Origin of the sequence: Roseicyclus sediminis, from assembly GCF_025515305.1 — a bacterium.
GTDB classification, from domain to species: Bacteria; Pseudomonadota; Alphaproteobacteria; order Rhodobacterales; family Rhodobacteraceae; genus Roseibacterium; species Roseibacterium sediminis.
Genome location: NZ_JAOPHT010000009.1, coordinates 1 through 111,051 on the forward strand (window position 1 = coordinate 1; position 111,051 = coordinate 111,051).

General features: G+C 68.3%; 105 protein-coding genes (1 of these 105 only partly in view). 51 read left to right on the forward strand and 54 right to left on the reverse strand.

What is annotated here, in order from left to right:
• The coding region (locus tag N8I71_RS12335) for a tetratricopeptide repeat-containing sulfotransferase family protein (protein ID WP_262878292.1) at positions 1 to 1,606 on the forward strand (1,606 nt) is incomplete at its 5' end.
• An 86-nt stretch (positions 1,607 to 1,692) separates the two neighbouring features.
• Here the strand turns inward: N8I71_RS12335 and N8I71_RS12340 are convergent.
• The 4 genes from N8I71_RS12340 to lgt all read right to left on the reverse strand — a co-directional run bounded on the left by N8I71_RS12340 (position 1,693) and on the right by lgt (position 4,866).
• Positions 1,693 to 1,998 (reverse strand): hypothetical protein, encoded by a 306-nt coding sequence (locus tag N8I71_RS12340; protein ID WP_262878293.1) that lies wholly within the window; start codon positions 1,996 to 1,998, stop codon positions 1,693 to 1,695.
• An 89-nt stretch (positions 1,999 to 2,087) separates the two neighbouring features.
• Entirely contained in the window at positions 2,088 to 2,858 is a 771-nt protein-coding gene (gene pgeF / locus N8I71_RS12345) for a peptidoglycan editing factor PgeF (protein ID WP_262878294.1), read from the reverse strand.
• A 32-nt stretch (positions 2,859 to 2,890) separates the two neighbouring features.
• A complete protein-coding gene (locus N8I71_RS12350; protein WP_262878295.1) occupies positions 2,891 to 3,958 on the reverse strand; it encodes a class I SAM-dependent methyltransferase in 1,068 nt (355 codons plus the stop codon).
• Positions 3,955 to 4,866, reverse strand: a complete 912-nt coding sequence (lgt, locus tag N8I71_RS12355; protein ID WP_262878296.1) for a prolipoprotein diacylglyceryl transferase — start codon at positions 4,864 to 4,866, stop codon at positions 3,955 to 3,957. The genes N8I71_RS12350 and lgt overlap by 4 nt, the downstream gene beginning before the upstream one ends.
• 145 nt (positions 4,867 to 5,011) lie before the next feature.
• On the opposite strand from lgt, the gene N8I71_RS12360 reads away from it, so the two are divergent.
• The 6 genes from N8I71_RS12360 to N8I71_RS12385 all read left to right on the forward strand — a co-directional run bounded on the left by N8I71_RS12360 (position 5,012) and on the right by N8I71_RS12385 (position 8,883).
• Positions 5,012 to 5,260: an accessory factor UbiK family protein gene (locus N8I71_RS12360; RefSeq protein WP_262878297.1), complete on the forward strand. Its 249-nt coding sequence runs from the start codon at positions 5,012 to 5,014 to the stop codon at positions 5,258 to 5,260.
• A gap of 155 nt (positions 5,261 to 5,415) precedes the next feature.
• Entirely contained in the window at positions 5,416 to 6,033 is a 618-nt protein-coding gene (locus tag N8I71_RS12365; protein ID WP_262878298.1) for a DUF2726 domain-containing protein, read from the forward strand.
• Positions 6,034 to 6,252: 219 nt separating this feature from the next.
• On the forward strand, positions 6,253 to 6,756 hold the full coding sequence (locus N8I71_RS12370) for a type III secretion system chaperone family protein (protein ID WP_262878431.1): 504 nt from the start codon (positions 6,253 to 6,255) through the stop codon (positions 6,754 to 6,756).
• 32 nt (positions 6,757 to 6,788) lie between these two features.
• Positions 6,789 to 7,601: a pyrroline-5-carboxylate reductase gene (proC, locus tag N8I71_RS12375; RefSeq protein ID WP_262878299.1), complete on the forward strand. Its 813-nt coding sequence runs from the start codon at positions 6,789 to 6,791 to the stop codon at positions 7,599 to 7,601.
• Entirely contained in the window at positions 7,598 to 7,936 is a 339-nt protein-coding gene (locus N8I71_RS12380) for a tRNA-binding protein (protein WP_262878300.1), read from the forward strand. Before proC ends, N8I71_RS12380 begins: the two co-directional genes overlap by 4 nt.
• On the forward strand, positions 7,936 to 8,883 hold the full coding sequence (locus tag N8I71_RS12385) for a 2-hydroxyacid dehydrogenase (protein WP_262878301.1): 948 nt from the start codon (positions 7,936 to 7,938) through the stop codon (positions 8,881 to 8,883). Before N8I71_RS12380 ends, N8I71_RS12385 begins: the two co-directional genes overlap by 1 nt.
• 88 nt (positions 8,884 to 8,971) lie before the next feature.
• Here N8I71_RS12385 and N8I71_RS12390 read toward each other — a convergent pair whose 3' ends face one another.
• Positions 8,972 to 9,559, reverse strand: a complete 588-nt coding sequence (locus N8I71_RS12390; RefSeq protein WP_262878302.1) for a thymidine kinase — start codon at positions 9,557 to 9,559, stop codon at positions 8,972 to 8,974.
• Between the two features lie 88 nt (positions 9,560 to 9,647).
• Between N8I71_RS12390 and N8I71_RS12395 the strand changes: the two genes are divergently transcribed.
• Entirely contained in the window at positions 9,648 to 10,115 is a 468-nt protein-coding gene (locus N8I71_RS12395) for a hypothetical protein (RefSeq protein WP_262878303.1), read from the forward strand.
• Between the two features lie 51 nt (positions 10,116 to 10,166).
• Positions 10,167 to 10,868, forward strand: coding sequence for a glutathione S-transferase family protein (locus N8I71_RS12400; RefSeq protein ID WP_262878304.1), 702 nt, complete (start codon positions 10,167 to 10,169; stop codon positions 10,866 to 10,868).
• A 43-nt stretch (positions 10,869 to 10,911) separates the two neighbouring features.
• Here the strand turns inward: N8I71_RS12400 and N8I71_RS12405 are convergent, their stop codons facing one another.
• A complete protein-coding gene (locus N8I71_RS12405) occupies positions 10,912 to 12,036 on the reverse strand; it encodes a beta-ketoacyl-ACP synthase III (protein WP_262878305.1) in 1,125 nt (374 codons plus the stop codon).
• Between the two features lie 220 nt (positions 12,037 to 12,256).
• On the opposite strand from N8I71_RS12405, the gene N8I71_RS12410 reads away from it, so the two are divergent.
• Positions 12,257 to 13,543, forward strand: coding sequence for a lipoprotein-releasing ABC transporter permease subunit (locus N8I71_RS12410; RefSeq protein ID WP_262878306.1), 1,287 nt, complete (start codon positions 12,257 to 12,259; stop codon positions 13,541 to 13,543).
• Entirely contained in the window at positions 13,536 to 14,216 is a 681-nt protein-coding gene (locus tag N8I71_RS12415) for an ABC transporter ATP-binding protein (RefSeq protein WP_262878307.1), read from the forward strand. The genes N8I71_RS12410 and N8I71_RS12415 overlap by 8 nt, the downstream gene beginning before the upstream one ends.
• 133 nt (positions 14,217 to 14,349) lie before the next feature.
• Here N8I71_RS12415 and N8I71_RS12420 read toward each other — a convergent pair whose 3' ends face one another.
• Together N8I71_RS12420 and N8I71_RS12425 are read right to left on the reverse strand one after the other, a co-directional pair.
• Positions 14,350 to 15,300 carry an alpha/beta fold hydrolase gene (locus N8I71_RS12420; RefSeq protein ID WP_262878308.1) on the reverse strand — a complete coding sequence of 317 codons (951 nt, stop codon included), beginning with the start codon at positions 15,298 to 15,300 and terminating at the stop codon, positions 14,350 to 14,352.
• Positions 15,300 to 15,593 carry an SCP2 sterol-binding domain-containing protein gene (locus N8I71_RS12425; RefSeq protein WP_262878309.1) on the reverse strand — a complete coding sequence of 98 codons (294 nt, stop codon included), beginning with the start codon at positions 15,591 to 15,593 and terminating at the stop codon, positions 15,300 to 15,302. The genes N8I71_RS12420 and N8I71_RS12425 overlap by 1 nt, the downstream gene beginning before the upstream one ends.
• Positions 15,594 to 15,698: 105 nt before the next feature.
• On the opposite strand from N8I71_RS12425, the gene N8I71_RS12430 reads away from it, so the two are divergent.
• From N8I71_RS12430 to N8I71_RS12455, 6 genes are all read left to right on the forward strand, one after another.
• Positions 15,699 to 16,250, forward strand: coding sequence for a tetratricopeptide repeat protein (locus N8I71_RS12430; RefSeq protein ID WP_262878310.1), 552 nt, complete (start codon positions 15,699 to 15,701; stop codon positions 16,248 to 16,250).
• A gap of 31 nt (positions 16,251 to 16,281) precedes the next feature.
• Positions 16,282 to 19,242 carry a helicase-related protein gene (locus N8I71_RS12435; RefSeq protein ID WP_262878311.1) on the forward strand — a complete coding sequence of 987 codons (2,961 nt, stop codon included), beginning with the start codon at positions 16,282 to 16,284 and terminating at the stop codon, positions 19,240 to 19,242.
• 7 nt (positions 19,243 to 19,249) lie between these two features.
• On the forward strand, positions 19,250 to 19,636 hold the full coding sequence (locus N8I71_RS12440; protein WP_262878432.1) for an RNA-binding S4 domain-containing protein: 387 nt from the start codon (positions 19,250 to 19,252) through the stop codon (positions 19,634 to 19,636).
• Between the two features lie 168 nt (positions 19,637 to 19,804).
• Positions 19,805 to 20,140 carry a ferredoxin FdxA gene (gene fdxA / locus N8I71_RS12445; RefSeq protein ID WP_262878313.1) on the forward strand — a complete coding sequence of 112 codons (336 nt, stop codon included), beginning with the start codon at positions 19,805 to 19,807 and terminating at the stop codon, positions 20,138 to 20,140.
• Positions 20,141 to 20,452: 312 nt separating this feature from the next.
• Positions 20,453 to 20,965 carry a CarD family transcriptional regulator gene (locus tag N8I71_RS12450; RefSeq protein WP_262878314.1) on the forward strand — a complete coding sequence of 171 codons (513 nt, stop codon included), beginning with the start codon at positions 20,453 to 20,455 and terminating at the stop codon, positions 20,963 to 20,965.
• A 143-nt stretch (positions 20,966 to 21,108) separates the two neighbouring features.
• On the forward strand, positions 21,109 to 21,399 hold the full coding sequence (locus tag N8I71_RS12455) for a glycine zipper 2TM domain-containing protein (RefSeq protein WP_262878315.1): 291 nt from the start codon (positions 21,109 to 21,111) through the stop codon (positions 21,397 to 21,399).
• On the opposite strand, the gene cobS is transcribed toward N8I71_RS12455, so the two are convergent.
• Entirely contained in the window at positions 21,396 to 22,169 is a 774-nt protein-coding gene (gene cobS / locus N8I71_RS12460) for an adenosylcobinamide-GDP ribazoletransferase (protein ID WP_262878316.1), read from the reverse strand. The genes N8I71_RS12455 and cobS overlap by 4 nt on opposite strands.
• A gap of 91 nt (positions 22,170 to 22,260) precedes the next feature.
• Between cobS and cobT the strand changes: the two genes are divergently transcribed.
• Complete coding sequence (cobT, locus tag N8I71_RS12465; RefSeq protein ID WP_262878317.1) at positions 22,261 to 23,292, forward strand: nicotinate-nucleotide--dimethylbenzimidazole phosphoribosyltransferase; 1,032 nt, start codon at positions 22,261 to 22,263, stop codon at positions 23,290 to 23,292.
• Here the strand turns inward: cobT and N8I71_RS12470 are convergent.
• Both N8I71_RS12470 and N8I71_RS12475 read right to left on the reverse strand, forming a co-directional pair.
• Positions 23,289 to 25,256, reverse strand: a complete 1,968-nt coding sequence (locus N8I71_RS12470; RefSeq protein WP_262878318.1) for a monovalent cation:proton antiporter-2 (CPA2) family protein — start codon at positions 25,254 to 25,256, stop codon at positions 23,289 to 23,291. The genes cobT and N8I71_RS12470 overlap by 4 nt on opposite strands.
• 84 nt (positions 25,257 to 25,340) lie before the next feature.
• Positions 25,341 to 25,826 (reverse strand): Lrp/AsnC family transcriptional regulator, encoded by a 486-nt coding sequence (locus N8I71_RS12475; RefSeq protein WP_262878319.1) that lies wholly within the window; start codon positions 25,824 to 25,826, stop codon positions 25,341 to 25,343.
• Positions 25,827 to 25,940: 114 nt separating this feature from the next.
• Here N8I71_RS12475 and hppD point away from each other — a divergent pair, with 114 nt between their 5' ends.
• On the forward strand, positions 25,941 to 27,044 hold the full coding sequence (gene hppD, locus N8I71_RS12480) for a 4-hydroxyphenylpyruvate dioxygenase (RefSeq protein WP_262878320.1): 1,104 nt from the start codon (positions 25,941 to 25,943) through the stop codon (positions 27,042 to 27,044).
• Between the two features lie 8 nt (positions 27,045 to 27,052).
• On the opposite strand, the gene N8I71_RS12485 is transcribed toward hppD, so the two are convergent.
• Together N8I71_RS12485 and N8I71_RS12490 are read right to left on the reverse strand one after the other, a co-directional pair.
• The gene (locus N8I71_RS12485; RefSeq protein ID WP_262878321.1) at positions 27,053 to 27,730 is read right to left on the reverse strand and encodes a DUF6639 family protein; all 678 of its coding nucleotides are present in this window, start codon (positions 27,728 to 27,730) and stop codon (positions 27,053 to 27,055) included.
• A complete protein-coding gene (locus N8I71_RS12490) occupies positions 27,731 to 28,078 on the reverse strand; it encodes a YdhR family protein (protein WP_262878322.1) in 348 nt (115 codons plus the stop codon).
• Between the two features lie 115 nt (positions 28,079 to 28,193).
• Here N8I71_RS12490 and N8I71_RS12495 point away from each other — a divergent pair, with 115 nt between their 5' ends.
• The gene (locus N8I71_RS12495) at positions 28,194 to 28,880 is read left to right on the forward strand and encodes a D-lyxose/D-mannose family sugar isomerase (RefSeq protein ID WP_262878323.1); all 687 of its coding nucleotides are present in this window, start codon (positions 28,194 to 28,196) and stop codon (positions 28,878 to 28,880) included.
• A gap of 18 nt (positions 28,881 to 28,898) precedes the next feature.
• Here the strand turns inward: N8I71_RS12495 and purD are convergent, their stop codons facing one another.
• Entirely contained in the window at positions 28,899 to 30,164 is a 1,266-nt protein-coding gene (gene purD / locus N8I71_RS12500; RefSeq protein WP_262878324.1) for a phosphoribosylamine--glycine ligase, read from the reverse strand.
• 60 nt (positions 30,165 to 30,224) lie between these two features.
• Between purD and N8I71_RS12505 the strand changes: the two genes are divergently transcribed.
• Together N8I71_RS12505 and xseA are read left to right on the forward strand one after the other, a co-directional pair.
• Positions 30,225 to 30,461 carry a hypothetical protein gene (locus tag N8I71_RS12505; RefSeq protein ID WP_262878325.1) on the forward strand — a complete coding sequence of 79 codons (237 nt, stop codon included), beginning with the start codon at positions 30,225 to 30,227 and terminating at the stop codon, positions 30,459 to 30,461.
• A gap of 3 nt (positions 30,462 to 30,464) precedes the next feature.
• Positions 30,465 to 31,958 carry an exodeoxyribonuclease VII large subunit gene (xseA, locus tag N8I71_RS12510; protein WP_406676096.1) on the forward strand — a complete coding sequence of 498 codons (1,494 nt, stop codon included), beginning with the start codon at positions 30,465 to 30,467 and terminating at the stop codon, positions 31,956 to 31,958.
• A gap of 7 nt (positions 31,959 to 31,965) precedes the next feature.
• On the opposite strand, the gene N8I71_RS12515 is transcribed toward xseA, so the two are convergent.
• Positions 31,966 to 34,215 carry a xanthine dehydrogenase family protein molybdopterin-binding subunit gene (locus N8I71_RS12515; protein ID WP_262878326.1) on the reverse strand — a complete coding sequence of 750 codons (2,250 nt, stop codon included), beginning with the start codon at positions 34,213 to 34,215 and terminating at the stop codon, positions 31,966 to 31,968.
• Positions 34,216 to 34,218: 3 nt separating this feature from the next.
• The gene (locus tag N8I71_RS12520) at positions 34,219 to 34,683 is read right to left on the reverse strand and encodes a (2Fe-2S)-binding protein (RefSeq protein ID WP_262878327.1); all 465 of its coding nucleotides are present in this window, start codon (positions 34,681 to 34,683) and stop codon (positions 34,219 to 34,221) included.
• A 99-nt stretch (positions 34,684 to 34,782) separates the two neighbouring features.
• Between N8I71_RS12520 and N8I71_RS12525 the strand changes: the two genes are divergently transcribed.
• Positions 34,783 to 35,409, forward strand: coding sequence for a TetR/AcrR family transcriptional regulator (locus N8I71_RS12525; protein WP_262878328.1), 627 nt, complete (start codon positions 34,783 to 34,785; stop codon positions 35,407 to 35,409).
• 32 nt (positions 35,410 to 35,441) lie between these two features.
• Here N8I71_RS12525 and N8I71_RS12530 read toward each other — a convergent pair whose 3' ends face one another.
• The 3 genes from N8I71_RS12530 to N8I71_RS12540 form a co-directional block, all read right to left on the reverse strand.
• Entirely contained in the window at positions 35,442 to 36,395 is a 954-nt protein-coding gene (locus N8I71_RS12530) for an ABC transporter permease (RefSeq protein WP_262878329.1), read from the reverse strand.
• Positions 36,388 to 37,455 carry an ABC transporter permease gene (locus tag N8I71_RS12535; protein ID WP_262878330.1) on the reverse strand — a complete coding sequence of 356 codons (1,068 nt, stop codon included), beginning with the start codon at positions 37,453 to 37,455 and terminating at the stop codon, positions 36,388 to 36,390. Before N8I71_RS12535 ends, N8I71_RS12530 begins: the two co-directional genes overlap by 8 nt.
• A 128-nt stretch (positions 37,456 to 37,583) precedes the next feature.
• Positions 37,584 to 39,302 (reverse strand): peptide ABC transporter substrate-binding protein, encoded by a 1,719-nt coding sequence (locus N8I71_RS12540; RefSeq protein ID WP_262878331.1) that lies wholly within the window; start codon positions 39,300 to 39,302, stop codon positions 37,584 to 37,586.
• A 312-nt stretch (positions 39,303 to 39,614) separates the two neighbouring features.
• On the opposite strand from N8I71_RS12540, the gene N8I71_RS12545 reads away from it, so the two are divergent.
• From N8I71_RS12545 to N8I71_RS12580, 8 genes are all read left to right on the forward strand, one after another.
• The gene (locus tag N8I71_RS12545; RefSeq protein WP_262878332.1) at positions 39,615 to 41,441 is read left to right on the forward strand and encodes an ABC transporter ATP-binding protein; all 1,827 of its coding nucleotides are present in this window, start codon (positions 39,615 to 39,617) and stop codon (positions 41,439 to 41,441) included.
• 8 nt (positions 41,442 to 41,449) lie between these two features.
• Positions 41,450 to 42,610, forward strand: a complete 1,161-nt coding sequence (gene argE, locus N8I71_RS12550) for an acetylornithine deacetylase (protein ID WP_262878333.1) — start codon at positions 41,450 to 41,452, stop codon at positions 42,608 to 42,610.
• Positions 42,610 to 43,782 (forward strand): M20 aminoacylase family protein, encoded by a 1,173-nt coding sequence (locus tag N8I71_RS12555; protein ID WP_262878334.1) that lies wholly within the window; start codon positions 42,610 to 42,612, stop codon positions 43,780 to 43,782. Before argE ends, N8I71_RS12555 begins: the two co-directional genes overlap by 1 nt.
• A 25-nt stretch (positions 43,783 to 43,807) precedes the next feature.
• Complete coding sequence (locus tag N8I71_RS12560) at positions 43,808 to 44,971, forward strand: M20 aminoacylase family protein (protein WP_262878335.1); 1,164 nt, start codon at positions 43,808 to 43,810, stop codon at positions 44,969 to 44,971.
• A gap of 31 nt (positions 44,972 to 45,002) precedes the next feature.
• Positions 45,003 to 46,166, forward strand: a complete 1,164-nt coding sequence (locus N8I71_RS12565; RefSeq protein WP_262878336.1) for a M20 aminoacylase family protein — start codon at positions 45,003 to 45,005, stop codon at positions 46,164 to 46,166.
• 85 nt (positions 46,167 to 46,251) lie between these two features.
• Positions 46,252 to 46,935, forward strand: a complete 684-nt coding sequence (locus tag N8I71_RS12570) for a phosphatase domain-containing protein (protein ID WP_262878337.1) — start codon at positions 46,252 to 46,254, stop codon at positions 46,933 to 46,935.
• A gap of 62 nt (positions 46,936 to 46,997) precedes the next feature.
• The gene (locus tag N8I71_RS12575; RefSeq protein ID WP_262878338.1) at positions 46,998 to 48,248 is read left to right on the forward strand and encodes an META domain-containing protein; all 1,251 of its coding nucleotides are present in this window, start codon (positions 46,998 to 47,000) and stop codon (positions 48,246 to 48,248) included.
• Positions 48,249 to 48,365: 117 nt separating this feature from the next.
• Entirely contained in the window at positions 48,366 to 48,791 is a 426-nt protein-coding gene (locus tag N8I71_RS12580) for a thermonuclease family protein (protein ID WP_262878339.1), read from the forward strand.
• 3 nt (positions 48,792 to 48,794) lie between these two features.
• On the opposite strand, the gene moaA is transcribed toward N8I71_RS12580, so the two are convergent.
• Positions 48,795 to 49,805 (reverse strand): GTP 3',8-cyclase MoaA, encoded by a 1,011-nt coding sequence (gene moaA, locus N8I71_RS12585; protein WP_262878340.1) that lies wholly within the window; start codon positions 49,803 to 49,805, stop codon positions 48,795 to 48,797.
• 84 nt (positions 49,806 to 49,889) lie between these two features.
• Between moaA and N8I71_RS12590 the strand changes: the two genes are divergently transcribed.
• Positions 49,890 to 50,363 carry a D-galactarate dehydratase gene (locus tag N8I71_RS12590; RefSeq protein WP_262878341.1) on the forward strand — a complete coding sequence of 158 codons (474 nt, stop codon included), beginning with the start codon at positions 49,890 to 49,892 and terminating at the stop codon, positions 50,361 to 50,363.
• Positions 50,356 to 51,996, forward strand: coding sequence for an AMP-binding protein (locus N8I71_RS12595; protein WP_262878342.1), 1,641 nt, complete (start codon positions 50,356 to 50,358; stop codon positions 51,994 to 51,996). Before N8I71_RS12590 ends, N8I71_RS12595 begins: the two co-directional genes overlap by 8 nt.
• Before the next feature lie 91 nt (positions 51,997 to 52,087).
• On the opposite strand, the gene N8I71_RS12600 is transcribed toward N8I71_RS12595, so the two are convergent.
• The 3 genes from N8I71_RS12600 to N8I71_RS12610 all read right to left on the reverse strand — a co-directional run bounded on the left by N8I71_RS12600 (position 52,088) and on the right by N8I71_RS12610 (position 55,657).
• Positions 52,088 to 53,371 carry a DUF3422 family protein gene (locus N8I71_RS12600; protein ID WP_262878343.1) on the reverse strand — a complete coding sequence of 428 codons (1,284 nt, stop codon included), beginning with the start codon at positions 53,369 to 53,371 and terminating at the stop codon, positions 52,088 to 52,090.
• A 222-nt stretch (positions 53,372 to 53,593) separates the two neighbouring features.
• Positions 53,594 to 54,808: a kynureninase gene (gene kynU, locus N8I71_RS12605; protein ID WP_262878344.1), complete on the reverse strand. Its 1,215-nt coding sequence runs from the start codon at positions 54,806 to 54,808 to the stop codon at positions 53,594 to 53,596.
• Between the two features lie 87 nt (positions 54,809 to 54,895).
• Positions 54,896 to 55,657, reverse strand: coding sequence for an SDR family NAD(P)-dependent oxidoreductase (locus N8I71_RS12610; protein WP_262878345.1), 762 nt, complete (start codon positions 55,655 to 55,657; stop codon positions 54,896 to 54,898).
• Positions 55,658 to 55,920: 263 nt separating this feature from the next.
• Between N8I71_RS12610 and N8I71_RS12615 the strand changes: the two genes are divergently transcribed.
• From N8I71_RS12615 to N8I71_RS12625, 3 genes are all read left to right on the forward strand, one after another.
• Positions 55,921 to 57,495, forward strand: coding sequence for a Re/Si-specific NAD(P)(+) transhydrogenase subunit alpha (locus N8I71_RS12615; RefSeq protein ID WP_262878346.1), 1,575 nt, complete (start codon positions 55,921 to 55,923; stop codon positions 57,493 to 57,495).
• 19 nt (positions 57,496 to 57,514) lie between these two features.
• Positions 57,515 to 59,023, forward strand: a complete 1,509-nt coding sequence (locus tag N8I71_RS12620; RefSeq protein ID WP_262878347.1) for an NAD(P)(+) transhydrogenase (Re/Si-specific) subunit beta — start codon at positions 57,515 to 57,517, stop codon at positions 59,021 to 59,023.
• 117 nt (positions 59,024 to 59,140) lie between these two features.
• Entirely contained in the window at positions 59,141 to 60,925 is a 1,785-nt protein-coding gene (locus tag N8I71_RS12625) for a hypothetical protein (protein ID WP_262878348.1), read from the forward strand.
• Between the two features lie 48 nt (positions 60,926 to 60,973).
• Here N8I71_RS12625 and N8I71_RS12630 read toward each other — a convergent pair whose 3' ends face one another.
• The 4 genes from N8I71_RS12630 to N8I71_RS12645 form a co-directional block, all read right to left on the reverse strand.
• Complete coding sequence (locus N8I71_RS12630) at positions 60,974 to 61,384, reverse strand: SET domain-containing protein (RefSeq protein WP_262878349.1); 411 nt, start codon at positions 61,382 to 61,384, stop codon at positions 60,974 to 60,976.
• Between the two features lie 133 nt (positions 61,385 to 61,517).
• Positions 61,518 to 61,976 (reverse strand): DUF2267 domain-containing protein, encoded by a 459-nt coding sequence (locus N8I71_RS12635; protein WP_262878350.1) that lies wholly within the window; start codon positions 61,974 to 61,976, stop codon positions 61,518 to 61,520.
• A 43-nt stretch (positions 61,977 to 62,019) separates the two neighbouring features.
• Entirely contained in the window at positions 62,020 to 62,196 is a 177-nt protein-coding gene (gene hemP / locus N8I71_RS12640) for a hemin uptake protein HemP (RefSeq protein ID WP_262878351.1), read from the reverse strand.
• 70 nt (positions 62,197 to 62,266) lie between these two features.
• Positions 62,267 to 63,406: an acetoin utilization protein AcuC gene (locus N8I71_RS12645; protein ID WP_262878352.1), complete on the reverse strand. Its 1,140-nt coding sequence runs from the start codon at positions 63,404 to 63,406 to the stop codon at positions 62,267 to 62,269.
• A 94-nt stretch (positions 63,407 to 63,500) separates the two neighbouring features.
• On the opposite strand from N8I71_RS12645, the gene N8I71_RS12650 reads away from it, so the two are divergent.
• The 3 genes from N8I71_RS12650 to N8I71_RS12660 all read left to right on the forward strand — a co-directional run bounded on the left by N8I71_RS12650 (position 63,501) and on the right by N8I71_RS12660 (position 65,449).
• Positions 63,501 to 63,986: an NUDIX hydrolase gene (locus N8I71_RS12650; protein ID WP_262878353.1), complete on the forward strand. Its 486-nt coding sequence runs from the start codon at positions 63,501 to 63,503 to the stop codon at positions 63,984 to 63,986.
• Positions 63,987 to 64,069: 83 nt separating this feature from the next.
• A complete protein-coding gene (locus N8I71_RS12655; RefSeq protein ID WP_262878354.1) occupies positions 64,070 to 64,528 on the forward strand; it encodes a DUF1178 family protein in 459 nt (152 codons plus the stop codon).
• Positions 64,529 to 64,897: 369 nt separating this feature from the next.
• A complete protein-coding gene (locus N8I71_RS12660) occupies positions 64,898 to 65,449 on the forward strand; it encodes a VPLPA-CTERM sorting domain-containing protein (RefSeq protein ID WP_262878355.1) in 552 nt (183 codons plus the stop codon).
• A gap of 64 nt (positions 65,450 to 65,513) precedes the next feature.
• Here the strand turns inward: N8I71_RS12660 and N8I71_RS12665 are convergent, their stop codons facing one another.
• From N8I71_RS12665 to uraH, 12 genes are all read right to left on the reverse strand, one after another.
• Positions 65,514 to 66,710 (reverse strand): glycosyltransferase family 2 protein, encoded by a 1,197-nt coding sequence (locus N8I71_RS12665; RefSeq protein WP_262878356.1) that lies wholly within the window; start codon positions 66,708 to 66,710, stop codon positions 65,514 to 65,516.
• Positions 66,711 to 66,714: 4 nt separating this feature from the next.
• Complete coding sequence (locus N8I71_RS12670) at positions 66,715 to 67,596, reverse strand: glycosyltransferase family 2 protein (RefSeq protein WP_262878357.1); 882 nt, start codon at positions 67,594 to 67,596, stop codon at positions 66,715 to 66,717.
• A gap of 15 nt (positions 67,597 to 67,611) precedes the next feature.
• The gene (locus N8I71_RS12675) at positions 67,612 to 68,475 is read right to left on the reverse strand and encodes a glycosyltransferase family 2 protein (protein WP_262878358.1); all 864 of its coding nucleotides are present in this window, start codon (positions 68,473 to 68,475) and stop codon (positions 67,612 to 67,614) included.
• A gap of 7 nt (positions 68,476 to 68,482) precedes the next feature.
• Complete coding sequence (locus tag N8I71_RS12680; protein ID WP_262878359.1) at positions 68,483 to 69,646, reverse strand: glycosyltransferase family 61 protein; 1,164 nt, start codon at positions 69,644 to 69,646, stop codon at positions 68,483 to 68,485.
• Entirely contained in the window at positions 69,643 to 70,455 is an 813-nt protein-coding gene (locus N8I71_RS12685; RefSeq protein WP_262878360.1) for a hypothetical protein, read from the reverse strand. Before N8I71_RS12685 ends, N8I71_RS12680 begins: the two co-directional genes overlap by 4 nt.
• A gap of 255 nt (positions 70,456 to 70,710) precedes the next feature.
• On the reverse strand, positions 70,711 to 73,008 hold the full coding sequence (locus N8I71_RS12690; protein WP_262878361.1) for a sulfatase-like hydrolase/transferase: 2,298 nt from the start codon (positions 73,006 to 73,008) through the stop codon (positions 70,711 to 70,713).
• 4 nt (positions 73,009 to 73,012) lie between these two features.
• Complete coding sequence (locus tag N8I71_RS12695) at positions 73,013 to 73,798, reverse strand: hypothetical protein (protein ID WP_262878362.1); 786 nt, start codon at positions 73,796 to 73,798, stop codon at positions 73,013 to 73,015.
• Positions 73,788 to 75,263, reverse strand: coding sequence for a hypothetical protein (locus N8I71_RS12700; protein ID WP_262878363.1), 1,476 nt, complete (start codon positions 75,261 to 75,263; stop codon positions 73,788 to 73,790). Before N8I71_RS12700 ends, N8I71_RS12695 begins: the two co-directional genes overlap by 11 nt.
• 64 nt (positions 75,264 to 75,327) lie before the next feature.
• Complete coding sequence (locus N8I71_RS12705) at positions 75,328 to 77,139, reverse strand: glycosyltransferase family 2 protein (RefSeq protein ID WP_262878364.1); 1,812 nt, start codon at positions 77,137 to 77,139, stop codon at positions 75,328 to 75,330.
• A 189-nt stretch (positions 77,140 to 77,328) separates the two neighbouring features.
• A complete protein-coding gene (locus N8I71_RS12710; protein ID WP_262878365.1) occupies positions 77,329 to 78,210 on the reverse strand; it encodes a bile acid:sodium symporter family protein in 882 nt (293 codons plus the stop codon).
• A gap of 6 nt (positions 78,211 to 78,216) precedes the next feature.
• A complete protein-coding gene (locus tag N8I71_RS12715; protein ID WP_262878366.1) occupies positions 78,217 to 79,950 on the reverse strand; it encodes an AMP-binding protein in 1,734 nt (577 codons plus the stop codon).
• A 117-nt stretch (positions 79,951 to 80,067) separates the two neighbouring features.
• Entirely contained in the window at positions 80,068 to 80,421 is a 354-nt protein-coding gene (gene uraH / locus N8I71_RS12720) for a hydroxyisourate hydrolase (protein ID WP_262878367.1), read from the reverse strand.
• A 106-nt stretch (positions 80,422 to 80,527) separates the two neighbouring features.
• Here uraH and puuE point away from each other — a divergent pair, with 106 nt between their 5' ends.
• Positions 80,528 to 81,937, forward strand: coding sequence for an allantoinase PuuE (puuE, locus tag N8I71_RS12725; protein WP_262878368.1), 1,410 nt, complete (start codon positions 80,528 to 80,530; stop codon positions 81,935 to 81,937).
• Positions 81,934 to 82,422, forward strand: a complete 489-nt coding sequence (locus tag N8I71_RS12730) for an ureidoglycolate lyase (RefSeq protein WP_262878369.1) — start codon at positions 81,934 to 81,936, stop codon at positions 82,420 to 82,422. Before puuE ends, N8I71_RS12730 begins: the two co-directional genes overlap by 4 nt.
• A 122-nt stretch (positions 82,423 to 82,544) precedes the next feature.
• Here the strand turns inward: N8I71_RS12730 and bhcD are convergent, their stop codons facing one another.
• The 4 genes from bhcD to bhcA form a co-directional block, all read right to left on the reverse strand.
• Entirely contained in the window at positions 82,545 to 83,510 is a 966-nt protein-coding gene (gene bhcD / locus N8I71_RS12735) for an iminosuccinate reductase BhcD (RefSeq protein ID WP_262878434.1), read from the reverse strand.
• Between the two features lie 32 nt (positions 83,511 to 83,542).
• The gene (gene bhcC / locus N8I71_RS12740; protein ID WP_262878370.1) at positions 83,543 to 84,706 is read right to left on the reverse strand and encodes a 3-hydroxy-D-aspartate aldolase BhcC; all 1,164 of its coding nucleotides are present in this window, start codon (positions 84,704 to 84,706) and stop codon (positions 83,543 to 83,545) included.
• 102 nt (positions 84,707 to 84,808) lie between these two features.
• The gene (bhcB, locus tag N8I71_RS12745; protein WP_406676097.1) at positions 84,809 to 85,789 is read right to left on the reverse strand and encodes a beta-hydroxyaspartate dehydratase BhcB; all 981 of its coding nucleotides are present in this window, start codon (positions 85,787 to 85,789) and stop codon (positions 84,809 to 84,811) included.
• The gene (gene bhcA, locus N8I71_RS12750; RefSeq protein ID WP_262878371.1) at positions 85,786 to 86,976 is read right to left on the reverse strand and encodes an L-aspartate--glyoxylate aminotransferase BhcA; all 1,191 of its coding nucleotides are present in this window, start codon (positions 86,974 to 86,976) and stop codon (positions 85,786 to 85,788) included. Before bhcA ends, bhcB begins: the two co-directional genes overlap by 4 nt.
• 183 nt (positions 86,977 to 87,159) lie before the next feature.
• Between bhcA and bhcR the strand changes: the two genes are divergently transcribed.
• Positions 87,160 to 88,008 (forward strand): HTH-type transcriptional regulator BhcR, encoded by an 849-nt coding sequence (gene bhcR / locus N8I71_RS12755; protein WP_262878372.1) that lies wholly within the window; start codon positions 87,160 to 87,162, stop codon positions 88,006 to 88,008.
• A 5-nt stretch (positions 88,009 to 88,013) separates the two neighbouring features.
• Here the strand turns inward: bhcR and N8I71_RS12760 are convergent, their stop codons facing one another.
• Together N8I71_RS12760 and N8I71_RS12765 are read right to left on the reverse strand one after the other, a co-directional pair.
• Positions 88,014 to 88,532, reverse strand: coding sequence for an outer membrane protein (locus N8I71_RS12760; RefSeq protein WP_262878373.1), 519 nt, complete (start codon positions 88,530 to 88,532; stop codon positions 88,014 to 88,016).
• 221 nt (positions 88,533 to 88,753) lie between these two features.
• Complete coding sequence (locus N8I71_RS12765) at positions 88,754 to 89,224, reverse strand: Lrp/AsnC family transcriptional regulator (RefSeq protein ID WP_406676098.1); 471 nt, start codon at positions 89,222 to 89,224, stop codon at positions 88,754 to 88,756.
• A 100-nt stretch (positions 89,225 to 89,324) separates the two neighbouring features.
• On the opposite strand from N8I71_RS12765, the gene putA reads away from it, so the two are divergent.
• Positions 89,325 to 92,825 (forward strand): bifunctional proline dehydrogenase/L-glutamate gamma-semialdehyde dehydrogenase PutA, encoded by a 3,501-nt coding sequence (putA, locus tag N8I71_RS12770; protein ID WP_262878375.1) that lies wholly within the window; start codon positions 89,325 to 89,327, stop codon positions 92,823 to 92,825.
• 89 nt (positions 92,826 to 92,914) lie between these two features.
• On the opposite strand, the gene N8I71_RS12775 is transcribed toward putA, so the two are convergent.
• Together N8I71_RS12775 and N8I71_RS12780 are read right to left on the reverse strand one after the other, a co-directional pair.
• The gene (locus N8I71_RS12775) at positions 92,915 to 93,664 is read right to left on the reverse strand and encodes an SDR family NAD(P)-dependent oxidoreductase (RefSeq protein ID WP_262878376.1); all 750 of its coding nucleotides are present in this window, start codon (positions 93,662 to 93,664) and stop codon (positions 92,915 to 92,917) included.
• Between the two features lie 167 nt (positions 93,665 to 93,831).
• A complete protein-coding gene (locus N8I71_RS12780; protein ID WP_262878377.1) occupies positions 93,832 to 95,106 on the reverse strand; it encodes an NAD(P)/FAD-dependent oxidoreductase in 1,275 nt (424 codons plus the stop codon).
• 189 nt (positions 95,107 to 95,295) lie between these two features.
• Here N8I71_RS12780 and N8I71_RS12785 point away from each other — a divergent pair, with 189 nt between their 5' ends.
• Complete coding sequence (locus tag N8I71_RS12785; RefSeq protein ID WP_262878378.1) at positions 95,296 to 96,114, forward strand: SDR family oxidoreductase; 819 nt, start codon at positions 95,296 to 95,298, stop codon at positions 96,112 to 96,114.
• Between the two features lie 8 nt (positions 96,115 to 96,122).
• On the opposite strand, the gene N8I71_RS12790 is transcribed toward N8I71_RS12785, so the two are convergent.
• Positions 96,123 to 97,307, reverse strand: coding sequence for a LysR family transcriptional regulator (locus N8I71_RS12790; RefSeq protein WP_262878379.1), 1,185 nt, complete (start codon positions 97,305 to 97,307; stop codon positions 96,123 to 96,125).
• Positions 97,304 to 98,182: an NAD(P)-dependent oxidoreductase gene (locus tag N8I71_RS12795; RefSeq protein WP_262878380.1), complete on the reverse strand. Its 879-nt coding sequence runs from the start codon at positions 98,180 to 98,182 to the stop codon at positions 97,304 to 97,306. Before N8I71_RS12795 ends, N8I71_RS12790 begins: the two co-directional genes overlap by 4 nt.
• A 168-nt stretch (positions 98,183 to 98,350) precedes the next feature.
• On the opposite strand from N8I71_RS12795, the gene N8I71_RS12800 reads away from it, so the two are divergent.
• Genes N8I71_RS12800 through N8I71_RS12810 form a run of 3 tightly spaced genes read left to right on the forward strand, consistent with a single transcriptional unit; the run spans position 98,351 to position 100,825 of the window.
• Entirely contained in the window at positions 98,351 to 99,082 is a 732-nt protein-coding gene (locus N8I71_RS12800) for a PIG-L deacetylase family protein (protein WP_262878381.1), read from the forward strand.
• Positions 99,082 to 99,753: a 4-carboxy-4-hydroxy-2-oxoadipate aldolase/oxaloacetate decarboxylase gene (locus tag N8I71_RS12805; protein WP_262878382.1), complete on the forward strand. Its 672-nt coding sequence runs from the start codon at positions 99,082 to 99,084 to the stop codon at positions 99,751 to 99,753. Before N8I71_RS12800 ends, N8I71_RS12805 begins: the two co-directional genes overlap by 1 nt.
• Positions 99,746 to 100,825 (forward strand): 4-oxalomesaconate tautomerase, encoded by a 1,080-nt coding sequence (locus N8I71_RS12810; protein ID WP_262878383.1) that lies wholly within the window; start codon positions 99,746 to 99,748, stop codon positions 100,823 to 100,825. The genes N8I71_RS12805 and N8I71_RS12810 overlap by 8 nt, the downstream gene beginning before the upstream one ends.
• Here N8I71_RS12810 and N8I71_RS12815 read toward each other — a convergent pair.
• Positions 100,794 to 101,543 (reverse strand): sulfite exporter TauE/SafE family protein, encoded by a 750-nt coding sequence (locus N8I71_RS12815; RefSeq protein ID WP_262878384.1) that lies wholly within the window; start codon positions 101,541 to 101,543, stop codon positions 100,794 to 100,796. The genes N8I71_RS12810 and N8I71_RS12815 overlap by 32 nt on opposite strands.
• 52 nt (positions 101,544 to 101,595) lie before the next feature.
• Here N8I71_RS12815 and rraA point away from each other — a divergent pair, with 52 nt between their 5' ends.
• Entirely contained in the window at positions 101,596 to 102,078 is a 483-nt protein-coding gene (gene rraA / locus N8I71_RS12820; RefSeq protein WP_262878385.1) for a ribonuclease E activity regulator RraA, read from the forward strand.
• 2 nt (positions 102,079 to 102,080) lie between these two features.
• Here the strand turns inward: rraA and N8I71_RS12825 are convergent, their stop codons facing one another.
• From N8I71_RS12825 to N8I71_RS12835, 3 genes are all read right to left on the reverse strand, one after another.
• Complete coding sequence (locus tag N8I71_RS12825; protein ID WP_262878386.1) at positions 102,081 to 103,058, reverse strand: D-2-hydroxyacid dehydrogenase family protein; 978 nt, start codon at positions 103,056 to 103,058, stop codon at positions 102,081 to 102,083.
• A gap of 320 nt (positions 103,059 to 103,378) precedes the next feature.
• On the reverse strand, positions 103,379 to 105,169 hold the full coding sequence (locus tag N8I71_RS12830) for a gamma-glutamyltransferase family protein (RefSeq protein WP_262878387.1): 1,791 nt from the start codon (positions 105,167 to 105,169) through the stop codon (positions 103,379 to 103,381).
• Positions 105,166 to 106,260, reverse strand: coding sequence for an AbrB family transcriptional regulator (locus N8I71_RS12835; RefSeq protein ID WP_262878388.1), 1,095 nt, complete (start codon positions 106,258 to 106,260; stop codon positions 105,166 to 105,168). Before N8I71_RS12835 ends, N8I71_RS12830 begins: the two co-directional genes overlap by 4 nt.
• A 45-nt stretch (positions 106,261 to 106,305) precedes the next feature.
• Here N8I71_RS12835 and N8I71_RS12840 point away from each other — a divergent pair, with 45 nt between their 5' ends.
• Positions 106,306 to 106,998 carry a GntR family transcriptional regulator gene (locus N8I71_RS12840; protein ID WP_262878389.1) on the forward strand — a complete coding sequence of 231 codons (693 nt, stop codon included), beginning with the start codon at positions 106,306 to 106,308 and terminating at the stop codon, positions 106,996 to 106,998.
• Positions 106,999 to 107,285: 287 nt separating this feature from the next.
• Here N8I71_RS12840 and N8I71_RS12845 read toward each other — a convergent pair whose 3' ends face one another.
• Positions 107,286 to 108,251 carry a LysR family transcriptional regulator gene (locus N8I71_RS12845; RefSeq protein ID WP_262878390.1) on the reverse strand — a complete coding sequence of 322 codons (966 nt, stop codon included), beginning with the start codon at positions 108,249 to 108,251 and terminating at the stop codon, positions 107,286 to 107,288.
• A gap of 103 nt (positions 108,252 to 108,354) precedes the next feature.
• Here N8I71_RS12845 and N8I71_RS12850 point away from each other — a divergent pair, with 103 nt between their 5' ends.
• Both N8I71_RS12850 and N8I71_RS12855 read left to right on the forward strand, forming a co-directional pair.
• Entirely contained in the window at positions 108,355 to 109,287 is a 933-nt protein-coding gene (locus tag N8I71_RS12850) for an amidohydrolase family protein (RefSeq protein WP_262878391.1), read from the forward strand.
• Positions 109,284 to 111,051, forward strand: the 5' portion of a protein-coding gene (locus N8I71_RS12855) for a TRAP transporter permease (RefSeq protein WP_262878392.1). Its footprint extends 149 nt past the window's final position; the window shows 1,768 of its 1,917 coding nt (coding positions 1-1,768); the start codon lies at positions 109,284 to 109,286; the stop codon falls past the right edge of the window. The genes N8I71_RS12850 and N8I71_RS12855 overlap by 4 nt, the downstream gene beginning before the upstream one ends.

Genomic DNA, 111,051 nt, shown 5'->3' on the forward strand with positions numbered 1-111,051 from the left:
TGCGGCGGTCGCGGCGCTCGAGACGGCGGCGGCGCGGGCCCCGGGCGACGCCGATATCCTCGCCGATCTCGGGCGGGCGCTCGGGCGCGACGGGCGGCCGCTTGCCGCGCTCTCGCGTCTCGACGCGGCGACGCTGGCGGTCCCGGGGGGCGCGTCTGCCGAGATCGCCCGGCGCAAGGCCACGGTCCTGCGCGACATATGCCGCGAGGCAGAGGCGGAGGCCGTCCTCACCGCCGCGTCGGGCGCGGGGCAGGCAAAGGCTCCGCTCCTGCGCGATCTCGCGTTGACGCGTGCCGCGCTGCGCGATGTGCCGGGCGCCGAGGCAGCCGCCCGCGACGCCATGCGCGCGCAACCGGCGCTGGCCCGGAGCCTGCCCGCAGACCTCGCCGCAGCCCTGTCCGAGGAAGGCGAGATCGATGCCGCGATCGCGCTTCTCGATGCCGAGATCGCGCGCCGACCCGACGATGCCGACCTCCTGACCCGGCGCGGCCAGCACCGGCAGACCGCGGGCGACCTCGAAGGCGCCGAGGCCGATCTCGTCCGTGCCACCGAGATCGCGCCGCAGGCCGCCGAGGCCTATCGCGCCTATGCGAACGGCCGAACCTCGTCAGCCGACGACCCCGTGGCCCGCCGTCTCTCCGAGCAACTCTCCCGCGTCGACCTGTCTGCGCAGGCCCGCCGTGTCATGGCCTTCGCGGCGGCGAAGTTCGCGGCCGACCGGAAGGACACCGAGGCCGAGACCGCGCATCTGGAACGGGCCAACCGCCTGATGGCGCAGGCCTTCCCCTATTCCTTCGATGCCGACCTCGCCACCGCGCGCAAGCTCGTCGCGGACTGGCCCTCGCTGCGGGAGATCCGGGCCGAGGGGCCCTCCGATCCGGTGATCTTCGTCACCGGGCTGCCACGGTCGGGAACCACGCTGGCCGAAAGCATTCTCGCGGCCCATCCGCTGGTCACGGCGGGGGGCGAGATGCCGTTCCTGTCGCGCGCGCTTGCGCCCGCGCTCGAGGGCCTGCGGGACGGTGCGCCGGATGCCGCCCGCTTCGCCGAGGCGGGCGAGCGCTACCTGCAGGCCGCGCGGCGGCGCACGGGGGCGCCTCCGGTCATCGCGGACAAGGCGATTTCCACCTTCTCGCGCATCGGCCACGCCGCGACGGCGCTTCCTGGCGCGCGCTTCGTCGTGCTGCGTCGCGACCCCCGTGACACGGGTCTGTCGCTCTGGCGGAACATGTTCCCCGAGGGATTGCACCGCTATGCCTACGATCAGGTCCAGATGGCGCGCTACATCCGGTTGCACGAGGCGCTTGTCGCCTTCTGGGCCGAACACCTGCCCGACCGGGTCCATGTCCTAGACTACGAGGCTCTGACAGCCGAACCCGAGGCCGAGACGCGGCGGCTCGTGGCATTTTGCGGCCTCGACTGGGACCCGGCCTGCCTAGCGCCCGAGGCCGCGGAGCGAAATGTCGCGACGCTGAGCTTCGCGCAGGTGCGCAAGCCCATCGGCCGCGGCTCGGTCGCGGGGTGGCGGCGGTTCGAGGCCGGGCTGGCCGACCTTCTGGCGGAGCTCGATCGGACCGGCCCGCCTGATCTGCTTGCGACCGACTGAGGACGCCGCGTCCGGACATGCGAAGGGCGGCCGTTCTGGCCGCCCCCTTGCAAGCGTTCGCATTGTTTTCCGTGCAGGCTGCGGATCTATTCCGCCGCCGCGACGCTGTCCGGCTTCACCGAGGCCCGTTTCGGGCGATGCTGACGATTCCATGCCAGCTTGATCTCGCCTTCGTTCTTCTTCGCTTCTTCGAGAACGGTGCTCATCCAACGAGGGGTCTTCATTTGCCTGTATTCCTTTGCCGTGACATGCGCCCGAGTTTCTTCCGGACTTGAGCGCAGGATGCCGCGGCAATCCGGCAGTCTTGCGGCATGAACCGCTAACCTGGGGTAAAAACTCGGGGCAAAAATGCGGCAGATTTTGCCGATCGCCGGCCTTGCTGCATTGGTCATGACCGATCGGCGTCGGGTGTTCGTGGCAGCCCCGTGGCGAATGCCGCCCGATCCTTGCCGCAATCTCCCGTCGCGGCCCCGAAACGGGCCTAGAGGCGAATCGCCGAGAGAAGCCGCCCGTAATCCGCTTCGCCCCGGTGCGTCGCCCGCCGGTAGGAATAGAACCGGTTCGCGTCGCGGTAGGTGCAGTGCCGCGTCCACTCCGCCCCGGCGATCTCGGCGTCCCTCAGCCGCTTGAGGCCGTATCCGGGCAGATCGAACAAGTACTTGCCGCTGGCGCCGTTGATGAAGAACCGCGCGTTCTCGGGGTCGTCGTCGCAGAAGCGTTCGAGGAATTCCTGCCCGACTTCATAGGCGGCCTGGCTGATCGAGGGGCCGATCGCGGCGCGGATGTTCTCACGCCGCGCGCCCTGCGCCTCCATTTCCTCGATCGTCGCCTCGAGGATGCCGTCGAGCGCGCCGCGCCATCCGGCATGGGCCGCGGCGATCACGCCGGCCTCGGCATCGGCGAACAGGACGGGCTGGCAGTCGGCGGTCAGAACCGCGATGGCCAGGCCCGGCGTCGTGCTGACGATGGCATCGGCGCGCGGCCGGTCGGCGGGGGGCGCGTCGAGCGTGACGGCGGTCGCGGAATGGACCTGGTTCACGGTCACCAGATGCGTCGGGGGCACGTCGAGGGCGCGCGCGGCCCGGTCGCGGTTCATGGCCACGATCTCGGCCTGGTCGGAGGAACCGCCGCCGCAGTTCAGGCCCTCGAATATCCCGGACGAGGCCCCCCCGCGCCGCGAGAAGAAGCCATGCCTCACGCCGTCGAGAACGGGCGAAGTCAAGATTTCAAGGCTGACGGTCACGGCGGTCATGGGTGCGCTGGGCGGTCTCCCTTCGGTCCGGCTCACTCCGCGAATCCCGGCGGGGCCGCGGCGGTGTCAGGCACAATTGCGAGCACCCGGAAGAGGTTTCCCATTTCCTCGGGGTGCGTCAACCGCCTGTGTGCGGCGATGTGAGACTCCAGCGCCGGGCCCGAAAGGCCGTGCGCCAGCGCCTGCGCCCGCGCGGTGATGCCAAGGCGTTCGAGGAACACCCCTTGCGGAACAAGCGAGGTCGCCCGCGCGGGGCGCGCTGCGCGGGCCAGCGGCCCGAAGGCCACATGCGCGGTCAGGTCGGCGCCGCCCGGGTCTGCCAGCGGATCGGTGGGCGCATGGCCCGCCATGGCCTGGAACGTGTCGCCGATGCTCTCGGCGTCGCCGTAGTCCACGATCAGCGCCGCGCCGCCGTGGTTTGCGATCCGCCGTCCGACCCCGCCCGCGATGGCCTCTGCCGGGGTGCAGGTCTCGACGATCTGGCCTTCGGCCGTGTCGGCAAGCCGCCCCTCAAGCGCGGCGAACGGGGTCGCGGGCGCAAGGCCCATGACCAACGCGCCGTCGCGGGCGCCGACGACGCGCTCGTGCCAGGTATCGCCCTTCGCGCGCTGGAACTGCCGGATCGGCAGGGCGTCGAAGAACTCGTTGGCGACAAGCAAAAGGGGGAGGTCCGGAACGGAATCCACCGTGTCGTGGAACCGGGGCGCGTGGGGGGCAAGTGCCGTCTGCTGCACCTTGCGCAGATGCGGCGAGGCTTCCACGAGGTGCAGGCGCAGGGCGTCGTGGAACCCCGGCACGCGCGCGGTGGCCCGGAGCGCGTCGGCCATCAGCGTGCCGCGCCCCGGCCCCAGTTCCACCAAGGCCACCTCTTCCGGCGCGCCCTGGTCGAGCCAGACCTGCGCGAGCCAGAGGCCGATCAGTTCGCCGAACATCTGCGAGACCTCGGGGGCGGTGATGAAGTCTCCCGCGCGGCCCAGCGGATCGCGGCGCGTGTAGTAGCCGTGCTCGGGGTGGAGCAGGCATTCCGTCATGTACTCGGCCAGCGTCAGCGGGCCTGTCCGCGCGATCCGTGCAAGCAGCCTGTCCTTGAGGTGGCTCATGCCGCGCGCCGCGCCCGCGAGATCAGCCAGAGCCCCAACAGGATCATGGGAAGCGTCAGAAGCTGGCCCATCGTCAGCCCGACCGACGGCGCGAATTGCAGGGCGAAGCCGGTCGGATTGCCGGGGCTTGCGAATTGCGCGTCGGGCTGGCGAACGAATTCCACGGCGAAGCGCGACAATCCGTAGATCACGAAGAACATCCCCGTCAGCGCGCCCGGTCGCTTCAGCCAGCCGCGACGCCACGCGAGCCACAGCAGGACCGATCCCATCAGGAGGCCTTCGAGCAGCGCCTCGTAAAGCTGCGAGGGATGGCGGGCGCAGACGGCATCGAGACCCTGCAGCAACATGCCCTCAGGGCCCGGGCAGGCCTGCGCCGCGTCGCCGGGGAAGATCACGCCCCAGGGCATGTCGGTCGGCCGACCCCAGAGCTCTGCGTTGATGAAGTTCGCGACGCGGCCGAGGCCGATCCCGATGGCCACGACCATGGACATGGCGTCGGCCACCTGCAGGGGCGGAACGCCGTTCCGGCGGCAAAAGAACGAGACGGCGACCGCCACGCCGATCAGCCCGCCATGAAACGACATGCCGCCCTCCCAGATGCGAAGGATCGACAGGGGGTCCGACAGGTATCCGCCGGGGCTGTAGAACAGCGCATAGCCGATCCGCCCGCCGAGGATGACGCCGAGAACGACAGCGGTCAGCAGGCCCTCGACCTGCTCGGGCCGCATCGGCGGCGTGTCCGCTGGCCAGAGCGCGGGCCGCTTCACCGCGCGCACGATCAGCCACCATCCAGCCACGAGACCCGCGATATAGGCAAGCGCGTACCAGCGCAGGGCGAAACGAAAGTCTCCGATCTCTATGGCGAAGAGCTCCGGCGAGATGTCGGGGAAGGGGATGGCCAGGATCATGGTCGGTCGGCCCTCCGGCCTGCGGTGTCGTTCCGGCGCCGCCCTGCGCCACAGCTTCGGGGATGCGTGGCGGCCGCGGCGAAGTCAACCTTGATCCCGGCGTGCCGCGCGGCCATATCAAGGCGGCCAGACCAGGGAGACTCCGATGCAGACGCGCAACCGCCTCATGGAAGATGTCAGCCAGTTGATGACGAACGCGATGGGCGTGGCCCAGGGCGCGCGCGCCGAAGCTGAGACGGCCGTCAACTCCATGATCGACCGCTGGCTTGCCGACCGCGACTTCGTGACCCGCGAGGAATTCGAGGCCGTGCGCGCCATGGCTCAGAAGGCGCGCGAGGAGAACGAGGCGTTGAAGGCCCGCATCGCCGCGCTCGAGGCGAAATCCGAGGGCTGACACCCGCCACACTCGTGGTCCGCCGAAACCGGCGCTCCGAGCCTGAAAACGACACGGATTTTGCCCCGTGCGTGCCTCATGGCCGCCCACCCTTTGGCCACATTCGCCTGTAAACCGAAAAGAAGTGTTTTGGTTTCCTTCGAAGGTGTTCGACCATGGGCGACAGTCTTCTGTCCATTTTGCTGGCCCCCGCCGCCATCCTGCTCGCCGTTGCGACGGTCGCGGCCATTGCGGTTGGCATGCTTGTGATGCGTGCCCGCCGGCGCCGCATGCAGCGTCGTGCCGACCGGCGTCGCCGGAAGGCCGAAACCGAGCGCGTGGAAATGGCGGCGGTCGAGGCGGTCTCGATCGAGATTCCGCGGGCCTATCCGATGCCCGTCATCGAAGTGATCGAGGAGCGCGTGTTCGACCAGCTCGACGACCTGGCGGCCCAGAGCGTGATGGGCCACCGCGTCCTGCCCCGGCTTTCGCTGAACGCCTTCCTCTACATCGGCTCCAAGGGCGTGTCCCGCGCCGAGGAGCAGGAGGCCAAGCGCATCCTGTCGTCGCGCCAGGTCGATTTCCTGGTCGTCGATGGCGACTGGCAGCCGGTCGTGGCCGTCAACCTCGAGCGTGACGCGCTGGCCTCGCAGGATGACGACGGTCTGGAAGCCGAGATCTGCGTCGATGCCGGCGTCGCCTATTTCACCGTTGCCCCGAAGGGCCTTACGGATGCGCAACTTGCGGAAATCCGGGCCTGCCTCGGTCGTGCACAGGCGGTTGCGGCACAGTAATCCCCACTCCGCAATATATTGTGGGTAACGCCAGAATTCGGCGTTGCCCTCCTTTCCGTCACAAAAATACTTCTTTACAGGTTGCCCAAGTCGCCGCACGATATCTTGTAGGGGCCGGGCGCTGTCCGGCGACCCCTAGCAAAGACACCCAGCCATTGGTGGGAGTCTTGGATGCATAACCAAGGCCCCGCACGGCTGCCGAACAACGAGGCCTGGGCAATGTCGCATTCCGAGCAGTATCTGGACGTCGAGGACATCCATCCCATCGATATCGTGGAGTCGCTCGCCACCCATCACGAGTGGGATTTCGACCGCGTCGCCGACGACCAGATCGCGATGGCGATCGAGGGGCAGTGGCGGACCTACTCGGTCACGCTGGCGTGGTCGTCCTATGACGAAACGCTGCGGATGATCTGCACCTTCGACATGGATCCGCCCGAGGCGATGCGCCCGAAGCTCTACGAGACGATGAACCTGGTGAACGACCGCTGCTGGGCAGGCGCCTTCACGTGGTGGGCGTCGCAGAAGCTGATGGTCTACCGCTACGGCCTTGTCCTGGCCGGCGAACAGCTTGCATGCCCCGACCAGATCGCCTGCATCGTCGAGACGGCGGTTCTGTCCTCCGAACGCTACTACCCGGCCTTCCAGCTCGCGCTCTGGTCGGACCGCACCCCGGAAGAGGCGATGCAGGTCGCCATTGCGGAGGGCTACGGCCGCGCCTAGTCTCCGCCCCCGGAGAAATCAGGGGGACAGAGATGGCGTTTTCGGAAATCGCGCGCCGTGGCCTCGTCATGCTGGGCTGCGGCAAGATGGGATCGGCGATGCTGGAAGGCTGGCTGGACCGCGATCTGCCGCCCACCTCGGTATGCGTGATCGACCCGCATCCTTCAGACTGGCTGAAGGGGCAGGGCGTGTCCCTGAATACCGCGTTGCCGCAAAGCCCTGCCGTCGTCCTGCTGGCCGTGAAGCCGCAGATGATGGCCGAAGCGCTGCCGACCGTGGCACGTTTCGGGGGCGGTGCCACCCTGTTCCTGTCGGTGGCCGCGGGCACACCCATTGCCACGTACGAGACCACGCTGGGTGCGGGCACGCGCATCGTCCGGGCCATGCCCAACACGCCGGCGGCTATCGGCCAGGGGATCACGGCCATCGTCGGCAACGATGCCGCCGGCCCCGAGGACCTGGCCTTGGCCGAGGCGCTCCTGTCGGCGGTGGGTCAGGTTGTGCGCCTCGATACCGAAGACCAGATCGACGCGGTCACGGGCGTTTCGGGGTCCGGTCCGGCCTATGTCTTCTACCTGATCGACGCCCTGGCTGCCGCGGCCGAGGCCGAGGGCCTGCCGCCCGCGCTTGCCATGAAACTTGCGAAGGCGACCGTTGCCGGCGCGGGTGCGCTGGCCGAAGCGGCAGCGGAGACACCCGAACAGCTGCGCATCAACGTGACAAGCCCGAACGGCACCACGCAGGCCGCCCTCGAGGTCCTGATGGATGCCGAAGACGGGCTTGCGCCGCTGATCCGGCGCACCGTCGCCGCCGGCGTGGCCCGCAGCCGGGAACTGCGCGGATGAGCGAGATTTCGTTCGACGATTTCCTGAAGGTCGATATCCGCGTGGGCACCGTTCTGCGCGCGGAACCCTTCCCCGAGGCCCGAAAGCCCGCGATCCGGCTCTGGATCGATTTCGGCCCGCAGATCGGGGAGAAGAAGAGCTCGGCCCAGATCACGGCCCATTACACGCCCGAAGCGTTGATCGGACGGCAGGTCATGGCGGTGGTGAACTTCCCGCCCCGCCAGATCGGGCCGATGCGCTCGGAGGTTCTGGTGCTCGGGGTATCGGATCCAGAGGGCGGCATCGTGCTGCTCGCGCCGGATCTGCCAGTCCCGAACGGCGAGAGGATGCATTGATGAAGCTGCTGATTTCCCGTCGCCTGCCAGAAAGCGTCATGGCCGAGGCCGCGGCGCGGTTCGACGTGACATGCCGGGCCGTGACGACGCCGATGGATCACGCGGAATGCGTGGCCGCGCTCGGGGCCTACGACGTGGTTCTGCCGACGCTGGGCGATGCCTTCCGCGCGCCCGCCTTCGCCGAGGCACCGGGGCCGCGCTGCCGGCTCCTGGCGAACTTCGGGGTCGGTTACAACCATATCGATGTGGATGCGGCGCGCGCGGCGGGCGTGGCCGTAACCAACACGCCGGGCGCGGTGACGGACGCGACGGCGGACATCGCGATGACGCTCATCCTGATGACCGCGCGCCGCGCGGGCGAGGGCGAGCGGTTGCTGCGTGCGGGTCAATGGACCGGATGGCACCCGACGCAGATGCTGGGCCTGCACCTGACGGGCAAGACCGTGTGCATCGTGGGCATGGGCCGTATCGGTCAGGCCATCGCGCGGCGCTGCCATTTCGGCTTCGGCTGCCGGATCGTCTACGTGAACCGCTCGGCGAAGGACGTGGAATTCCCGGCCGAGCAGATGGAGATGGAGGCGGCCCTGGGCCTGGCCGACGTCGTCGTGCTGGCCACGCCGGGCGGTGCGCAGACGCATCACCTGATCGGGGCCGGGGCCTTCGCCGCCATGCAGCCCCATGCGATCTTCGTGAACATCAGCCGCGGCGACGTTGTGGACGAGGCGGCGCTGGTCGCGGCGCTGGAGGCCGGCGAAATCGGCGGCGCGGGCCTCGACGTCTACGAGTTCGAGCCGCAGGTTCCGGCCGCCCTGATCGCCATGGAGAACGTGACGCTCCTGCCGCATCTCGGGACCGCGGCGCTGGAGGTGCGCGAAGACATGGGACGCATGGCGCTTGCCAACGTGATCGCATTTGCCGAAGGGCTGGAGCTGCCGAACCCGGTGTGAGGTGGGCGCGGTCGAAGGGGGGCGTCTGCCCCCCGCCGCCTGCGGCGTCTCCCCCCGAGAGTTTTCATGCCAGGATGAAGGACCGGGGCTAGGCCGGTCGGTCGCCCGTCGCCTCGCGGAAGTGGAGGCGGCACAGCGAGACGTAGCGGTCGTTGCCGCCGACCTCGATCTGCGCGCCCTCGGTCAGCGCCTTGCCGTGCTGGTCCACCCGGATCACCATCGTCGCCTTCTTCCCGCAATGGCAGATCGTGCGCACCTCGCGCATCTCGTCGGCCAGCGCGAGGAGGGCGGCGGAGCCCGGAAACAGCTCGCCCCGGAAATCCACGCGCAGCCCGTATGCCATGACCGGCACGCCGAGGTCATCGACCGCGCGGGCCAGCTGCCAGACCTGCTCGCGCGTCATCCACTGCGCCTCGTCGATCAGGACGCAGGCGCAGGGGCCCTGCGCAAGCCGCGCCTCGATCTTCGCGAATAGGTCGTCGGATTGCGTGTAGGTATCGGCCTCCGCCGCGATGCCGATGCGGCTGGCGATGCGGCCCATACCGGCGCGGTCGTCGAAGTTCGCGGTCAGCAGGTAGGTCTGCATCCCACGTTCGATGTAGTTGTAGGAGGCTTGCAGAAGCAGGGTCGATTTGCCTGCGTTCATCGTCGAGTAGTGGAAGTAGAGCTTGGCCATGGCGTGCTTCTGCCGCACGGCCGCGGCGGGGGCAAGATTGACCGGGTCGGCCAAAGCGGCTTTGGTGCCGGGAAAACGGGGAAACGGCATGACGGACGCGGCGCGGCTCTATCTCAAGCGGCATACCGAGCGGCTTATCAAGGACGTGGGCTACGCGGCCGCCTGCGAGGTGACGGGGCGGTCCAAGGCGACCTTGGGCCGCTACTTTTCCGAGGACGAGAGCCATTCGGAGCGCTTCATGCCGGTGGATGCGGTGGCCGCCCTCGAAGCCGCGGCCTCCTTTCCCCACGTGACCGCGGCGCTCGCGGAACTGAACGGCGGTGTCCTGTCCTATGGGTCGGACCGCCGCAACGCCGCGCGCGGCGGCGAGGGGGTCAATCCGCACGTGATCGCGCTCAGCCAGCGCTTCGCGATCCTGATGGCCGAGTATCATCAGTCGATCGAGGACGGTGTGATCTCCGTCAACGAGGCGCGGCGGCTACTTGCGGAAGTCCTCGAGTTGCAGAGGGTTCTCGTGGAAATGAAGCTGAAACTCGAGGCGGACAGTCGTGGGTGAGGCCGGGGTGAACGACCTGCGGACTTTCGCCCCCGACATGATGTCCGGGGCATGAGCGCGCCGCCAATGCTCACGCTCTACCATGCGCCGGACAATGCGTCGCTTGTCCTTCGCCTCGCGCTCGAGGAGGCGGGACTGGCTTACGAGACCGTGCTGGTGGACCGCGCCGTCGAAGCACAGAAGGCACCCGCCTACCTCGCGCTCAACCCGATGGGACTGATCCCGACGCTCCTAACGCCCGAAGGACCGATCTCGGAAACCGCCGCGTGTCTCCTTTGGCTTTCGGAAACCTGTCGCGAGGCCGGGCTCGGGCCCGCCCCGGGCGCACCCGGGCGCGGCGCTTTCCTGCGCTGGCTGTTCTTCCTGTCGAACACCGTTCACGCCGACCTGGTCCGCCTATTTCATCCCGAGCGCTACGTGCCCGCCGAGGCCATCGGGGCGCATCACGAGATGACGACACGCAGCCTTTCCGCACATCTGGCGATCCTCGACGACGTCGCGCAGGCCGAGCCGTCGCTGTTCGCCCCGCCATCGGCGCTCGCGCTCTATCTCGGGACGCTGATGCGCTGGTCGGCGCTCTATCCCGTGTCCGGGCCGCGCTGGATCAGAAAGGAGGATTACCCGGCGCTTCGGGCGATGCTCGAGGCGCTCGAGGCGCGGCCCGCCGTGCAGGCCGCCGCGCGGGCCGAGGGACTGGGCGAAAGACCGTTCACCGCGCCCCGGCTTCCGCAGCCCCTGGAGGGCCCAACTTGATCCGGCGGGGCCCCGATCCGGTCCGGCCGGGACGCTGCCGCGGTCAGGCGCGCCTTTCGAGGATCACGGATCCGACCGAGTAGCCCGCGCCGAACGAACAGATCAGTCCCAGGTCGCCCGGTGCCATGTCCTCGGAATGTTTCGAGAAGGCGATGATCGACCCGGCCGAAGACGTGTTGGCATAATCCTGCAGGATGTTCGGCTGTTCGCCCGGCTCGGGCTCGCGGCCAAGCACCTTCCTGCCGATATAGTCGTTCATGGTCTTGTTGGCCTGGTGCAGCCACAGCCGTCTCAGGTCGTCCGCGGCCACGCCGTCCGCCGCCATGTGATCGGCGATGTGGGCCGAGACCATCGGCAGGACCTCCTTGAAGACCTTCCGCCCGTTCTGCATGAACTGCATGTCGCGGCGGTCTTCCATCTGGCCCTCGCGGGTGCGCCGGAGAAAGCCGTTGTTGTTCCGGATGTTGTTGGAAAACACCGTTTCGCATCGGGTGGAGCGGATGCGGAAATGCGGACCTTTTGCCAGGTCCTCGCGCTCAAGAACAACGCAGGTGGCGACATCGCCGAAGATGAAGTGGCAGTCCCGGTCGCGCCATTCCAGGTGCGCCGAGCAGATCTCGGGGTTCACGACAAGGGCGCGGGCGATGCTGCCCGAGCGGATCATGTCGGCGGCGGCCTGGATGCCGAAGGTGGCCGAGGAACAGGCCACGTTCATGTCGAAGGCGAAGCCGCGCGCGCCCAGAAGGTCCTGGATCTCGATGGCGACGGCGGGGTAGGCGCGCTCGTGGTTGGAGGCGGCGCAGATGACGGCGTCGACATCGCTTGCGTCAACGCCGGCCATGGAAAGCGCCTGGTGGCAGGCATCGAGCGCCATTTCGGCCATCTGGCCCGGCTCCTCGTCGGCGCGGGCGCGCAGCCAGGGGTGCATCACCTCGGGGTCGAGGACGCCGGTCTTGTCGAGGACATGGCGCTGCTCGATGCCCGAGGCGGCGAGAATGAACTCGCTGGACGAGTGGGCCTTGGGCTCGACCTCGCCCGCCGCGATTGCCTCGGCGTGGCGTTCGTTCCACCGGTCGGCATAGGCGTTGAAGGCGGCCACGAGTTCGTCGTTGGTGATGACCTCGGACGGGGTGAAGACCCCGTGTCCGGTGATGGCTGGCTGGTGCATGTCTCTCTCCGGCGTGCGGTGCCAGATGCGCGCGAACGGGCCGATGCGTCAAGGGAGGGCGGCAGAGCCGTGGAGGACGCGCGTTTTCCGGGCCGGTTTCCCTCGTGAAACCGATGCCTTCGCGCGCGGGGTGCGATGCGCCGCACCGCGGGGTCCCCGTCCTTGACACTTGCGCGAAACTGGCCACCTTGCGCCCATCGAGCAAGAAGGAGCCAGTCCCATGGCCGCCTCTCCGCCGCCCTTCTCCGGCTACGAGTTCCTCATCGCCTGGCGCTACCTGCGCGCGCGCCGCGCCGAGGGGGGCGTGAGCGTGATGACCTGGATCAGCTTTCTCGGCATCGCGCTGGCGGTGGCCGCGCTCATCGCGACGCTCGCGGTGCGGACGGGCTTCCGTTACGAGTTCGTCGGCACGATCCTGGGCGCGAACCCCCATGTCAGCGTCTACGACGTGGCCGAGGTCGAGGCGGACGGCCGCGTCGACCGGACGCTCGAGGATTACGCCGAGGTGGCCGCGGGCGTCGCGGCCCTGCCGGGCGTCGCCCATGCCGCGGCGGTGATCCGCGGGCAGGTCATGGCCACCCACCAGGGCCGGAACGCCGGCGTCGAGGTCGTGGGCATCTCGCCCGGAGACCTTTCCGCGATACCGCTTGTGGCCGAGCCTGAAGTCGCCATCGGAGATATCGGGCGGTTCTCGGAAGGCATCGCGATCGGGTCGGGCGTGGCGCGGGAGCTCGGGGTCAATGTCGGCGACAGCCTTCGCCTGATCTCGCCCGACGGGGCGCGCACGCCCTTCGGCACGAGCCCGCGCGTCTCGGCCTACGAGGTGGTCTACATCTTCCAGGTCGGACGCTGGGACATCGACCGCATCCGGGTCTACATGCCCTTTGCCGAGGCGCAGACCTATTTCAACCGCGACGGCGTGGCCGACGAGATCGAGGTCATGCTGGACGATCCCGAGAGCGCGCGCAGCATGGTCCTGCCGATCCTAGAGGCGGCGGGGGGCGATGTCTCGATCTGGACCTGGGAGGACAGTTCCGGCGCGTTCCTCCAGGCCCTGCAGATGGAGGACAACATCATGTTCATCATCCTCTCGATCCTCGTCCTGATCGCCACGATGAACATCGTCTCGGGCCTCATCATGCTGGTGAAGAACAAGTCCCGCGACATCGGCATCCTGAGGACCATGGGCCTGTCGGAGGGATCGGTCCTGCGGGTCTTCTTCCTATGCGGCTCGGCCATCGGGGTGGCGGGGACGATCGCGGGCGTGGCGCTGGGCTGCGCCTTCGCGATCTGGATCGACCCGATCTTCGATTTCGTGAACTGGATCGCGGGCGGCGGGGTCTGGGACCCCTCGGTGCGCTTCCTGTCGAGCCTGCCGGCGCGGCTCGAATGGGGCGATGTCCTTTCGGCCGTCACGCTGTCGCTGGGCCTGTCGTTTCTCGTGACGATCTTTCCGGCGCGGCGGGCGGCGCGGATGAACCCGGTGGAGGCCCTTCGCTATGAGTGAGGCGCCGGCCCTGCGCCTCGGCGGCGTGGAAAAGGTCTACAATGCCGGCCGGCCGAACGAGGTGCGCGTGCTGCGAGGCGCTTCGGCGGAGATCGCGGCGGGCGAGGTCGTGGGCCTCGTCGCGCCTTCGGGGGCCGGGAAGTCCACGCTTCTGCACATCGCGGGGCTGCTCGACACGCCCGATGCCGGGACGGTGGAGATCGTGGGGCAGGACGTGGGCGGCGCGTCGGACAAGGTGCGCACCGCGGCGCGCCGGGGGCTGGTGGGGTTCGTCTACCAGTTCCATCACCTCCTGCCCGAGTTCACCGCGGCAGAGAACGTGATCCTGCCGCAACTGGCCCATGGCATCGCCCGGAAGGACGCCGATGCGCGGGCGGCGATGCTTCTGGACCGCGTGGGGCTGACGGGGCGCGCGGAACACCGGCCCGCGGCGCTTTCTGGAGGCGAGCAGCAGCGCGTGGCCTTCTGCCGGGCGCTCGCCAATGCGCCCCGGCTTCTCCTGGCCGACGAGCCCACGGGGAACCTCGATCCGGAGACCTCGGACCGTGTCTTCGACGTCCTGATGGAGCTTGTGCGCGATACGGGAATGGCGGCACTGATCGCCACGCACAATCCCGTGCTCGCGGCACGGATGGACCGGGTCCTGCATCTCGACCAGGGGGTGCTGGCCTGAGGGCGGGCCGGCGCGGCCTCGAGCGTCCCGCCGGGACGCCGCTCGGCCGCGCCGCGGGGGCTCTGCCCCCGGCGCCATGCGGCGCTCCCCCGGAGTTTCCGGCCAGGATGAAGGGATGGGGCCGCGCCTGACGTCAGGCGTTGGTGTCGAAATGCGCGATGATCGCGTCGAGCGACCGGCGGCGGAGTTCGGGCGCCTCCATCAGGACCTCGTGGCGTGCGCCCGACAATTCGAGCAGGCGGCCATTCGGCCAGGTCCGCATCCGCGTGCGGATCGCGGGCACCTCGACGATGCTCTCGCTGCTGCCGAAGATGGTGAGCGCGGGAACATCCGGGGCCGGCATCGCCATCAGCGCGCGCGTCTCTTCCAGCGCCGCCTTGACCCAGAGAACCGAGGGGCCGCCGAGCACAAGTTCGGGGTGCTCTTCCATCTGCCGGGACATGTAGTCGAACTGCGCCCGGTCCGTCGTCAGCGGATTTTCGGCGAATTCCATCGGCTGCCAGGGCCCGGTGGTCGGCGCGAAGGTGGTTCCGAAGCCGAGCGGCCCGGCAAGCCCCAGCACGATTCCGGCGATGGATTTCAGGAACGGGGTCATCTGGATGCCCCACATGGGCCCGGTGAAGGCCGCCCCGCGCACGGGCAGCCCGTCATGGAGCGCGCGCAGCCCGATCGCGCCGCCCATGGAATGGGCCACGATGTGGAACGGCCCGGCGACCCCGAGCGTGTCGAGCGCCGTCCGGAACGCCTCCACGTCCTGGCGGTATTCGTCGAAGCTGACGACGTGGCCCATGTCGCGGCGATGTTGCGGCCGGTCGGCGAGGCCCTGGCCGCGCCAGTCGAAGGCGACCATGCCGAAGCCCGCCGCCGCGAGGTCGGCCGCGACACGGCCGTATTTCTCGAGATACTCGGTACGGCCGGGGAAAAGCAGGACCGTGCCTTTTTCGCCGGCCGGCCAGATGCCGAGGCGCAGCCGCGTGCCGTCCGCACTCGTCACCCACCAGGCTTCCGCGCCTTCGGGCCCCTCGGCCACGTCGGAGAGGAAGGGCGCGGGTGCGGGCGCGGTCATGGCCACGGCGCTCTGCATCAGGCCAGCGCCGAGCCGAGTTTCATCGCCGTGCCCATGTCGCCGTCGAGCTTCAGCTTGCCGGACATGAAGGCGGAGGTCGGGTTGAGGTCGCCCGCGAGGATGTCCTGGAACGTGTCGGCATCGGCCGTCATCGTCACGTCCGCCTCGTCGGCATCGGTTGCCGCCCGGACGCCCGCGCCGTCAACAATCACGGCGCCCTCGCCTTCGATCACGAACTTGGCGGAGCCGTCGAAGGCACCGCCGAGCTTTGCGGAAATGGCGCCCACGGCGGCGTCGATCACACTGCTCATATTCCTGTCTCTCCCGTTTCGCTTCTGCCGTTCCGGATGGGCAAGCGGCGATGATCACTTCGCTTTGATATGGAATGCCGCACCGGGAATGCTACACTCCCCAACATGGCTTTTCGCGCATCCATTCTCAATCTTGTCGTCGCGGCAGCGATGTGCGGGATTCCCGCCATTGCGGCCGCCCAGGCAAGTTCCGACGAACTGCTCGACCGGCTCGCCCTGCCGGACTTGCGCAACTGGGACGTGGTGGAGCAGCAGCTCTACCAGACCTGGTCGCGGTCCGGGTCGGCGTCCGCCGACTATCTCCTGCGGCGCGGGCGCGAGGCGCTGGAGGCCGACGACCTCGAAGCGGCCTACGATCACCTGACGGCCCTAACAGATCACGCGCCGGAATTCGCCGAGGGCTGGAACGCGCGCGCGACGCTTCTTTACCACATGGGGGCCTACGGGCCGTCCATCGCCGATATCCAGCGCGTGCTCGCGCTCGAGCCACGGCATTTCGGGGCGCTGACGGGCCTCGGCATCATGCTCGAGGAGATGGGGGAACTCGACGCCGCGCTGGCGGCTTTCCGCGCGGCGCATGCTATACATCCCCACCGCCCCGACATAGAAGACGCCATCGGCAGGATCGAGCAGGAACTGGAGGGCCGCACGCTCTGACAGGGCGCCGCGGCCGCCGGAAGGGGGAGCGATGAGGGACTTCAGTCCCGCCACGCGCGGTCGTGTCGCCGCCGTCCTCGGGCCGACCAACACCGGCAAGACCCACTACGCGATCGAGCGGATGCTGGCGCACAGGACCGGCGTCATCGGCCTTCCGCTGCGCCTGCTGGCGCGCGAGGTCTATGACAGGATCGTCAGCCTGCGGGGGCCCTCCGTCGTCGCGCTCGTGACGGGCGAGGAGCGGATCGTGCCGGCGCGGGCGCAATACTGGGTCTGCACGGTCGAGGCGATGCCCATCGGCAATGGCGCCGACTTCCTCGCCGTCGACGAGATCCAGCTATGCGCCGACCTCGAGCGAGGGCATGTCTTCACGGACCGACTGCTCCATGCGCGCGGGTTGCACGAGACGCTGTTCCTCGGCTCGGACACGATGCGGAACGCCATCGCCGCACTGGTGCCGGGCGTGCAGTTCATGCGGCGCGAGCGGATGTCGGAACTCACGCATACCGGCTCGAAGAAGGTGAGCCGGATGCCGCCGCGGAGCGCCATCGTCGGGTTCTCGGTCGAGAACCTCTATGCGATGGCGGAGCTTCTGCGGCGCCAGAAGGGCGGGGCGGCGGTTGTCATGGGGGCGCTGTCCCCGCGCACGCGGAACGCGCAGGTGGAGCTCTACCAGAACGGCGACGTGGACGTGCTGGTGGCGACCGACGCGATCGGCATGGGTCTGAACCTCGATATCCGGCATGTGGCCTTCTCGGGACTGAGGAAGTTCGACGGGCGGCGGATGCGGGACCTCGCCCCGCACGAGTTGGCGCAGATCGCGGGGCGGGCCGGGCGGCATACGAATCCCGGCAGTTTCGGCGTGACCGGCGAGGCGCCTCCCCTCGCCGACGACGTGGCCGAGGCGATCACGAGCCACCGATTCCCCCCCGTCCGCAGGCTGCAGTGGCGGAATTCCGAACTGGAATTCGGAACCGTGGGGCGGCTGATCGGCTCGCTGGAGGAGCGGACCAACAACGAATGGCTGAGCCGCGCCCGCGAGGCCGACGATCTCATGGCGCTCAGGGCGCTGTCCGATCGCGAGGAGATCGCGGGGCGCATCCTGTCGGCCACGGATGTCCGGCTTCTCTGGGACGTCTGCCGCATCCCCGATTTCCGCGGGATCAGCCATGCCGAACATGCCGATCTTCTCGGCCGGATCTTCGGCTTCCTGAATGACGGGACGCGGGTCCCCGACGACTGGCTCGCCCGGCAGGTCAAGCGGATCGATCGGACAGAAGGCGACATCGACACATTGTCGAAACGGTTGGCATATATCCGCACATGGACCTACGTCGCCCAGCGCACGGGCTGGGTCGAGGACGAAATCCATTGGCGTGAGGCGACCCGTGCCGTAGAAGACCGCCTGTCGGATGCGCTTCACGGAGCGCTGACCCAGAGATTTGTCGACCGCCGCACCAGTGTGCTTCTGCGGCGGTTGAAGCAGAAGGAGAGCCTGGTGGCCGAGGTGACAGAGAACGGCGACGTGACGGTGGAAGGTCAGGTCCTTGGCCGCATCGAGGGGTTCCGGTTCCAGCAGGACGATACTGCGGGCCCGGACGAGGCGCGCACTCTGCGCCAGGCCGCGATGGCCGCGCTCCGGCCCGAGTTCCATCTGCGGGCCGACCGGATGTACAACGCGCCCGACACGGCTTTCGAGATGAACGAGGCGGGCGGGTTGAGCTGGAACGGCATCGCCGTCGGCAAGCTCGTCTCCGGCCCCGAGCCCATGAAGCCGACCGCCGAGGCTTTCGTCGAGGACGATGCGGGCGCCGAGGTCATCCAGAAGGTGCAGCGCCGGCTGCAGCATTTCGTTGACCGCAAGATCGCGGCGCTGTTCGAACCGCTCCTCGCGATGTCGCGCGACGAGGCGATCGGCGGGCTCGCCCGCGGCGTCGCCTTCCGTCTTCTGGAGGGCTACGGGATCGTGCAGCGCGCCGAGATCGCCGACGACATCAAGTCGCTCGACCAGGAGGCGCGCGGACAGCTTCGCAAGCATGGGGTGCGCTTCGGGCAGTTCACGATCTTCCTTCCGGCTCTGCTGAAACCCGCGCCGACGCGGCTGAGGTTGGTGCTCTGGTCGCTTGAGAAAGGGCTGGGCGAGGTTCCCGAAAGCCCGCCGCCGGGCCTCGTGACGATCCCGCACGAGACCGACCGCGCACCGGGCTATTACACGATGTCGGGCTACCGGCCCGCCGCATCGCGCGCGATCCGCATCGACATGCTGGAACGGCTCGCCGACATGCTCCGTGGGCAGGATACCCGCGGCGGCTTTGAGGCGACGGCGGACATGCTGTCGATCACCGGCCTGACGCTGGAGCAGTTCGCGGACCTCATGGGCGGCCTCGGCTACCGCGCGGAGCGTGGCGAGAGGCCAAAGGTCAAGGCCGACCCCGCCCCGGCGCCGGAACCGGCGGCCACGGACGCGCCCGAAACCGTCGACGAGACGGCACTGGGCGAGGCGCCGCCGACCGGCCTCGAAGGGTCCGACACGCCGGACCCGACACCCCAGGAAATGCCGGTTGAGCCGCCGTCCGAGACGCCGCCGACACCGCCGGCGGAAACACCCGCCGACATGCCCGACGAGGCCCCGGTGGAGACCCCGTTCGAAGTTCCGGGCGGCATGCCGGGCGAGGAGGCCGTCGCGTCCGATCCGGTCGAGACCGAGGTCTTCTACACCTTCACCTGGGCGCCGCGGCGCCGCGGGGGCGGCGGGCGTGACGCGGCACGCGAGGGCGCGCGCGACACCAACCGCCAGCCGCGCCGCGCCGAGGGCGGAAAGCCCGGTGGACGCAGGCCGCGCGACGGCAAGCCCGGCGGGAAGCCCAAGGGCAAGGGTGGCAAGCCGGAAGGCGACAAGCCGCGCACCTACAGCGCCCGTCCCGAAAAGCCGGCGAAGATCGATCCCGACAACCCCTTCGCCGTGCTCGCGGCTCTGAAGGACCGGACCTGAGGGCGCCCTGACCGATCCCGGCAGGCCAACCGACCGCATCGACCGCTGGTTGTGGCAGGCGCGGTTCTTCAAGACCCGAAGCCTCGCGGCGCGTGTGGTGGCCGGCGGCCTGCGTGTGAACGGCGCACGCATCACGAAACCTGCCGCTCCGGTTGGTCCGGGCGATGTCCTCACCTTCACGCAGGGGCGGGCCGTGCGTGTCGTCCGGGTCCTCGCGCTTGGCCAGCGGCGCGGCCCGGCCTCCGAGGCGCAGGCGCTCTACGATGACCTTGCGCCGCCCGCGGCCGGGGACGGTGACGACCCGGCCCCCTCGACCTCCCGGACGGGCCCTCGCCCGACCAAGAAGGACCGCCGCCGCATCGACGATATCCGGGGGGGCGAATCCGAGGGATGAACCTGCGGCGAAAAGGTCCTTCCGATGGCGCCATCGAGGGCTTGCAAACTGTCAACGTGGATTTACACTTGGCTTACAGACCGCCCGAAAGCTGCGGCAGGACCTCGCCTTGCATCGCGCGAGGCCCTCGCGTAGCAGACGGGCAGAACGACCAGCCGAGGAGCGCTCATGACGTATGTCGTGACCGAGAACTGCATCGCCTGCAAATACACCGATTGCGTCGAGGTGTGCCCCGTGGACTGCTTCTACGAGGGTGAGAACATGCTGGTGATCCACCCCGACGAGTGCATCGATTGCGGGGTCTGCGAACCCGAGTGCCCGGCCGACGCGATTCGCCCCGACACCGAGCCGGACATGGAGAAGTGGGTCGAGTTCAATCGGAAGTATTCCGAGATGTGGCCGGTCATCGTGACGAAGAAAGATCCGCTTCCCGAAGCGGACGCGCTTGACGGCAAGCCCGGCAAGATGGACATGTTCTCGGAGGCGGCGGGCGAAGGCGGCTGATCGGGCATCGCGCCGATTCGCCGGCGACACGGATCGCATGGCCGCCAGTGCACTGCCGGGCGCAGGGATTGCGCGGAAACCCCCCAGGATTTGCGGGGCCCTTCGCCTGTGGCGCGCGAATCTTTGAAACTTGGCGATTTCGTGCTATATGTCTGTCACATAGTTGACTGTCCGAAGCACCGTGCGGGTCTGCCAACCCGCCCTCCGTTCAGCGCGAATCGAAATGCACGTGGAAAACGATGGTTTTCCGCTCGCATTTTTTTCGCCTGACAGATGCGGCGCGCCCATCGGACCGGGGAAAAGGAAGTGCATATGTCGAAGTCGCGGAAATCGCAGGAGTTCAGCCCTAACGATTATGTCGTTTACCCGGCGCATGGCGTGGGCCAGATCGTCTCGATCGAAGAGCAGGAGATTGCCGGCCTCAAGCTGGAGCTGTTCGTGATCTCGTTCGAGAAGGACAAGATGACCCTGCGTGTTCCCACCGCCAAGGCGGCAGAAGTCGGCATGCGCTCGCTTTCGTCGCCCGACATCGTGTCCAAGGCGATGGAAACCCTCAAGGGCAAGGCCCGCGTGAAGCGTGCCATGTGGTCGCGTCGTGCGCAGGAGTATGAACAGAAGATCAACTCCGGCGACCTGATCTCGATCGCCGAGGTCGTGCGGGACCTGCACCGTGCCGACGACCAGCGTGAGCAGTCCTATTCCGAGCGCCAGCTTTACGAAGCCGCGCTTGAGCGGCTGACGCGTGAACTGGCGGCCGTCAAGGGCATGGACGAGGCCGGCGCGCAGCAGCAGGTCGATGCCGTCCTGACGGCCCGCGCCGCCTGAGCACGTAAATTCGCATCGGCAATTGTTGGCCGATGAGAGAATTGGCCCCGCACACGATTTTCGTGGCGGGGTCTTTTCATGTTACCATAGGCGTTCGCCGGTCCGACTCTGCGAGCCGACGCAATGCCCATGGGAGATTTTCAATGCACCGTGTGACCGTTTCCGCCCTTTTCGCCGCCGTACTCGCGCTTGCCGGGTGCCAGAACATGACCCAGCAGGACCAGTCCGAATTGTTCGGCGCCGCGCTGGGCGCGGGTGCCGGTCTGCTTCTGGCCGATGCCTTCGACGCGAACCCGCAGTGGACGGTCGTCACGGCGCTTGCCGGGGCCGCCGTCGGGCAGCAGGTGGCCCGCAACAATTCCACCGGGGAGTGTGCCTATTACGTCGGGCGGGATTCGCTTGGCCGGCCCGTCTACCGCACCGGCCCCTGCTAGGCGACGAGCGACACGACAGCCAGCAGCGCCGCGATCTCCGCGGCCTGCTGCGATGCCCCGAGGACGTCGCCGGTCTGCCCGCCAAGCTTTGCCCGGGCGACCGCCGCGACGGCACTTGCGGATGCGCCCGCCGCAAGCGCCGGGACGAGTCCCGCGCCACCGAGCGCGACGATGCTCCCCCCCAGGGCCACCGCAACGCCAAGGGCGACCGCCGCGATGGGCGGGTGGCCGACATGGACGGCCAGCCCATCCTGCCGCGCGAAGGGCAGCGAGCCCATCACCGCCGCCATCGTGGCCCGTGACAGCATGGCCGCGGCAAGCATCGCCGGAAGCGCGAAATACGCCTCGTACAGGAGCGTCATCGCGGCCCATCGCATGCCGAGACCGAGCACCAGCGCGATCACCCCGTAGCTTCCGATGCGGCTGTCCTTGAGGATTTCCATCCGCCGGGCGCGCGTGTGGCCGCCCCAGAACCCGTCGGCGCAGTCCGCGAGGCCGTCCTCGTGCAGCCCGCCCGTCAGCACCACGAGGGTCGCCAGAGCCGCGCCCGCGGCGACCACGGGAGGCAGGCCGAGCGCCTCCAGTGCCGCCCCCGCCGCCCAGGCCAGCGCCGCGACCAGCGCGCCTGCAAGCGGCCATGCCCAGGCTGCCCGCGCACCCCGGTCGGAGGCGAACGCCCCCGGCACCGGCAGTCTTGTCAGGAGCATCAGCGCGGCCCCGGCATCGCCGGGGTGGATCAGGGCGGTGGAGGGGGGCGAACTCGGTGCCATCGCGGGTGGGCCTTTCTGCCGCACGGGCAATCCCGGTTTGACTGGCTAGACACCATGAAACGTCGACCCAGGCAATGGAGCACGACCCGCCATGACCGATGCCGCCTCCGGTCCTCTCCCCCGTACCTCCGCCGACCTGCGAGATCTCCTGCGGGCCGCGCCGGCGCCGGACGCCACCGCGCTGGAGGCCGCGCTGGCCCGCAATACTCAGCTCACCAAACCACCGGGCGCCCTCGGGCGGCTCGAGGATCTGGCGACCTGGTATTGCAGCTGGCGGCGGGATCCGCGCGCACGGGTCGAAGCGCCCCAGGTCGTCGTCTTCGCCGGAAACCACGGTGTCACGGCGCAGGGCGTCAGCGCGTTTCCACCGGAAGTCACGGCCCAGATGGTGGCGAATTTCGCCGCCGGCGGCGCCGCGATCAACCAGCTGGCCGGGCTGGCCGGGGCGCGGCTGGACGTCCACGCGCTCGACCTCGACCGGCCGACGGAGGATTTCACCACTGGGCCCGCGATGGATGAGGCCGCCTTCGCCACGGCGCTCGCCGCGGGCTGGGAGGCGGTCGACCCCCGAGCCGACCTGCTCGTGACGGGCGAGATGGGGATCGGAAACACCACCGCCGCCGCGGCGATCGCCCATGGGCTGTTCGGCGGAACCGTGGGCGAATGGACCGGGCGGGGCACCGGCGTGGACGATGCGGGCCTTGCGGCCAAGACGCGGGCCGTCGCGGCGGGCATCGCGGCAAATGGCGCGGCGCTGTCCGATCCGCTGGAGGTCCTGCGCTGCCTCGGCGGCCGCGAGATCGTCGCCATGGCCGCTGCGATCGCCCGCGCGAGGTGCCTCGGCATCCCCGTCATTCTCGACGGGTTCATCTGCACGGCCGCGGCCGCCTGTCTGCATCAGGCCGTGCCCGGTGCGCTCGACCATGCCGTGGCGGGCCATGTCTCGGCCGAGCACGGGCATAGCAATCTTCTGGAACGCCTGGGCAAGGCGCCGCTTCTGACGCTCGGCATGCGGCTTGGCGAGGGGTCCGGCGCGGCGCTGGCGATCCAGGTGCTCAAGGGCGCCCTCGCCTGCCATTCCGGCATGGCGACTTTCGCCGAGGCGGGTGTCGCGGAGGGTTAGCCGCCGCCCGGTCGCGGTCGCCGCGCCGCGGTCGAGCGCTGAACGCCCGAAAGCGCGCTTGCGTCGCCGCGTGGGCGCCACCCGGTTTCCGGCGCTTCCTCCGACGTGGAGTCGAGCTGCGCCATGAGCGCGGTCTCGAGGTTGTTGTTCAGCTCGCGCGCCCGTTCGACATAGGCCTCGTTCTCCGAGACCGGCACGCCCGGTTTCCATAGCTCGGCCAGTTCCCGGAGGTTCTGCCGGTCGTGCCGGTAGAAGGCCGTCTCCATCTCGTGGGCTTCATAGTCCGTAAGTCCCACATCTTCGAGCACGTAGCGCGCCGCGCGAAGGCTCGAGTCGAACATCTCGCGCACGATGTGGTCGGCGCCCGCGTCATAGAGTTCGTAGACATGCAGCCGGTCATGGGCCCGGGCCGTAATGGCGATGTCGGGCCGGAGGCGACGGGCGTAGCGCACGAGGTCCACCGCCGATTTCTGGTCATCGACCGCGACGACGAGCACCTTCGCGGTTTCCAGCCCCGCCGCCTTCAGAAGCTCGGGGCGCGTCGGATCGCCGAAATACCCCTTGAAGCCGAAGCGCCGCATCAGCTGGATCGTGGCAAGATCGTTGTCGAGGACCACGGTCTTGTAGCCCGAGGCCTGCACCATCCGGTTCACGACCTGCCCGAAGCGTCCGATCCCGGCAATGATGATCGAGGCGTGTTCCTCGATCTCGTCGGGGCTTTCGTCGTCCTTGTGATTGTCATGCGAAAGCCGTTTGCCGATCCAGTCCGAGGCGATGAAGGCAAGCGGCGTCAGCAGCATCGAGAGCGCGATGACCAGCAGCAGGATCTCCCCGATCCGCACCGGGAACACCGCCTGCTGCAACCCGAACGATACCAGCACGAAGCCGAATTCGCCCGCCTGTGCCAGCGACAGCGTGAACAGCCACTTGTCCCGCCCCTTCAGCCGGAACACGAGCGCGATACCGAACAGGATCAAGCCCTTCAGAAGCATCAGCCCCAGCGTCAGTCCGAGGATCGTGAAGGGGCTGCCGAACAGCGTGCCGAAGTTTATGCCCGCACCGACGGTGATGAAGAACAGGCCAAGGAGCAGGCCCTTGAAGGGCTCGATGTCGGCCTCGAGTTCGTGGCGGAATTCCGAGTTCGCCAGAACCACGCCCGCGACGAAGGCGCCGAGCGCGGGCGAGAGGCCCACGAGGATCATCAGGAAGGCGATGCCGACCACGATCACCAGTGCCACGGCCGTGAACATCTCGCGCAGGCGGCTCTGGTGGATGTAGCGGAACAGGATCGGCGACAGATAGCGCCCCGCAAGGATCACCACGACGACGGCGCCCAGCGTGACGAGCGTCACGCCCCAGGCGGGCAACCCCTCCACGAGCGACATGGTGTGATGCCCGTCATCCACCGCTCCGCGCTGGATCGAGCCGTCTTCCGAGAAGGCGACGGCGGTCGCGGTGGCCAGAAGCGGCAGGATCGCGAGCGCCGGGATCACGGCGATGTCCTGGGTCAGAAGGACCGAGAAGGACGACCGCCCTCCTTCCGTCCGCATCAGCCCCTTTTCCGTCAATGTCGTCAACACGATGGCGGTCGAGGACAGGGCCAGCGTCAGACCGATGGCGAGCGATGTCTGCCACGGCACCCCGAACGCGTTCGCCGCCATGGCGATCGCTGCCGCCGAGAGGACGATCTGCGCCCCGCCGATGCCCAGGAGTTTCTTGCGCATTTCCCAAAGCGCCTTGGGGTCGAGTTCCAGGCCGATCAGGAACAGCATCAGAACGACGCCGAATTCCGCATAATGCTGAAGGTCCTGCGTCTCTGACCCGACCAGCCCGAGGATCGGCCCGATCGCGATGCCCGCGATCAGGTATCCGAGCACGGACCCGAGGCCGAGCCTCACCGAGAGCGGCACGGCGATGACCATCGCCGTCAGATAAATGGTGGCCTGTAGAAGGACGCCTTCCATGATGCTCCCGTAAGTTTTGCGCGCCCCCCGAGCCTAGTCCCCCGGCCCCCGCGAAGTCTACGCGCCTTCGCCGCGCAGGCGGCGTCAGAGGGGCAGGGGCGCGTCGGGCTTGATCCGGTCCATGACGATCTGGCTCTGGACCCGGCTGACGGCAGGATGCGGCAGGAGAACGGCCTGCACGAGGCGGTTCAACGCCTCGAGATCGGCGCAGTAGACCCGCAGGAGGTAGTCGGCCTCGCCGGTCAGGGTCCAGGCGCCCACGATCTCGGGCTGCGTGCGGGTGAGGGCGGCGAAGTCGCGGGCATTGGCCTCGGTGTGGGTCGCCATGACGACCTGGATGAAGGCCTGCACGTTCAGGCCGACGCGCTGAGGGTCGATGACGGCGCGGGTCGCTCGGACATAGCCCTGCGCCTCCAGCCGTTGCCGCCGCCGCGCGGCCTGGCTCGCCGAGAGGTTCAGCCGGTCGCCCAATGCCTGCGCCGTCAGCGTCGCGTCTTGCTGGATCAGCGCGAGCAGCCGCCTGTCGGTGCGGTCGAGAACGTGCGTTGAGTCTTCGGCCTTGGGCGTCATGATGCGGAATTATCGCGTAGATGGATCGAGATGACCAGAACAACGCGCGGAAAACGCGCTTGCAATGCGGTATCCATGTCGCAGAACGCACGCAGGACTCAAGGAGACGCAGGCATGGGCCCCTTCCCGCACGACGCGCCACGCGCCACGATCACGCCCGAGAACCCCGCCGGGACCGACGGGTTCGAGTTCGTCGAGTTCGCTCATCCCGAGCCGCAGGTGCTGCGCGACCTCTTCGCGCGCATGGGCTACACCCACACCGCGACGCACAAGACGAAGGCCGTCGAGCTCTGGCAGCAGGGTGATATCACCTACGTCCTCAACGCCGAGCCCGGAAGCTTCGCCGCCCGCTTCGTGGAGGAGCACGGGCCTTGCGCGCCCTCGATGGCCTGGCGCGTGGTCGATGCGGAACACGCCTACCGGCACGCCATCTCGAAAGGCGCCGAGCCCTACGAGGGGGCCGACAAGACGCTCGACTGGCCGGCGATCAAGGGGATCGGCGGGTCGCTCATCTACTTCACGGACCAGTACTGGGATGCTTCGCCCTACAACGCGGAATTCGATTGGGTCTCGAACGCCCATCCCGAGGGGGTCGGCTTCTACTACCTCGACCACCTCACCCACAACGTCTTCAAGGGCAACATGGACACGTGGTTCCGCTTTTACGGGGACCTCTTCAATTTCCGCGAGATCCGTTTCTTCGACATCGAGGGCAAGTTCACGGGCCTGTTCAGCCGGGCGCTGACCTCGCCCTGCGGGCGCATCCGGATCCCGATCAACGAGGACCGGGGCGAGACCGGACAGATCGTGAATTACCTCAAGAAATACAACGGCGAGGGCATCCAGCACATCGCGGTCGGGGCGCGCAACATCTATGACGCTGTCGATGCCATCGCCGAGCGCGGCATCCGCTTCATGCCCGGTCCGCCCGACACCTACTACGACCTGAGCCATAGCCGCGTGACCGGCCACGAGGAGCCGGTGGAGCGCATGAAGAAGCACGGTATCCTGATCGACGGCGAGGGGGTCGTGGATGGCGGCGAGACGAAGATCCTGCTTCAGATCTTCTCCAAGACGGTGATCGGGCCGATCTTCTTCGAGTTCATCGAGCGCAAGGGCGACGACGGTTTCGGGGAGGGCAACTTCAAGGCCCTTTTCGAGTCGATCGAGGCCGAGGAGATCGCGCGGGGCGATTACGACGACGTGGCCGCCCAGTAGCCGCGCGGCTAGCGCGGTTCGTCTTCGAACGTGACGGTCCCCGCCAGCAGCTCGCCGATGAGGTCGCATCCATGCCCGGGCGCGGCGAAATGCAGCCAGGCATTGGCCGCGAAACGACGGGGTGCGATGCGGTAGATCCAGATGTTGATCCGTCCCGTCGCGGGGGCGTCCAGTCCGGCATAATCGAGGATCGCGCCGCGCCACTCGGGCGGCAGGTGATCCAGCTCCATGGCGGCCGCGATGTATTCGTGATCGATGAGCGGCACCTCGCGCCCGGGCGTATTCTGTTCGACGAGGGCGTGAGTGATCTCGTGGGTCAGCAAAGTGCCGTGCAGCACGTCGCGCGGCATGGCCGCGTACGGATCGTCGGGATCGACGAGGTCGGAATAATCCTCGCGCAAGACCAGGCGAATGCGGCTGTACGCGCAGTCGTAGGCCGCAAGGCAGGTCCCGAACGGATGCGCGATCTCGTCCACCACCTCGATGGTGAGCGGGCTTCGTTGCGGCAGGTTGCAGGCCTCCAGTGCTGCCGCCGCCTCCTCCGCCGCATGGCAGAGCGAAACGGCAAGGGCAGGGTGGGCGCCGGTGATGTCGAAGCCGCCGGCGGGACACGCCACAGGTTGCGCGGCGAGGGGCGCCACCAAGGCGCAGGCCGCCAGGATCGACAGGATGGCGGTGGGCCGCACCTAGTGGGACCCGTCCGCCCAGGGTGGCGGAACTGGCGTGCCGTCGACCCGCACCTCGCCGACCTCGTTGTCCAGCACGACCGGATTGTCGAAGATCGTGAGTGTAGGCCGGACGCCGAAACGTCCTTCCATCCAGTCGGCCCAGCCCTCGTTGAACCAGGCCTCGGCGTCCTCGCGGGTCGCGAACTCGTAGATGCCGCCGCCGCCCGCCTCGCTGTTGAGGTAGTATTTCCGCCGCAACCCCTTGACGCTGTGAAATATTTTCGTGGAAGCCACGGATTGCTCGACCACGAAGTCATGGGCTCGCTTCGGCCCGTCGAGCGGAATCTGGACAAGTGCGACGATCATGAGTGCCTCCCCGTGTGCGCGTGAAGGGTAGGGCAAGCGGACGCCCGGGCAAAGCCCGCCCTTGCCAGCGGCCCCGCCATGGCCGATGACAGGGCGCGGAAAGGGAGGTCCTGCGATGAAACGTTCCGAGATCAACGAGATCATGGCGGAGGCGGATGCCTTCATCCGGTCTTTCGGGTTCGTCCTGCCGCCCTTCGCCTACTGGACGCCGGCCGAAATGCAGGCGCGGCGCACCGAGATCGACGGCATCGTTTCGGGTCGCCTCGGCTGGGACATCACCGATTACGGGCAGGGGAAATACGACGAACTGGGCTTGTTCCTGTTCACGCTCCGCAACGGGCGGCTTTCCGACCTGCAGCGTGGCGGCGGCATGTGCTATGCCGAGAAGCTTCTGATTTCCAAGAAAAATCAGCTAAGCCCGATGCACCGCCACTACCTCAAGGCGGAGGACATCATCAATCGCGGCGGCGCGACGCTGGCGATCGAGCTGTTCGGATCCGCCCCGGACGGAAGCTTCGACGAGACCGTGGGGGGCACGGTGTTTTGCGACGGGATCGCGCGGGACTTCGCGCCCGGCGAGGTGCTGACCTTCGCGCCCGGCGAAAGCGTCACGCTGATGCCCGGCGACTGGCATGCCTTCTGGGGCGAGGGGGGCGACGTCCTGATCGGCGAAGTGTCCACGGTCAACGACGACGAGACCGACAACTGGTTCCGGGAACCCATCGGCCGCTTCGCCGAGATCGACGAGGACGTGGAGCCCACGCATCTCCTTGTGTCCGACTACGCAAGGCGGCTGGGCTGAAGCCCCTGTTATCGCGGATCAATCCAGCGCGCGCCAACCGATATCGGAGCGATATATGCCGTCGGGCCAGTCCACGGCCTTGACCATCTCGTAGGCCCGGTCACGCGCCTCCCTCAGCGTCGCGCCGCGTGCGGTGGCGTTCAGGACGCGGCCCCCGTTGGCGACGAGGCGGCCGTCGGACATCGCGGTGCCGGCATGGAACATCATGTGGAACGCGTCCTCGGGCAGCGCGTCGAGGCCGCGGATCTCCGTTCCCTTGACGTAGCTGCCCGGATAGCCCTCGGCCGCCAGAACCACCGTCATGGCGTGGTCGTCCGCCCAGTTGACCGACATTTCTGCCAGCCGTCCCTCGGCGCAGGCGAGCATCAGGTCGAGCGCCTGGCCGCCGAGCCGCATCATGAGGACTTGCGCCTCCGGGTCGCCGAAGCGGACGTTGTATTCGACCAGCCGCGGTTCGCCATCGGCGATCATGAGCCCCGCATAGAGGACACCGGTGTAAGGCGTGCCTCGACGGGCCATTTCGGCGACCGTGGGTTTCACGATGCGCTCCATCGCGGCCTCGAGGACCGCGTCGGTCATCACGGGCGCGGGGGAATAGGCCCCCATGCCGCCCGTGTTCGGGCCCGTGTCGCCGTCGCCGACGCGCTTGTGGTCCTGCGCGGTACCGATGGGCAGGACGTCCGTGCCGTCGCACAGAACGAACAGGCTCGCCTCCTCGCCTTCCATGAACTCCTCGATCACGACCGAGGCGCCGGCGGCTCCGAAGGCACCGCCCAGCATGTCGTCGATGGCGGCTTCTGCCTCGGCGCGGGTCATGGCGACGACGACGCCTTTTCCCGCGGCCAGTCCGTCGGCCTTGACCACGATCGGCGCACCGGTTCGGTCGAGGTATGCCCTGGCTTCGGCCGCGTCCTCGAACCGGGCCCAGCCTGCGGTGGGCGCGCCGCAGGCGTCACAGATTTCCTTGGTGAAGGTCTTGGAGGATTCGAGCTTCGCGGCCTGCGATCCCGGACCGAATATCAAAAAGCCTGCATCTTTCAAGATATCCACAACGCCAGCGGCGAGCGGGGCCTCTGGCCCCACAATGATGAAATCAATGCTGTTTTCTTCACATATCCCAAGTATTTCCACAGGGTTAAGGATATCGATATCCGAACATTCCGCGATCTGGGCGGTTCCCGCGTTCCCGGGTGCGACGATCAGCCGGTCGCATTTCGGATTCTGCATGACCGCCCAGGCGAGGGCATGTTCGCGACCACCGCCGCCGAGGATCAGGATGTTCACCTTTGTCGTCCCCCTTGCTACCGTGCACCCGCATTACAAACCGGCACGGGCGGGCACAACATGGCAGAGAAGAATTTCCGGATGCGGGGCCAGGGCTTCATCCGGTCGGAAGCCGGCTCGGGGGGGATCTCCTCCGCGCTCTTCGTGATTGCACTGGTCTGCGCGGGCATCGTCGCGATCCTCGGAGCCATCGGCGTTGTCAAGGCGCCTCTGCTCGTCTACCTCGTCTTCGGCGTCATCGTCCTTGCCGCCGGTTGGGATGCCCCGCGCGAGCGGCGCAAGGGTGGGGGGCGCTAGGCCTTGGACGACCTGATCGACGAAGACGCCGGCCCGGGCAACATGCCCGAATTCACCGTCTCGGAAATCTCGGGCGCGGTGAAGCGCACGATCGAAAGCGGCTTTTCCCATGTCCGCGTCCGGGGCGAGATCGGGCGGCTGTCGCTGCCGCGCTCGGGGCATGTCTACCTCGACCTCAAGGATGATCGCAGCGTCCTCGCCTCGGTCATCTGGAAGGGCGTGGCCTCGCGGCTCGCGCATCCGCCGGAAGAGGGGATGGAGGTCGTCGCGACCGGCCGTCTGACGACCTTCCCCGGGCAGTCGAAATACCAGCTGGTGATCGAGGATCTCGTGCCTGCGGGCGCGGGTGCGCTGATGGCGATGCTGGAGAAGCGCCGCATGGCACTGGCGGCCGAGGGGCTGTTCGACGAGGCGCGGAAGAAGCCGTTGCCGTTTTTGCCGGGCGTCATCGGTGTCGTCACCTCGCCCTCGGGCGCGGTGATCCGCGACATTCTCCACCGGCTGCGCGACCGCTTTCCGCGGCGCGTCCTGATCTGGCCCGTGGCCGTGCAGGGGGCCGCCTGCGCGCCCGAGGTCTCGCGCGCGATCCGAGGCTTCAACGCGCTGCCCGAGGGCGGGCCGATCCCGCGCCCCGACCTCCTCATCGTGGCGCGTGGCGGGGGAAGCCTCGAGGATCTCTGGGGCTTCAACGAGGAAATCGTCGTCCGCGCCGCCGCCGAAAGCGCGATCCCGCTGATTTCCGCCGTAGGCCACGAGACGGACACCACGCTGATCGATCATGCCGCCGACCGGCGCGCGCCGACACCGACCGCGGCGGCGGAGATGGCGGTGCCCGTGCGTCTCGACCTTCTGAACTGGCTGCGGCAGCAGGACGGTTACATGACGCGCGCCATGGGGCAGGCGGTTTCATCGCGGAAACAAAGGCTTGGCGATCTCGCGAGGGGGTTGCCCCGGCCCGAGGCCCTGCTTGACGCGCCGCGCCAGAGGCTTGACCGCGCCACGCTGCAACTCGGGCCCGCTTTGCGCCACGCGACGCAGATCCGGCGCCAGGCACTCGACCGGCTCTCGGCGCGCCTCCAGCCCGCGCTGGAGCGCGCCGTGGCCGCGCGGCGGCTGGAACTCGGGCGGATCTCTGCGGGTCTCCGGCCCGCGGCACTGCGCAACCGGCAAGCGGCGGACCGCGAACGGCTGGCCGACCTCGCCAGGCGTTTCCAGCGCGCCACGGCCGACGACACGCGGCGGCGGCAGGACCGGCTGGAAGGGCTAGCAAGGCTCCATGCCACGCTTGGCTACGAGGCGACGCTGCGGCGGGGCTATGCCGTCGTGCACGGCGACTCCGGCGTCCTGACGCGGAAGGTCGATGCGGCGGGGCAGTCGCGGCTCGATATCGAATTCGCGGACGGGCGGCTTGCCGCGATACCGGCCGATGGTCCGGCCCGGCCCACCCAGAAAGCGCGGGCCAAGGGCGACCCGCCGGATCAGGGTTCGCTGTTCTAGGCCCGCCTCAGAACACGAACCGCACCCGACGCGACAGAGGCAGGTCGCGGATGCGCTCTCCCGTCAGGTCGTAGACCGCGTTGGCGAGCGCGGGCATCGCAGGCGGCGTGGCGGGTTCGCCCACCCCTCCGAGGTGGTCCTGCGTTTCCAGGATCCGCACCTCGATCTCGGGGCAGGTGTGGATGCGCAATGCGTCGTAGTCGGGGAAGTTCCACTGCTGCACCTCGCCATCGGCGAAGGTGATCTCCTCCATTGCCGCTGCGGAGAGACCATAGACGAGTCCTCCCTCCATCTGCTGGCGGATGATGTCGGGGTCGAGCGCGGTCCCCACGTCGCAGGCGACCCAGGCCTTGTCGATGGACACGTCGCCGTCCCGGTCGCTGACCTCCACCACCACGGCGACGGGTGTATGGAAGGAATAGGTCATGGCGACGCCGCGCCCGACGCCGCGGCGGGGGGAACCGGTCCAGTTCGACATCTGCGCAACGGCCTCCAGCACGCCCGCCGAGGGGGCGTGTTCCCGCTCGGCGAGGTCGAGGCGGAAGGCGAGCGGGTCACGCCCCGCCGCGCGCGCCATCTCGTCGATGAAGCTCTCCATGAAAAAACCGTTGAAGGAGTTGCCCACCGACCGCCAGAACCCGACCGGCACGGCCAGGTCCGTCAGGTGCCCCGTCACGCGGTAGTTCGGGATGGCGTAGGGCTGGTTGAACATGCCCTCCACATGGCCCTTGTCAGGGCCGGGAGGGGCTGTGCCGGAAAGGCGCTTCGTCGACTGCCGCGTGACGGACGGGGCCGCGACCTTGCCGTCGAGCGCCTGGGCGAAACCGCCGCGGATGATGCCGCGCATCCGTGCCACGGCGGCGGGGCGGTAGAAGTCATGGCGCATGTCCTCCTCGCGGGACCAGGTGACCTGCACGGGCGCGCCCGGCATCTCGGCCGCGACGCGCGCGGCGAGGACGGCATAGTCCACCTCGCCCCGGCGCCCGAAGCCGCCGCCGAGATAGGTGACGTGGCAGGTCACGGCGTCGGCGTCGAGGCCCACGGCTTCGGCCGCCGCCTTCTCGGCGAAGCCGGGCGACTGGCTCCCGGCCCAGATCTCCAGCGCGTCGCCGGTGAAAAGCGCGGTGGCGTTCATCGGTTCCATCGTGGCATGCGCCAGCCACGGCACGGTGTATTCCGCCTCGACCACCCGGTCGTCGCCCGAGATCTCCATTCCGTCCACGTCGCCGTCGTCGCGCAGCGTGGAATTCGGCGCCTCGTCGAGGCTCGCTCGGATCGCGTCCAGCAGCGCCTCGCCCGTTTCCGGATAGGGCGCCGGGCCCCACGCGATCTCGACCGCGTCGGCCGCGCGGAAGGCGAGCCACGTGTTCGTCGCCACGACCGCGATCCCGGTGCCGAGGTCGATCACCCGCTCCACCCCCGGCATGGCCAGCGCCGCGGTGGCGTCGAAGCTCTCCATCGTGCCGCCGAGGCGGGGGGACATGCGGACGGTCGCGAACTTCATGCCCGGCAAACGGACGTCGATGCCGAATTCCGCGGTCCCGGTGACCTTGGCGACCATGTCGGTCCGCGGCATCGCCCGCCCGAGATAACGCCATTCCGAGGCGGGTCGGAGCGGCACATGGCGCGGCGGGTCCATCGTCGCGGCGGTCTCGCCGAGGTCGGCATAGGGTACCTCGATCCCCCCCGGCGCGATCACGCGGCCGTCGCGGGTGGCGAGGTTGGCAACCGGGATGCCCAGCCGTTCGGAGGCCGCCTGCTTCAGTGTTTCGCGCGCAGTGGCCCCGGCCATGCGCAGCTTCTCGTAGGCGTCGATTGTGGAGGTGGACCCCCCCGTGACTTGCAGCCCGAGGGTCTTGGGCAGGATCGTCAGCGCCTCGATCATCGCATCCTGGAAGCCGGTCCGCTCGTAGTCGTTGACCGGCAGCGCATGGGTCATCAGCGCGCCGTTGTAGTAGGCCTGTGCGGCGGGGCCGTGCATCACGCGGATATCCTCCCACGCGACGTCGAGCTCTTCGGCGATCAGCGCGGGCAGGGTCGTGTAGACGCCCTGTCCCATCTCCGCGCGCGCGGCGATCAGGGTCACGCCCTCCTGGTCGATCAGGATCCACGGGTTGAGCGTGGCTTGCCCCTCGCCGGGCTCCAGCGGGTTCGGCAGTTCCCTCCGGTACTGCCAGACGCCGAATGCCACGCCGCCGGCAATGGCGGCCGAGCCGATCAGGAATGTCCGCCGCGCGATCCTGCCCCAGTTCGCCATGGCTCAGGTCTCCCTCAAGGTGCGGGCCGCGGTGTGGATCGCGGCGCGGATGCGCGGGTAGGTGCCGCAGCGGCAGAGGTTTCCGGACATGGCGGCGTCGATGTCCTCGTCGGTCGGATCCGGCGTCTGCGAAAGGAAGGCCGCGGCCTGCATGATCTGCCCCGACTGGCAGAACCCGCATTGCGCGACCTGGTGCTCCACCCATGCGGCCTGCACGGCGTGGAGCGCGTCCGGCGTGCCGAGCGCCTCGATCGTGGTGACCGTGCCCCAGACGTCGGCCAGCGCAACCTGGCAGGAGCGCACGGCCTCCCCGTCGATCTGGACGGTGCAGGCGCCGCAGGCGGCAACGCCGCAGCCGTATTTCGTGCCGGTCAGCCCCAGTGCGTCGCGCAGCACCCACAGAAGGGGGACATCGTCGGGAAGATCCACCTCGTGATCGACTCCGTTCACTGTCAGACGCGTGGTCATGCTTCTGCTCCTCGTCCGTGACGCCGCACTTTGACAAAATATTCTCAGATCGTCAGGGCGTAAATTGACAGAACGGACGGGCGGTGTCATCCCGTTTCAATGGACGCCGTCGCCTCTTCGCCGAGCCTGACCGCGCGCATCCGCGCGCGCGTGGTCGACCCGCGCGCCTGGGCGGTACTGGAAGCGGCCTATTCCTCGTTCCTTCAGTTCGGGCTCAGGCGGACCTCGATGCAGGATATCGCGGATCGCGCGGGGATGAGCCGTGCGGCGCTCTACCTGCACTACCGCAACAAGGAAGACATCTTCCATGCGCTGATGGAGGCCTACTTCGCCGCCGCGGCAGAGGCCGTGGCCGAGGCGCTGGCGTCCCATGACGACCCGGTCGAGGCGATTGCCGCGGGGTTCGCGGCGCAGATGGGTGACGCGGCCGAGATGATGATGCAGTCGCCCCATGCCGACGAACTTCTGTCGGCCAAGCACGGGGCCGGGCGAGACATCGTTTCACGCGGTCAAGCACGGCTCGTGCAGGTCTACGGCGACTGGTTGGCGGGTGAACTGATGGCGGGGCGGGTCGCAGTCGACGCCGTTGGCGCGCATCCGCACGAGACGGCCGCAGCGATGCTCGCAGCCTTTGACGGATTGAAGCAGGCGGGGCTGGACTGGCCCGGTCTTCTCGCCGCGCGGGACAGGCTCGCGCAGCTTTTCGGCCGCGCGCTCCGGCCCTGAGCGGCCGGAGGCGCGCAATCTTTGCCGGGCGTCTAGCGGCCCCGGATGCGCGGATCGAGCGCGTCGCGCATGCCGTCACCCATGTAGTTGACCGACAGCACGGTGAGCGAGATCAGCACCCCGGGGAAGATCACCATCCAGGGCGCACGCTCGGTATACTGCACCGCGTCGATCAGGATCTTGCCCCATGTCGGGAAGTCCGAGGGGAAGCCGAGGCCGAGATAGCTCAGCGCGCTTTCCGTGATGATCGCGTTGGCGACGGCGAGCGTGCCCGACACCATGATCGGCGACAGCACGTTCGGCAGGATGTGCAGCAGGATGAGCCGCCGGGGCGGCGTCCCGATGGACCGCGCGGCGAGGATGAACTCGCGTTCCTTGATGGCGAGGATGTCGCCCCGCACGATCCGCGCAACGGGCATCCATGACGTGATCCCGATGACCGAGACCATCAGGATGAAAATCCCCGCCTCCGTCCCGAAACGCTGACTGAGCGGTTCGCGGAACAGCATGATGATGACCAGCAGAAGCGGCAGCACGGGAAGCGCCAGGAACAGGTCCGTCAGGCGCATCAGGATGCCGTCAAGCGAACGGAAAAAGCCCGCGAGCACCCCGATCAGCGTTCCGAGGAGCAGCGTGATCGCCATGGCCACGAGGCCGACGGCAAGCGATATGCGCCCCCCGAACATGACCTGGGCCATCACGTCCTGGCCAAGCTGCATCGTGCCCATCGGATGGGCGAGGCTCGGCGCGGCGAAGCGGTTGCGGGTGTCGAGCGCGCCGGGATCCACGCCCCAGAGCCACGGTCCGACCGTCACGAAAAGGATGATCGAGACGAAGCAGAACAGCCCGGCCATGGCGCCGCGATGGTGTCGGAATTGGTCCCATGCGTCGGCCCATTGGCTACGGGGCGCTTCGGACAGGATCTCGGGGGCCGCGCCCGCGGGCGTCGCGCCGGAGACGGCGGCCAGTTGAGGACGGTCAGTCATAGCGGATCCTCGGGTCCAGGATGCCGTAGAGCACATCGGCGATCAGGTTGAACATCACGACGAGCACCGCGAAGATGAAGGAGATCGTCTGCACCATCGGCACGTCGGCGCCTCGGATCGCCTGGATCAGCTGATAGCCGATGCCGTTCACGCGGAACACCTGCTCGGTGATGAGCGCGCCGCCGAAGACCGCCGGCACGTTCAGCGCGATGACGGTGACGACGGGAATGAGCGAGTTCCGGAGAACGTGCTTCAGCACCACGGTGCCTTCGCCCATCCCCTTGGCGCGGGCCGTGCGCACGTAATCCTGCTGCAGGTTGTCGAGCATCGAGGCGCGCATGTAGCGGCTGATCTGCGCGGCGTTGTAGAGGCCGAGCACCATCATCGGCATGACCATCTGCTGAAGCTGGAACACGAAGCTGTCCCAGTCCTCGACGACGTGGGTCGTGTCGTAACTCGATGGCAGCCACCACCACGCGTCGGTCGGGGTCCAGACCGAGAAGATGATGATCGCCATCGTGCCTGTGAAGAATGTCGGGATGGAGAAGCCGACCATCGAGAAGAAGGTCGCCCCCTGGTCAACGAGGGAATACTGCTTGTAGGCCGAGACGATGCCGAGCGGCATGCCGATCAGGATGCCGATGATGTAGGAGGTTCCCACCACCCACAGCGTCTGCGGCAGCGAGATCGCGATAAGGTCGAAGACGGGGCTGCGCGTCTGGTAGCTGATGATGCGGCTCGTGTCGGGCGGCACCATCTGCCAGCAGCCGTCCGGCATGGAGCGGTCGGGCAGGCGCGGTGCGCTGCAAAGCGCATCCTCAAGCATGATGAGCGGCTCGGTGATGAACATCATCCGCGCCCAGCGGAGATACTGTCCCACCAGCGGTTCGTTCACGCCGAGGCTTTCGCGGATCTGCTCGCGCACCTCGGGCGGGATCGTGAGGGGCAGGTTCGCGGTCGGGTCGGCCGGCGACAGCTTCACGATCATGAAGATGATGAAACTGATGAAGATCAGTGCCGGCACGGCAAGGATCAGGCGCCGGATGATGTATGTGACCATGGCTGCGCCTCGCTGTGAGTGTCTGGTCGGCTGCGGGTCGGGGAGAAAGGGGGGGCCTCTGTCCGGGACCGGGATGCGGCCCCCGCCCGGCGGGGCGGGAGCCGCGATTTCAGGTCAGGCGACCGCGATCACTGGCGTTCCATGCCAGGCGTGCGCGTCCACTCGGCGATGTTCCACAGCTCCGAGTCCCAGTCCGACATCTGGATGCCCTCGATGCTCACCGCGTGCGCCGAGACGCCGCCCCGGTGGATCAGCGGGATGATCGAGTAGCTCTGCACGAGCATGTCGTTCATGGCCCGGGCCAGACGGCCACGCTCGGCGAGGTCCGCGGTGCCGGCCATTTCGGCCACCAGAGCGTCGTACTCTTCCGAGCAGAAGCGCTGGATGTTGGCGCCCTGCCACTGCGTTTCGGGACGCGGCCAGTCATCGCACAGCCAGTTCGCCATGTAGGCCTGGGGGTCCACACCGGCGAAGTTGTTGGTGTACATCTCGATGTCGGCATAGAACTTCTGGAAGGTGTCCGGGGACGCCGGGTCACCGCCGAAGAAGACCGACGCGTCGATGTTGCGAAGCTCGGTGTCGATGCCAAGCTCGGCCCACCATGCCTGCACCAGCGCCTGCGTGTCCTGGCGGACGGCGTTGGTCGAGGTCTGGTAGAGCACACGCAGCGGCGTGCCGTTGTACTCGCGGATGCCGTCGCCGTCGGTGTCGACGATGCCGGCCTCATCCAGAAGCGCGATCGCGCCCGGGATGTCCTGCGTGAGGCAGGCGTCGTTGGCGGTCGAGGCATAGAGCTCGGGCGCCGGGAGCACGTTGCAGGTCGGCTGGCCGCCTGCGCCGTAGCCCACTTCGACGAGCAGCGCGCGGTCGATGGCCATGGACAGGGCCTGACCGATCACCGGGTTCGTGAGGAAGGGGTGTTCGCCGGCCTGTGCGGTCGAGCGGACATCGCCGAGCGAGGGATCGGGGTTCGTCTGGTTGAGGTGCAGACGCTCGACCGAGGTGCCGAACGCGGTCACGACGTTGCAGTTACCCTCGGCTTCCATGTCGGCCAGGATCTGCGGGTCGATCTGCAGGTTCCAGGCGTAATCGAACTCGCCCGTCTGGCAGACCGAGCGCGCCGCCGACACGGCATCGCCGCCGCCCCGGAACGTGACCGTGGCAAAGCCGGGCTGGTCGGGGTTGCGGTAGTTCGTGTTCGCGGAGAACTCGATCACGTCGTTGGGACGGAACTCGTCAACGACGAAGGGACCGGTGCCGATCGGGCCGAAGTTGGCGTCGGTGCACTCGGGCGCGCGGGCGCCGAGGCAGTCGGCGAACTGTGCGGCCTGGATCACCGGGCTCTCGGAGCCGACGAAGGCGGTGTAGGGGAAGGGCGTCGGTGCGCCGAAGGTGATCCGCACCTGGTTGTCGCCCACGGCCTCCACGCTGGTCACGCCGTCATAGGAGCTCGCTTGCGCGCAGCCGCCCTCGGGGTGGGTGCAGTATTCCCAGGTGAAAATGAAGTCGGCGGGCGTCAGCGCGGAGCCGTCGGACCAGACGATACCGTCGGCGATGGTCCAGGTGATCGAGGTCAGGTCCTCGGACACGCCGCCGTTCTCGACCGTCGGAATGTCCGCGGCGAGCCACGGAACCATTTCGCCGTTCTGGTCGAAGCGGGCCATGGATTCCAGAACCAGCGAAGCGGATTCGATCTCTTTCGTGCCGCCCGAGAGATACGGATTCAGCGTCGAGGGCGCCTGCCAGTAGATGATGTTCAGGTGCCCGGACGAGCCGCGTTCGGCCAGCGCGGCCGCAGGGGCCAGCGCCAGCGCCGCAGCGCCAAGCAGAAGCGATGAGCGTTTCATGAGGTCTTCTCTCTCCTTGTTGAACTCACTTTTGACAGTGATGTGTTGCCGGTCGCTCAGACCGGTCCGTCTTGGTCGAACGGGACAGATCGATGTCAGGCTGATGCGCTGCCAGAAGTCTACCCCGCCCCGCATCGAACGCGGATCATGGCCAAAAAGCAAGCCTGATGCCGCAACGGAATGCCCGGAAAATGGGCGGCCGCAGCATTTGACAGCAGATGTGCTTCGGTCTTAGCGTCGGTGGGTCTTTCCTTCGCCGCACATGTTCGCGCAGGTGGGACACGGGATGTCTTGACAGGGGTAGGTGGTCACATGCTCGACCGGCCGATTGCGCAGGTCCGCAACCTTCGCGTGGAATTCGAGACCAAGGGCGGCACCGTCGTCGGCGTCGAGGACGTGTCCTTCGAGGTTGGCGCCGGCGAGACCGTCTGCATCGTGGGCGAGTCGGGCTCGGGCAAGTCGGTGTCCTCGCTGTCGCTCATGCGGCTGGTGGAATTCGGCGGCGGCGAGATCACGGGCGGACAGCTGATGTTCGACCGCAAGGACGAGGAGCCGATCGACCTCGCCAAGGCCGACAGCGGCCTCATGCGCGACATCCGCGGCAACGAGATCGGCATGATCTTCCAGGAGCCGATGACGGCCCTGAACCCCGTGTTCACCGTCGAGCGGCAGCTGACCGAGGGGCTGATCAAGCACAAGGGCATGTCGAAGAAACAGGCCCGCGCCCGCGCTCTCGAACTGATGCGCCAGGTGCGCATCCCCGAGCCCGAGCGCCGGCTGCAGCAGTATCCGCACGAATTGTCGGGCGGCATGCGCCAGCGTGTCGTCATCGCCATCGCGCTGGCCTGCGAGCCGCGCATCCTGATCGCGGACGAACCCACGACCGCGCTCGACGTGACGATCCAGGCCGAGATCCTCGCGCTGATCGACCGGCTCAAGCGCGAGACCGGCACGAGCGTCATGTTCATCACCCACGACATGGCCGTCGTGGCCCAGATCGCGGATCGCGTCGTGGTCATGTACCGCGGCAACAAGGTCGAGGAAGGCCCGGTCGAGCAGATCTTCGCCAACCCGCAGCACCCCTATACCAAGGCGCTTCTGTCGGCGGTTCCGAAGCTTGGCGAGATGCATGGCAAGGCGTTGCCCGAACCCATGAAACTCATGAACGCGGCCGCGGACGCACCGCTTCCGCAGCCGATCGCCGGCACGGACAAGGTGCTTCTCAGGGTCGAGAACCTTGTGACGCGGTTCCCGGTCAAGGGCGGGCTCCTTCGGCGCACAGTGGCCAACGTCCACGCCGTCGAGGACGTGTCGCTGACGATCAATTCCGGGCAGACCCTCAGCCTCGTGGGCGAATCGGGTTGCGGCAAGTCGACGGCGGGCCGGTCGATCCTCCGGCTGGTCGAACCACTCTCGGGCAAGATCGACCTCGACGGGGTCGATATCATGGCCCTGAACCAGGCCGACCTGCGCAAGGCCCGCCGGCACATGCAGATGGTCTTCCAGGACCCCTTCGCCTCGCTCAACCCGCAGATGAAGCTCTCCCACCAGGTGGCGGAGCCGATGATGAACTTCGAGCACATCCCGGCGGATGAGCGGCAGGACCGCGTCGCGAAGCTTTTCGACCGGGTGCAGCTGCCGCGGGATTTCATGTCCCGCTACCCCCACGAGCTTTCGGGCGGCCAGCGGCAGCGCATCGCCATCGCCCGCGCGCTCGCGCTGAACCCCAAGCTCATCATCGCCGACGAGGCGGTGTCGGCGCTCGACGTGTCGGTGCAGGCGGAGGTGCTGAACCTGATGATGGAACTGCAGGCCGAGCTTGGCCTCAGCTACCTGTTCATCAGCCACGACATGGCGGTGGTCGAGCGTGTAAGCCACAACGTCGGCGTCATGTACCTCGGCCGGATCGTCGAGATCGGGCCGCGCGCGCGGATATTCGAAAACCCCCAGCACCCCTATACGCAGGCATTGCTGAAGGCGGTTCCGATCGCCGATCCGACGCGGCGGAAATCGGAGAAGGACCTGAACTTCAAGCCGATCCCGTCACCTGTCCACCCCATCGGCTACGAGCCCGAACCCTCGCGCTACGAGGAGGTCGAGCCGGGCCACATGATCCTCACCACTGACAGCGGGTACTGAAAAAACAAATGCCTGACCCCCTCAGTCCGCGAGAGCTTCTCGACAAGCTCGTTTCTTTCCCGACCGTAAGCCGCGACACCAACCTGCCCCTTGTCGACTGGGTCGAGGACTACCTCGGCAGCCATGGCATCGCGTGCTTCCGCGACTACGACGAGACCGGCACCAAGGCGAGCCTCTTCGCCCATGTCGGCCCCCGGATACCGGGCGGCGTGGTCCTGTCGGGGCATACCGACGTCGTGCCCGTGGACGGGCAGGCATGGGACACCGATCCTTTCACCGTCGTGGAAAAGGACGGCAAGCTTCATGGGCGCGGAACCTGCGACATGAAGGGCTTCGACGCGCTCGCCATCTGGGCCACGGTCGAGGCGCACCGGCGCGGGGTCGCGCGACCCCTCCAGCTCTGCCTGTCCCGCGACGAGGAGATCGGCTGCACCGGCGCGCCGCCGATGATCGAGAAGATGCAGGACCATGTGCCGAAGGCTTCGCTCGCGATCATCGGCGAGCCGACCGAATGGGGCATCGTCAACGGCCACAAGGGCGGCGTCGGTTTCGACCTGCATTTTCATGGCTTCGAGGTGCATTCCTCCATCGCCTACAAGGGCGTCTCGGCCATCATGGAGGGCGCGAAACTCATCGACTGGGCCAACCGCCAGAACGAGGAGAACGCCGCCAAGGCCGACCCGGCGAACGCCTATGACCCGCCCTACACGACGCTCCATGTCGGCATGATCCAGGGCGGCACCGCGCATAACATCACGGCGAAGGACTGCACTTTCGTCCTTTCCGCGCGCTGCGTGCCGGAGGAGCCGAACGCGGAATGGGCCGCCCGGATTCGGGCCGAAATCGACCGGCTCGAAGCGGGGATGAAGGCCGTGCGGCCCGAGGCGCATATCGACGCCAACCCGAAATGGGACGTGCCCGGCCTTGTCGCGGAACCCGATGGCGAGGCCGAGGCGCTCGTCCGCCGCCTGACCGGAGAGAACGGGAGCGCGGTGGTCAGCTACGGCACCGAGGCCGGGCAGTTCCAGGCCGCCGGATACTCCGCCGTGGTCTGCGGGCCCGGCAATATCGCCCAGGCGCACCAGCCGAACGAATGGCTCGCCGTCGAGGAACTGAAGAAAGGCGAGGCCTTCATGGCCCGCCTTCTGAGCATGCTGCAGGAACGCTGATGCCGATCAAGAACCGCCTTGCGGAACTGATGCCCGAGATCGCCGAGTGGCGCCGGGAAATCCACATGAATCCCGAAATCATGTTCGACCTGCCGAAGACCACGGCGCTCGTCGAGGCGAAGCTGAAGGAATTCGGCGTGGACGAGATCCACACCGGGATCGGACGCTCGGGTATCGTGGCGCTGATCCGGGGGAAGTCTGACACGCGGGGGCGCTGCGTCGGCCTCAGGGCGGACATGGACGCGCTGCCCATGACCGAGATGACGGGACTGCCCTATGCCAGCCAGACACCCGGCAAGATGCACGGCTGCGGCCATGACGGTCATACCGCGATGCTTCTGGGGGCGGCCAAGTATCTTGCGGAGACGCGCAACTTCGACGGGACCGTCGCGCTGATCTTCCAGCCCGCGGAAGAGGGCGGCGGCGGCGGCGAGTTGATGGTCAAGGACGGCATGATGGAGCGCTTCGGCATCGACGAGGTCTACGGCATGCACAACGAGCCCGGACTGCCCGTGGGCGAGTTCGGCGTGTCGCCCGGCCCGATCATGGCGGCGGCGGACGAGTTCGAGGTGCGCATCGTCGGCAAGGGCGGGCATGCCGCCCGTCCGCACATGTGCATCGACCCGACACCCGCGGCCTGCAACGTCGTCATGGCGCTGCAGACCGTGGCGAGCCGCAACACCGATCCGATCGACCGGATCGTCGTTTCCGTCTGCACCATCAAGACCGCGTCTGAGGCCTTCAACGTCATTCCGCCCGAGGTGCTGATCCGTGGCACGGTGCGCACGCTCTCGGACGAGGTGCGCGACATGGCCGAACGGCGCGTGACGACCCTGATCCATTCCACCGCCGAGGCCTATGGCTGCGAGGCGCGCCTCGAGTATCACCGCGGCTACCCAGTCGTCGTGAACCACGACGAGAATGCCGAGATGGCCGCCGAGATCGCGCGGGCCGTCGCGGGCTCCGACAAGGTCCGCTGGGGCCGTCCGCCACGCATGGGCGGCGAGGATTTCGCCTACATGCTGAACGCGCGCCCCGGCGCCTTCATCAACGTCGGCAACGGCAACACCGCCGGCGTTCACCACCCCGAGTACGATTTCAACGACGAGGCCATTCCCTACGGCTGTTCCTTCTTCGCGGAACTCGTCGAGCGCCGGATGCCCGCAAGCTGAGGCTTGAAAGACCAGGAGACGCCCCATGCCGATCCGAAACCGTTTCGCCGAGATGCTGCCCGAGATCATGGAATGGCGGCAGCACCTGCACCGCAATCCCGAGATCCTCTACGAGGTCCACCAGACGGCGGCCTTCGTGGCGGAGAAGCTGCGGGAATTCGGCGTTGACGAGGTCGTAGAGGGTATCGGCAGAACCGGCGTCGTTGGGGTGATCCGGGGCAAGGGCGAGGGGACGCGCGCCATCGGCCTCAGGGCCGACATGGACGCGCTCCCGATCCACGAGGAAACGGGGCTCGACTATGCCTCGGAGGTGCCCGGCAAGATGCATGCCTGCGGCCATGACGGGCATACCTCCATGCTGCTCGGGGCCGCGAAGTACCTGGCCGAGACGCGGAATTTCGACGGCAGCGTCGTCCTCATCTTCCAGCCGGCCGAAGAGGGCGGGGCGGGGGCGGACGCGATGCTCCGCGACGGGCTGATGGAACGTTTCGGCATCGACGAGGTCTACGGCATGCACAATGCGCCGGGCGTTCCGATCGGCAGCATCGTCACCCGGCCCGGGCCTCTGCAGGCCTCCGCCGACGAGTTCGAGATCGTGGTGACGGGTCTCGGCGGGCACGCGGCCGAGCCGCACAAGGCCATCGACACCACGCTCGTCGCCGCACAGATCGTCGTCACGCTCCACACCGTGGTGTCGCGCAGCGTCGATCCGCTGCATTCCGTGGTGCTGACCGTGGGCACGTTCCAGACCGACTCGGGCGCGTCCAACATCATCCCGCAGACGGCGCGGATGCGCGGCACGGTCCGCTGCCTAGATCCCGCCGACCGCGAGATGATGGAGGCCCGCGTGCGCCGCGTGGTCGAGGACACCGCGAGCGCCTTCGGTGCGAAGGCCGAGCTGGCCTGGGAGTACGGCTACCCGGTGACGGTCAACGACGCCGAGGCGACGGAATGGGCCGTGGAGGCCGCGCGCGCGGTGGCCAACGAGGTCGCCGACGATGTCGACCCCATCATGCCGTCGGAGGATTTCTCCTACATGTTGAACGCCCGCCCGGGCGCCTATCTATTCATCGGTAACGGGGATAGCGCGATGTGCCATCACCCCAAGTACAACTTCAACGACGAGGCCATTCCCTACGGATGCAGCTTCTTCGCCGAAATCGTCGAGCGCCGCCTGCCCGCGCGCTGATACCCGAAGGTCCGAACAGGAGACGACAAGAATGCCAGTCAAGAACCGTTTCGCCGAGCTGATGCCGGAGATCGCGGAGTGGCGCCGCGACTTTCACGAACACCCCGAGATCCTTTTCGAGACGCACCGCACCGCCGGGATCGTCGCCGAGAAGCTGCGCGAGTTCGGCTGCGACGAGGTGGTCGAGGGGCTGGGCCGTACCGGGGTCGTGGGCATCATCAAGGGCAAGTCCGACACGAAGGGCCGCACCATCGGCCTGCGCGCCGACATGGACGCCCTGCCGATCCACGAGGAGACGGGGCTGCCCTATGCCTCGAAGACCGACGGCGCGATGCATGCCTGCGGCCATGACGGGCATACCGCGATGCTGCTCGGGGCGGCCAAGTACCTCGCCGAGACGCGCAACTTCGACGGAACCGTGGCCGTGATCTTCCAGCCCGCCGAGGAAGGCGGCGGCGGCGGGCGCGAGATGGTCGAGGACGGGATCATGGAGCGCTGGGGCATCGACGAGGTCTACGGGATGCACAACTGGCCGGGCGTGCCGACGGGGACGTTCGCGATCCGGCCCGGCCCCTTCTTCGCGGCGGCCGATCTCTTCACGATCCACGTCAAGGGCAAGGGCGGCCATGCCGCCAAGCCGCAGGAAACGATCGACACGACCGTGATGGCCGCTCACATGGTCCTCGCGCTTCAGACCATCGCCAGCCGCAACGCCGATCCGGTCAAGCAGGTCGTCGTCTCGGTCACCAGCTTCGAGACCGGGTCCAAGGCGCACAACGTGATCCCCGAGACCGTGACGCTGAAGGGGACTGTGCGCACCCTCGACCCGGATATCCGCGATCTTGCCGAGCGGCGCATGAAGGAGATCGTCGAGGGCACGGCCGCCACCTTCGGCGGCACCGCGCGCCTCGAGTACAAGCGCAACTACCCCGTCATGGTGAACTCCGATGAACAGACCGAGTTCGCCGCCGACGTGGCGCGTGCGGTTTCGGGGCAGTGCGAAGAGGCCCCGCAGGTGATGGGCGGCGAGGATTTCGCCTTCATGCTGAACGCCCGGCCCGGTGCCTACATCCTCGTCGGCAACGGCGATACGGCGATGGTTCATCACCCGCTGTACAACTTCAACGACGAGGCGATCCCGGCGGGCTGTTCCTGGTGGGCGGAGATCGTGGAGCGGCGCATGCCCGCGGCCTGACACGCGGGAGGCAGGCGGCGCGGCCCTTGCCCGCGCCGCCGTTTTCTGAGACATCGGCGGGCCTCATGCCCCGACACCGATGCCGATGCCGCTGTTTCGCCGCCTCTACGACCTCGAACGCCGCTGGCGCGCCCACTACAACGTGGTGCCTGTCGACGACGAGACGTGGCGGCGCGCGCGCATCTACAACGCCTGGTTCGATCACGCGATCCTGCGCACCTTCTGGACCAACGAGGCCGAGGTCGCTCCGGGCGTCCTGCGCTCGAACCACCCCACCAAGCGGCGCCTGAAACGGCTGAAGGCCGCGGGTCTGCGTTCGGTTCTCAGCCTGCGCGCCAGCCCCGGCGCGGCGCACAGCGCGACCGAGCGGCTGTGGTGCGAGGAACTGGGGCTGACGCTGCGGACCGTGGCGATGACGGACAAGGCGGCCCCGACGCCCGCCTCCCTGCTTGCACTCATCGAGACCTTCCGCGAGATCGAGCGGCCCTTCCTGATCCATTGCAAGGCCGGTGCCGACCGCGCGGGGCTGGCCTCGGCGATCTATCTCATGGTGTTCGAGGGGCGGCCGGTGGCCGAGGCGCGCAAGATGCTGTCGGTCCGTTTCCTCCATCTCCGGTCCTCGCGGGCCGGCGTCCTCGGCGCGGTGCTCGATGCCTACGAGGCCGATGGCGCCGGAGCGGCGATGCCCTTCGAGGCGTGGGTGGCGACCCGCTATGACCCTGCCGCCGTCGCAGCGGCCTTCGCGGCCGGGCGTGGCGGCAAGGGGTGATCGCCCCGACATTCTGGGTTATCCTGCCCCGGTCCGATCCAGAAAAGCCGAGGCGCCTGACCGTGACCCGATCCCCAGTCTTCCGCACCGCCGTCGCGCTGGCGATTGCCGCGCTTGTCGCCCCCGCATCCGCGCAGGACACGCGCGAACTCGGCGGCACGGCGAGTTATCTCGCGCGCATCGCGCTGGGCCCCGATGCTGTCCTGATGGTGGAAGCGCGGGGCGTCGGCGGGAGCGACCTCGGCCACCTCGCGCAGCCCACCGGCGGGGAGCAGGTGCCGCTTTCCTTCGCGCTGTCGGTTCCCGAAGGCCTCGATGTGACCCTGATGGTCGGGATCGCCGAACGCGGCGAGATCGCCTGGCTGGGCGACCCGTTACCGGTTCCGGCGGGCAATGAGGACGTCGCGCTCGGCGAGATCCTTCTTTCCCCATACACGGCCATCGGCTTCACCTCCGTGTTCCGCTGCGGCGACTGGGTGGTCGAGACCGGCTTCGCGGGCGAGGACGTGATCATGGATACGGGGCAAGGGCGCGTGCGCCTCGTCCCCGTTGCCGCGGCCTCCGGCGCGAAATTCGAGGCGCCCGGCGATCCCGGAACCTCGTTCTGGAATCACGGCGACAACGCCCTCGTCACCCTTGCCGGCGTCCAACTGCCGGAATGCCGCCTGACGCTTCCGGCGGATCGCGACGCCTACACGGCCCGCGGCAACGAGCCGTTCTGGAGCGCCAGTGTCGAGGACGGCCGGATGCGCCTCGTCCGGCTCGGCTTCGACGATCTCGACATGGCTGTCAGTGCCTCGAACCTCACCCCGGAGGGCGACATCGTCGTCGAGGCGACCGACCCCGCGCAGGCGCTGCGCGCGGTGCTGGTTCGCCGCCAAGGGCTCTGCCACGACGACATGAGCGGGATGGCCTATCCCGAAGCGACGGAGCTTGCCATGGGCGACAACGTGATGCGCGGCTGCGGTGGCGATCCGCGCGATCTTTTCGCGGGGCGTGAATGGGTCGTCGAGGACATCGAGGGCATGGGCGTGATCGACGCCAGCCGCGTGACGCTCCTGTTCGACCGGGAGGGCCGCGTGGCGGGATCGGGCGGCTGCAACCGCTGGTTCTCGAGCTACGAGCTCACCGGCGAGGGATTGAGCTTCGGGCAGGCCGGGTCGACGATGATGGCCTGCCCCGATGCGCTCATGACCCAGGAACGCCGTTTCTTCGACGCGCTGGGCCGGGTCATCCGGCACGACTTCGACGAGACCGGCGCGCTGGTGCTTCATGCGCCGGAGGGCGCGGTGATCCGGGCACGGGCGGAGTAGGTGATTTTCCGGAACCGGATGCCGGGGGAGAAGGCGTCGCCGCAAACATCCCGCTCCGGGAGAGGGCGAAGATTTGCGCGCGCCGTGCTGGCCGCGGCATGGTCCGGACCTTTCGCCATGTCGCCGCATGCGGCTGGCGCAGACGCGTCCTTTCACGGGCCGTATTCGGGTGAGGTGCTGCGCGTCATCGACGGCGACACGTTCGAGACCCGGGTCGAGATCTGGCCGAATATCGAAGCCGTCGTAAGCGTGCGTCTGCGTGGCTTCGACGCGCCGGAACTGTTCCGCCCCGATTGCGAGGAAGAGCGCCTTCAGGCGACCCTTGCCAAGGCGGTGCTGGAAGAGTTGCTTCCGGTCGGGCAGGAGGTGCGCCTCGAGGACGTGGAGGCCGGCGCCTTTTCCGGGCGGGTTGTCGCGACCGTCGATCGGGTGGCCGAGGCGAACGCGGTCAACCTCGGGATCCTTCTGGAGCGCAGGGGCTTTGTCCGGTGGGAGCCGGGAGATCCCGACATAGACTGGTGCGCAGGGCGCGGGGGCGACTGACCGTCAGCCCCCCGTATGGCTCATGTGGCGGCTGACCTGGCCGCCCACTTTCTGCCGGGAATAGTCGAAGTCGTGCCCCTTGGGCTTGCGTTCGATGGCGGCGCGGATCGCGTCCTCCAGCGGGGCGTCATCGCGCGACGCGCGGAGCGGCGCGCGGAGGTCGGCCATGTCCTCCTGCCCGAGGCACATGTAGAGTTCCCCGGTGCAGGTCAGCCGGACGCGATTGCAGCTTTCGCAGAAATTGTGCGTGAGCGGCGTGATGAAGCCGATCTTCTGCCCCGTCTCCTGCAATTGCACGTAGCGCGCGGGACCGCCCGTCCGCTCGGCGAGGTCGATCAGCGTGAAACGCTCGGCCAGTCGCGCGCGGAGGTCCTTCAGCGACCAGTACTGGTCCAGCCGATCCTCGTTGCCGAGATCGCCCATCGGCATGACCTCGATGAAGGTCAGGTCCATGTCGCGTGTCCGGCACCACTCCTGCAGCGTGAAAAGCTCGTCCTCGTTGAAGTCCTTCAGCGCGACGGCGTTGATCTTGACCCGAAGCCCGGCCGCCTGCGCCGCGTCGATCCCCTTCAGCACCTGCGGCAGGCGGCCCCAGCGGGTGATGTCGGCGAACTTTTTTTCGTCGAGCGTGTCGAGCGAGACGTTCACGCGCCGCACGCCGGCATCGAACAGCTCGCCCGCGAACCGCGCGAGCTGGCTGCCGTTCGTCGTCAGCGTCAGTTCCTTCAGCGCGCCGGAGTCGAGATGCCGCGTCATGGCGCGGAAGAAGGTCATGATGCCCCGCCGCACCAGCGGCTCGCCGCCGGTGATCCGCAGTTTCTCGACCCCGAGCCGCACGAAGGTCGAGCACATGCGGTCAAGCTCCTCCAGCGTCAGAAGCTCCTTCTTCGGCAGGAAGGTCATGTTCTCGGACATGCAGTAGACACAGCGGAAATCGCAGCGGTCGGTGACCGAAACGCGCAGGTAGGTTATCGCACGCGCGAAGGGGTCGATGAGAGGGGCGTCTCTTTCCATGGTGCGGAAGGTATGTAGAGGGCTCGCTGGCCGCAAGCATTCTGTTGATCGCGACAAGCAAATGCGCCTAGGCTCCCGACCATGATGAAACATGCGATTTCCATGTCACTGGTGCTGGCGCTGGCGGGTTGCGGCGGGGGCATCGGCTTCGGGTCGGGGGGAGGCGGGCTCTTCGGCGGGGATGGCGGTGGGGGCCTTTTCGGCCGCGACCGCACCGCGCCTTCGGCTGCCATGACGCCCGGCGAGGACACGCTGCGTCCGGAGGAGCGCCCAGGCGGCGAGGGCGCGGCGGAGCCGAGTGAAGGCGGGCTGATCCTCGGCTTTGCGGTGGCGAGCCTCGGAGATGCCTCGGTCCCGGGCCTGTGGCTGGAGACGCCGCTTGTCTCCGCCGAAGGCCCCGGTCGCGTGATCGGTCCCGACGGCCGCACGATCGTGGTGACGCTCAGGCCCTCGGGCGGCGGCCCCGGCACGGGGTCGCGCCTGTCGCTTCAGGCGATGCAGGCGCTGGGCCTCGACCTTGCCTCGCTTCCGACGGTGACCGTCATCTCGGATGCCTGACCTGCGATCCGCGCGGAGGCTCCTGCCGCGCCCCGCCTCCGGGCGGGGCAACTGGGAGAGACTTCGCGCGGGCTTTGCATGGGACATCCCCGACGCGGTGAACATCGCGCATCTGTGCTGCGACCGCTGGGCGGAGGCAGATCCATCGCGCGTCGCGGTGATCCATCTCGGCGCGGACGGGGCACGGTCGGAATGGACCTACGGCGACCTCAAGCGCGCTTCGGACCGGCTCGCGGCCGCGCTGGCGGCACAGGGGATCATGCGCGGCGACAGGGTCGCGGTGCTCATGGCGCAGAATCCCGCCGTCCTCGTGGCGCATCTCGCCGCGATGAAGCTGGGCGCGGTGTCGCTCCCGCTCTTCACGCTCTTCGGAGAGGATGCGCTGCGCTACCGGCTGCGCGACTCCGGGGCCCGTGCGATCGTGGTGGAGGCCGGTTCGCTCGACCGGGTCATGGCGCTCCGGCCGGACCTGCCGGAGCTCGAGGTCGTGGTGACGACCGGTCTTGCCGCGCCGCCGGTTCTCGCCTTCGACGAGATCCTCGCCACGCCCGCGCCGGGCTTCGTCTCCGTGCCGACCGACGCCGAGGACGCGGCGGTGATGATCTACACCTCCGGCACGACGGGTGATCCCAAGGGCGTGCTGCACGCGCACCGGTTTCTCTACGGGCACCTGCCCTGTCTCGAGCTTTCGCTGGGCTGGTTCCCGGGCGAGGGTGACATCGGCTGGACCCCGGCCGACTGGGCCTGGATCGGCGGGCTGATGGACATGGCGCTGCCCTGCCTATACTACGGTGTGCCGCTCGTCTCGCACCGCTTCGCCAAGTTCGACCCCGAGGCGGCGCTGGCGCTGATGGCCGCCGAGGGGGTCACGTCCGCCTTCATTCCGCCCACCGCTTTGCGCCTGATGCGTCAGGCGCCGGTCCCGAAGGGCCTGCGCCTGCGCGCCGTCGGGTCTGGCGGCGAGGCGCTGGGTGGCGATCTCCTCGACTGGGGGCGCGGGGCGCTCGGATGCCCGATCAACGAGTTTTACGGCCAGACAGAGTGCAACCTCGTGGTGGCCTCCGTCGACCGCGTGATGGAGCGGGTTCCGGGCGCCATGGGCCTGGCCGTACCCGGCCACGACGTCGCGGTTCTCGGCCCCGGCGACCGGCCCGTGGGCGCGGGCGAGGTAGGCGAGGTCTGCGTGCGCGCGCCCGATCCGGTCATGTTCCTCGAATACTGGGGCAAACCACAGGCGACGGCGGACAAGGTCGTGGACGGTTGGCTCCGCACCGGCGATCTCGCGACGATGCGCGACGATGGCCAGATGGTGTTCCACGCCCGCGACGACGACGTCATCACGAGCGCGGGCTACCGAATCGGCCCGGTCGAGATCGAGCAGGCGCTGGCGACCCATCCGGACGTTGTCATGGCGGCGGTGGTGGGGGAGCCCGACCCGATCCGGACCGAGGTGGTCGTGGCTCACGTCGTGTTGCGCGAGGGCGCGGACTGGACCGGCCTGCCCGAGGCGTTGCAGGCCCTCGTGCGCGACAGGGTCTCGGCCCATTGCGTGCCGCGCCGGGTGGTTCGTGCCGAAAGCCTGCCGATGACGGCCACGGGCAAGGTTCTGCGTCGGGCGTTGCGAGGGCAGTGAGCGCGGATTGCGGGGGCGGGCACCCCGCCTTTTTCAAAAGGCGGGCGAGGGTCTTGCAAGACCCTCGCCAAACTCTTGCAAGAGTTTGGCGTCACTTCTCCATCGAGCGCCGGATCGAGTGCACCGTCAGCCAGACGGCGAGGATGGTCGGCAGGACGGCCCCGGCGGTCAGGATGGTCTTGGAGACCCCGAGCGGTTCGGCCAGCGGTCCGAGGAGATAGACCACGAGGTTGACCGCGTAGTAGCTGATGGCCACCACCGACAGCCCCTCGACCGTCTTCTGCAGGCGAAGCTGCAGGTCCGAGCGGCGGTCCATCGAAGCCAGAAGCTCCTGGTTCTGCGCCGAGCGGTCGACATCCACCCGCGTCCGCAGCAGGTCGCCCGCCCGGATCGCCCGCGTCGTCATGGTCTCCAGCCGCGCCTCGGTCGACTTGACCGTCCGCATCGCGGGGTCGAAGCGGCGCATCATGAATTCCGCGAAGGTCTGCCGCCCGCGAAACCGCTCCTCGCGCAGAACGGCGACACGCTGGTTCACGATGGCGTCGTAGGCCGCCGTCGCGCCGAACCGGAACGAGCATTCGGTCTGAAGCTGCTCCAGTTCCGAGGCGATGGCGAGAAGCTGGCTCAGGGTCTCGTCCGGCTTCGCAAGATCGCCTGTCATGTCGCTGACGAGATGCGACAGACGCTCGTCGATCACCCCCAGCTTGGACGAGATGTGCCGGGCGCGGGGCAGGCCCAGCATCGACATGGTCTTGTAGGTCTCGATCTCGCAGACCCGCTGCACGATCCGTCCAAGGCGGCGATGGCCGGTGTCGGGCTGCGCGAAGACGGCGAACCGCAGATGGCCCGCCACGTCGATCCGGAAATCGCCGCCGATCACCGCGGTGTCGTCGAGCACGCGGGACACCGCGAGGCTCTCCGGCACGAACCAGTCGTGCATCAATTTCTCGACCTCGCCCTCATCCTCGGGGATCAGGGTATAGACGATGTGAGCCGAGGTGATCCGGGCGCCCGGTGCCTCGGCCAGCCATTCCTCGGGAAAGACCTCCCATGCCGAGGGATCGAAAGGCCGCGCGAGGCCGTTGTCGATGAAGGCCGTGTAGGTGACGAACTCCGTATGCTGTTCCCATTTCAGGCGGAACTTGCCGAGATCGCCGAAATAATGCGTTGCGTCGGGCTTGGGGTGCTGGACGCCGAACCGGTCGAGGAGCGCGATCAGGTGCGCCCGGTCGCGAGCGCGGTCGCGTTTCGCGGCCTGCTTGGGTTCCTTGATCGCAAGGTAGATCGCCTGTCCCGGCGCGGTGAGCGAGGGAAAGGGTCGGGCGTGCAGCTCGTTGGTGAGAGCGTAACGCAGCGGGTGGTCTTCGAGCGGCATCGCGGGCGGGCTCCTGAGGTGCCTGGCAGGATAGACCTATGCGGCCGAAGGTAAACGGGAAAATGCATTGAATTCCGGGGGCTTGCCGGGGTGCCATCGTATACGTACCGGCCAAGTCACTGGCCGGACGCGCAAAAAGCCCGCGCCCCATGCTGCACTGCGGCAAAAATTCGCCGTCTCGGCAGGGGCGCGTCCGGATCTCAGGTCGCCCTCAACTCGCCCTCAGGTCACCCGAGCGCGCGCCCGGAACTCGGGCCGCAGGTACTCACGGTCCGAAAGAACCTGCTCCAGGTGGGCCACGGCGCCGTCGATGTCGGCCTCGGTGACGTAGAGTGGTGCGATCCCGAAACGCATGATGTCGGGCGCGCGGAAATCGCCGACGACGCCCCGCGCGATCAAAGCCTGCATCGCCCCGTAGCCCTCGGCGAAACGGAAGGAGACCTGGCTGCCGCGCATCTCCGGATCGCGCGGCGAGGCCAGTTCGAGGCCCGGGCATCGTGCTTCCACGGCCCCGATGAACTGCTGCGACAGCGCGACCGAGCGCGCGCGGAGATCGGCCAGCGACACCCCCTCCCAGCAATCGAGCGCGGCCTCGAGCACGCGCATCTGCAGGATCGCGGGCGTGCCCACACGCATGCGTGCGATGCCCGGTGCGGGGCGGTATTCCGGCTCGAAGGCGAAAGGGTCGGCATGGCCGAGCCAGCCGTTCAGCACAGTGTGGGCCGTGTCGGCATGGCGCGGGGCGACGTAGATGAAGGCCGGCGCGCCGGGGCCCCCGTTCAGGTACTTGTAGGTGCATCCCACGGCGAAATCGGCGGCGGCGCCCGCGAGGTCCACCTCGAAGGCGCCCGCAGAATGGGCGAGGTCCCAGATGGTGACGATCCCGAGTTGATGGGCCCGTGCCGTCAATGCCGCCATGTCGTGGCGCCGGCCCGTCCGGTAGTCCACCTGCGTCAGCATCAGGACGCCCACGTCCTCGGTCAGGGCCTCGTCGACGGCATCGGGTTCGACCACGCGCAGGGTCATGTCGGACCGGAAGTTCCGGAGAAACCCCTGCGCCATGTAGAGGTCGGAGGGAAAGTTGCCGCTGTCGCTCAGCACGACCTTGCGATCCGTCATCGCCACCGCCGCGGCAAGGGCCTGGAAGACCCGGATCGAAAGTGTGTCACCGACCGTGACATGGCCGGGTTCGGCCCCGATCAGCGCGCCGATGCGGTCACCCAGCCTGTCCGGCAGACCCATCCAGTCGGCCCGGTTCCATCCCCCGATGACCATCTCCCCCCATTCGGTGAAGAGAGTGCGGCGCATCATCGCCTCGGCGCCCTTCGGCAGGGGGCCGAGCGAGTTGCCATCGAGGTAGATCTGCCCCGGCGGCAGGTGGAAACGCTCCCGCGTCGCTTCGAAGTCCGTCCTGCCCGGTGCCGTTGCGTCTTTCATCTCACCGTTCCCAACCCGTCCGCTTGTCGAAATGCGCCGGCACCGGCCCGCGCTGGGCCCCTGCATCGGCGTGGGCAGGCCGCGCCGTCATGCGACCTGTCCCCCCGCGACCTGGATCGCCTGGCCGTTCACGCTGCGGGCCGCGTCCGAGCAGAGCCAGAGCGCCACGGCGGTGACCTCGTCGGTCTCCAGCAACCGTTTGTGCCGGTTCCCGCGCGCAAGATAGGCGCGCGCCTCCTCGTCCGGAATTCCCTTCATTTCCGAGATCTCGGCGGCGTTCCGGTCGACGATGGGCGTGTCCACGTAGCCGGGGCAGATCGCGTTGAAGGTGACCGGGCCGCCCATGTACTCCTCGCTGAGACCCCGGATCAGGCCGATCACCCCGTGTTTGGACGCGGTGTAGGCGATGGCGTTGCGCAGGCCTCTGAGCCCCGCGATGGACGAGATGGCGATCATCCGCGCGGATTGTCCCGGCTCCAGCGTGGCCATGGCCGCCTGCAGCGTGAGAAAGGCGCCGTCGAGGTTGACCGCCATGATCCTGCGCCAGTGCTCGGCCGTCTCGCGGCGGAACGGCGCGGCTTCGGCGATGCCCGCGTTTGCCACGCAGATCGTCACCGGCCCGCGCGCGCGCGCGGCCGCGGCGATGCCGTCCCGCACGGAGGTCTCGTCGGCTACGTCCATCTGCAGCGGATGAAGTCGCGGGTTCCCCGCCGCCACCCTGTCCAGCCGTGCCAGGTCCCGCCCGGTGATCGTGACCTCGGCGCCCGCGGCGGCAAGCGCCTCGGCGATGCCCAGTCCGATGCCGGTGCCGCCGCCCGTCACCAGCGCGTGTTTGCCCTCATGTTCCATTGCCTGTCCTCCCGGCGTGACCCTTGGTCTTCTGCGGCCAAGGGCCGGATCCGTCGATGGATCCGCTTCCCCGAGGCAACCCTAGCGTGCGGCTCGGCGGGCGCAATCCGGCACGCGTTCGGGGCCCCCCGGACGTCGCGTTGCGGTTATTGCGTGGCATACCAATGCATACGAAATATTATGTCGAGCTGTGGGGCGTTGTGGTGCGGGGACGCTCTTGCTATTGGGGCTGTCGGACCTGCTCGGACATGAGGGGAAGTGCTTTGAAAATTGGGGCTCCGAAGGAGATCGAACCAGGCGAATCGCGGGTTGCGATGACGCCCGACAGCGCCCTGGCGCTGCAGAAGCTTGGCTACGACTGTTTCATCGAGGCCGGCGCGGGCGCTGCGGCGGGCTTTTCCGATGCCGCTTACGAGGCCGCGGGCGTCGAGGTCGTCAAGACCGCGGCCGCGCTCTGGAAGGCGGCCGATATCGTCGCCAAGGTGCGCCCGCCGACCGAGGCCGAGGCCAAGCGCCTGACCGAGGGGCAGCTCCTGATCTCCTTCTTCTGGCCGGGCCAGAACGAGAAACTCATGGAACTCGCCAAGTCCAAGAAGGCGAACGTCATCGCCATGGACATGGTCCCGCGGATCTCGCGCGCGCAGAAGATGGACGCCCTGTCCTCCATGGCGAACATCGCGGGGTACCGCGCGGTGATCGAGGCCGGCAACAACTTCGGCCGCTTCTTCACCGGGCAGGTGACGGCGGCGGGCAAGGTGCCGCCCGCGAAGGTCCTCGTGGTCGGTGCCGGCGTCGCCGGTCTCGCCGCGATCGGCACGGCGACCTCGCTCGGCGCGATCGTCTACGCCTTCGACGTGCGGCCCGAAGTGGCCGAGCAGATCGAGTCGATGGGTGCCGAGTTCGTCTTCCTCGAATTCGAGGAGACCGGACAGGACAGCGCCGCGACCGGCGGCTACGCCGCGCCCTCCAGCCCCGAATTCCAGGCCAAGCAGCTTGAGAAATTCCGGGAGATGGCGCCGGACATGGACATCGTGATCACCACCGCGTTGATCCCGGGCCGGCCCGCGCCGAAGCTCTGGACCAAGGACATGGTCGAGATGATGAAGCCGGGTTCGGTCATCATCGACCTTGCCGCCGAGCGGGGCGGCAACTGCGACCTGACGGTGATGGACGAGCGCGTAGTCTCCGACAATGGCGTCGTCATCATCGGCTACACCGACTTCCCCAGCCGGATGGCCGCGCAGTCCTCGACGCTCTACGCCACGAACATCCGCCACATGATGACCGACCTCACCCCCGAGAAGGACGGGCAGGTCGTGCACAACATGGAGGACGACGTGATCCGCGGCGCGACCGTCACCTATGACGGCGAGATCACCTGGCCGCCGCCGCCGCCCAAGGTCGCGGCCATCGCCGCCGCACCGAAGAAGGAGAAGCCGAAGGAACTGACGCCCGAAGAAAAGCGGGCGCAGGAAATCGCGGCCTTCAAGGCGCAGACGAAGAACCAGGTCACGCTGCTCGCCATCGGCGCGGCGCTTCTGCTCGGCGTCGGCCTCATCGCGCCGGCGACCTTCATGCAGCACTTCATCGTCTTCATCCTGTCGGTCTTCATCGGCTTCCAGGTGATCTGGAACGTGGCGCATTCGCTTCACACGCCGCTGATGGCCGTCACCAACGCGATCTCGTCGATCATCATCCTCGGCGCGCTGATGCAGATCGGCTCCTCCTCGGTGCTGATCACGGTTCTGGCCGCCCTCGGGGTATTCATGGCCGCGGTCAACATCTTCGGCGGCTTCCTCGTGACACGGCGCATGCTCGCCATGTTCCAGAAATCTTGAGCGGGCAGGGGTAGGACAGATGGATTTCGGATTCACCATTGCGGCCTACGCGGTCGCGGGCGTGCTCTTCATCCTCTCGCTGGGCGGCCTTTCGGGGCAGGAAAGCGCGAAACGCGCGGTCTGGTACGGCATCGTCGGCATGGCCATCGCGGTCATCGCGACGCTGATCGGGCCGGGCTCGGGCCTTGCTGCCATGTCGCTGATCCTGATCGCGGCGGGTGCGGCGGTGGGCTACCAGCTCGCCACGCGGGTGCAGATGACCCAGATGCCCGAGCTGGTCGCGATCATGCACAGCCTCGTCGGCCTCGCCGCCGTCTTCGTGGGCGTCAACGCGCATATCGAGATCGGCCGTGTGGCGGAAATCTTCGCCGCGGGCGGTCTGCCGTTCCCGCAGCCCGAGGGACCGCTCTCGGCGGAGGCCTACACGCTTCTCGGAACGCTGTCGAACTTCGCCGAACTGATCGGCAAGAAGACCGCGGTCGAGATCGGCATCCTGCGCGTCGAGCTGGTGCTCGGCATCTGGATCGGCGCCGTGACCTTCACCGGTTCGGTCGTGGCCTACGGAAAGCTTTCGGGCAGCTCCAGCCTCCTGCCGTTCAAGATCGACACGGCGGCGAAACAGCTTCCCGGTGGCCACATGCTGAACGCCGCGGCGGCCGCGGGCTCGGCCGTCCTGCTGATCATGTATCTCGGGGGCGCGGGCACCTGGTCGCTCGTCCTGCTGGCGATGCTCGGCTTCTTCATCGGCTACCACCTCATCATGGGGATCGGCGGCGCGGACATGCCCGTGGTCGTCTCGATGCTGAACAGCTACTCGGGCTGGGCGGCGGCGGCGATCGGCTTCTCGCTCGGCAACGACCTCCTGATCGTGGTGGGCGCGCTCGTGGGCTCGTCGGGTGCGATCCTCAGCTACATCATGTGCAAGGCCATGAACCGGTCCTTCGTCAGCGTGATCCTCGGCGGCTTCGGCGGCGCGACCGGCGAGCAGATGGCGGTCGAGGGCGAGCAGGTGGCGATCGATGCCGACGGTGTCGCGACGGCGCTGAACGAGGCCGACAGCGTCATCATCGTGCCGGGCTACGGCATGGCGGTGGCCCAGGCGCAGCAGTCTGTCAGTGAGCTGACGCGCAAGCTGCGGGCCGCGGGCAAGGAAGTGCGCTTCGCCATCCACCCGGTCGCGGGCCGTCTGCCGGGGCACATGAACGTGCTTCTGGCCGAGGCCAAGGTGCCCTACGACATCGTGCTCGAGATGGACGAGATCAACGAGGACTTCCCAGATACGGACGTCGTCATCGTCATCGGCTCGAACGACATCGTGAACCCCGCCGCTCAGGACGACCCCAACAGCCCCATCGCCGGTATGCCGGTTCTGGAAGTCTGGAAGGCCAAGCAGGTCTTCGTCTCCAAGCGCGGCCAGGGCACCGGCTATTCCGGCATCGAGAACCCGCTGTTCTACAAGGAGAACACGCGCATGTTCTACGGTGACGCGAAGGCCTCGATGGACAGCCTCCTGCCGAAGCTCGGCTGAGGCGAAAACGCCGAAGTACAAGAGGGCCCCGGCGATGACGCCGGGGCCTTTTTCGTTGCCTCGGGCGCAATGAGCGGCAAGTCTGGTGAAAAATGTGCCCCACAGGTGCGAGTGACCATGGCGAGACTATTGTTCGCGTGGCTGGTGGCCGCGTTCCTTCTGCCGACCCCCGCCGCGGCGCAATGGCAATACGAGGAAGGCGGCGGCGAGGCGCGGGCCTATGTGATGGGCCAGAACGGGACGTCCTTCGGTTTCCGGTGCACCTCGGAAGCCGTGGACCGGCAGAATATCCTGCTCGACCTGATGGTCATTCCCTCGGCCGGCATCGAGGACGTGGAGGATGTCGTCCAGTTCGAGATCGGAACCTGGACCTTCAACGTCGAAACCGTCCGCGCCGCGATGAACGGACGCCTCGCCCGGTACCAGTCGAGGTTTCCCTTCTTCGATTCCGTCACCGAGAACATGCGCCGGCAGGTTAAGGGCGGGAGTGCCGTGCGCTTCACGCGGAGTTTCGACTTCGCGCTGATGAGCTTTTCGCTGCGCGGTTCCAGGAACGCCATGGAGCGACTGGAGGCGGCCTGCCCGAGGCTCTGGGCCGGCGGGGGCACGGGCGGCGGGACGGGCGTGCCCCTGCCGCAGGCGTCCGCGCCGCCGGTCGGTGCCGGGTCCGGCTTCGTGGCGACCGACCTCGGCGCAACGCCGATCGCGCCCGGCGGCGGGGGCGGGAGCGGAGCCGACCTGACGGCGCCGGCATGGCAGTTCTCCCGGACGGCTGGCCGGTCGGTCTCGGCGCTCATGCCCGGTGGAAACGATGTCAGCCTGATGCTCAGTTGTGACCCGGACCGGGTCGGAAACGAGCTGGTCTGGGTGATTTCGGCGCGGACGCGCGGCACACCGCAGGCGTTCGGCGAACTGCCTGTCCGAATGCTTCTCGATGGGGATCCCTTTCCGCTGCAGAGCGTCCAGCGCGACCGGCTGACGGCGCAGCACACGGCCTTCATCGTGCCGATGGACCTTGAGCGTCATGGCGGCCTGATCGCCGCCTTCGCCCATGGCTGGAGCGTCGAGTTGCCCGACCAGGACCTGATCTCCGGCGGCCGCTTTTTCTCGGGCGGCTCGACCGAAGCGCTCGACCAGGTGCTCGGAGCCTGCGGCGCTCCGGATGTCGTGCACTTCACGGGGCTTCATCCGCGTGACGGATCTCCGAACTCCTCGGTCAACACCTGGCGCGCCTCGCGGTCGAACGGGCTGCAGTCCCGCATCTGGCTCGTGTCCGCGGATGGTCATTGGGTGACGCTCAGCTGCGCCGGGCAGGGCAACCTGCAGTTCGAGATTTCGCTGTTCCGGCGGGAAGGCGTGACCTGGCCGGACAGGATCGATGTGGCGGTCACAATCGGCGGCAGGAATTTCCCGTTGCCGGACGGGGCGAGCGGCAGGCCGGACACGGGGGCACGGCAGTACTACTCGTTCGTTCTGCCGCCCGACGCGGCCGCCCCGCTGCTGTCTGCTCTGGCCGTGCCCGGCGCCCGCGCCGAGATCCCGGCCACCGAGCTGATCGAGTCCGCAAGCTTCGCCTCGCTCGCCGGCGCCGAGCGCGTTGCGGAGCTTTCAACGACCTGCAGCGGCGGTGCGCCGCCCGCGTCGATCCCGCCGCAGGCGCTCGAGGTGCTGGGGGACTACATCGCCTCTCTCGTCGCCCCCCAATGCGCGCCCGGCAGCACGCCCGAGGTCTCGGGAGGGTCGATGATGATGCAGGGGGCGCGCGTGAGTGCGTTCCCCGGTCGGACCGGATGCGCATGGGCATCCGGCGTCAATCCCTATTGCCGGGGGCAGGTCTGCCAGATGTGGGTCTACGAATTCGACGGTGCCGCCTTCACCCTTGTCGAGACCGGCGAGCGATAGCGGCTTGCGGCCGGCGGTTGCCCCGCCGGCCATCCGCGATGCGTGGCTTCAGGCCGCGGCGACCGCGTTCACCCTGTGGCGCGGCGGCTGCATCGTGATCTCGCCCAGCGTGAAGCTCGAGTAGTGGCAGGTGAATTCCGTGCCGGCGGGGATGTCCCGGCGTGCCACGCCCACCGCGGGATCGGAGAAGTCGAGGTTCGGTTCGTCCGCGTGGTTCATGAAGCGACCCTCGTCGCTTTCCAGGACGACCTGGGAAAGGTCGTTCCAGTCGGGATAGGTGTAGCGTTCGAGGAATTCCCGAACATGCGGTTCGGCGGCTTCCACGAAGCTTACCGGGATGCGTACGTCCAGGACGGGCTCGGCGCGCCAGACCACCTGGCCCTGCTTGATGTCGTCATGGCAGAAGACGCCCAGTCCCTCGATGTCGGACGGGGCGAGGTAGCAGCGCACTGTCATCATGCGCCTGTTCCTTCTGAAAGGCCGGTCCGCCCTCCGGGGATGTTGGGACGAGCCGATGGGCTCGACGCGGGCGGTCGCGTGAAACGGGAAGATGCGCGCTTCGTGGCGTTTTGCAAGATGGCTTCGCAGCAGACTACACGATGCGCGGAGCGAGGTCTCCCGGGTCCGCGTCGGGAAGGCTCCAGATCGCGGCTGCGCCGTCTGGAAGGGTGGCGAGGACGCGCTCCAGATCGGCATGGCGAACCGAACGCCAGAGCGCCCGCGCGGTGGCCTCGATCGCGTTGTCCGGCGTCAGGTTGTGGTGCGGGCGCAGCGCCTGCGCCTCGCGCACCAGATCCTCTTTTGGAAGGAAGGGCGGGGGCGGGTCGGAGGGTGTCCATCCTGCCACGAAGATCGCGCGCGGCACCGCCGGCAGGACGGAGGCGAAGCGCAGGCCCTCCTCCGCCGTCAGGCGCGCGCGGAACACGTGGAACACGCCATCGATCGCCGTATAGGCCATGTTGTCCGACGTGAGGCCCGTCGCCTCCTTCACGTCGTCGAGGAAGGCGCGCCATTCGCGGCTGGCATGGCGGTAGGTCCAGGGCATCGGCATGGGGCCAGCCTCGCGCGCGCGCCGCGGACCCGTCAAGCGCCGCTCACTTCGTCAGGATCAGCTTGCCCGCCCGCGTGATCCGAAGCGTGTAGGTCTTGCCATCCAGCATGATGAAAGCCGTGCCTTCGTCCCCCGTTAGGCGGCGGGCGTCGTGGATCGGCAGGGTCGGGCCCGGGACGGGCTGCGCTTCGGACGGGGCATGCGAGGACAGGTAGCTCATGGCGGATCTCCCGGTTGGTCTGTCGCTGCCTGCAATCCTGAGCAAAACACTCAGCCTTGTCAATTCCGAGTTAATTGATCGGAATGGTCCCGCGCATCACTGCCCTTGCCGCGAGGGTCCTGATCCGGTCACGGATTTCCGGACGCACTGGACCGGGACGCGGCGCGTCGCGGAGCGTGGTGAACCAGTGCCCCGGCGGGTTGCGCCCCGCGCGCGCGTTCTCCCAGTGCAGGGCGCGCAGGACGGCCTCGGCCTCTGCCGGCAACCGGTCCGGTATCTCGCGCCGGTTGAGCGTCGCCCAGACGCCGGTCCAGAGCCGTCCGACCGACCAGGGATTGTAGCCGCCGCCCCCCAGCACGAGGAGCCGTGGCGCCCCGAGCTCCATCAGCCCCGAGAGAACCTCCCAATGCGCGTTGTTCGAGAGCGAAAGGCGCGACAGCGGGTCTTCCTCGACGGCGTCGGCACCGCATTGAAGCACGATGGCCTCGGCCCCGAAGGCCGCGACGGCGGGAAGGATCAGGCGGTCGCGGATCTCGGCCATCTCGCGGTCGTTCAGGCCGCGCGGGACCGGAAGGTTCAGGCAGTTGCCGCCTCCGTCCTCTTCCAGCGCGCCCGTGAAGGGCCAGCGCCGTTCCTCGTGGACCGAGATCAGCAGGGTTTGCGGGTCGCCGGCGAGGCCATGCTCCACCCCGTCGGAATGGTGGGCGTCGATGTCGACATAGGCGATCCGACCCACACCCGCCCGCCGGAGGGACAGGATCGCGAGGACCGGGTCGTTGAGGTAACAGAAACCGCCCGCCCGGTCGGGAAAGCCGTGATGCGTGCCGCCGCCGGGATGGTAGACCACGCCGCCCTCCCGCAGCAGTTCCCCTGCCAGCAGGGAGGCGCCCGCCGCGGTGGCGGGGCGCCGGAACATCTCGGGGTAGATCGGATTTGAGACCGTGCCGAGACCGTGGCGGGCGCGAACCTCGTCGCTGACGGCCTGTGCCCGCTCGGCCGCCTCGAGCGCGGCGACATACTCCGGCGTATGCCAGATCGTCAGTGCGGCCGGCTTGGCGCGCGGGCTTGGCCGGTACTGGTCGGAGCCGAGCCATCCCAGCGCCCGCGACAGGTCCATCACCGTCGAGACGCGCGGCACACGCAGGGGATGCCGCGCCCCGTAGGACGAGGCGCGGTAGATCTCGGAACCGAGGAACAGGGGCGCATCCATCCCGGTGCCAGCTATCTTCTCCTGCCGGGCGGTCAAGGCGCCCCGATCGCCTGACCGTTGATCGGTGGCGCACGTCGTGCGATACGGGGCGGCCATGACGAAGAAACCCGCCATCCAGACGCCGCTGCGCATAGGCGCGGCCGCCAAGCGCGAGACCCGGACCCAGTTCGGCGCGCTCTGCTACCGGCGTGCCAAGTCGAAGAAGTCCGGCTTCGAGGTGCTGCTCGTTTCGTCGCGCGATACGGGGCGCTGGATCATTCCCAAGGGATGGCCCGTCGACGGCGAGACGCCGGCTGCCGCCGCCGCGATGGAGGCCTGGGAAGAGGCCGGCGTCCGCGGGCGGGCGCATGAAACCTGCATCGGGCATTTTTCCTACCACAAATGGATCGACGAGGAACTGTCGCTGCCCTGCATTGTCGGCGTCTTCCCGGTCGAGGTCCTGCGGCTCGACGACGATTACCCCGAGGCCCAGGAGCGCAAGCGCAAGTGGTTCTCGCCGAAGAAGGCCGCGCAGCGCCTGAGCGAGCCCGAATTGCGCCAGATCGTCCAGAGCTTCGATCCCGCGCGTCTGCCGGGCTAGGGAGACGCCGCGAAACCGGGGCATGCGGCGCTTGAAGCGGCCGGTGGCTCGCATATCTAGTTTGTCGGCAACCGAATGAACGCATGATCCGCTACGCTCTCAGATGCGCCGCCGACCACCGCTTCGAAAGCTGGTTCCAGTCGGCATCGGCATATGACGGCCTCGCTGAACGGGGCCTCGTGTCGTGCCCTGTCTGTGGCGGCAACGACGTGACCAAGGCCATGATGGCGCCGCGCGTCGCCTCGGTGGACGCTCCGGAGGGCAAACGGGTCGCGGTCGATCAGGCCGCGGCGCAGAACCGGCCGCTGAGCGGCCCGGCGCATCCGGCCGAACAGATGCTGAAGGCGCTGCGCGACCATGTCGAGAAGACGTCCACCTACGTGGGACGCCGGTTCGCCGCCGAAGCGCGTGCGATGCATCTCGGCGAACGGGACGAGGGTGCGATCCATGGCGAAGCCACCCCCGAAGAGGCCCGCGCCCTGATCGAGGAAGGCGTGCCGATTGCGCCCCTTCCCATGCCGATCCGGGGCAAGAGCAACTGAAGACCCCCATTTTCGCCACAATTGGCGGCGCGTCGAAACACCGTTTTGCTTCCTTGGCAACAAACGGTGAGGCCGTTCATATATCTCTGATAAGTAATCAGAAAATTTCCCGCATGGTCCCGTGACGGGACGCTTCGCGTTCTCGGGCCGTGGTGCCGCCAATGTCCGTCATGGACACGGCGGCGCCGATTTGGCATTCGTGTGACATAAATATGGCGCTTCCCGTCCAGGCATTTTCGCATCTCACGCCGGGAAGCTTTTTCGCCAAAAGCATTTGATATCGGGAATACGATAATGTTCAGGAAATTGGCAGGAATCGCGCTTGCGGCGGCGTTGGGGCTGGGGGCCCCTGCATCCGCTTCGACCGTGATGGATTTCTCACTCGATGGGTCCGGCTCCAGCGCAAATGTCCTCAGTGTATCGGGCAGCTTCTGCTCGATACTGGCAACGTGCTTTGACGTCGGCATCGCGCCGGGCTTCGGCGGGTCTTCGAATTTCTCGCTCGCGGAAGGCGCGTCGCGCACGTTCGACTTCATCAGGTTCGCGTTCAACGGCGACCTGAACGGCAGCTACCGCCTCAGTGCGACGCTGGCGTTCACGCAGCCCGTTGCGACCTCCGTCACCGATACCGGTGGCGGGCAGTTCATGGCGGTCTCCGGCGTGTTCACCGGCGGCAGCCTGACCTGGGACCAGACGTCGCCGACCGTGGTGACAATGGGGGACGGGTCGTCCTTCTCGGTCGCATTCAACAACTTCGCCTACGGGCAGGGCGCGATTCTGAACGGTCCGGTCATGGGAACGGCCACCGTGACCGCGCTGAGCGTGGCGCCGGTTCCGCTCCCGGCGACGGGGCTCTTGCTGGTGGGCGGGCTCGGTGCCATCGCGCTGGTGCGCCGGAAGGCATCGCGCAAGACCGCCTGACAGCACCTGGCATCTCTGCAGCGAAACGGCGGTCCGCAAGGGCCGTCGTTTTCCATTTCGGGTCTCAGGTTCGGGAACCCGTGTCCCGTGCTTCGAGTTCCGCCCGGTCGCGCGCGTCGCGCTCCGCCTCCAGCTTGGCGACCGAGGCCGCGACATGCTTCGCGATGGCATCGGGGGGCATCCCGTCGCGGAGCATCTTGTCGACGATCGCGCGCCCTCTCGGCCCGAGCGGCTGCGTGAACAGGAGATTGTCGAGCCCCTCGTAGGGCACGCCCGCCATGTGATCGAGGCGGTTCATGCGCCGGGGATGTTCGCGCTCGGCCCGCAGCCGTTCGATCTGAACCGCGTGCCATGCCAGCCCCTCGGACAGGAGCCCCGACAGCACGGGGTCGCGCAGGTATTCCTCCATCTTCTCGCGGACCGCCGGAACATGGGACAGGAGCGCGGCGCGCTCGGTCTCGTTGCGGTCGAAGACGCCGAAATAGGTGGCGTCGTACTTGTCGGGCTTGGCGTTCACGTTGCCGCGCAGCTGCCGCAGCAGGAACGCCTCCCGGCTCTTGACCGCGAAGTGGGCGAGCTCGACGAGATCATAACCCAGCGTCGCCGCCGACGAGCGCCACATGCCTTCCATGAACTGGCGCGTCATCGGCCGCCCCGAGCCGTTGACCCAGGCCATCTCGGCGAGCCGTTCCATGCGTTCCGGCTCGCGGCCAGCGCCCTTCACGGTGGGGCGATGGATCCCGAGTTTCATGTCCGCGAAGGGCCGGAACAGCGTCTTGACGCCCCATCCCTTGCGGAAGTCGTCCGGCGCGCCGCGCGTGTAGCTCTCGATCACGAGGCCCGGGTTCCAGTCGGTCAGCCCGTTCGACCCCATGATCCGCCATGTGATCACGATCCCCTCCGTCCCCGCCGGCACCGCGGCGACGAGGTCCGGCAGGCGCCCGTCTCCCACCTTGATCGACAGGAACTCGTCGGCGTCGAGCACGATCAGCCAGTCGGTATCGAGGATCGAAAGGTCCTTCTGAGCGGCCCGGAGTGCGAGCGGCTGCGGCTTGCCGTCGGGCGGCACGGGGTTGTCGCGTCGGGTCACCGGCGCCCCGATCTGCGTCAGCCGGTCGAGCATCGCATCGGTGCCGTCCCGGCAATCATTGGTGTAGACGAAGATCCGGTCGAAGCCGATCACCTGCTGGAAAGCGACCCATTCGAGCAGCGACGGCGCCTCGTCGCGCATCATCGTCAGAGCTGTGAAGCGCTCGGTCATGGCCTCAATTCAACCCGATCCGGGGCATCTCCCGCAAGAGACCGCCCGCAGTCTCGAGCGCCGTCTCGTCCTCTTCCGTCAGCCAGTGCAGCCGCGCGTAGAGCGCTCGGTACCCTTCCTCGGGGTCAGCCGAGGCCGCGATGTCCGCGATCCGCGCCTTCAGGGGGCCGGCGAACCCATGGGCACCGGCGCGCCAGTCGAGCTTCGCGCGCCACCGGTCATAGCCCGGGGCCACGTCATGCACGAGGTGGGCGCGGTCGGCGGGCCCGAGCACCGGGCCGGGCAGGGGATCGCCCGCCCTGTCCTCGGCCCAGTGGAGCCTCAGCCGGATCTCCGAAAGGCCCGCGCGGTGAAAGGATTTCCCCTCGGGATGGCCGACCAGTCCGAAACGCATGCGGAAGAGGTCGGCGTCGGGTCCGTACACACGGTCGACCTCGCCGCGATCGATGGGAAGGCGCAGGGCCTCGCCGCCTTTCGGCAGCGCCACCGTCTCGGCCGACCTGACCCGCAGGCTGAGCGCATCGTCGGGCAGCTCGCCCAGCAGGTCCGGTATGGAGCGATCGCGGATCCACATCCGCTCGTCGGCGTCGAGCACGAGGACCCAGTCCGTCGCGGCATCGGAATAGGCCAGCGACATCGCCGCGCGTTGTCGGCGCGTGAAGCGGGCCGTCGGGCTCATGCGCAGGCCGATCCAGAAGGAGGCGGTGCAGGGCCGGATATCCAGCCGGGGCTCGCCCGAGAACACCCGGACCGCCGGGTCGTCGGGATTGTCGAAGAAGAGCACGATCCGCGCCGCACCGCAGGCGAGATGCCATTCCACGAACCGCCGCATGACGGGCATCGGCTCGCGCGCGATCGTGGCAACGGTGAAGGTCGGTGCGCCCATTGCTCCGCGCCCGCCTCAGACCAGTCCGAAAAAGCGATCGGGGATCTCGACCGGCAGGCCCTGGTCGCGTGCCGCGGGATGGCCCGAGGGGCGTGGCCGCTTGGCCGGGCTGCCATCCGGCTCGACGGGGAAATCGCGGTGGGCGACGGCGCTGGCCTGGGCGAAGTCGAGCGTCTGCTCAAGGCCTTCGTCGGCGATGGTATCCAGCCGCTCGGTCTGGTGCTCCACGAAGCTCGAATGCTGGGCGGTGCCGCCGCGCGCGGCCAGCCGTTCCTCGGCGATGCCCTTGTCTGCCAGCGCCATGTGAAAAAGCGTGAAATGCCGCGACATGACCACCGGGCGGTTGAGGAGACGGTGCGCGCCCCCGGCCCAGTTGTTCCAGCGCGAGATCACGAAGGGCTTGGTGTAGCGGTCGGCGATGAACCCGTGGCGTCGCTGGCCGAGAATCGGCGCGGCCCGGTCGATCGGCCCGGTCTCTCCCGCGTGCTGCACCACGTCCACGCCGAGGGCGAAGATGTAGCCCTCCTCGGTCAGTTCCTGAAGCGCTCCCGGCCAGTCGAGCCCGCTGTCGGGATCGATCGTCACGTATTCGTCCACGTCGCCGCGGATGACATGATCGTAGCGCTTGCGCAGCTTGTTGGCGCGGGCCGACATCTCCTTTGCCATGAAACGGTCGTTCTTGATGCGGCGGCGCGGCGCGTCGTGGATGACCTCCGTGGCGATTCCAGTGAGATCGGTGGACGGCTCCCAGTCGTCGCCGTCGATCACCACGAAGAGGTTCTCGCGCCCGACGATGGCGCCGTAATGGGCGATCCACTTCTCGAGGAAGAAGTCCTCGTGGCGGACATGGGTCAGGGCGCAGGCGAAGTCCTTGGCCATGGGGTCCTCAGATCTCGTAGCGGGCCAGCGGCTGGCCGATCCGGTCCTCGACCTCCGCCGCCGCCAGCGCGAGGTCCGCGTCGGACGGAGCGGTCCAACCGGTCATGTCGGGAAGGAAACCCGCCTCGGCCAGTGCCGCGCCGATCAGGGGGAAGTCCAGCATCGCATGCGTTTCCCGCTTCACCACGCGCCGGCCGGCGCGGTGGAAGAAGCCGCTGACGGCATCGATCCGGAGGGCGTCGATTCCGGCGAAATGGCGGAACTGGAGGAGGTAGTCCTCGATATTGTGGGAGGGACCGCGGTTGAGGATGGCGACATGCGCCCCGTCGGGCACCAGCATGGCCGCCAGGTGCAGCGCCGAGCCGTCGAGCGAGACGATGCGGCGCGCGGCCTTCCAGCGCGCGATCTGGGTCGCGAGGTCATGCTCCTGCGGGTGAAAGACGGTGTAGCCCGCGGCTTCCATCAGTTCCTCGATCCTGCTTTCCAGAAGGACCGACCCGCGTTTCGACGGCAGCCGCGTGCGCGAGACGTAGAGATCGGCGGGGCCGTCCGGGGCGATCTCGGCGCCGAGGCGGCCGCGCATGAAGTCGCGGTATTCGGGGCGGCCTGCGATCATCTCGCCGATGCCGAAGGCGGGCGGGGGGAGGGCGAGGCGTTCGACCGTGACGGGATGCTGCGGCGCGCGGATCTCGAGGTGCGACAGTCCGAGTTTCTCGAAGAAGCCCAACTGGTGGCGGTATTGGCGCCGCTCGTGCGTCAGCCTTTGCTTGGGGAAGAACAAGATGCCGTCGAGATCTCCGAGCTTCTCGGTCGCCCAGAGCCGGCTTGTCGTCTCGCACAGGAAGTGGCCGAAATGGCCGTAGAAGAGCCCGCCGAAAAGCCAGTTCCCCTCGAGCCGTTCCACGGGGTCCGGCCAGGGCTCGTCGGGCGCGACGGTGATCGGCCCGCCGAGGTAGCGATGGCAATGCCCTTCGGGAAGAAAGGCGCCCGATCCGTCGAAGAGACCCGCCGCCCGCCGCGCCCCGCCGGGATCCTGCGCGCCCCAGGGCACGAGCGTGATGTCCTCGACAAAGCCCGGGGCCCAGCCGGTCGCGCCCTCGGGGTCGAAGGCGAGGGGCCCGCCTTCGCGGGGGTCGGGGGTTATCGTGGACGGGGGCATCTGCAGGCTCACGTCTCGAGCGCGTCCTCGGGACGGATGCCGACCTCGCGTGCCATGCGCCAGGCGTATGAATTCTCGAGCGGCGCGTTGTTGCGCCACCAGGGCTTCGTGCCGTTGGTGTAGAGGTGGACCGACACGGTGGCCTCGGTGAACCAGCCTTCGACGCGCCCATGGGGGTCGTAGAAGATGTCGTTGAGCTGGAACGGCACCGGATAGAGCACCTCGTGCGGTTTTCTCAGGTCGAAAACGCCGGTCTCCTTGGCGTAATGGGTCAGCGCCTGTGGCCCGAAGGCGGTGCGCTCGGTCTTGTAGATGCGTGCGGCGAGTGGCTCGTCCGCTTTCTGGCGGTCCATCTTCTTCTTCTGGCGCGGGTTCCACCAGGCGGGGTAGTCCGGCAGGTTGTCGTAGTAGTCGAGCAGCGCGTCGAGCAGCGCGCTGTCGGACGGCATGCCCAGAACCCCGTTGTTCAGCGCCCCGCGAAAGCCATGCTCGCCGAAGATGTAGTCCCAATCGTCGGGAAAGGGCGCGTGGCAGAAGGCATCGCAATCGACCCAGATCGCGCCGGTCTGTTTTATCATGCGGCAGCGCCAGACATTGGCCACGAAGGCGGGCGAGGTGCCCTCGACCAGCGTCATGTCGATGTCCCAGATCTCGGAGGCGGGACGAACCTCGACACCCTCGGGTGCGTTGCGCACGTCATGGGTGCAGTAGAGCGTCACCGGATGGCCGTGGCGCAGGTGCGAGGCCAGGCAGATCTGGTTGAGGTAATGCAGCCGCTCTCCGATCCACAGGGAGGCGACAGGACGGCGGGAGAGCTCCATGACGGGTCCGCTTTGCTCGGGTTTCCTGCTCGGCCGGCGGTTCTTGTCTGGTTGCCGGTTCCGGGGCGGAGTCTCGTGTATTTGCCCCGGCTTGGCAAAGGCTTTCGGGGAAGGGGATGGCCTCTGTTGCAGATTTGCGGGTGGGGATTGCGCCGGCTTCGCCGTCGCCCGGGCAAGCGCCGCCTCGGGACCTGAAGGCCCCTCCGCGGCGCTGCTGCCTCCGGCGGGAGTTTTCCGGCCAGGATGAAGGAGGGGTCAGGTGCCCTTCGTTCGCAGTTGCGGGCCGATGTCGTGGTCCTCGGGAACATCCGAGATATCGACGATGGCGAGGCCCGCGCGGAGGCGGACCGTTCCGGGCGCAGGCCGCGAGATCCGGGGCGGGGCGGGCCATGCTGAGAGGTCGTAGACCTGTTCGGGCGTCCAGCCGGTCAGCACCGTGACGCCGCCCCAGCCAATGCGGAAGGTCTTGGCGCCTTCCTCGGCCGTGATCCGCGTGATGCCCGCGCCGGTCGTCACCTCGTGATCGCCGGGTCCGAGCGTCACCGTGTTCCGCCCGGGGCCCGGATCGATGGTCGAGGCGCCTTCGCCGTCATGGATCACGTCGTTGCCGTGCCCGCCGCGGATGTCGTTGCGCCCGGCATTGCCGTAGATCACGTCATCGCCGGTGCCGCCGTCGAGCGTGTCGCGCCCGGGCCCGCCGTGCAGCGTGTCGTTGCCGGCCTCGCCGTAGAAGGCGTGGCGGCGGTTGCCCTGCTTGGCCCTCGCGATCATCAGGTCGTTGCCGGCACCGCCGTAGAAGGTCGCGCTTCCGTGCTTGGGTCCGATCATCACGTCGTCGCCATCCGATCCCGTCAGGTCGATCTCCACGCGCTCCGACGTTTCGAACTCGATCGGGCTGTCTGGGTGGGCGACGATGCGGATGCGCTTGCCGGTCTGGCCGTCGGCCTCGGAGCGGGAGACGACGGTGGCGATGCGGATCTTCTCGACGTTGGCGGGGCAGTGCAGCACGTAGTCGTCGGGTCCCGCCATGTACCAGAGCGTGTCCGTGCCGCCGTCCTTCTCCTCGCGGATTTTCTCGGCGTCGCGCCCGTATGCCCAGTAGTGGTTGTCGGCGCGCCCGCCCTCAAGCATCACGGTTCCGTCCACGGCCATCATCGCGTTGACGCCGTCGGCCGGGTTCTCGTGGCCGCGCAGGTCGAGGCCGAGCGCGAGAGCGCCGCGCACGAGTTCGTCGCGCAGCGTCTCCATCGGCGCCGTGTCGACGAGGTTCTCGGTCTCGCCGGGGTCGTTCTCGATGTCGTAGACGTGCTCTTCGCCGTTGGGGTAGCGGAAGTAGCGCAGGTGGCTGAGCCCGGCCGTCGATGGCCGGACGGAGAGCGTGCCGAAGACGCTGGTCACGGGCGACTGCGTCTCGTCATAGTCTCCGAACTCCGGATCGATCAGCGGCAGGAGCGACTGGCCCGAGGTCCAGTCGGGGCGCGGCGGCAGGCCGGCCAGCTGCATCACCGTCTTGGGCAGGTTGTGGAGCGAGACGGGAAGGTCGATCTCGCGCCCCTTCGTCTGGCCGGCGAGGCGGATGGCGAGCGGTACGTGGGCGGCGCTGTCCCACTGGCTCATCTTGTGGAAACTGTCGTGGTTGCCGAGGTTGAAGCCGTTGTCCGAGAGGAAGACGACGCTCGTTTTCGCGCCGAAGGGCGAGGCGTCGAGCGCGTCGAGGAAGCGCCCGATCTCGTGATCCACATGGGAGCAGGCGGCGAAATAGGCCCGGACGACCTGTCGCCAGGCCTCGTCCCCGGCCTTCTCGGGCGTCCACTGGCCGTTGGCGATGTAGGCGGCCTCGTAGACGGCGAAACCGGGTTGCGGGCCGTGGTAATCGTCGGCGTGGGCGATGTCGGGCCAGCGGATCCGGGCGGGATCGTACTGCGCGTAGAACCGGTCGGGGCAGATCAGGTTGTAGTGCGGATGCTTGAAGCCGAGCTGGATCAGCGTCCTGCGCGAGGGGTCCGCCCGGCCGAGGAAGTCGATGGCGTTCTGCGCTACCCACCAGTCGTAGAACCGGTCGTCCTGGGATCCGTCGTCATCGGGGTGGTTCACGCCCTTGATGCCGGGGCCGCGGTCGAGATAGGCGTGCACGCCCCGGCGGCGGCCGCGGTCGTCGGCCTCGGGCTCCTCGTGGAAGAGGATGCGGCGGTACTCCTCCGGCATCGGCTGGTAGTTCGAATCCACCTTGCCGGTGGTGAAGGTGTAGAACCCCGCCCGGCGCAGGTCGTATTGCCAGGCCTTCTCGGGCCGGTGCACGTCGCGCCAGAAACGGTTGAGGTCGACGAGACCCGAGCGGAAGGGCGAGATCCCCGTGGCCAGTTCCGCCCGGCAGGGGGCGCATAAGGGGACCGTGGCATAGGCATTGGTGAAGCGCGTCGCCCGCGCCATGAAGCGGTCGAGGTTCGGGGTCTCGATGCGCAGACCGAAGGCATCGCGCCAGGTGTAGACGTCGATGAGGTCGTCGACCCAGATGAGACAGATATGGCTGTCGTCCAACTTGCCGGGGGCCATCCGCTCAGGCCTCCGCCCAGAGATGGTAGCGGCGCAGCGCGTTGAGGATGCCGGGATCATCCTCAAGAAGGAGTGCGCGGCCCGGCCAGAGCCAGACATCGAGAATGAGGGCCGAGCCCAGGGTCTTGAACAGTTTCGGACGCTGGTTGCGCGCCGCGATGAAGAGGCTCGCCGTCCCTTGCAGGACCGGCGCGCCGGCGCTGGCGCGTGTCTCCTCGCCGTCGAGAAAGAGCGCGAGGGTATCCGCTGCGAGGCTCGCCACCGCGAGGTGTGGCCCCTCGCCGGTACAGGGCAGTTCGGCGGCCACGAGGCCCGCGTCGTCCTTGGCGCTCAGGATCCCCTCCGTCTCCGACAGGAAGAGATAGTTCTCGCCCTCCGCCTTCCGCGCCGCGCCGCCGGTGTTCAGCGTCAGGAGCGTGCGCGCCTCCTCGCCGTGCGGCGTGGCCCAGCGGACGGCGAGCGTGGCCGTGCTGGCCTCGGGTGCCGCGTCGGGCGCGACGAAGCCGCAATGGGTTCCGGCCCGGCATTGCAGGCCCGCGCCTGCCTCCGTGCGCAGGCGGGCGCCGTTTCCGGCATTCGGGTCGGTCGGGATCGCCGGAAGGGACCCATCGTGCGTGGGCCAGGAGAGGGGCGTGGACTGTCCGAGGTCTGCGCCATGCCACCAGAGCGCCCCGGACCCGGCCAGATCGGCGCCGAGCGTCGCGGCTGGCGCCGTGCAGAGCGCGGCGGCCGGAACCGGCTCGGACAGCTCGATGGGAGCTTCCGGCACCGGTGTCGCGTCACCGGCCAAGACGCCCTCCGGTCACCGGCAGGTGCGCGGGCAGGGCCCAGCGGCGGAGCATGACGCCCGTGGCGCTTTGCAGCGCCCAGTCGTCCCGGAGCGCGCCGGTGGCGCGGTCGCCGTCGTCCTCCCGCGTGACGGCGTAGGCGAGGTGGAGGGCCTTGCCCCCGGGTGGCCGGTCGCACTGCACGAGGATCGCCCTGGGGTCGTCGGGGGCGATCATGACCCCGGTGATCGCGGCGCCGGTTTCATCGCCGCTGAGACGGAAGCCGAAGGCGGGACCGGCCCCAAGCGGATCGGCGGGGTCGAGGACGAGATCGCCTTCGGCCTGCGCGATCACGCGGATCGTGTCGCCCTTGCCCGGTTCCCGCTCGGCGAGATGAAGGACGGGGCAGCGCCAAGTGCCGTCCTTCGCCGCGCTTGCGGCGATGGCGGCGGCGGTCATCTCGGCCATCTGGCGACGCGCCCCGTCGGTCGGCCGGTCGTAGCCATCCAGCGCGAACATGTAGCCCGGCGCGGAATGCACAAGGCGGTGCTCGCCATGGTTCCACGACAGCTCCCACTGGCCGTCCAGCGCGGCCTTCGGGGCATTGCCCGGCAGGCCGTTCTCGAAGCGGCGGACGAACAGCGGATTGTCGAAACCCTCAGCAGCCAGAGCGCGTTCGACGGCCTTCATGCAGGCCAGCATCCCGTCACGGTAGGCGGTCGCGCTGTCCGACAGGTCTTCGAGCGCGTAGTCGAGACAGACGGCCGCGATCTTGGCGCGGCGGCCCATCAGCGTCGCGGCGGCCCTGAGATTTCTTGCCGCGATGCGCAGGTTTTCGATCGCGCGACCTGCGGACAGGTCGGCCGCGGTTGGGGCGGCCTCGGTCTCGGCGCGGGTCACGAAGAGGGGCAGGGGGGCGAAGGCCTCCATCCGCCAGTCGAGAAGCGTTTCGGCCACGAGCGCCTCGTGGGTGCACTCGCGCAGGGCCTCCAGCCGGTCGGTCTCGGGCGCGGCCTCGATCCCGGCCATCCCGACGGCCCCGATGTCGTCGGCGGGGGCGACGACATGATGCGGGTAGACCGGTGCGCCGGGCGTGGCGAGCGCCGCCGAAGGCCCGCCGAGCGCGAGGAGCCCCAGGACCGGCGCCGGCCCGTCCCCCAGGATCGTGCCGCCGTCGCGGTGGCGGCAGAAGCCGCGCGCGCCCTGGCGACCCGGCATGCGGGCGGAAAAGCGCAGCCAGTCGCCTTCTGCCCGGATGTCCCAGGCATCGACCCCGTCGAGGGCCGCGTCATCGACAGGCGGCGCTGCCGGGGCCGGACCCGCCGCGGCCGGCACGGTGCCGAGGCGCAGCGCGATGTCCTCGATCACCCGGTCGGAGAGCCGCATCACGAGGCCCGACGGGTCGTAGCGGATCACGTCGCCATTGGGCGCACGCACGACGACGCCGTGGCCCGGCTTCTCGCCCGTGCTGCGATCGGTTTCGCTCACCCGCCCCTCCATGCGTCTTTCGCGGCAGGTTAGCGATGCCTCCGCGCGGGGCCAAGGGCGCTTGTCAGGGGGCGGACCTGTCGAACTGCAGGGTGCCGCTGCCCGCGCGCTCTTGCTCCTCGGCGAAACCGGCCGCCTGCAGGACGGGACCATAGGCCTCGCGCAGCCGGGCGGCGTGCCGGTCCGAAGCAAAGGGCAGCAGGACACGCGACAGCCCGGACAGATCCTGGGCGGCAAGGGTCTCGGGCGGCGCGTCCGATGCCCGCGCAAGGCGCAGCACGTCGGGCCGGAAATCGCCAAGGAGCGCCCCAAGCCCCCCCGCCGACACGCCCCTGTCGCCCGGAAGGTGCAAGGGGCCGTCGGTCAGCTTCAGCCGCGCGCTGTCGTGGATGCCCGCCCGCTCGGCGATCCCGCGCGCCGTGGCGATCAGAACGGCCCGTTCGTCATGGGCCATCACCTTCAGGCCGCCACAGGCGGTGAGCGCGCGCATCGGCAGGAAGGCGACGCCCGTGCCGATCTCGAGCATCCGCGACAGGCCCGAAAGGTAGCCTGCGATGTTGCGGGCGTGGCGCCGTTCGAACCGGCCGGTCAGGACCGCGTTCAGCGCTTCGGGCGCGAAGAGGCGCGCGTCTGCGGGCAGGGCGATGCCGTGGTTCTCGACCCAGTCCACCGCGATGTCGCAGGAGAGGTCGATCTCGCCCGGCAGGTAGGGATCGCCGTCCTCGGTGGCCCAGCCCGCCACCGCGGGGGCCTGACGCTCGTCCTTCGGGCGCTCGTTGGCCTGCTTCTCCACCCGGCTCATGAGCGCGGCGATCTTGGCGGGATCACGGGCCTGGGGCGGTTTCGCCTCGACCTTCGTGATCGGGACCTTCGATGCCTCCACAAGGCTCTCGCGGAGCGCGGCGTAGTCCGGCGTCGTCTTGAATTCGGCGAGCCGCGCCTCAACCCGGTCGAGGGCCTTCTGGTGCAGCTCAGAGAGGACCGGATCGGTCAGGAGCCCGGCCATGATCGCGGCGCGCGCCTCGGCATGGCGCAGGATGGCGCGGTCCTCGACCTCGTTGCGGTCCTGCAACGACCAGTACTCGGCGTTGTACTTGTTGGCCTTGTTGTTCACATTGCCGCGGAACTTCCGCACGGCATAGGCGTCGACCGATTTCACCGCGTAGTGGTTCATCTGCGCCCAGTCGTAGCCGAGCGTCCGCCGGATCGAGCGCCAGCCACGGAACTTGAAGTAGTCCTCCATCGGCTGGCCCGAGCCGTTCAGCCACTTCACGCTGTCGGGGAAGTCGGTCTCGAGCCATTTATTCTTGATGGAGGGGCGATGGATGCCGAGCTTCCAGTGGTCGGGATCGTAGCGGAACAGCGTCTTGACCCCCCACCCCTTGTTCCACAGCGGCGGCGCGGCGCGGGTATACTGTTCGGTGACGGGCGCGCGGGACCACTCGACGATCCCGCCCGAGCCGAAGATGCGCCAGGTGATGACGACACCGTTCGCGCCGCGCGCCACCGTGTCGTCGAGCATCCCCTCCAGCGTGCCGGATGGGTGGTTGATGCACAGGAACTCGTCGGCGTCGAAGACGAGGAGCCAGTCCGAGGTGGCGACGAGCGGTTCCTTCTGGGCATGGTTGAGGGCGGAGGGCTGCGGTTTCTGCCCCTCGGGGATCACGTTCGGGCGGTGATGCGCGAGGCCGAGCTCCTCCAGCCGCTGCAGCATCTCGACCGTGCCGTCGCTGCAATCGTTGGTGTAGACGAGCAGGTCGGTGAAGCCGACGGCGAGGTGGTGGGCGACCCATTCGAGGAGGTAGGGCGCCTCGTCCTTCATCATCGACACGGCCATGACGGTGCCGTGTTTCGAGCGGGGTTTCAGGTGCTGCACGTGCCCATGGCCCCTTGGACGGAGCGATTGTCTTTGCGCAGGGATAGCATGGGCGCAGGGTCCGGGGCCAGTGGCAAGGCGGTGCGGGGCCGGCGGATGCAGGCGGGCGCCGCCCCCGGGGGCATCGAGCCCCCAGGGGCGGCGTGCGTTCCGCACGTGCGCACTTGAAGAAAGATGAAGATCGCGCCGTCAGAGAAGACTGTCGGGCAGCTTCTGCTCGGCGGCCGTATTGGCCCTGCGGAAGACGAGCGTGACGAGGGTCGAGACGATCACGATGAACAGCGAGTAGAGCGCTGGCACCGCCATGTAGCTTTGCGCTTCGTCGCCCGCGAAGGTGAAGGCGATGATGGCGATGGCGAGCGGGCCGTTCTGGATGCCGGTCTCGAGCGCCACGGTTCGGGCATTGCGCGGATGCAGGCGCAGCGCGCGGGCGAACCCGTAGCCGATGGCGATGCCGAACAGGCCGAGCCCGATGGCGGCGACATAGGTCGCGGGCGTCGTCGTCATCAGGAACTGCCAGTTCCGCGGCACCCAGGAGATCGCGATGAAGGCGATGAAGAACAGCGCCAGCGCCGAGCCCATGAACTCGGTCACCGCGCCGATATTGGCGTTGAGCTTCCTGAGCCCCATGCCGATGGCGACCGGAACCAGCAGCAGGATCAGCGTGATGATGATGTTCTCGCGCGGGATCTCGAGCTGCAGCGCCGTGGCGTAGATCAGCAGGATGATGGGAATGAGGATCACGCCCGTCACCGTCGAGGTCACGGTCATCAGGACCGAGAGCGCGAGGTTGCCCTTGGAGAAGTAGGTGAAGATGTTCGAGGTCGTGCCCCCGGGCATGCAGGCCATGATGAGCACGCCCACCGCGATGGCCTGGGGCAGGGGCAGGAACGTGATCAGCAGGAAACCGAGGAACGGCATGATGCCGTATTGCGAGATCACCCCGATGGCGAGGCCATAGGGCCGCTTCAGCGCCAGCCAGAAGTCGCGGGGCGTGAGCGAGGCGCCCATCCCCAGCATGATGACGAAGATCATGAGCGCGAGAAGCGCCTGTTCGAAGGCTCCGATCATCTGCCGTTACTCCGCCGCGCTGGGGGTTGCGATGCGCGCCAGTTCCTCGGCGCGGAGGTCCTTCCGCAGGATCTTGCCCACGTTCGACTTCGGAAGCTCCTCGCGGAACTCCACCCGTTTCGGGATCTTGTAGGCGGTCAGGTGCTCCTTGCAGTGCGCGCGGATCTGGGCCTCGGTCAGGCTGCGGTCGCGGACGACCACGAAGGCCTTCACCGCCTCGCCGCTCGTTTCGTCGGGCACCCCGATGACGGCGGATTCCAGGATGCCCGGATGGGTGGCGAGGCAATCCTCGATCTCGTTGGGATAGACGTTGAAGCCCGAGACGACGACCATGTCCTTCTTGCGGTCGACGATGCGCACGTAGCCGTCCGCATCCATCACGCCGATATCGCCGGTCAGGAACCAGTCGCCGCGCATGACCTTGGCGGTCTCGTCGGGGCGTTTCCAGTAGCCCTTCATGATCTGGGGGCCGCGCGCGGCGATCTCGCCGGCCTCGCCCTGCGGAACGGGGGTCCCGTCCTCGCCCATCAGCATCACCTCGGTCGAAGGGACCGGCACGCCGATGGAGCCCGCGCGCGTCTTGCCGAGCGGGTTGAAGGTGAGGACCGGCGAGGTCTCGGTCAGGCCGTAGCCCTGGAGGACGGGGCGCCCGGTGATCTCCTCCCACCGCTCGGCCACGGCGGCCTGAAGCGCCATGCCGCCGGCGGAGGCGAATTTGAGGTGCTTCGGCGGCGAGTCGAGGAACCAGGTCTCGTGGGTCAGCCCGTTGAAGAGCGTGTTGACCCCGCTCATCCAGGTGATGCGGTAGTTCTCGAAGGCGCGCTTTAGGTTGGTCAGGGGGCGGGGGTTCGGGATCAGGAGGTTCCGCGCCCCGAGCGCCCAGAACCCCAGCAGATTCACCGTGAAGGCGAAGATGTGATAGAGGGGCAGGGCGGTCAGCGCGACTTCGTTTCCCTTTTCCAGATCCTCGATCAGTTCGAAGGTCTGTTCCATGTTCAGGATCAGGTTCGCGTGGGTCAGCATCGCGCCCTTCGAGACGCCCGTGGTTCCGCCGGTGTACTGGAGGACGGCGACGTCGTCGGCCTCCACGTGCCGACTGTAGTCCGACACCTCGACATGGTCGCCGGCCCGGTGGGCGCGGCCTGCCGCGATGGCGTCGGGAAGCCGGATATGCGCCAGCTCGATCGGTTTCACCGAGCGGTCCCAGTATTTCTGGACAAGGCCCACGATGCCCCGCGGCATGGCCGGCAGGAACTCGGCCACGCGGGTCACGATGATGTTGGGGATCGGGTGGCCCCGGGTCGCGGCGGGGATCTTGTCGGCGAACATGTCGACGATGATGAGCGCGTGGGGGGCGGCATCTTCGAACTGCTTGCCCATCTCCTCGGCGGTATAGAGCGGGTTGACGTTCACGAGGACGCAGCCTGCCTTGAAGACGGCGAAGGCCGCAACCGGGAAGGACAGGCAGTTGGGCATCTGCAGCGCCACGCGGTCGCCCGCCTTCAGCCCCGCGACCTCCCGGAGGTAGATCGCGAGCGAATCCGACATCTCGTCGACCTGCGCGAAGGAGAGCGTTCCGTTCATCCCGTTCGGCAGCACGCAGGTGAAGGCCGGAGCCGAGCGGTAGGTCTCGGCCACGCCGCCGATCAGGTCCGGCAGGATGCGGTGGCTCGCGGTCTCGATCTCGGCCCGGACATGCGGGCCGTAGAACGCCGTCCAAGGACGCGCAGCGTCTGCCATGAGTGTCCTCCCCTGAACTCCCCTTGGCGCGGCAATCTAACCGAACTCCGGTTTCAGGGAAGCCGGACGTTGCGGAAGCGTGCAGGTTCAGGACGTGGACGCGATAGGATTGTACTATCAGCTGCCGCGATAGGTCGAATAGCCGTATGGAGAAAGCAGGAGCGGCACGTGGTAGTGGGTCTCTTCGGCCATGCCGAAGCGGATCGGAACCTCGTCGAGAAACAGCGGCTCGAGCGCGTCGAGACCCTGTCGGCGCAGGTAGTCGCCCGCGAAGAAGACAAGCTCGTAGGTCCCCGTCCGGAATTCCCCCTCCGGCAGGATCGGACCGTCCGTGCGACCGTCGGCGTTCGTCACCGCCTCGGCGATCTTCCGGTGGCTGTTGCCCGAGACCCTGTAGAGCACGATCTTCAGCCCCTCGGCAGGGCAACCGCGCGCGGTGTCGAGGACATGCGTTGTCAGAAAACCGGGCATTTCGTGCCTCCCTGCTGTCCGCGAACCCTTCCCGATGCCCCGACCCCTTGCAACCCCCCGCGTGCTTGGCCAAGCCTGAACGCACAGGATCCGGAGGCGCCGATTGATGGACAGATATCCCCGCGACATGACCGGCTACGGGCCGACGCCCCCCGACCCGAAATGGCCGAACGGGGCAAGGATCGCCGTGCAGATCGTCCTCAACTACGAGGAGGGCGGCGAGAACAACATCCTGCACGGCGACATGGCCTCCGAGGCCTTCCTCAGCGAGATCGTCAGCGCCCAGCCCTGGCCGGGGCAGCGGCACTGGAACAAGGAATCGATCTACGAATACGGCGCGCGTGCGGGGTTCTGGCGGCTCCACCGGATGCTGAAGGACACGCCCGTGACGGTCTACGGCGTCGCGACTGCACTCGCCCGCGCGCCCGAACAGGTGGCGGCGATGAAGGACGCGGGCTGGGAGATCGCCAGCCACGGCCTGAAATGGATCGAGTACAAGGATTACTCCGAGGCCGACGAACGCCACCACATGGAGGAGGCGATCCGCCTCCACACGGAGGTTGTCGGGGAACGCCCGCGCGGCTGGTATACCGGGCGCTGCTCGATGCACACGGTCGCGCTTGCCGCCGAGGAGGGCGGCTTTGCCTATGTCGCGGACAGCTACGCCGACGAATTGCCCTACTGGGAACGCTTCGGCGATCGCGACCAGCTGATCGTGCCCTACACGCTCGATACCAACGACATGCGCTTTGCCACGCCGCAGGGCTTCAACTCGGGCTACCAGTTCGAGGCTTACCTGAAGGACAGTTTCGACGTGCTCTATGCCGAAGGGGTGGGGGGCGCGCCGAGAATGCTGTCGATCGGGCTGCATTGCCGCCTTGTCGGGCGGCCCGGCCGCGCGGCGTCGCTGAAGCGCGCGCTCGACTACATGGCCGCCCATGACGGCGTGTGGTTCGCGACGCGACTCCAGATCGCGGAACACTGGGCGGCGACGCATCCGCCGTCCCACCGCGCGCGCCCGTCCGAAATGAATCTCGAAAGCTTCGTCGCGGCCTTCGGCGGCATCTTCGAGCATTCGCCCTGGATCGCGGAGCGCGCCCATGCGCTGGAGCTCGGGCCGACGCACGATACCGCACGCGGCGTCCACTCCGCGCTCACCCGCGTCTTCCGCAGTGCCACGCAGGAGGAACGCCTCGGCGTCCTTCGCGCCCATCCCGACCTAGCGGGCAAGCTTGCGGCCGCGAAGCGGCTGACACCGGAAAGCACGGCCGAACAGGCGTCGGCCGGGCTCGACGCCCTGACCGACGAAGAAAGGGAGGAGTTCACGCGATTGAACGACGCCTACACGGCGAAATTCGGCTTCCCCTTCATCATCGCCGTGCGCGACCATGACAAGGCGGGCATCCTCGCGGCTTTCCGACGCCGCCTCGACCAGACCCGTGAGACCGAGTTCGCCGAGGCCTGCCGGCAGGTCGAACGCATCGCCGAGTTGCGGCTACTGGAAAAACTCAGATGAGCCGCGAGATCGTCACTGAACCGCTGACGGCGAAGGCCTTCGCCCCCTTCGGCGAGGTGCTGGAAGCCACGGGCGATCCCGACCGGATCATCAACCAGGGCCTTTGCGGGCGCTTCCATGACCGCGCGGCGCTCGATTTCACCGATGGTCGCGCGGGGATCAGCCTCTTCCGGTCCGAAGCCCGCACGCTGCCCTACACGCTCGATATGGTCGAGCGTCATCCGCAGGGCTCGCAGGCCTTCCTGCCGATGTCGATGGATCCTTTCCTCGTCATCGTCGCGCCGGACGAGGAGGGCGTGCCGGGCCGACCGCTCGCCTTCGTCACCGCGCCGGGGCAGGGCATAAACTTCCGCCGGAACACCTGGCATGGCGTCCTGACGCCCCTGTCGGCCCCCGGTCTCTTCGCTGTCGTCGACCGTATCGGTCCGGGCGACAATCTTCAGGAACACTGGTTCGACATGCCCTGGCGCGTGGTCGGGCCCTGACGCCCGCTTCATCCCGGCCCGGAAACTCCCGCCGGAATCACCCTCGGGCGGCAAGCACGCAGGGCCCGGAACAAAAAAAGGGGCGGCCGAGCCGCCCCTTTTCAAGGTCCCCGACACCGCCCTCAGAGCGGGACGACCGTCGCGGTCCCCTGCGCGAGGGCGGTCTCGACGATGGAGGCCGCCACGGCCAGGTCCTGAAGGCCCACACCTGTCCCGTCGAACAGCGTGATCTCGTCGGCGCTCGTCCGCCCGGCATGTGTGCCGTTGATGACCGCGCCGATCTGGGTGATGTCACCCTCCGCGATCAGGCCGGCGGCGACGGCGTGCTGGGCCTCGCCGATCGAGACCGACTGCGCGACCTCGTCGCAGAAGACGGTGGCTCGGCCCAGTAGGGCCGCTTCGACCTCCTGCTTGCCCTTGGTGTCGGTGCCCATGCAGGCGAGGTGCGTGCCCGGGCTCACGTGTTCGGCCAGCAGCGTCGGCGCGAAGCTCGAAGTGATGGTGATGATCACGTCGGCTTCCGCCATTCCGGGCAGGTCGACCGCCTCGAAGGGCAGGCCTATCTCTTCCGCGACCTCGGCGAGACCGGGCAGCATCTCGGGATGCATGTTCCAGCCGATCACCTTCTCGAACCGATGCGTGTCCGCCGCGGCGCGCAGCTGGAACTTCGCCTGGTGGCCCGCGCCGATCATGCCGAGCACTTTCGCATCCTTGCGCGCGAGATGCCGGATCGACACGGACGAGGCCGCAGCCGTCCTGAGCGCGGTCAGGTAGTTGCCGCCCACCATGGCCTTCACGCGCCCTGTGTCCGGGTCGAACAGGAAGACCGTGGACTGGTGGTTGATGATCCCCCGCCGCTCCAGGTTGTGCGGCCAGTAGCCGCCGGCCTTCAGGCCGAGAACCCCGCCGGCCCGGTCGAAGCCGCCCTTGAACCCGTAGAGCGCGTCTTCGTGTCCGATCGCTTCGCGCACCACGGGGAAGTTGTAGGCATCGCCCGCTGCCATGGCGGCGAAGACCTTCTCCACGGCATCGAACGAGGCCTCGCGCGTCAGGATGTCGGCGATCATCCCCTCGGGGACGATCGCCAGTTCGTTCGCGGGCGCCGAAGCTCCGTCTGCCATCAGTAGGCCTTCCCGCGCGCCGAGACCGGCCACAGGGTTTCGACGACGCCGTTGCGCACGCCGACATACCAGTCGTGCACGTTGCAGGTCGGGTCGCAGTGGCCCGGCACGAGGCGAAGCTTGTCATTCACTTTCAGAACACCTTGAGGGTCCATGACAACGCCATGTTCGTCCGAACATTTCACATATTCGACATCTGTCCGCCCGTAGATCACAGGCAGGCCGCTGTCGACCGACTGTGCCTTGAGGCCCGCGTCGACGATGGCCTTGTCGGCCTTGGCGTGGCTCATCACGCTCGTCAAGATGAACAGCGCGTTCTCCCATTCGCCCTGGTCGATCCGCTTGCCGTCCTTGTCGAGGATGCGCCCGTAGTCTGCATCCATGAACGCATAGGAGCCGCACTGGAGCTCGTTGTAGACGCCCGAATTCGACTCGAAGTAATAGGAGCCGGTGCCGCCGCCGCCGACGATGTCGCACTCGATCCCTTCGGCCTTCAGCGTGTCCACGGCGTCCTTCACCATGGCGACCGCGACGTCGATCTTCGCCTTGCGGTCTTCGTAGTTGTCCATGTGCTGCATCGCGCCCTGGTAGGCCTGGATGCCCGAGAACTTCAGACCCGGGGCCGCGTCGATGGCCATGGCGATCTCGACGACGGCGGGCGTGGTCGTCACGCCGCAGCGGCCGGCGCCGCAATCGATCTCGACGAGGCATTCTATCGTCGTGCCGTGCTTCATCGCGGCGGCCGAGAGGTCGGCGACGTTGGCGAGATCATCGACGCAGCAGATCGTCCGCGCACCGAGCTTCGGCATCCGCGCGAGGCGGTCGATCTTGGCGGGGTCGCGCACCTGGTTCGACACCAGCACGTCCTTGATGCCACCGCGGGCGAAGACCTCGGCCTCCGACACCTTCTGGCAGCAGACGCCGCAGGCGCCGCCCAGCTCGACCTGAAGCTTCGCCACGTCGACCGACTTGTGCATCTTGCCATGCACCCTGTGGCGCATGCCGTGCGAGCGGGCGTAGTCGCCCATCTTCTTGATGTTCCGCTCCAGCGCGTCGAGGTCGAGGACCAGGCACGGCGTCTGGATCTCGGCCTCGGACATGCCGGGGGCCGCGGGGATGTCGTAGCCCACTTCGAGGGCGTCGATGTCGATCACGTCTTTCATTGTGTCACTCCCGTTCGTTCGGTTCGGCCCGTGGCGGTGATGGGCGGATCGCCCACCCTACGGGCGCCTATCGGGTGGGCGATCCGCCCACCGTTCATTGCGTCATGCCATCCAGGGCAGCTTGTCGAGGTCCACGTTCCCGCCGGTGATGATCACGCCGACGCGCTTGCCGCGGAAAACCTCGGGGTTCTTCAGGATCGTGGCCAGCGGTACCGCGCAGGACGGCTCCATCACGATCTTCATGCGCTGCCACGTCAGCTTCATGGCATCCACGATCTCCTCTTCGGAGGCCGTAAGGATATCGGTCACGTAGTTCGACACGAAATGCCAGGTGCGTTCCTTCAGCGGCACCTTCAGCCCGTCGGCGATCGTCACCGGTGCGTCGTCGGCGATGATGTGACCGGCCTTGAAGCTGCGATAGGCGTCATCGGCCTGCTCGGGTTCGGCCGCGTAGATCTCGACGTTGGGGGCGATGTTGCTGAGGGTCAGGCAGCAGCCCGACACCATGCCGCCGCCACCGATCGGCGCGATGACGGCGTCGAGCCCCTCGACCTGCTCCATCAGCTCGCGCGAGCAGGTTGCCTGGCCCGCGATCACGCGGGGGTCGTTGTAGGGATGCACGAAATCGGCGCCGGTGCGTTCATGAACCTCGGCGAAAACAGCTTCCCGCGATGAGGTCGAGGGCTCGCATTCGGTGATCGTGCCGCCATAGCCGCGGACGGCGGCCTTCTTGGCCTCGGGCGCGGTCTTCGGCATCACGACGTGGCACGGAATGCCCCGGCGGCCGGCGGCATAGCTCAGCGACAGCGCGTGGTTGCCGCTGGAATGCGTGGCCACGCCTTTGGCCGCCATCTCGTCCGACAGGCCGAACACCGCGTTCGTCGCACCGCGCACCTTGAAGGCGCCGGCCTTCTGGAAGTTCTCACACTTGAAGAAAAGGTCCGCCCCGGTCAGCTCGTTCATGAACCGCGAGGTCAGAACCGGCGTCCGGTGGATGTAGGGCGCGATCCGCTCATGCGCGGTCAGCACGTCGTCCCAGCTCGGCAGGTCCAGTCCGATGTCCTTCATGTCCTCACCTTTCATTCTGCTGCCAGCGCGACGGGCGCGGCGGTCTTGCGATAGACCTCCTGCGCCGCGGCGACGCCGGAGCCCAGTTTCACGTTCAGGCCGAGGTCGACCATCGCCATCTCGGCGGTCGCGATGCCAGATAGCGCGAGAACGTCGGTCAGCATCCCCAGGTGCCCGATGCGGAACACCTTTCCCGCGACCTCGCCCAGTCCGACGCCGAAGGCGACGCCGTAGGTTTCGGCGGCATGGGTGACGATGCGGGTGGCATCGAAACCCTCGGGCGTGCGGATCGCACTGACCGAGTTCGAGTAGAGCTCGGGCCGTGCCGCGCAGAGTGTGAGGCCCCAGGCCTTGACCGCCGCGCGGACGCCTTCGGCGATGCGGGCATGGCGGGCGAAGACGTTGTCCAGCCCCTCGGCCTCGATCATCCCGCAGCTGACCTTGAGGCCATGCAGAAGGCCGACGGCCGGCGTGTAGGGGTAGCCGTTCGCGGCATAGGTGCGCGCCATGTCGCGGATATCGTAGAAACAGCGGGGCAGGCCGGCGGTCTCGACCGCGGCGAGCGCCTTCTTCGAGAAGCCCGTGATGGCGAGGCCCGCGGGCAGCATGAAGCCCTTCTGGCTGCCGGTGACGGCGACATCCACGCCCCAGTCGTCGAACTCGAACGGCATCGAAGCGATGGAGGAGACGCCATCGACGAAGAGCAGGGCGGGGTGATCCGCGGCGTTCATCGCGCGGCGGACGGCGGCGATATCGGACAGGACGCCCGTCGCGGTCTCGTTGTGCGTGGCAAGGACCGCCTTGATGCGGTGATCCTTGTCGGCCGTGAGGATTTCCTCGAAGCGGTCGGCGGGGATGCCCTCGCCCCAGGGGGTTTCGACAACCTCGACCTTCAGGCCGTGACGCTGGCACATGTCGATCCAGCGGTGGCTGAACATGCCGTTGCGCGCGGCAAGCACCGTGTCGCCGGGGTTCAGGGTGTTGGTGATCGCCACTTCCCAACCGCCGGTGCCGGTGGCGGGGAAGATGTAGACCTCGGCCGTTTCCGAGCGCAGGACCTTGCGCACGCCGTCGCGGGCGGGGTGCAGGATGTCGGCGAACATCGCCGACCGGTGGTCCAGCGTGGGCATGTCGCAAGCCCGGCGCAGGCTTTCGGGCATGTTCGTGGGGCCGGGAATGAATACGGGGTTCTGGAAGCTCATCGGGGCCGTCTCCTCATCTCTCGTGCTGCAACCTAGGGCGTTGCGCCGCGCTGCACAATTTTTTTGAAATCGTTTTTCAGAAATGATAGAGTGCAGTGAAGTTAAGATATTTCATATGGTTAGAATTTTTCACCCTATGAAAGCGTTTTTCACTGCACTGCAGCAATGATCTGGGAGCCACCGATGCGCGACGACCTGAACAGCGAATCCTCCGCGCGCGCGGAGGGGAGAGGGCGTGGCCGGGGGCGGCCCAAGGCCTGGGATGACCGCACCGAGCAGAACACGATCAAGTCGCTCGACAGGGCGATGGAGGTGTTCGAACACCTCTCGACCACGTCGGGCGCCACGCTGTCGCAGCTTGCCGCCGACACGGCGCAGGCGCCGGCCACGGTCTACCGCATCCTCGTGACGCTCGAGGCGCGCGGGCTGGTGGAGTTCGATGCCGGTCCGCAGCTCTGGCATATCGGGCCGCGTGCCTTCCTGATCGGGGCGCGCTACCTGCGGCGCACCTCGCTGGTGGAGCGAGCACGCCCCGTCCTGCGCCGGCTGATGGAGGCGACGGGCGAGACCGCGAACCTCGGTATCGCGCGGGGTGCGGACGTGCTCTTCGTCAGCCAGGTCGAGACGCATGCCTCGATCCGTGCCTTCTTTCCCCCCGGAACGCTGTCGCCCATGCACGCCTCCGGCATTGGCAAGGCGCTTCTGGCGGAGCTTCCGGCCGGGCGGCGCGCCCAGCTCATGGCGACACGGCCGCTGGAGCGGTTCACCTCACGCACCCTGACCGACAGCGAGGCGCTGGCCGGAGATCTCGCGGAGACACGCGCGCGGGGCTACGCGATCGACGACGAGGAGAAGACCGAAGGCATGCGCTGCATCGCCGCTCCGGTCTTCGATCTTCACGGCGAGGCCGTCGCGGGATTGTCGGTGTCGGGGCCGTCTGGCCGTGTCTCGCCCGACCGGGTGCCGCGGCTGGCGCAGGCCGTCATGGACGCGGCGCGCGAGTTGTCGGCGGCGATGGGCGCAGCGGACTGAGGGTATCAGAAACGCAGGCCGCCCCGCAGGCTGAGCGTATCGATCTCGGTCTCGAACGTACTGAGGGCATTCGAACCGCCGAGGTCGCGCCTCGTGTAGTCGGCGCCGAGGAAGATCCGCTCGGTGACGTTGTATTCCACGCCGATGCCGAAATTCATGCCGTCGGTATCGACCGGGTTCGGCGCCGTGGGCGCGACCGTGCCCCAGGAATAGCCGAGCGCGCCGTAGACCATGAAGCCACCCACGGCGTACCCGGCGCGGCCGCGCACATCGAACAGCGACTCGTATGCGGCAATGCCGCCACCGGCGGGCCACGCGAAGTCGTTCGACCGAAGGAACCTGACCTCGCCGCCGAAGACGAGGCTTCCCGCCTGCCAGTTGTAACCACCCGAAAGGCCGAGCGTGGTGCCCGCGTCGAACGCCGAGGTGAGCGGCGCGTTCGTGATCGACCCGTCGATGGTGCCGAACTCAAGGGCGCCGTAGAAGCCGGAAAACGCGTCAGACGAAGGTGCAGGCGATTGCACGACGGCAGCCGGAGGTGCCGGGGGCGCGTCAAGCGGGCCCGCGACAGCGGACCCTGCCGCGCAAAGCAGCGCAACTGTGGCGATGATGCTCGATCTGGGCAACGCGATTATCCCTCTTGTGCGCTTGCACTGTAATTATATCGCAACTGCCTTGTCGCAAAAAGGGCTTTAGGATTTGCGAACGTTCCCGGTGGCCCGGGCACAACACGCGTCCCCGGTGTCTATCCGCCCGTTCGGTCCTTGACCGCTTCCATCGAGACATGGGTCGAGGTGCTGGCGACATGGGGCAGGGCCGAGATCACCTCTCCAAGCACCCGGCGATAGGCGTCTATGTCGGCGCTGCGGACCTTCAGCAGGTAGTCGAAGGCACCCGCGATCATGTGGCACTCCTCGATCGAGGGCACCTTCCGGACTGCTGCGTTGAAGGCCCGCAGCGCGGCCTCCCGCGTGTCCGAGAGCTTCACTTCGACGAAGGTGACATGACTCCGCCCGAGCTTGGCGGGGTCGAGCACCGCCCGGTATCCGAGGATGTAGCCCGCCGCCTCAAGACGCCGGATCCGCACCTGGCAGGGTGTCTTCGACAGGCCCACGCGCCGTGCGATCTCGGTGACCGGAAGACGCCCCTCCCGGGCAAGCAGATCGAGGATGCGACGGTCCGCGGCGTCGATCAGACCGGAATCGGCGGATTTCATGGGCATAAGGTCTAAAGGTGTACCAAAAATTTAGGCGATTGCTCGGAAATCTGCCACAAAATGGGAAATTCGACCACTGAAAATCGGTTATGGTCCTGCCATGACCGACCTGAGCGCCCTCGCCCCCGACCTCCACGCCCGTCGCAACGCGATCCGGGCCTTCCACCGCGCCCCCGAGGCCGAGGTTCTTGATGCCTTGACCGCACTTCCGCCGATGACCGCGTCCGCGCGCCTTGCCGCCGCCCGGCGCGGGGCCGACTACGTGTCGCGCATGCGCGGCGGGTCCCGCCCAGGGCTGATGGAGGTGTTTCTCGCCGAATACGGCCTGTCGACGGAGGAGGGCATCGCCCTGATGTGTCTTGCCGAGGCGCTCCTGCGGGTGCCGGATGCCGAGACGGTCGACGCGCTCATCGAGGACAAGATCGCGCCGTCGGAATGGGGCGCGCACCTCGGCCATTCCTCCTCGCCGCTGGTCAATGCCTCGACATGGGCGCTGATGTTGACGGGGCGCGTCCTGCGCGAGGGCGAGGGGCAGGGCGTCGCGCGCACGCTCCGTGGCGCGGTGAAGCGGCTGGGCGAACCAGTGATCCGCACCGCCGTCCGCCGTGCGATGCGCGAGATGGGCAACCAGTTCGTCCTCGGCGAGGATATCGGCGCCGCAATGGCGCGGGCCGCGGCGCAGGAGGCGCGCGGCTACACCTATTCCTACGACATGCTCGGCGAGGCCGCGTTGACGGCGGCAGACGCCGAGGCGTTCTTCCGGTCCTATTCCGATGCGATCGCGCGGCTGTCGCTCAGGTCGCGTTCGGCGCTCGTGGCGGACAATCCCGGCATCTCGATCAAGCTGTCCGCGCTGCACCCGCGCTACGAGGAGGCGCAGGCCGCCCGCGTGATGGCGGAACTCGTGCCCCGCGTCCGCGATCTGGCACGAGCCGCGCGCGCGGCGAACATGGGCCTGTCGATCGACGCGGAGGAGGCCGACCGCCTGGAGCTGTCGCTCGACGTGATCGAGGCCGTCGCGCGCGACCCCGAACTCGACGGATGGGAAGGTTTCGGCATCGTCGTGCAGGCCTATTCGCGCCGCGCCGCGCCGGTGATCGACTGGACCGCGGCGCTGGCGCAGACGCTCGGGCGGCGCATGATGGTGCGGCTCGTCAAGGGGGCCTACTGGGACACCGAGATCAAGCGCGCCCAGGTGGACGGGCTGTCCGACTTCCCGGTCTTCACCCGCAAGGCCGCGACCGATGTCTCCTACCTCGCCTGCGCGCGGAAGCTTCTGGACGCGGCGCCGCTTCTGTTTCCGCAATTCGCGACCCACAACGCCCACACCGTGGCCGCCATCCTGGAAATGGCCGCGGCCGAGCGCATGGGCTTCGAGTTCCAGCGTCTGCATGGAATGGGCGAGGCGCTCCATGACACGGTGATGGGCGAGGAAGGCACGCGCTGCCGCATCTATGCGCCGGTGGGCGCGCATCGCGACCTGCTCGCCTACCTCGTGCGGCGGCTGCTCGAAAACGGGGCCAACTCGTCCTTCGTGAACCGGGTCCTCGACACCACGGTCCCGGCCGAGACGGTGGCCGCCGACCCCTTCGCGGCCGAGGGCCTTGGCGCGCCGCATCCCGCGGTCCGCGCGCCGGCCGATCTCTTCGCGCCCGAACGGCCGAATTCGGACGGCCTCGACCTTCACGACCGGGTGGTGCTCGGCGCCTGGAACGACGAACGCGCACCGTTCCGCACCGCGACGTGGGAGGCTGGCCCGATCCTTGCAGTGACGCCCGAGGCGGGGATGACCGAGGAGGTGCGCAACCCCGCGGACCCCGATGACCTCGTCGGGCGCGTGCGCCTTGCCACCGCCGCGGACGTGGCCCGCGCCGCCGAGGCCGCTCGGCCCTGGGACGCGGATACAGGCGCGCGGGGCGCGATCCTCGCGCGCGCCGCCGACCTCTACGAGGCCCACGCGCCGGAATTGCATGCGCTTCTCGCGCGCGAGGCCGGCAAGACCCCGCGCGATGCCGTCTCGGAACTGCGCGAGGCGGTGGACTTCCTGCGCTACTACGGCGCGCAGGCCGCGACGCTGACCGATCCGCCCCAGGGCATCTTCGCCTGCATCAGCCCCTGGAACTTCCCGCTCGCCATCTTCACGGGGCAGCTCGCGGCAGCTCTCGCCGCCGGCAACGCGGTTCTGGCAAAGCCCGCCGAGGCGACGCCGCTCATCGCGGCACGGGCCGTCGCACTCCTTCACGAGGCCGGCGTGCCGCGCGGGGCGCTCCAATTCCTCCCGGGCACCGGGGCCGAGGTCGGCGCGGCGCTGACCGCGCACCCGGCGGTCTCGGGCGTGGCCTTCACCGGCTCGACCGCCACCGCGCAGGCGATCAACCGGACCATGGCGGCGTATCTCGACCCTTCCGCGCCGCTCATCGCAGAAACCGGCGGGATCAACGCGATGGTGGTCGATTCCACCGCGCTTCCCGAACAGGCCGTGCGCGACATCCTCGCCTCCGCCTTCCAGTCCGCGGGTCAGCGGTGTTCGGCGCTTCGCGTCCTCTACCTGCAGGAGGACATCGCGGAGCCCTTCCTTGAGATGCTCTTCGGCGCCATGGACGAACTTCGCACGGGCGATCCCTGGCTGCCCGAGACCGATATCGGCCCGGTCATCGACGCGCGCGCGCGGCAGGGTATCCTCGACCATATCGACGCCGCGCGGGCAGAGGGGCGTGTCCTCCACGAGATCGCGGTGCCGGAACGGGGCCATTTCGTCGGCCCGACCGTCCTGCGCGTGGGCGGAATGGCCGATGTGACGCGCGAGGTCTTCGGCCCGGTTCTCCACCTGGCGACATTCGGCGCGGAGGATCTCGACGCGGTGATCGGCGCGGTGAACGCCTCGGGCTACGGGCTGACCTTCGGGCTGCACAGCCGGATCGACGCCCGCGTCGAGGAGGTCCGCCGGACCGTCCGCGCGGGCAACCTCTACGTCAACCGCAACCAGATCGGCGCGGTCGTCGGCAGTCAGCCTTTCGGGGGTTGCGGCCTCTCCGGGACAGGGCCCAAGGCCGGCGGTCCGCGCTATCTGCCCCGTTTCTGCAAGCCGGAGGCGGCGCAGGGCAGGCCCGGCGAGGGTCCGGTCCTGTCGCCTGAAACGGTCGCTGCCCGCATCGCGAGCCTGCCGCCGCCCGCCGCGCCGTCGGAGGCCGTCAGCCTTCCGGGGCCGACCGGCGAGTCGAACCGCTACGTGACCGCTCCGCGCGGCATCGTCCTCTGTCTCGGGCCAGGGCGCGAGGCGGCGCTGGCCCAGGCGGCACAGGCGCGCGCGGCAGGGTGCCCGGCGCTTGCCGTGACACCGGGGCTTGCGCCCGGGGAGGGGCTCGACGGAACGCTCGATCCCGGCGCGTTGACACGCCTGTCCGGCATCGATGCCGTCGCCTATCGGGGCCGGGACGAGACCGCGCGCGCGTTTCGTGTCGCGCTGGCGTCGCGGGAGGGGGCGATCGTGCCCCTGATCACGGCGGCGGACATCTCGCCCTACTGCCTGGAGGAGCGGCACCTGTGCATCGACACCACGGCCTCGGGCGGCAACGCGAGCCTGCTGGCGCGCGCCGGCTGACGGGGCCCCCCTTCATCCTGGCAAGAAACTCCCGCCGGAGGCATCAGTGGCGCCGTGGGGCTCAAGGCCCCGCGGCGCCGCTTCACGTTCTAGACCGTGTAGTTGAGCGGCAGCCGGCCGCCATCGACGTAGATCGTCTCGCCGGTGATGTAGCTGGCCTTGCCCGAGCAAAGGAACGCCACCACGTCGCCGATTTCGCGCGGGGTGCCGATCCGCTTCAGCGGCGTCCGGGACATGACGCGGGCCAGCGCCTCGGGGTCGGCGTTGATGCCGGCCATCATCGCCGTGTCTATGGAGCCGGGCCCCACCGCGTTCACCCGGATGCCATGCGGCGCCAGCGCCAGCGCGGCGGCCCGCGTCAGCTGCAGGACCCCGCCCTTCGAGGCGCAATAGGCCGGGATCGCGGGGATCGCGACCTGCGCGTTGATCGAGGACATGTTCACGATCGCCCCTTCGATGCCGTGCTCGACCATCGTCCGTGCCGCGCGCTGCAGCGCGACGAAGCTGCCGCGAAGGTTCACCGCGATGACCTTGTCGAAGGCGTCGAGGTCGTAGCTCAGGAAGTCGCCGGGCATCGCGATCCCGGCGCAATTGACCAGCGCGGTCACCGGGCCGTGCTCCGCCTCGATCCGGTCGAACATCGCGCCGACGGCCTCCGCGTCCGCCACGTCGCAGACCAGCCCCGCAACAGCGCCGAGCCGTTTCGCCGCGTCGGCCACGCCCTCGGCGTTGACGTCCGAGAGGATGACGTCGAAGCCGTCTTCCTTCAGGGCCTCGCCGCAGGCATAGCCGATGCCCTGCGCGCCGCCTGTCACCAGCGCCAGTTTCCGGTGTTCCATGTCTCGCTCCTTCTATGTCTCGTCGTATCCGTGGACCCTGTGGGCCTCGTCCGCCGTGATGTACCCCGCCGCGATGCCGCGGGCCACCGCTTCGCGCGGGCGGTCCTTCCGGGTCGCGTGCCCGTGCCGCAGGGATTGAACATCGGGATCCCGGCGGGGGCGCATCCTCAGAATCCCTTCACGATCTGGTTGGCCGCGAATGCCGCACGGTAGAGCCGCGCGCGCAGGCCCGTGGCCGGAACGTGCCGCACGCCGCTCATCGGCAAGGGCAGGTCGGCGGGATCAATGCCGGTGAGCAGGTCGACCATCGCCTTGCCGAAGATGGTGCCCGTGGTGATCCCCCGCCCGTTGTAGCCGATCGGCGTATAGAGCCCTTCGGCCAGCCGGTGGATGCGCGGCAGGTGGTCGGGTGTCAGCGCGATGTCGCCGTGCCAGGCCTCCTCGAATTCCACGGGACCGAGATCGGGGTAAAGCCGTGCGAGCGTCCTCGCGGCCCAGCGATGCGACAGGCCCGATCGCGCGTCGCCCATGACCCTGCCCATCGAGCCGAGGAACAGGCGGCCGTGCACATCCTTCCTGAGGCTCGTCATGATCTGCGCCGTATCCCACATGCCATGGCGTCCGGGCAGAACCGCCTCGGCCCTCGCGCCCAACGGAACGGTCGCGAACTGGAAATAGGGGATCAGCGTGAAAACACGGTCGAGCCCGGGCCAGAGCTGGTCGGTGTAGGCGTTGGTGCCCAGCACGACGAAGCGGGCCTTGACCGGGCCGCGGTCGGTCTCGACGATCCAGCCCCCGTTCTCGCGCCGGAGGCCCGTCGCCCGCACGCCGGTCGCGATCCGCGCCCCCGCACCACGAGCAGCCCGGGCAAGGCCGCGGACGTAGCCCATCGGGTTCACGGTGCCGGCCCGCCGGTCCAGCATCCCGCCGAGGTAGCGCCGCGTGCCGGCGAGTTCGGCAATTCGCTCACGGTCGAGCATCTCGACAGGGGCGCCGAGCCGGCTCCAGTCCGAATGCCGTCCCTCCAGCCCCTTGAGGCCCGAGGCCGAGTGGGCGGCGTGGATCGTGCCGTTCCGCGTCGCCTCGCATCGGATCTGGTGGTGCTCGATCAGGCTGAAGACGTAGTCCGGAGCCGCGCCGAAACGTTCGATGAAACGGGGTCCGAAGGTCGGGCCGAGCGTGGAACGGACCGCCGCGGGCGGATGCCAGACGCCCGCGTTCACAAGGCCGACGTTCCGTCCCGATCCGCCGTGGCCGATGCGTTGCGCCTCCAGCACGAGGCAGTCGAGCCCGCGCTCGGCCCCGTGGAGCGCCGTCGAAAGCCCCGTGAATCCGCCGCCGACGATCGCGACATCGGCCGTCGCGCCCGGGGGCAGTTCCGCCTCGTGGTCCGGTTCCTCCGCCGTATTGTCCCAGAGCGAGACCCTTGCCGCCATCGTCATGTCGCGACTCTCCCCCGACCCGGTGCGGGCCCGCGAGACGCGATGCTGCACCGGCGCTCCGGCGGGGTCAATTTGCGCCATGGTTCAAGCCGTAACGTCGCGTAGTCCGCGCCGGTTTGCCGTGGCCCCCGCCGGCCGCTGCGCATAAGCTTCGCCCCGACATGTCCGAAGGCGCAAGGGAGGGACGCCATGAGCCTCACCGTGGATTTCAAAGGCAAGACCGTGGTCGTCGTCGGCGGCACCAGCGGCATCAACCGCGGCATCGCCGAGCTGTTCGCCCGGCACGGAGCGCGCGTCGCCGTCGCCTCGCGCAAGGAGGCGAAGGTCACCGATACCGTCGCCGCACTGGAAGGCCACGGGGCAGAGGCGATGGGCTTCGTTGCCGACGTGCGCGACCTTGACGCCGTGGAGGCGGGGCTCAAGTCCGTCCATGAGGCATGGGGCGATTTCGACGTGCTGGTGTCGGGCGCCGCCGGCAACTTCCCCGCAAGCCTCAACGGGATGTCCGCCAACGCCTTCCGCAGCGTGGTGGAGATCGATCTGATCGGGACGGTCCACGTGATGAAGGCGAGCTATCCCTACCTGAAGAAGCCGGGCGCCAGCGTGGTGAACATCTCGGCCCCGCAGGCCTTCCTGCCGATGCCGGGCCAGAGCCATGTCTCCGCCGCAAAGGCCGGGGTGGACATGATAACCCGGACGCTCGCCATCGAATGGGGCCGCGACGGTATCCGCGTGAACTCCGTCGTGCCGGGACCGATCGGCGGGACCGAGGGGATGGCGCGGCTGGCCCCGACACCCGACGCGATCGAGAAGGTCGCGGCCTCGGTGCCGCTCAACCGGCTTGGGACGCCCGACGACATCGGCCATGCCTGCATGTACCTGTCGAGCGACATGGGCGCCTATGTCAGCGGCGCGGTTCTGCCCGTCGACGGCGGCTGGGCGCAGTCGGGCTGTGGTGGCATGGGGGCCTTCCTCGGCAAGCTGGTGGCGCAACTCGAAGGGCGCTGAGCGACGGCTCAGACCGGCCCGAGCCTCGATGCGATCGCGCGGATCGTGTCGAGCATCAGCCCCTGCGCCGCGGTGGGTATCCAGCCCGCCCTCGTCGTCATCCCGATGGCGCGTCCCGGCCAGTCGGCCTCGGTCTGCAGTCGCACCACAAGACCGTTTCCGACCTCGGCGGCGGACTGGTGCCCGGAAATGCAGCCAAGCAGATCGCTGCGCGCCAGCAGCTCCCGCATCAGAAGGATGGAGCCGCATTCGACGATGCTGTCGGGGAGTGCGAGGCCGCGGCTTTCGAAAAGCGCGTCGAACTGCGCGCGGGACGGGGTGCCGGGCCGCGGCACCGCCCAGGCAAAGCGCATCAGCGTCTCCAGCGGCACGGTCCCGGACCCCGCAAGCGGATGGCCGGGCCGTGCCAGAACTGCCAGCCGGTCCGTGAAGAGCGGCTCCTGGACGATGTCGCTGACCGGGGCTGGATCGCGGAGCGCGCCGACGATGACGTCGATCTCGCCGCGCCGGAGCCCGCCCAGCATTTCGTCATAGGGCCCATCGATCACCGTGACCCGCTGTTTCGGGCGCTGTTCTCGGAACCGGGCGAGGGCTTCGGGCAGGATGACTGTCCGGGATAGCGGCAGCGCGCCGATGACGACGGAGCCCGCCTCGCGGCCGTCGAACTCGGCGAGATCGGCCTCGGCCTGTCCGACCTCGCTGAACGCAAGCCGCGTCGCCCGGACCAGCGCCACGCAGGCGCGTGTCGGGACGACGCCGAAGGACGTGCGCTCGAACAGGGCGCGCGCCGCCTCCTGTTCCAGCTGGGTGACCGCGCGATGAACCGTCGGTTGTGCAAGGCCGAGGTTGCGCGCCGCAAGCGTGAAGTTCTGTGCCTCTGCCACCGCCACGAGCGCCTGAAGCTGCGGCGCGGTCGCCGTCAGGGTCAGCCGCGGAGAGACTTCGGCCAGTGCCGTGTCGAGCCGCTCCATCGCCCTGCGGATGCGGGGCGCGAAGACTTCGCCGCGAGCGGTCGGAAAAAAGCCCTGTCGCGTCCGCTCGAACAGGGCGCCGCCGCTTTCGCGTTCGAGTTTGGCCAATGCCTGCGTCACGGCTGGCTGCGACACGCCGCAGCGCGCGGCCGCCTGTCCCACGGAGCGGGTGTCGGACACCGCGAGAAAGACGCGGAAGTGCCTGAGGTTGCGCGCGGTCACAGGCGGTCCAGGATGCGGTCCGCACGGGTCTCGAGCACGGCCTCCCCGGGCTCCGCGCCGAGTGCACCGACAGAAGCCTGCCACCGCGTCGCGGCCCGGCTCATCGCGTCGGGCAGTCCGAGGGCGGCGACGGTCTTCGCGACTTCCTCCATCTCGGCGGCGCGCCGGGTGCCATGCACCATCATCCGCTCGAGGTTGTAGGCCGCGCGCGTCCGCCATGCGATATCCGGGTCGGACGCCTCGAGCGAGGCGAGCACCTCGGCCTCCACGCCCGCGCGCCGCGCGGCGAGAAGGCATTCGGCCGTCAGCGCCTCCAGCCCCTTCACCATGACGGACCGCATCATCTTGACCGAGGAGGCCCGGCCGACCTCGCCCCCCGAGATTTCCGGGCACATGCCGAGACCGCGCAGCACCTCGGCACCTCTGTCCGCATGGGGCCCCGACAGAAGCATGGGCACGCGGTGCAGCTTGGGCCGCACCGGCGCCATGACCGCGACGTCGACATATCGTCCACCGGCCGCTTCGATCAGCTCGGCCGCCTCCCGCTTCGTCCCCGGCGCGCAGGAGTTGCAGTCGAACCAGAAGCAGTCCGCCTGAAGGAATGCCGCCGCCGTCCGTGCCGCCTCCAGCGCCTGGTCGGCCGTCACGACGCAGAAGACCGCGCGGGCATCGGCGAGCGCGCCTTCGGGGTTCGCGGCGCCCGTGACGCGACAGCCCTCGTAGCGCGCGCGCATCGCGTCTTGCGTCGCCGCGCTGTCGGTCTTGATATCGTAGGCCGCCACATCGCCCGAACGCTCTGCGCCCCAGCCTTCGAGAAAGGCCATGGCCGCCTCGCCGAAGCCGATGAATGCCAGTCTTCCCGCCGTCGCCGCCATTGCGAAACCTCTTTCCGCAGGGTCGATCTCACCAGGTCCAGCCTGTCACGATTCCCTCGGTCCGCCGATATGCTATAGCATGAACTTATCTTGCATGACGGGCTTCGGAATTGTGGGCAGGCCGCGTCGCATGGGACACTGTCGCCACCAGAAGGAGGGGAGGTTTCCATGGCCGATCGAAAAACCGCGCTCGTGATCTCGGCGCATGCCGCCGATTTCGTGTGGCGCGCCGGCGGGGCCATCGCGCTCCATGCAGCCAAGGGCTACGAGGTCACTGTCGCCTGCCTCAGCTTTGGCGAGCGCGGCGAAAGCGCCAAGCTCTGGAAGGAGGGCAAGAGCCTCGACGAGGTCAAGGCCATCCGGCGGGCCGAGGCCGAGGCGGCCGCCGAGGTGCTGGGCGTCCACCGGCTTGAATGCTTCGACCTTGGGGACTACCCGCTGCACCTTGAGCGCGAGGACAAGTTCCGGCTCGTCGACCTCATCCGGGCCGTGCAGCCCAGTTTCATGATGAGCCACAGCCAGTACGACCCCTACAACACCGACCACATGTACATGACGCAGGTGACGCTGGAGGCGCGGATGATCGCGCAGGCCTGGGGCCACAACCCTGGCGAGAAGGTCCTCGGCGCGCCGCAGCTCTACCTGTTCGAGCCGCACCAGACCGAGCAGATGGGCTGGAAGCCGGACGTGTTCCTCGACATCACGCCGGTCTGGGACAAGAAGCGCGCAGCGATGGAATGCATGAACGGGCAAGTCCACCTTTGGGATTATTATACAAGAGTTGCCCAGCAGCGGGCGAACCACTTCAAGCGGAACTCGGGCGGTCAGTCCGGCGGGCGGGACTGCAAGTATGCCGAAGGCTTCCAGTCGATCTTCCCGCGTACCGTGGATGAACTCTGATGGCTGTCGTGGTGCAGAATATCGACCGGGCCGACCGAGACGTCATCGCGAAGCTGGGGATGGCGGGCGTCGCGACGGTGCACGAGGCGCAGGGGCGCACCGGCCTGATGAGCGCGCGGATGCGGCCGATCCAGCAGGACAAGGCCATCGCGGGAAGCGCCGTCACGATCTCCGCCCCGCCGGGCGACAACTGGATGCTGCATGTCGCCATCGAGCAGCTGCGGGAGGGCGACATCCTTGTCCTCGCGCCGACCGCGCCCTGCGACATGGGCTATTTCGGCGATCTGCTCGCCACATCCGCCATGGCGCGGGGATGCCGCGCGCTGGTGATCGATGCGGGTATCCGGGACACGCGCGACCTCCGCGCGATGGGGTTCCTCGCGTGGTCCACCGCCGTCAGCGCGCAGGGCACGGTGAAGGAGACGCTCGGCTCGGTGAACGTGCCGGTGGTCTGTGCGGGTGCTTCGGTGGCGCCCGGCGACGTGATCGTGGCAGACGACGACGGGGTCTGCGTCGTGAAACGCGAAGAGGCCGGCACGGTGCTTGCCGCTGCCGAGAAGCGCCTGGCGGCCGAAGAAGCGAAACGGGAGCGGCTCGCCGCGGGCGAGCTTGGCCTCGACATCTACGACATGCGCGGACGGCTTGCGGAGAAGGGCCTGAAATATGTCTGAGGGCATCCCCTGCCTATGGATGCGGGGCGGGACCTCGAAGGCGGCGGTCTTCCTCGCATCCGACCTGCCGGGCGATCCGGCGGCGCGAGACGACCTTCTTCTGCGGGTGATGGGCGCGCCCGATCCGCGCCAGATCGACGGGATCGGCGGCGCGGACCCTCTCACGTCCAAGGTCGCGATCCTCTCGGCCTCGGCGCGGCCGGGTGCGGACGTGGATTACCTGTTCCTGCAGGTCTTCGTGGATCGGCCGCTGGTCTCGGATGCGCAGGGCTGCGGCAACATCCTCGCCGCCGTCGGGCCCGCCGCCATCGAGCGCGGACTGGTGCCTGCCCTCGACGCCGAGACGCCGGTCCGTATCCACATGGTGAACACGGGCGAGGTGGCTCTCGCGCGGATCGCCACGCCGGGCGGGCGCGTCTCCTACGAGGGCGAGGCGCGCATCGACGGGGTGCCCGGCCACCACGCGGCGGTGCCGCTGATGTTCTCGGGGCTGGCCGGGTCGATGACCGGGGGCGCGATGCTACCGACCGGAAACGCCGTCGACGTGATCGAGGGCGTGGCCTGTACGCTTGTCGACATGGGAATGCCGATCGTCGTGATGGATGCGGCCGACCTCGGGATCACCGGGCGCGAAGACCGCGAGACGCTCGACGCAGATGCCGACCTCAAGGCGCGGGTCGAGGCGATCCGTCTGGCGGCGGGGCCGCTCATGAACCTTGGCGACGTCACGGACAAGAGTGTGCCGAAGATGACGCTGGTCTCTTCGCCCACCTGCGGTGGCGTCATCTCGACACGCAGTTTCATCCCCCATCGCTGCCATGCGACCATCGGCGTCTTCGCCGCCGTCAGTGTCGCGGCGGCCTGCGTTCTTCCCGAAGGGCCGGCCGCGCGGCTTGCGGTATTGCCGAAAGACGGCGTGTTCCGGGTGGAGCATCCCACCGGCGCCGCGGAGGTGATGCTGGAGCGTGACGCCGACGGTGCGATCACCGCCGCCGGCACGGTCCGCACGGCCCGCAAGCTGATGGACGGCCGCGTCTTTCCTAGCCCGTCAGCGCCGACCAGATCAGCCTGAGCGCGATCAGCACCAGCAAGATGTCCAGCGCGCGGCGGAATCCCGCGTCGCTCATCCGTCCGAGCACCATGCGCCCGGTGGCCGTGCCCAGAAAGCCCGCGATGCTCAAGGCCACGACGACCCAGAGCCAGGCCCCGAACGCGAAGCCGAGGATGCCGAAGACCACCACCTTCAGGCTGTGTTGCAGCGTCATGAGCGCAGCATGGGTGGCGACGTGGCCGTGGCGGGGCAGGTTCTGCGCCTTGGTGTAGCCTGCCACGAAGAGGCCGGTGGCGCCGAAGAACATCGTCAGGAAGCTCGAAATGCCGCCGGTCAGCACCGGAAACCGCGACAGCCATTTCGGCGGGTGCGCGAAGACCGACCAGATCACGAACAGACCGACGGCAAGCTGGATGATCCAGGGCGGAAGCTCGACCGCGACGAGGCCGCCGAGGACGGCGCCGATGGCCGAGCCGAGCGCGAAACCCTTCAGCGCGGGCCAGTGGACATGCTCGAACATGAGTCCCATCCGCCCCGCATTGGACGCCAGCTGCACCGCGCCGTGGACCGGGATGAGAGCGGCGGGTGGCACCAGGCTCGCCATCACGGCCAGCAGGAGCGCGCCACCCCCGATGCCGAGCGCGGCGGTGATGAGCGAGGCGATGAAGCTGACGCCCATCAGCCCCCAGAACGACGCGAGCGTCAGTCCTTCGGGCAGCGTGAAAAGCATATCAGCCATGGCTCCGGCCTCCGGCGCAGTCTAGGTTAAGGGAAACAGGGGAGGGACGCCGATGTACGTGACCTGCGATCTTTGCGACGAGCATGGCGAGGCGCTGGGCGTCCTGCCATCGGGGCTTGTGCATTTCGGTGGCCGGGTGCGGTTCCACGGGCCGGCCGAAACGGTGAAGACCTTCGAGGTCAACTCCCGCGTCAGGGAACTGGCGCACGAGCCGGGGAACGGACGGGTCATGGTCGTCGATGGCGGCGGATCGGACCGGCGTGCGCTTCTGGGTGATGTGCTGGCCGGGGCGGCGCTGTCGAATGGCTGGGCCGGGGTGGTGATCTGGGGCGCCGTGCGCGACATCGCCGAACTTGCGAAGCTCGACCTCGGCGTCATGGCGCTCGCCCGCACGCCGGCGCGGTGCGACCGGAAAGGCGAGGGCGAGACCGGTATCCCGGTCACGATCGGTGGCGTGCGCATCTCGCCCGGCGACATGATCGTCGCGGACGAGGACGGCGTGATCGTCGCGCCGCCCGGGCTGATCGGCGGCTAGGTTCAAAGCCGCTCCAGCGCTTCGGGGTTGATCATGTGGATCGGCGAGCCGGCGGCAAAGGCGTTGATCTGGTCGTAGATGTCCGAAAACTGCAGGTCGAACTCGTCCTCCGTGACGTAGCCGATATGCGGCGTTGCGATCACGGCGGGGTGGTTCACCAGCGGATCGCCCGGTTTCGTGATCGGTTCCACGTCGAAGACGTCGAGTGCGAGCCGCCCGGGCCGGCCCGCCTCAAGGGCCTTTTCGAGGGCGCCTTGTTCGACGAGAGCGGAACGCGAGGTGTTCACGAACGTCGCAGAGGGCTTCATCGACAACAGGTCTTCCGCCGTCACGATGCCCCGCGTGGCGGGCTTGAGGCGCACGTGGACGCTGACGAAATCGCTTTCCGCGAAGAAGGCCTCGCGCGTCCGGGCGACGGCCTCGCCAGCGGCCACGGCACGGGCGCGGCCTTCGTCGGAGCTCCACCAGACGACATCCATCCCGAACGCGCGTGCGTAGTCCGCGACCTGCCGTCCGATGCGACCGTAGCCATAGAGGCCGAGCCGACGTCCGGCCAGCGTCTGACCGGGGGCAAGCTGCCATGTTCCGGCGCGGAGCGATGCCATCTGCTGCGGGATCTGCCGGGCGGACGCGAGGATCAGCGCGAAGGTCAATTCGGAGGCCGCGATCGACGGCGTGTCGGAATGCATGTTGGACGATAGGAGCACCCCGTTGCGGGTGCAGCCCTCGACATCCACGTGCGGATAGACCGAGCGCTGGCTGATCAGCTTCAGCTTCGGCAACCGGTCGAGGAGGGCGCCCGGGATCACGGTACGCTCGCGGATGAGGACCAGCGCCTCCGCCTCGGCCAGGCGTTCTGCGAGGATGGTGCGGTCCTCCACGTGGTCGTTCCAGACGGTGACCTCGTGGCCGTCCAGTTTCGCAAAGCTCGGCAGGGTCCGCAGCGTGTCGAACCAGTCATCGAGGACATGGACCTTCATCGCCTTTCGACTCCAGCGGCGGCACGGGCTTCTTCAAGGTCGGCGACCATGCCTTCCCTCCTTCGTCACATTTTGCATACAACGGTATACTGAATTTCCTTTCCGTCAACGCCGTTTCAATGGTCTCTGGGCGGATGGGCGCGGGCCATCAGGCCGAGCGCCAGGGGCGTCGAGACGCTGCCGCCGGTCGAGGTCGATGGCACGCTTCTGCGCGAGGCGCCGGCCAACCTCGTGGGCAATGCGCCGGTCCATGGCGGCGCGCTCAGCCGACCGTCCCGCGACGGCGGACTGAGCGTCGCGCCGGACCTGCCGCTCGCGCCTCAGCGTCCGACGGCATAGGCCTGCATGAGCCGGGGCGTCGCGGCCCCCTTGACCACGCCGTCAGGCCGCAGCGCCACCGCGCAGAGGCGCCCGGCCGACCATGGGGCCGACACTTCCAGCCGGTGGCCGCGCGCGCGCAGATCCTCGATCGTCGCCGCCGGAAACGCCGGTTCGACCAGAAGGTGTCCGGGCTGCACGGCGCGGGGAAAGAAGCTCGACTGCAGGTGCCCGGTATGGAAGAGCGGCCCGTCGATGGCCTCCTGGAGGTTCATGCCGTGGTGGATGAGGCGCAGGAGGAACGTCACCTGCCACTGGTCCTGCTGGTCGCCGCCCGGCGTGCCGAAGGCATATGCGGTTCCGTCCGCTCCCCGCGCCATCGAGGGCGACAGCGTGGTGCGCGGCCGCGCGCCGGGCATCAGCGACGTCGGCAACCCCTCGTCGAGCCAGAACATCTGCGCCCGGGTGTTCAGCGGAACCCCGAGACCGGGGATGACCGGGTTCGACTTCAGCCAGCCGCCCGAGGGCGTCGCCGAGACCATGTTGCCCCAGCGGTCCACCACGTCGATATGCACCGTATCGCCACGCTGATTGACGAGGTGCGCCATGGTCGGTTCGCCGGCCCCCACGCCGGCCTCCGGGGTCCGGCGGGCCGTGCGCTCGAGGAAGGCCGCGACCTGGTGCTCGAGGCCCTCGATGGCGCCGGGGCGCATGTCGAGGCTGGCCTCGGTGCCGATGTCGGCGCGATGCGCGGCGTTGTGGGCCGCCGACAGGAGCGTGTCGATCGGGATGTCCGACAGCGCGGGATCGCCGTAGTAGGCCTCGCGGTCCGCGAAGGCCCGCTTGAGCGCCTCGGTCACGAGATGCACCATCTCGGGCCCGGTGGGATCGAGCGACGACAGCGTGTCGCCCGACAGCATCTGCAGGACCTGCAGAAGGACGGGGCCCTGTGTCCATGCGCCGGTTTTCCAAACCGTCCAGCCCGCGTGATCGACCGCGAGCGGCGCTTCCCAAGTGGCTTCCCAATTGGCCATGTCCTGGCCGGTCAGGACGCCCTTGCGCCGTTCGCCGGTGGCGTCGAGCGTGCAGGCGTCGCGCAGGTAGGCGTCGATGGCCTCTGCCACGAAACCCTGCGCATGGGCGCGGCGCGCGGCCTCGATCTGTGCGTCGCGATCCGGGCCGGCCGCTTCCGCCTCCTCCACCAGGCGCCGCCACATCGCCGCGCAGTCGGGATTGCGGAACAATTCGCCCGCCTTGGGCGCCTTGCCCCCGGGCAGCCAGACCGGCGCGGAGGTCGGCCATTCCTGCTGGAACACCTCGGCAAGTCCCGCGATGGCGGAGGCGACGCCAGCCAGCATCGGGTGCCCGTGCTCGGCGTAGTGGATCGCCGGGGCAAGCACCTGTGCCAGCGGCAGTCTTCCGTGGTCGCGCAGCATCAGCATCCAGGCGTCGAAGGCGCCGGGGGTGACCGTCGCGAGAAGGCCGGAGCCGGGAATGATGTCGAGCCCCTCGTCGCGGTAATGCGCGATCGTCGCCCCCTCCGGCGCCACGCCCTGGCCGCAGAGGACAAGGGGCGTATCGGCCCCGGCGGGGAGCACGAGGGCGGGCACTTCCCCGAGCGGGCCGTTGAGGTGCGGCTCCACAACGTTCAGGACGAAACCTGCCGCGACGGCGGCATCTGCCGCCGTGCCGCCATCCTCCAGCATCTTCATGCCCGCCTGGCTGGCCAGCCAGTGGGTCGTCGAAACCATGCCGAAGGTTCCCATCAGTTCGGGCCGCGTCGTGAACGTCATGTGCCGTCTTCCTTTTTTCTGGTCCTGTCCCTGTCTTGCGCCTGTCGCCGGTCGAGCCGCATCAGCCGCGCCGCAACCGGCGCTCCCGATATGACGAGCAGGACCCGTGTCAGGTGATGCACGATGATGTAGCCCAGATCCGCGCCGACGATAATGGCAAGAACCGTCATCTCGGCCTGACCGCCGGGCGCGAAGGCGAGAAAGCCGTCGACGGGGGCGGCAAGGCCGAAAAGAACGACGATTTCGGTAAAGAGCGCGGCGAGCCCGGCCAGCAGAAGGACGAAGACCACGCCCGCCGATACGTCGCGGCGGATCTCCTGCAGCGTCACGCCCACGTAGCCCACGCCGATCCCGATCCCGATCATGAACTGGGCGGTCAGGATCGCCTCGGCGGGCGGACGGAAGTGGATCACGTCGAGCATGGACAGGGCGCCGGTGACGATCATCGGTCCGAGGATGGAGGCGCCGAACAGGCCGATCTTCTCGCCGCCCTTCCATCCCACCAGCGCGGCGGCGACCATGATCAGCATCTCGTCCAACGGAAGCTCCGAGGCGGGCACGCCGATCGGGTTGTCGAGCGTCACGCCGAAGCCCAGCGTCAGGATCAGCGGGGCGACGGTGACGATGATGAGGACCCGGGTCGCGTGGATCAGGGACAGGGCCCGGATGTCGCCGCCCGCCTCCTGTCCGAAGATCACCATGTCCTGCAGCCCGCCGGGCATCGCGGCGTACCAACTCGTCGCCCAGTCGAAGCCGTAGACCTTGCGGAAGAACGGCACGCCCACGAGGCCGATCACCGCGATGTAGAGAGGGATGAGCGCGACCGAGGCCGCCATTTGCGGGATCCGCGCCACCACGTCAGGGGTCAGCGATGCGCCGACCGCGACGCCGAGGATCGTCCGTGCCGCGACCGAGATCGTCCCGAGCCCCCGGAGCGGAGCCCCCGCCAGCGCGGCCAGCAGGCAGGCCGTCAGAGGGCCGAAAAGGAAGGGCAGCGGCAGGCCGAGTGCCCAGAACACCACTGTTCCCGCCGCCGCGAGGCCCAGGGTCAGGGCGCGGCGTTTCAGGAGGGTGACGTCGGGGCTTGGCATCGGGCTTGGGTCTCCAAAGACTTGCATATGCATGTATCCAGCCGTATGCAATCGGAAACCCGCAGGGAGCCGATGGCCCAGGACACGTTCCATACCGATGCCTCGCAGGGGCACGACGCCTATACGCGGCTGTTGTCGGAGATCCGGCAGGGACGCCTCGGTCCCGGCGACCGGCTGACCGAGACCGAGCTTGCGCAGCGGCTCGGCACGTCGCGGACACCGGTGCGCGAGGCGATCCGCCTGCTCGAGGCAGACGGGCTCGTGACCCACACCCCGCGCGTCGGTGCCGTGATCCGTCAGCTCGACTATGCCGAGATCACCGAGCTTTACGAGATGCGGGCCGTGCTGGAGGGAACGGCGGCGCGTTTCGCCGCCCGTGCGGCCTATCCGTCCGAAATCGACGAGATGGCCGCGATCAACGCCGAGATGGCGGCGGCAAAGGGGGACGTGGAGCGTCTCTACGAGGCGAACCGGCAGTTTCACGACATCTTGCGGAACGCCGCGCGGAACCGGTTTCTGCTGAGCGCGGTCCAGGCGGTACAGAAGACGCTTCTGATCCTCGGGCCCTCCACCATGGAGGAGGGCGGCCGCGCCGAGGCCGCCATCGCCGAGCACGAGGCCCTGATCGCCGCTCTGCGCGCCCATGACGGGGACGCGGCCGAAGCCGCGATGCGTGCCCATATCGAGGCCGCGCACCGGGCGCGGCAGAGGCAGCTGCGCAAGCGGGGCAGGGAATGAGCGCGCCTGAAACCGTTACAAGGAGCATCACCATCGGGGGGCAACCCGGCTGCGCCAAGCCCGCAACTTCCGCAGTCTGCATGAGGGGCCGCTTTCGGCGCCGACGCGCAGCTGCAAGGAGGACGAGTATTTCGCTGACCTCCTCCGCGTGACCATCCAACTCGGCCTCAAGTTCGACGAGGCCGCCCGAATCCCGGGACCGGCCTCGCCTTCTTCTTCACCACGCCCTGTTCCAAGACGGTCCATCGCCTCGCGGCTCTCGTCCGAAAGGCGCAAGGCAAGGTCGGCTAGTCGCGCGGCCTTGCGCCCTGGCCTGTCTTTCTCCGCCGCACCTCCCCCGGGGCGACTTCGCCAGCGCATGCGGCGACGATCTGATCGCGGAGCCAGGCATGAGCCTGGTCGCGCTCGAACCGGCGATGCCAGATCAGGTGGTTGGCGATGGGCGCGACCTCCAGTGGCACCGGCACGAGGGCAAGGGGGTAGCGGGCCGCGAAATACTCGGCCGTGCGGTGCGTGAAGACGCCGACGAGGTCCGACTGCTGCAACAGTTCGGGCACGATGGTGAAGCTCATCAGGGTCGCGGCGATGTTGCGGCGATGACCATGGCGCTCCAGCACCGCGTCGAAGGCGGCCCGGCGGTCCCCGGTGGAACTGACCACGAGATGGGAAAATCCGAGAATGTCCGCCAGGGCAGGCCGGTTGCCGTGGTCGAGTAGCGGGTGGTCGCGTCGGCACAGGCAGACGAAGCGGTCTTCGAACACCAGGCTGCGTGCGACATGGGGTGGTGTGCGGTCGAACCAGCCGATGGCTAGGTCGATCTCGTCGGCCTCGATCAGCCGGATCGCGTAGTCGCGGTCGGTGGTGCGCAGGTTGATGACGATGCCGGGCGCCACGCGGCCTAGGTGTTCGAGCAGCGGAAGAAAGACCGGCAGGTTGAACCGATCCGGCGCGCCGATGGCGTATTGGCCCTCGGCCGTGGCGGCGTCGAAATCGCCGGGCCGGGCGATGCAGGCGCCTGCGTCCTCCACGATCCGGGCCACCACGGGGGCAAGTTCCGCCGCGCGGGGCGTCGGGCTCAACCCCTCGGGCGTGCGGACGAGAAGCGGATCGTCGAGATGGTCGCGCAGACGCTTGAGCGCGTTCGAGATGGCGGACTGCGTCCGGCCGAGTCGCGCGCCGGTGCGCGTGACACTGCGCTCCTCGAGAAGGACATGCAGGACGATCAGGAGATTGAGGTCAAAATTCAAAAGCATTTTCAATCCCGGATCATCACAGGTGATGTTCTAGAACACGAGTATCCATTTCCAAAATGAATTCTCATCGGTCACGCTCGGGCGGCAGAGGGAGGGACCTGCCATGACATTGAGCGAGGGGGTATCGCATGCCGGCGCGACCGCGCCCGTCGCCGATCCCGACTACCTGCCGTTCCACCCGGCACCCTCGCGGCCTGTATTCCGGCCACCTGCGGGCGCCGTCGATGCCCATTGCCACGTCTTCGGGCCCGCTGCCGTCTTCCCTTTCTCGCCACGACGGAAATACACGCCGGTGGACGCGCCTGCCGAGACACTCTTCGCGCTGCGCGATCATCTCGGGCTGTCGCGAAACGTCATCGTACAGGCGACCTGCCACGGCCCCGACAACAGCGCGATGCTCGATGCCATCGCCCGCTCCGAGGGTCGGGCGCGCGGCGTCGCGGTGGTCGACCCCGACATCGCGGAAGAGGATCTGCGGCGCCTTCACGACGGCGGTGTGCGCGGCGTGCGCTTCAATTTTCTCAAGCGCCTCGTCGGGGACGCGCCGAAGGACGACTATATCCGCATCGCCGCGCGGGTGACCGAACTCGGCTGGCACATCGTCGTCTATTTCGAATCCGCGGAACTGGCCGATCTTGGCGGGTTCGTCCGGTCCCTGCCGGGGACGATCGTGATCGACCACATGGGGCGGCCCGATCTGGCGGAGGGTCTCGCCGGGGAGGGGTTCGCCCGGGTCCTCGCGCTGATGGAGAGCGACGCGCGCTTCTGGATCAAGGTATCCTGCCCCGAGCGCCTGACGGTCGCGGGGCCGCCCTATGACGATGTCGTGCCCTTTGCCCGGACCCTTGTCGAAGGCTACCCGGACCGCGTACTCTGGGGCACCGACTGGCCGCATCCGAACATGCGTTCGCACATGCCCGACGACGGGACGCTCGTGGACATGATCCCGCGCATCGCGCCGACGGGCGCCCTTCGGAAAAAGCTTCTGATCGACAACCCGATGCGCCTCTACTGGCCGGAGGAGGCGGGCGCATGAGCGACGCCGCCGCAGGACCGCGCTGGGTGGCATTGACGGTCGCGGCGCTGGCCACCGTGATGTGCGTGGCCTGCATCCTGTGGAACCTCGAGGTGCATACCCGCCTCGGTTTTGCCGTCCTGCGCCAGCAGTACATGGCGCTTCAGCTGGGCCTCGCGCTCACCATCTGCTTCCTGCGCTTCGGTCCAAGGGGCGGCGCGGTGGCGCGGCCGAACCTTGTCGATCTCGCGATCGCCGTGACCTGCCTCGGTGTCCTGATCTACGCGGCGACGGATTTCGTCTGGCTGCTGCAGGAGCAGTTCTATCGTCCCTGGCAGATCACGCTGGTGGGCGCCGTCGTGGTGATCGGCGTGATGGAGGGCATCCGCCGTCGCGCGGGCCTGATGCTGTTCGGGATCGTCGCGGTCTTCCTTGTCTACGCGCTGTTCGCGGACCGGGTGCCGGGGCGGCTTATCGGGCGCGAGCTCTCGCCGCAGCGGCTGGTCGACTACGTGGGTTTCGACAGCTCCGCCGTCTTCTCCTCGCCGCTTGCCGTGGGCACGATCACCGTTCTGCTCTTCGTCTTCTTCGGCCAGCTTCTCTTCGCGGCCGGTGGCGGTGCCTTCTTCACCGATCTCGCCATGGCCGCCACGGGGCGCGCGCGGGGTGGTTCTGCGAAGATCGCGGTCGTCGGCTCTGCCCTGTTCGGCTCGATCTCGGGCTCGGCGGTGTCGAACGTGGCGACGACCGGCGTCATCACGATCCCGCTGATGCAGCGGGGCGGATACCGGAAGGAGGATGCGGGCGCGATCGAGGCGGTGGCCTCGACCGGCGGGCAACTGACACCGCCCATCATGGGGGCTGCGGCCTTCCTGATGGCCGAGTTCCTCGACATCCCCTATGCGACCGTGGCCGCCGCCGCGCTGGTTCCTGCGATCCTCTACTATCTCGGCGCGTTCCTGCAGGTGGACCTCATCGCCGCCCGCGACGGGATCGCCGCGCCCGAGGATGCCGAGCTGACCGTGCGCAAGGTCCTGGCGAAGGGTTGGCATTTCCTGATCCCCTTCGCCGTCCTGCTCTACGCGCTCTTCGTGATGCGGCTCGATCCCGAGGACTCTGCGCTTCTCGCTTCGCTCGCCATCGCGGCGGCGGGGTTTCTCAGGGGCTACGACGGCACGCGCCTGACGCTGCCGAGCTTCGGTCGGGTCTTCGTGGACACGGGCACGTCGATGGTCGACCTGATCCTCGTCGTCGCCGCCGCGGGCTTCGTGATCGGGGTCCTGAACGTCACCGGCCTTGGTTTCGCGCTCACGCTGGTGCTGGTGGACGCGGTGGGGTCCAGCCTGATCCTACTCCTCCTGATCTCGGCGGTGGTCTGCATCATCCTGGGAATGGGTATGCCGACCTCGGGCGTCTATGTCCTGCTGGCGAGCCTCGTCGCGCCGTCGCTCGTCGAGGCGGGCGTGCAGCCCATCGCGGCGCATCTCTTCATTCTCTACTTCGGCATGATGTCGATGATCACGCCGCCCGTGGCGCTCGCGGCCTTCGCGGCGGCGGCGATCTCGAAGGCGGGGGCCTTCGCCACCGGCATGGCGGCGATGCGGATCGGCTGGGCCGCGTTCATCCTGCCTTTCGCCTTCGTGTCGACGCCCGCGCTCCTGTTCGAGGGCACCATGCAGGAGGTCGTGACCGCCGCTTGCCTCACGGCGGCCGGCATCGCCGGGGTCACCGCGGGCATTGCGGGATACTGGGGCGGGCGCCTCGGTCCGGTGCTGCGCATCGCCT

What these genes read in the sequence shown, in the direction of transcription:
- N8I71_RS12385 (WP_262878301.1), top strand. Translation starts at nt 7,936, where the DNA reads ATGAAGCTGCTGATTTCCCGTCGCCTGCCAGAAAGCGTCATGGCCGAG.
- proC (WP_262878299.1), top strand. Translation starts at nt 6,789, where the DNA reads ATGGCGTTTTCGGAAATCGCGCGCCGTGGCCTCGTCATGCTGGGCTGC.
- N8I71_RS12370 (WP_262878431.1), top strand. Translation starts at nt 6,253, where the DNA reads ATGTCGCATTCCGAGCAGTATCTGGACGTCGAGGACATCCATCCCATC.
- N8I71_RS12675 (WP_262878358.1), bottom strand. Translation starts at nt 68,475, where the DNA reads ATGGCCAAGGACTTCGCCTGCGCCCTGACCCATGTCCGCCACGAGGAC.
- N8I71_RS12425 (WP_262878309.1), bottom strand. Translation starts at nt 15,593, where the DNA reads ATGAGCAGTGTGATCGACGCCGCCGTGGGCGCCATTTCCGCAAAGCTC.
- N8I71_RS12505 (WP_262878325.1), top strand. Translation starts at nt 30,225, where the DNA reads ATGGCAGAGAAGAATTTCCGGATGCGGGGCCAGGGCTTCATCCGGTCG.
- N8I71_RS12540 (WP_262878331.1), bottom strand. Translation starts at nt 39,302, where the DNA reads ATGAAACGCTCATCGCTTCTGCTTGGCGCTGCGGCGCTGGCGCTGGCC.
- N8I71_RS12800 (WP_262878381.1), top strand. Translation starts at nt 98,351, where the DNA reads ATGGCCGATCGAAAAACCGCGCTCGTGATCTCGGCGCATGCCGCCGAT.
- N8I71_RS12390 (WP_262878302.1), bottom strand. Translation starts at nt 9,559, where the DNA reads ATGGCCAAGCTCTACTTCCACTACTCGACGATGAACGCAGGCAAATCG.
- N8I71_RS12490 (WP_262878322.1), bottom strand. Translation starts at nt 28,078, where the DNA reads ATGATCGTCGCACTTGTCCAGATTCCGCTCGACGGGCCGAAGCGAGCC.
- N8I71_RS12840 (WP_262878389.1), top strand. Translation starts at nt 106,306, where the DNA reads ATGCAATCGGAAACCCGCAGGGAGCCGATGGCCCAGGACACGTTCCAT.
- bhcB (WP_406676097.1), bottom strand. Translation starts at nt 85,789, where the DNA reads ATGAAAGGTGAGGACATGAAGGACATCGGACTGGACCTGCCGAGCTGG.
- N8I71_RS12455 (WP_262878315.1), top strand. Translation starts at nt 21,109, where the DNA reads ATGCACCGTGTGACCGTTTCCGCCCTTTTCGCCGCCGTACTCGCGCTT.
- N8I71_RS12350 (WP_262878295.1), bottom strand. Translation starts at nt 3,958, where the DNA reads ATGAGCCACCTCAAGGACAGGCTGCTTGCACGGATCGCGCGGACAGGC.
- cobS (WP_262878316.1), bottom strand. Translation starts at nt 22,169, where the DNA reads ATGGCACCGAGTTCGCCCCCCTCCACCGCCCTGATCCACCCCGGCGAT.
- N8I71_RS12400 (WP_262878304.1), top strand. Translation starts at nt 10,167, where the DNA reads ATGAGCGCGCCGCCAATGCTCACGCTCTACCATGCGCCGGACAATGCG.
- N8I71_RS12600 (WP_262878343.1), bottom strand. Translation starts at nt 53,371, where the DNA reads ATGCCGCTCGAAGACCACCCGCTGCGTTACGCTCTCACCAACGAGCTG.
- kynU (WP_262878344.1), bottom strand. Translation starts at nt 54,808, where the DNA reads ATGAAAGACGCAACGGCACCGGGCAGGACGGACTTCGAAGCGACGCGG.
- N8I71_RS12515 (WP_262878326.1), bottom strand. Translation starts at nt 34,215, where the DNA reads ATGGCGAACTGGGGCAGGATCGCGCGGCGGACATTCCTGATCGGCTCG.
- N8I71_RS12655 (WP_262878354.1), top strand. Translation starts at nt 64,070, where the DNA reads ATGATCCGCTACGCTCTCAGATGCGCCGCCGACCACCGCTTCGAAAGC.
- N8I71_RS12365 (WP_262878298.1), top strand. Translation starts at nt 5,416, where the DNA reads ATGGGCGACAGTCTTCTGTCCATTTTGCTGGCCCCCGCCGCCATCCTG.
- N8I71_RS12495 (WP_262878323.1), top strand. Translation starts at nt 28,194, where the DNA reads ATGAAACGTTCCGAGATCAACGAGATCATGGCGGAGGCGGATGCCTTC.
- N8I71_RS12580 (WP_262878339.1), top strand. Translation starts at nt 48,366, where the DNA reads ATGTCGCCGCATGCGGCTGGCGCAGACGCGTCCTTTCACGGGCCGTAT.
- fdxA (WP_262878313.1), top strand. Translation starts at nt 19,805, where the DNA reads ATGACGTATGTCGTGACCGAGAACTGCATCGCCTGCAAATACACCGAT.
- N8I71_RS12775 (WP_262878376.1), bottom strand. Translation starts at nt 93,664, where the DNA reads ATGGAACACCGGAAACTGGCGCTGGTGACAGGCGGCGCGCAGGGCATC.
- N8I71_RS12525 (WP_262878328.1), top strand. Translation starts at nt 34,783, where the DNA reads ATGGACGCCGTCGCCTCTTCGCCGAGCCTGACCGCGCGCATCCGCGCG.
- N8I71_RS12785 (WP_262878378.1), top strand. Translation starts at nt 95,296, where the DNA reads ATGAGCCTCACCGTGGATTTCAAAGGCAAGACCGTGGTCGTCGTCGGC.
- N8I71_RS12565 (WP_262878336.1), top strand. Translation starts at nt 45,003, where the DNA reads ATGCCAGTCAAGAACCGTTTCGCCGAGCTGATGCCGGAGATCGCGGAG.
- N8I71_RS12845 (WP_262878390.1), bottom strand. Translation starts at nt 108,251, where the DNA reads ATGCTTTTGAATTTTGACCTCAATCTCCTGATCGTCCTGCATGTCCTT.
- N8I71_RS12380 (WP_262878300.1), top strand. Translation starts at nt 7,598, where the DNA reads ATGAGCGAGATTTCGTTCGACGATTTCCTGAAGGTCGATATCCGCGTG.
- N8I71_RS12360 (WP_262878297.1), top strand. Translation starts at nt 5,012, where the DNA reads ATGCAGACGCGCAACCGCCTCATGGAAGATGTCAGCCAGTTGATGACG.
- N8I71_RS12430 (WP_262878310.1), top strand. Translation starts at nt 15,699, where the DNA reads ATGGCTTTTCGCGCATCCATTCTCAATCTTGTCGTCGCGGCAGCGATG.
- hemP (WP_262878351.1), bottom strand. Translation starts at nt 62,196, where the DNA reads ATGAGCTACCTGTCCTCGCATGCCCCGTCCGAAGCGCAGCCCGTCCCG.
- N8I71_RS12670 (WP_262878357.1), bottom strand. Translation starts at nt 67,596, where the DNA reads ATGGGCGCACCGACCTTCACCGTTGCCACGATCGCGCGCGAGCCGATG.
- N8I71_RS12620 (WP_262878347.1), top strand. Translation starts at nt 57,515, where the DNA reads ATGGATTTCGGATTCACCATTGCGGCCTACGCGGTCGCGGGCGTGCTC.
- N8I71_RS12650 (WP_262878353.1), top strand. Translation starts at nt 63,501, where the DNA reads ATGACGAAGAAACCCGCCATCCAGACGCCGCTGCGCATAGGCGCGGCC.
- N8I71_RS12685 (WP_262878360.1), bottom strand. Translation starts at nt 70,455, where the DNA reads ATGGAGCTCTCCCGCCGTCCTGTCGCCTCCCTGTGGATCGGAGAGCGG.
- N8I71_RS12815 (WP_262878384.1), bottom strand. Translation starts at nt 101,543, where the DNA reads ATGGCTGATATGCTTTTCACGCTGCCCGAAGGACTGACGCTCGCGTCG.
- N8I71_RS12710 (WP_262878365.1), bottom strand. Translation starts at nt 78,210, where the DNA reads ATGATCGGAGCCTTCGAACAGGCGCTTCTCGCGCTCATGATCTTCGTC.
- N8I71_RS12595 (WP_262878342.1), top strand. Translation starts at nt 50,356, where the DNA reads ATGCCTGACCTGCGATCCGCGCGGAGGCTCCTGCCGCGCCCCGCCTCC.
- N8I71_RS12395 (WP_262878303.1), top strand. Translation starts at nt 9,648, where the DNA reads ATGACGGACGCGGCGCGGCTCTATCTCAAGCGGCATACCGAGCGGCTT.
- N8I71_RS12590 (WP_262878341.1), top strand. Translation starts at nt 49,890, where the DNA reads ATGAAACATGCGATTTCCATGTCACTGGTGCTGGCGCTGGCGGGTTGC.
- N8I71_RS12520 (WP_262878327.1), bottom strand. Translation starts at nt 34,683, where the DNA reads ATGACCACGCGTCTGACAGTGAACGGAGTCGATCACGAGGTGGATCTT.
- N8I71_RS12625 (WP_262878348.1), top strand. Translation starts at nt 59,141, where the DNA reads ATGGCGAGACTATTGTTCGCGTGGCTGGTGGCCGCGTTCCTTCTGCCG.
- N8I71_RS12570 (WP_262878337.1), top strand. Translation starts at nt 46,252, where the DNA reads ATGCCGCTGTTTCGCCGCCTCTACGACCTCGAACGCCGCTGGCGCGCC.
- N8I71_RS12645 (WP_262878352.1), bottom strand. Translation starts at nt 63,406, where the DNA reads ATGGATGCGCCCCTGTTCCTCGGTTCCGAGATCTACCGCGCCTCGTCC.
- N8I71_RS12410 (WP_262878306.1), top strand. Translation starts at nt 12,257, where the DNA reads ATGGCCGCCTCTCCGCCGCCCTTCTCCGGCTACGAGTTCCTCATCGCC.
- N8I71_RS12405 (WP_262878305.1), bottom strand. Translation starts at nt 12,036, where the DNA reads ATGCACCAGCCAGCCATCACCGGACACGGGGTCTTCACCCCGTCCGAG.
- N8I71_RS12660 (WP_262878355.1), top strand. Translation starts at nt 64,898, where the DNA reads ATGGATTTCTCACTCGATGGGTCCGGCTCCAGCGCAAATGTCCTCAGT.
- rraA (WP_262878385.1), top strand. Translation starts at nt 101,596, where the DNA reads ATGTACGTGACCTGCGATCTTTGCGACGAGCATGGCGAGGCGCTGGGC.
- N8I71_RS12415 (WP_262878307.1), top strand. Translation starts at nt 13,536, where the DNA reads ATGAGTGAGGCGCCGGCCCTGCGCCTCGGCGGCGTGGAAAAGGTCTAC.
- N8I71_RS12690 (WP_262878361.1), bottom strand. Translation starts at nt 73,008, where the DNA reads ATGGCCCCCGGCAAGTTGGACGACAGCCATATCTGTCTCATCTGGGTC.
- N8I71_RS12630 (WP_262878349.1), bottom strand. Translation starts at nt 61,384, where the DNA reads ATGATGACAGTGCGCTGCTACCTCGCCCCGTCCGACATCGAGGGACTG.
- N8I71_RS12715 (WP_262878366.1), bottom strand. Translation starts at nt 79,950, where the DNA reads ATGGCAGACGCTGCGCGTCCTTGGACGGCGTTCTACGGCCCGCATGTC.
- N8I71_RS12825 (WP_262878386.1), bottom strand. Translation starts at nt 103,058, where the DNA reads ATGAAGGTCCATGTCCTCGATGACTGGTTCGACACGCTGCGGACCCTG.
- bhcR (WP_262878372.1), top strand. Translation starts at nt 87,160, where the DNA reads ATGCGCGACGACCTGAACAGCGAATCCTCCGCGCGCGCGGAGGGGAGA.
- puuE (WP_262878368.1), top strand. Translation starts at nt 80,528, where the DNA reads ATGGACAGATATCCCCGCGACATGACCGGCTACGGGCCGACGCCCCCC.
- moaA (WP_262878340.1), bottom strand. Translation starts at nt 49,805, where the DNA reads ATGGAAAGAGACGCCCCTCTCATCGACCCCTTCGCGCGTGCGATAACC.
- cobT (WP_262878317.1), top strand. Translation starts at nt 22,261, where the DNA reads ATGACCGATGCCGCCTCCGGTCCTCTCCCCCGTACCTCCGCCGACCTG.
- putA (WP_262878375.1), top strand. Translation starts at nt 89,325, where the DNA reads ATGACCGACCTGAGCGCCCTCGCCCCCGACCTCCACGCCCGTCGCAAC.
- N8I71_RS12555 (WP_262878334.1), top strand. Translation starts at nt 42,610, where the DNA reads ATGCCGATCAAGAACCGCCTTGCGGAACTGATGCCCGAGATCGCCGAG.
- N8I71_RS12610 (WP_262878345.1), bottom strand. Translation starts at nt 55,657, where the DNA reads ATGGAACATGAGGGCAAACACGCGCTGGTGACGGGCGGCGGCACCGGC.
- N8I71_RS12765 (WP_406676098.1), bottom strand. Translation starts at nt 89,224, where the DNA reads ATGAAATCCGCCGATTCCGGTCTGATCGACGCCGCGGACCGTCGCATC.
- N8I71_RS12635 (WP_262878350.1), bottom strand. Translation starts at nt 61,976, where the DNA reads ATGCCGATGCCCTGGACCTACCGCCATGCCAGCCGCGAATGGCGCGCC.
- N8I71_RS12420 (WP_262878308.1), bottom strand. Translation starts at nt 15,300, where the DNA reads ATGCAGAGCGCCGTGGCCATGACCGCGCCCGCACCCGCGCCCTTCCTC.
- N8I71_RS12475 (WP_262878319.1), bottom strand. Translation starts at nt 25,826, where the DNA reads ATGACGCCCAAGGCCGAAGACTCAACGCACGTTCTCGACCGCACCGAC.
- N8I71_RS12450 (WP_262878314.1), top strand. Translation starts at nt 20,453, where the DNA reads ATGTCGAAGTCGCGGAAATCGCAGGAGTTCAGCCCTAACGATTATGTC.
- pgeF (WP_262878294.1), bottom strand. Translation starts at nt 2,858, where the DNA reads ATGACCGCCGTGACCGTCAGCCTTGAAATCTTGACTTCGCCCGTTCTC.
- N8I71_RS12795 (WP_262878380.1), bottom strand. Translation starts at nt 98,182, where the DNA reads ATGGCGGCGACGGCGGGAAGACTGGCATTCATCGGCTTCGGCGAGGCG.
- bhcA (WP_262878371.1), bottom strand. Translation starts at nt 86,976, where the DNA reads ATGAGCTTCCAGAACCCCGTATTCATTCCCGGCCCCACGAACATGCCC.
- N8I71_RS12435 (WP_262878311.1), top strand. Translation starts at nt 16,282, where the DNA reads ATGAGGGACTTCAGTCCCGCCACGCGCGGTCGTGTCGCCGCCGTCCTC.
- bhcC (WP_262878370.1), bottom strand. Translation starts at nt 84,706, where the DNA reads ATGAAAGACGTGATCGACATCGACGCCCTCGAAGTGGGCTACGACATC.
- N8I71_RS12530 (WP_262878329.1), bottom strand. Translation starts at nt 36,395, where the DNA reads ATGACTGACCGTCCTCAACTGGCCGCCGTCTCCGGCGCGACGCCCGCG.
- N8I71_RS12835 (WP_262878388.1), bottom strand. Translation starts at nt 106,260, where the DNA reads ATGCCAAGCCCCGACGTCACCCTCCTGAAACGCCGCGCCCTGACCCTG.
- N8I71_RS12560 (WP_262878335.1), top strand. Translation starts at nt 43,808, where the DNA reads ATGCCGATCCGAAACCGTTTCGCCGAGATGCTGCCCGAGATCATGGAA.
- N8I71_RS12850 (WP_262878391.1), top strand. Translation starts at nt 108,355, where the DNA reads ATGACATTGAGCGAGGGGGTATCGCATGCCGGCGCGACCGCGCCCGTC.
- N8I71_RS12780 (WP_262878377.1), bottom strand. Translation starts at nt 95,106, where the DNA reads ATGACGATGGCGGCAAGGGTCTCGCTCTGGGACAATACGGCGGAGGAA.
- N8I71_RS12730 (WP_262878369.1), top strand. Translation starts at nt 81,934, where the DNA reads ATGAGCCGCGAGATCGTCACTGAACCGCTGACGGCGAAGGCCTTCGCC.
- N8I71_RS12340 (WP_262878293.1), bottom strand. Translation starts at nt 1,998, where the DNA reads ATGACCAATGCAGCAAGGCCGGCGATCGGCAAAATCTGCCGCATTTTT.
- N8I71_RS12665 (WP_262878356.1), bottom strand. Translation starts at nt 66,710, where the DNA reads ATGACCGAGCGCTTCACAGCTCTGACGATGATGCGCGACGAGGCGCCG.
- N8I71_RS12470 (WP_262878318.1), bottom strand. Translation starts at nt 25,256, where the DNA reads ATGGAAGGCGTCCTTCTACAGGCCACCATTTATCTGACGGCGATGGTC.
- lgt (WP_262878296.1), bottom strand. Translation starts at nt 4,866, where the DNA reads ATGATCCTGGCCATCCCCTTCCCCGACATCTCGCCGGAGCTCTTCGCC.
- N8I71_RS12535 (WP_262878330.1), bottom strand. Translation starts at nt 37,455, where the DNA reads ATGGTCACATACATCATCCGGCGCCTGATCCTTGCCGTGCCGGCACTG.
- N8I71_RS12830 (WP_262878387.1), bottom strand. Translation starts at nt 105,169, where the DNA reads ATGACGTTCACGACGCGGCCCGAACTGATGGGAACCTTCGGCATGGTT.
- uraH (WP_262878367.1), bottom strand. Translation starts at nt 80,421, where the DNA reads ATGCCCGGTTTTCTGACAACGCATGTCCTCGACACCGCGCGCGGTTGC.
- hppD (WP_262878320.1), top strand. Translation starts at nt 25,941, where the DNA reads ATGGGCCCCTTCCCGCACGACGCGCCACGCGCCACGATCACGCCCGAG.
- N8I71_RS12805 (WP_262878382.1), top strand. Translation starts at nt 99,082, where the DNA reads ATGGCTGTCGTGGTGCAGAATATCGACCGGGCCGACCGAGACGTCATC.
- N8I71_RS12545 (WP_262878332.1), top strand. Translation starts at nt 39,615, where the DNA reads ATGCTCGACCGGCCGATTGCGCAGGTCCGCAACCTTCGCGTGGAATTC.
- N8I71_RS12810 (WP_262878383.1), top strand. Translation starts at nt 99,746, where the DNA reads ATGTCTGAGGGCATCCCCTGCCTATGGATGCGGGGCGGGACCTCGAAG.
- argE (WP_262878333.1), top strand. Translation starts at nt 41,450, where the DNA reads ATGCCTGACCCCCTCAGTCCGCGAGAGCTTCTCGACAAGCTCGTTTCT.